Source organism: Paraburkholderia phenoliruptrix (assembly GCF_902859825.1).
GTDB lineage: Bacteria > Pseudomonadota > Gammaproteobacteria > Burkholderiales > Burkholderiaceae > Paraburkholderia > Paraburkholderia phenoliruptrix.
Map to the genome: position 1 here is coordinate 228211 of NZ_CADIKB010000001.1, position 113923 is coordinate 342133.

Below are 113923 nucleotides of genomic sequence, written 5' to 3' on the forward strand. Positions count from 1 at the left end.
GTTCCGGCTCAACGGCAACGAGCCGGTGCTCTCCGATGCGCACGCCACGGCGATGTTTCGCATCGTGCAGGCATCGCTCACCAATGTTGCACGTCACGCCCGCGCGACGCGCGCGGACGTCACGCTCACGAGCACGCCGACTGCCCTGGATCTGCATGTCAGCGACGACGGCTGCGGCTTCGACCAGGAGGCGGCGCGCAGAGACTATTCATACGGACTGCTCGGCATGAGCGAGCGGGCGCGTCTGATCGGCGGGTCCTTGCTGATCGACAGCGCGCCGGGCACCGGCACTTCGGTTTCGATTCATATACCGCTTCAGGATGGGCTTTAAACATGATCAACCTTTTGATTGCCGACGATCACCCGCTGGTGCGCGGAGGTCTCAAGCAGATAATCGAAACCACTCCGGATATCGTGGTGGCCGGCGAAGCAGCCCAAGGCTCCGAAGTCATCGAAAAGCTGCGTAGCTGCCAGGTCGATCTGCTGTTGCTCGACATGACGATGCCAGGCATCAGCGGTGTGGATCTGATCCGGCGCGTGCGGGCAGAGCGCCCATCGCTGCCGGTGCTCGTGCTCAGCATCCATAACGAGGCGCAGGTCGTCTCGCGCGCGCTGCGTGCGGGCGCCACCGGTTATGTCACGAAGGACAGCAACCCCGATGTGCTGCTTGCGGCGATTCGCAAGCTGGCGGAAGGCGGCCGCTTCATCGACCCGAAGCTCGTGGAAGGCATCGTGTTCGAAACCTATTCGGGTGATGCCCCGCCGCATGAAATCCTGTCTGACCGCGAGTTTCAGGTGCTGCAAATGCTCGCGCTCGGCAAGAGCCTGAATGAAATCGCCGACGCCTTCGCACTCAGCGCCAAAACGATCAGCACGCACAAAATGCGGCTCATGCAGAAGCTCGGACTCGCCAACAATGCGGACCTGATTCGCTATGCGATCAGGCACGGACTCGTCGCCGAATAGGTAATTTTGGCGCGTCAGGAAAATCTGAGTGGCAAAACAGACATTCCTGAACTGACATTCCGCCGCCGCCGATGGAGGCGCTGCCAACGCCATCCTACGATGCATTATGGGAACCGGCGGAGGACCTATGGCAGCGTCAGAGCGATCATTGCGCGAACTCATCGAGAAGTGGCTGGATGCGAGCGGCGCAGCCTCGGTCCGTATTCAGTTACAGCCGTCCCCGCGCCGAGGCATCAGGCGCTGTGTGTGTGTCGAGGCACAGCGCGAGACCGGCGTGCTCACACTGTTTTTCTTTCGACACGACGACGGCTTCTGGCACGTGTTTCCGCCTGTCGAGCGGCCGGCCATGAAGGTAACCATGATGGCCGCGTAAGCGGCGAGTTGCGTGACGGAGACAGAATCATGACCCACGAATGGGGTTTGGTGTCGCCGGAAGTCCTGGCACTGCGCATGTGGATGAGCGTGTGGTACGACCATGCGGTCGTGTCCGGTTTCATTCGCGCGCCGTTCGAACTGAAAGACGCCGACGCGGAGCGGCTCGAAGGTTACTTCAGCCTCGGCCTGACACCGCAGGAAGGCGCTGTGGTGTTTTTCTCCAAATCACACTGATTCGCCCCTCAAACATTTCTCTCGCACAGCAGTTTCGTTTAGCATCAGTGCCACATTCATATGAAGAACACGAGACATGGCACTTATCGCTCGCAACGTACTCGGCATTGCCGTACTGCTCCTGATCGCTTTTATCTTTTCGACCAATCGGCGCGCCATTCGCTTACGGACTGTAAGTAGCGCGCTGCTCGCGCAGATCTGTATCGGCGCATTCATTCTGTTCGTGCCGCTCGGCAAGACGATTCTCGCGGCCGCGGCGGCCGGCGTGAACAGCGTGCTCGGCTACGGCAATGCGGGCATCGAGTTCCTGTTCGGCGGCCTCGTGCAGGCGAAGATGTTCCAGGTATTCGGCAACGGCGGCTTCGTGTTTGCGGTGCGCGTGCTGCCGGCCATCATCTTCGTGACCGCGCTGATTTCAGTGCTGTACTACCTGGGCGTCATGCGCTGGATCGTGATCGTGCTCGGCACGGTGTTCCAGAAGCTGCTCGGCGTGTCGAAGCTCGAATCGTTTTCGGCCGTCACGACCATCTTTCTTGGTCAAAGCGAAATGCCCGCGGTCGTCAAACCCTTCACACGCGACATGACGGGCGCCGAACTCTTCGCCGTGATGTCGAGCGGCATGGCGGCCGTCGCCGGCTCCGTGCTCGCGGGTTATGCGGGACTCGGCGTGCGAATCGAATACCTGCTCGCGGCGTCGTTCATGGCCGTGCCCGGCGGCTTGCTGTTCGCCAAGATCATTCACCCGTCCACGGAAGCAAGCCGCGTCCATCTCGAGAACCTCAACTTCGACGAAAAGCGTCCCGCGAACGTAATCGAAGCCGCGAGCTCGGGCGCCACCGTCGGCCTGAAAATCGCGGTGATGGTGGGCGCCATGCTGATCGCATTCGTCGGCCTGATTGCGTTGCTCAACGGAGTCGTGAGCGGCATCGGCGGCTGGTTCGGGCGCCCGGATCTGTCCATGCAATCGATCCTCGGCATGGTGTTCGCACCGCTTGCGTGGCTGATCGGCGTGCCCTGGAGCGAGGCCGCGATTGCCGGTAATTTTCTCGGACAGAAAATCATCCTCAACGAATTCGTTGCGTACGCATCTTTGTCGCCGTATCTGAAGGACGCGGCGAGCGTGACTGCGGCCGGTCTGCAGACGCTTGATCCGCGCACGCTTGCTATCCTGTCGTTTGCGTTATGCGGCTTTGCGAACTTTGCGTCGATCGCGGTGCTGACTGGCGGCTTTAGCGCCGTCGCGCCGGAACGCCGCGCCGAAGTCGCGCGCTACGGCTTGCGTGTGGTGCTCGCGGCAACGCTCTCCAACCTGATGAGCGCGACCATCGCGGGCATGTTCATTACGCTCAATTGATTCGAGGATGTCCTTCATGAACATGGAACAACTGTTGGCGCGCGCGGGCGTGGCGCGAGAAAAGGCCTATGCGCCGTATTCGAAATTCAAGGTCGGCGCGGCCTTGCTGACTCATGACGGCCGCGTATTCGACGGCTGCAATGTGGAGAACGCGTCGTACGGTTTGTGCAATTGCGCTGAACGTACCGCGTTTTTCAGCGCGATCGCTGCGGGCTATCAGCGCGACCAGTTTGCCGCGCTCGCAGTGATCGGCGATACCGACGGTCCCATTGCGCCGTGCGGCGCGTGCCGTCAGGTGATGATCGAACTGGGCGGCCCGGACTTGCCGATTCGGCTCGGCAACCTGAAGGGCGCGACGCGCGACACGACCGCGCGCGAACAATTGCCGGACGCGTTCTATTTATGAGCAAACACAAGCTGATCTACGACACTGACCCCGGTGTCGACGACGCGATGGCTCTCGTGTTCCAGGCGCTGCATCCGGACATCGAATTGCTCGGGCTCACAAGCGTATTCGGCAACGCGACGATCGAAACGACCACGCATAACGCGCGCTTTCTCGCGGGCCGCTTCGCGCCCGGCGTACCGGTCGCGCGCGGGGCCGCCGCGCCGCTCAGGCGCGCCGCGCCTGCGCCGCTCGCGTGGATTCACGGCGACAACGGACTCGGCAACATCACGCTCGGCGACTCACCTGCCGCACCGCTGGATGCGCGGCCCGCGCACCGATTCATCATCGACACGGTGCGCGCGCATCCTGGCGAGGTCACATTGCTGGCCGTCGGCCCGCTGACGAATCTCGCGCTTGCGCTCGCCGACGATCCGCAGATCGCGCCGCTCGTGAAGCAGGTGGTGGTCATGGGCGGCGCGTTCGGCACCGACGGCGTGCTCGGCAACGTCACGCCCGCGGCCGAAGCCAACGTTCTCGGCGACCCCGACGCCGCGGACATCGTGTTCGGCGCGGCCTGGCCGGTCGCTATCGTCGGTCTGGACGTTACGCAGCGCACCATCATGAGCCGGGACTATCTGGCGTCGATTCGCGATCGCGGCGGCCGAGCCGGGCAGTTTGTCTGGGACGTGTCGCGCCATTACGAGGCGTTCCATCAGGAAAGCGCGCAGCTGAAGGGTATTTACGTGCACGACTCGTCGGCGGTGGCCTATGTGCTCGCGCCGCATCTGTACACCACACGCAGCGGCCCTGTGCGGGTGTTGACGGAGGGCATTGCCGTCGGTCAGACCCTACAGAAGCCTTCCACCATGCCGGTGCCCGCGCCCGCGTGGGACGGGCGCCCCGAGTGCAAGGTGTGTGTGGGCGTGGACGTGCCCGGCATGCTCGCGCTGTACGAGCAAACGCTCTGCGCGAAGCCGTGAGCGGCTGAGAGCGGGGCGGCGAGTCGCCGGCTACGTGCACGTCATGTCTGAGCCGCGCGGTGTCTGCGTGCTTGTCCGATGCATTGCGCCAATCTTTGCTACATTGCTTCGAGCGACGACATTCACTCGAGAGGCCAAAGATGCGAATTCTGGTTGTAGGGGCGGGCGCCGTGGGCGGCTACTTCGGCGGACGGCTCGCAGCGGCAGGACAGGACGTGACTTTTCTCGTGCGAGCCGGCCGGGCGGAAAGACTTCAGCGCGATGGCCTCGTGATAAGAAGTTCGCGCGGCGATCTCACGTTGCATGACGTGAAAACGATTCTGGCAGGCGTGAGCGCCGAACCCTTCGACGTCGTGCTGCTGAGCTGCAAGGCCTACAGTCTGGACGACGCCATCGATTCGTTCGCGCCGCTCGTGGGCGAATCGACACTGATCCTGCCGATGCTCAACGGCATGCGCCATATCGACGTGCTGACGCAGAAGTTCGGCGAAGCGCGCGTGCTCGGCGGGCAATGCGTCATTGCGGCCACGCTCAACGCCGATCAGCAGATCGTGCATCTGAACGACACGCACGCACTCACGCTAGGCGAACTGGCGGGCGGCGTGTCCGGGCGCGTGCAGTCTATTGCCGACGCCATGGCCGATGCGAATTTCGACGTGTTGGTCAGCGACAACATCTTGTTGCGCATGTGGGAAAAGTGGGTGTTTCTCGCCACGCTCGCGGCCAGCACCTGTTTGATGCGCGGCTCCATCGGCGATATTCTTTCCGCGCCGGACGGCAGGCACGTCATCGAAACCCTGCTCGGCGAGGCCCGCGCGGTGGCGCAGCATAACGGTTTCACCATGGCGCCGGACTTCGATGCGCGCGCCACGCAAATGCTGTTTACGCCCTCGCAGCTCACCGCTTCCATGTTGCGCGACGTGGAAAACCACTCGCATACCGAGGCGGATCACATTCTCGGCGATCTGATCGCGCGCGGCGGCGAGGCGCAGCAGACCGAGCAGGCTTTGTCGTTGCTGCGTATCGCGTATAGCCATCTGAAGACCTATGAAGCGAGGCAAACGCGTACGTCGTGAGTGGTAAGCCCTTGACCGGAGGTCAACATGCCGGCTCCAATCGGATCGGTCCCCGCGCTCAGTGCCGCGTCGGCCACCATCTTTTCGATCGGTATTGCGTTTCTCGGCTACTGGGGAATGTATGAGCCGACCGGCTGGCGCGCAGCGGATGTCGTGGTGTTCATCCTCGCGCTGATCGGCTTCGGCTGCCTCGGGCTCGTGCCGTGGATGGCCACGACGCCGGTCGAGCCCGAAACCAGCGACGCGAGGATACGCATTGCGCGGCATCTCTTTCTCGCGGGCGTATCGGCGATCTGGCTCGCCGTGGCGGTTTCGGTGATCTTTTGAGCCGCGCACAAATAAGCGAAAAAACGCGCGCCTTACTGCAACACGGTGCAACAGGGCGCGCGCTTCATCCAGCCCGACAGCCTGCGTTCAGCGCTCGATCTGACGATTCCAGCGCGTGTCCCACTGCGCGCGGTGTGCGTTGATCGTGTCCCAATCCACTACCGTGACCTTGTGCACGAGGTCTTCCACGTTACCGAGGCTTTGCTGCATGGCGGGCGTCATCTTCGCGAGACGGTTGGTCGGAATCTGCTTGCCGGCTTCGGCGGCTTTGGTTTGCGCGGGCGCCGACAGCAGGAATTGCGCGAGCTTTTGCGCAAGCTGCGGATCGGGGTTGTTGTTGACCACGCACAGGTCGACGAGCAGCAGCACCGGACCTTCCTTCGGATTCACATAGCCGACCGGAATGCCCTTGTCGGCCAGATCGCCCACGGCAGTGGGCGTCAACGGAAAGAGCCCTGCTTCGCCGGTCTGCACCATTTCAGAAATCTTCGCCGAATTGGGCACGTATTCGACGACGTTCGGGCCCACCGTGCTCGCCCACTTCGTGAAGCCGGGCTCCACGTTCTGCTCGCTGCCGCCCATCAAACGGTTGATGGCGAGAAAGCCGTGCAGGCCGAACGTGCTGCTCGATGCCGACTGGAACACCACCTTGCCCTTGTACTTGGGATCGGCGAAATCCATCCACGAAGTGGGGGGCGCCCAGCCTTCCTCGGCGAACAGCTTCTTGTTGTATGCAATGCCGGTCATGCCGAGCTGCACGCCCGCGCCCATGTCGTCCTTCATGCGTGCAAACGGGTAGAGCTCCTTGAGCACCGGCGAGTCGTCGAGCTTCTTGCACACGCCCATGCTGACCGCGCGCGCCATCACGCCGTCGTCGAGAAACACCACGTGAATCTGCGGGTTTGCCTTGTTCGCGAGCAGCTTCGCGAGAATATCCGACGACGTGCCCGGCACCACTACCACTTTCACGTTGTTCGCTTTCTCGAACTCGGGCAGCACCTGGCTCGTGTAGGCCTTCTCCATCGGGCCGCCGTTCATGCCGATGTAAATCGTCCTGGTCTGCGACCAGGCCGGCGCGGCGGCGCCGAAGGCACACATGGCGGCGAGTGCCGCGATCGTCTTGAACAGTTTCATCGATGATCTCCTGTCTTCGTGAGTGTGGGTTTTGAGGTGTGTTTTTAAGCGACGGATGACGCAGCGACCTGCGCAAAGCGGCCAATCGAAAAAGCGTCGAGAGGCGTGGCCGTGGCGCCGTCGATGACGAGATCGGCGAGCACTTCGCCGACACCGGGCGCAAGCAGAAAGCCCCCGCCCGAAAAACCGAATGCATGGAGAAGCCGCGGCACGGCGCGGCTCGGGCCGATGATCGGATTGCTGTCGGGCGTCTCGCCCTCGACGCCGCTCCACGTGCGGATCAGCAACGCCTCGCGCAGCGCGGGCAGCAGCGCGCACGCGTCGCGCATCACGGCACGCGTGGTTTCCGTCGACGGCCGCCCGTACTCGCCGTCGCCGCTTCCGCGTCCGCCGCCGATCACGCAATTGCCGCGCGCCACTTGCCGTGCATAGATGCCGCCGCCATACACGCCCAGGTTGTGCGTGATGAAAAACGGCAGCGGCTCGGTGACCCACATGTTCGGGTAGATCGGCTTCATCGGCGCGCGTTCGCCGAAGTAACCGGCCACCGTGTTCGCCCACGCGCCGGCGGAATTGATGAGCCAGTCCGCGCTGATTTGCGTGCCGCCGGCGCGCATCTGAAAGCGCTTGCCGTCGTGATGAATGTCGCTGAGTTCGGTTTGCTCGTGCACTTGAGTGCCCGCGGCACGCGCGGCGCGCGCAAACGCGGGCGAGACGAGCCGCGGATTCGCATGACCGTCGCTGGCACACAGCGAGCCGCCGATAGCGGCCGTGCCGAGCCACGGGTAGCGCCGGCGAAACGGCTCGCCATGAAGCAGTTGCGCGTGCAGGCCGTATTCGCGCGCCATGTCGGCCCATTGCTGAAGCGCGGCGAGGTCGCCGTCGCTGCGTGCAAGGCGCAAATGTCCGGACACGGTGAATTCGCCGTCGATGCCGATCAGCTCGGGTAAGCGGTCCCAGATGCGCCGCGCGCGTAGGGCAAGCGGCATCTGCTCGACCGGGCGGCCCTGACAGCGCACGCCGCCGTAGTTCACGCCGCTCGCCTGCGCGCCGCAAAAACGCCGCTCGAACAGCCCCACGCGCAAGCCGCGCTTGGCAAGCGCCAATGCCGCCGACGATCCGACGAGCCCGCCGCCCGCAATCGCCACGTCGTAGTGCACGGTGTTACTCATCGCGCGCCTCCTCGGGAATCTCGGCGACATCCTCTGCATACAGCGCGGGCGAGAGCGGAATCGGCTTGACCGGCGGCTGGCTGCGCAGGCGGCCCACGGCTTCGAGCGGACGCCCGGTTTCCTCGGCGAGCAGATGCAAGGCCGCTTCGCCGCACATGCGGCCCTGGCAGCGTCCCATGCCCACGCGAGTGAGCGCCTTCAGGCGATTGATCTCGTTCGCTTCGCCGGCGCGGATGCAGCGCCGCAGCTCGCCCGCGTCGATTTCTTCGCAGCGGCACACGGTCATGTCGTCGGGCCATTGCGCGGCGCAGTGGGCGGGCGGCGCGAACGCGGTTTCTATGCCGGTGCGAAACACGGCGATACGCTGCAGGTCGCGCTCGAGCGATGCCGCGTGGGGCATGCGGGGCCCGCGCGGATGTCGGAGGCCGAGGTCGTCGAGCAAGGCCAGCGCGGTGCGACGCCCGGCGAGCTCCGCGGCGTCTGCGCCTGCAATGCCGGCGCCGTCGCCGGCCAGGTAGATGCCGTGCACGGAGCTGCGCCCGCCGGCGTCCAGTTCGGGCAGCCAGCAACGGTTGAGCGCGTCGAAGCGGAAGCGGCAACCCGCAAGATCCGCGAGCTGCGTTTCCGGCTTCAGGCCGAAGCTGATTCCGACTGCGTCGCATGCGATTGCTTCGGATGCCGAATCAGTATCTGACGCACGCCACTCGATGGACTGGACGTTTTCCGCGCCGCGAATGGCCACGAGCTTCACACCGCGCTCGATGCGTATGCCATGCGCCTTCAGCCAGCCGAGGTAGTAGAGGCCTTTTGCAAACGTCGACGGAATGCGCGCGAGTTTCGGCGCGGCGGCGACCTGCTGCGAGAAAGGGCTCGTGTCCAGCACGGCGGCGACGTGTGCGCCGGCTTTCGCATATTGATAGGCGACGAGATACAGCAGCGGCCCAGTTCCCGCGAGCACCACGCGATTGCCGATTGCGCAGCCTTGCGCCTTTAACGCAACCTGCGCGGCGCCCAGTGTGTAGACACCGGGCAGAGTCCAGCCGGGCAGCGGCAAAACGCGGTCGGTCGCGCCGCTTGCAATGATCAGATGCGAAAACGGCACGCCGGCTTCACGCCCGGCGGCAAGGGTATCGAGGCGACCCGCTTCGCAGGCCCAGGCGAGCGTGTCCGGGCGATAGTCGACGTGCGGCAGCAGCGCTGCCATCGTCGTGTGCAACGCGTCGGCCTTGCGCGCCTCGAAGCCGTACAGCGCTTTTTTCGAGCGCTGAAAACCGCAGTTCTCGGGCGGCTGGCGGTAAATCTGGCCGCCCCAGCGCGCGTTTTCGTCGATCACGATGGGGCGCAGGCCCGCGGCGACGAGCGTTTCGGCGGCCCGCACGCCGGCCGGTCCCGCGCCGACAATGACGATGCGGCGAGCGTCGCTCATGGCGCGTCTCCCTGAGCGGCGAGGCCCGCCACGCCGGCAACAGTAGCGTCGGCACGCGCGGCGCGGCTCTGCGTGAGCACACGCATGCCTTCCGTGACGAGCGTCGAGCACGCACGGATGCGCTGGCCGTCTTCGGTGCGCATCCAGCAGTCCTGGCACGCGCCGATCAGACAGAAGCCGGCACGCGGCGCACCGCTGAATTCGCTGTTGCGCACGCGGCGCTGTTGCATCAGCACGGCAGTCAGCAAGGTATCGCCTTGCAGCGCGGACGCTTCATTGCCGTCGATATAAAAGCGCAGCGGCGCGCGTCCCGTTTCGGCGATGCGCACGAATTGCGGCTCGCACGCGGGCTTTGAAGCTGGAGATGACGGCAAGTTCGACGGCATGAGGGCGTGAGCAGAAGAAGACATCAGTGCTGGCCGATCAGGATGCGGTTGAGTCCGTACACGCGGTCGAGCAACAGCATCGCGCCTGCTGTAATGAAGATCACGAGCGCGGACACGGAGGCCATCATCGGGTCGATGGATTCGGTTGCGTACATGTACATGCGCACCGGCAGCGTGACCGTTTGCGGCGAGGTCACGAAAATCGACATCGTCAGTTCATCGAAGCTGTTGATGAACGCGAGCAGCCAGCCGCCTGTGATGCCGGGCAGGATCATCGGCAAGGTAATGCGGCGGAAGGTCGTCCACGCGTCCGCGCCGAGCGAGTGCGCCGCATGTTCGACGCTGCGGTCGAGGCCGCTGACCGAGGCCAGCACGAGCCGCATGACGAACGGCGTGATGATGATCATGTGCGCGACGATCAGCCAGGTGAACGAGCCGGTGGCGCCGATCAGCGCGAAAAAACGCAGCAGCGCGATGCCGAGCACGAGGCCGGGAATCACGAGCGGCGAGAGCAGCAGGCCGTTCAGGAAAGCGCGGCCCGGAAAGCGCGCGCGGCCGATGGCAAGTGCGGCGGGCAGCGCGACGATTAGCGAAAGCGTCGCGGATGCAAACGCAAGCTTGAGGCTGTTGAAGAATGCCGCGATGAAATCGGGGTAATTGAGGATCGCCCGGAACCAGCGCAGCGACACGCCGTGCGTCGGCAACGTGAGCGTTTCGTCGGGCGTGAATGCGACCAGCACGACGATCACGAGCGGCGCGAGCACGAACGCAATGACGAGCGCGTGGAAGATCAGCGCAATAGGACCGTTCTTTCTCATGATGTGTGTGCGCGAAGCCGTTGTATCAACCCAGACTTCTGGCGTACCTGCGCTCCAGAACCCGGTAGTAGGTGAGCATCACGATCAGATTCGCAAGCAGCAGCAAAAGCGCGATCGTCGCGCCGAGCGGCCAGTTCAGCGAGCCGAGGAATTCGTCGTAGACAGCGGTCGCGGCGACTTTCAGGCGCCGTCCGCCGAGCAGGCCGGGAATCGCAAATGCGCTTGCCGACAGGCCGAACACCATCAGGCTGCCCGACAGAATGCCCGGCGTGAGTTGCGGCAGCACGATGCGGCGCAGCATCGTCGCGGGCGAGGCCATTAACGAAAGGGCGGCGTTTTCCGTTTGCGGATCGAGCTTTTGCAACGCCGTCCAGACGGGAATCACCATGAAGGGCAGCATGACGTGCACGAGGGCGATCACAATCGCGAAGGTGGTGTACTCGAGCTTGTACGGGCCGAGGCCGACCAGTGCGAAGGCCTGATTCACGAGCCCATTGCTATTTAGCAGCATGCTCCAGCCGAACGCGCGGACCACGACGGACACGAGCAGCGGCGCGAGAATCACGAGCAGAAACATCGAGCGGTAAGGATCGCGCATGCGCGACAGTACGTAAGCCTCCGGCGTGCCGATGACGACGCACAGCAGCGTGACGACAAATGCAATGCCGAAGGTGCGCAAAAAGATGGTGTGGAAATACGAAGAGCCGAGCACTTCCACGTAATTGCCGAGCTGGAACGCGGCGAGCGGGCCGCTTGCCGGGTCGAAGCGATAGAAGCTCAGCACCAGAGTCATCAGAAGCGGCACCAGCACCAGCGCGACGAACAGCAGAAACGCGGGCAGGCACATCAGCCAGAGCGGTACGAATGCACGCCATGGCGCGCGCCGCGCGCTTGCCGAATCCGCGTTGCCGTTTTCCGTGGCGGGCAGCGTGCTATCCATGATGCGCGTCCCGTTGAATGAAGCGGATTGCCTCGCTGTTCCAGTCGACGCCCACGGCGGCACCTTCCGGCAACGGCTCGTTGCCTTCGTTCTGGCAACACACGAGCACTTCGCCGAGCCGGCTGTCGAGGCGATACAACCACTGGCTGCCGAGGAAGAAGCGGCTCGTCACGGTGGCGGGCACGCGTCCCGCGTCCGGCGCGCACAGGCGCAGTTTTTCGGGGCGGATACACAACGTGACGGCGTCCCCGACGCCGGGCACGCGCTCGCGCGTCGGCAGTTGCGCGGTGCGGCCGGTTTCGCACAGATCGTGTCCGAGGTCGACGCGGATCGCGTCGCCGTCGCGCGCGATCACTGTGCCGGGCAGCATGTTCGCCTTGCCGATGAACTGGGAGACGAAGCGGTTCTCGGGCCGCTCATAAGCTTGATACGGCGTGTCGATCTGCGTGATGCGGCCCGCTTCCATCACGACGACGCGGTCGCTGATCGACAGCGCTTCGGACTGGTCGTGCGTGACCATGATGGTCGTCGTGCCGATCTTGCGCTGAATGCCGCGCAGCTCGAACTGCATGTCCTCGCGCAGCTTCGCGTCGAGGTTCGACATGGGTTCGTCGAGCAGCAGCATCGGCGGCGCGATCACGATGGCGCGCGCAATCGCGACGCGCTGCCGCTGACCGCCCGACAGTTCGCGCGGAAATCGATGCGCGAGCTGATCGAGACGCACAAGCGACAGCGCTTCGCGCACGCGTTCCTTGCGCTCCGCCTTGTCGACGTTGCGCATTTCGAGCCCGAAACCGACGTTGTCGGCCACGCTCATATGCGGAAACAGCGCGTAGCTCTGAAACACCACGCCGAGGCCGCGCTTGTTCGGCTTCATGTGCGTGATGTCGCGGCCGTCGAGCGTGATGCGCCCGCGCGTCGTTTCGAGGAAGCCGGCGATCATCTGCAGCGTGGTCGTCTTGCCGCAACCGGACGGCCCGAGCAGCGAGACGAACTCGCCTTTTTCCACCGACAGGTTGACGTCCGCGACGGCCTGCAGCTCGCCGAACGATTTGGCGACGTCTGTGAGTGTGAGGAACGACATGGTGTGGCCTTTGTATGCCTCGATGGAGCCGACTCTAGCTAGCCAAATTAAGAGACGTCAATTGCAAGTTCCGATTGCCGGTAGAAGTTTTGAAAAAATTCCATTTAACGGAATGCCGTACGCCCGGCGATGCCGAATCGTTCCGCTCCGTGTCCTCCGGACAATCCCTATCCGCCGACGCAAACGTCGCACGCACGCTGAATCTCGTGCATGATTCACCAATCGGACAAAATTCCTTATAGTGTTCCGGTCAATGGAATAAATGCGACTCCGAACGATGAATGCTGCCGCCAAACGAGATACCGACAGCGACGCTGCCGAAGCCGGTTCCACGCCCGGCACCGGAATGCTGGAACGCGCCTTCGCCGTGATCCGCGCGTTAGCCGAAACGCAATCCGACGGCAGCCGCGTTACGCGTCTGGCGAAGGCAGTCGGCCTGACGCAGGGCACGGTGCATCGCATCCTGCATGCGCTGATTGCCGAGGGCATTGTTGAACAGGACGAGAATTCGAAGCTTTACCGGCTGAGCGTGAATTTCTTCGCGCTCGCGGCGCAGGCGGGCAATCCGAGCGGCATGCGCACGCTATGCCGTCCGGCGTTGCTGAGACTTTGCGCGAGCCTCGGCGATACGATTTTTCTGCTCGTCAAGAGCAGTTTCGACGCAGTGTGTCTCGACATCTGCGAAGGGCCGTTTCCGATTCGCTCGTTCACGGGCGATATTGGCGGACGCGTCGCACTCGGCGTGGGGCAGGGGAGTCTCGCGATTCTCGCGTTCCTGCCCGAGGCCGAGCGAGAAGAGATCATTCGCTTTAATGTGCCGCGTATTCGCGGCTATGGCGTGCTCGACGAAGTGTATTTGCGCACGGAGATAGAACGCGTGCGGCAGTTGGGTTACGCGGGCCGCAATAGCGGCGTGCTCGACGGCATGGCCGGTGTGGCCGTGCCGATTCTCGACCGCACCGGCGTGGCGGTGGCCGCATTGAGCGTCGGCACGCTGGCTGCGCGTTTGAGCGACGACCGCTTGCCGATGGTGGTGGAACTGCTGCGTCGTCAGGCCGAGGCGATCGGCCCGCAAACCAATCCGTTCGATGTCGCGTTGCGCCGGCCCATGCACGGCCTGTCGCGCGCAATGACGAGCGTGCGCATTCCCGGTTCCGAGCAGGAATAGAGCGCTGCACGCAGCACCGGCGAGGCCGGCGTCACGCGCGGATATGCGCGACGTAACGCCTTCCCGTCTTCTTGCGGCGCGCGCGGCGCTCAGAACACTTTCACCGGCACATTCACGACCAGACGGTATTCCATGTTGTTGCCGTCCGAGTAGTAAGCGCTGCCGTTGTGCCACATGGCGATGAACGTGACCTTCGTGTCCTTGAAGCGGCCGCTTTGCAGCGTGTAGCTCGGAATGAAGCCGAACTCGTGATGATGGCCGTGCACGGGCTGGCCGTTCTTCCAGTACAGATCGTGCAGCGCGGCGCTCGGCGACGCATTCTCCGCAGCGCCCGCCGATGCATCGGCGCCCCAGCCGTACGCGCCCCACAACATCGCCTTGAGTCCGGGCACGCCCGCGTATTTTCCGTCGAACGTATAGCGCAATTGCAGCGATTGCTCGTGCGGCGCGTTGTAGTCGACGTCCATCGAGTTGGTGAGATAGATGCCGTTGGTCTCGTTCACGTAGTCGAAGAACTGGTCGCCGAGCACCTGCTGATAGCCGAGCAGCAGCGCGTGCGGCCCGTGTTGCGCGGACACGGAGAGGCTATACGCATTGCTGTTGATGTGCCCTTGGCGCGACGCGCCGGTGTCGTGCGTCGAGTAGATGTTGGCGAGCCCGCTCCACTTGATCGTGGTCGGATCGCCGAACGACTGCGAGACCGAACCGTAGTATTGACGCCAGACATCGTCCGCCTGGTCGACGTAAAGCGACATCTCGCCGTTCTTCGCATAGTGCCAGGTGCCGCCCAGATACGTCAGCCGGTCGATGCGCGTGCCGCCGTACGAGGTGGTCAGATTGGTGAGGTTCGTGTGGCCGCGTGCGTCGACCTTGGTGAAGCTGCCGGCCTCGAGCGTGGTGTGAACCAGATCGTTGCTGACGACGGAGACGCCGAGGAAAGTGGGCGGCAACGCGCGGTTGTCGTGCGGCTCGAGAAACGGATTCGTCACGTCCTGCAGGCCGTATTTGACGACCGTTTCCGAAATGCGTCCCTTGATGTCGTACATGCCCGGGTACGCCCACGCGAGCTGCTGCGAGCCGCCGCCGCTTTTGCCGACGTGCACCATGTTGCCCGCGCCGTTGCCGCCGTCGAGCTTGAATGCGCCGAATAGCGACGCATCCACGCCGAAGCCGACGAGCCCTTGCGTGAAGCCCGATTCATAGTTGACCTGAGCACCTTGCACCCACGCATGGCGGTAGAGGTTGGGCGGCGCCTGGAAGTAATCCGCGTAATTGCGCAATTGCAGATTCAAATGGCTATCCGCGATAAAGCCCTTGCTCGCGGCCTGGCTCGAAGGCGGCTCGGGCGGCGTAACGGTTTGAGAAGCTTCCGCGTTGACGAGGGCGTTCGTCGTATCCGGCTGATCGTTGCGGATCTGCCCGCCCTGATCCGCGCGGCGCTTGTTCGCAGGTTGAGCCTGCGACACCTGCGCAGGCGACGACAACGCTTGTGCGGCGGGCGCGGCGTTGCTCGCTTCGGGCGCGGGCGGCGTCACGCTGTCGTCGGCGTAGGCGTTCGCGGCGATAGCCAGCGCGGGAACGGTGAAGGCACAGCAGATCGCGGCAGTGACTCCGGACTTTTTCGACCGGGTTCGTGGTGTGTTGTTTTTCATTAAAGGATGTCTCGGCAATGGTGATGAAACTTCGGCCGGCGGTTAGCCAGTCCACGCTAATCGCCCGTCTTGCGGATTGCAGGACGAGCGAATCCAACGGCGCGGCGAGACCGCCGCGCCGGAGAATCGGGTCGTTAGGGTTGTGCTTGTACTTCGGTTAAAGGCGGCTGGCGTTAGCCGTCGCCGACACGAATGCAGGCCACCCGCGTCGCGTTCGAGCCGTGCGTGACAGGCGGCGGAATCTGTGCCGCACAGGCGTCGAGCGCATCGGGGCAGCGCGTGCGAAATGCGCAGCCCGAAGGCGGATTCAGCGGCGATGCAATCTCGCCGCGCAACAGCAGATGGCGCCGCGCGCGCTCTATTGCCGGATCGGGCACCGGCACGGCGGAGAGCAACGCGCGCGTGTACGGATGACGCGGCGTGCCGTACACATCGCGCTTGTCGCCGAATTCCATGACGCGACCGAGATACATGACGAGCACGCGGTGACTGATGGCCTTGACGACCGCGAGGTCGTGCGCGACGAAAATGAGCGAAAGCGATAACTCGCGCTGCAGATCGCGCAGCAGGTTGACGATCTGCGCCTGGATCGACACATCCAGCGCGGATACCGGTTCGTCGCAAATCACGAGTTGCGGTTCGCCGATCAACGCGCGCGCAATGCCGACGCGCTGACATTGACCACCGGAAAACTCATGCGGATAGCGGCGCATATGCTGCGCGTTCAGACCGACGCGCTCCAGCATCGTCAGCACCCGGCGCTGCATGTCGGCACGCGCAAGCTGTCTGCCGTGCGCAACGAGCGGCTCAGCGACAATCTGTTCGATCGTCATGCGCGGATCGAGCGACGCTAGCGGGTCCTGGAAAATCATCTGCACGTCGCGGCGCAGGCGGCTCGTGTCGCGACGCCCCGCAGGCAACACCGTCTCGTTGCCGAGCCAGCGCACGCTGCCGCTGGCGACGGGCGCGAGTCCGATGATCGCGCGCGCGAGTGTCGACTTGCCGCAGCCCGATTCGCCGACAAGCCCCACTGTCTCGCCGCGCCGCACGCTGAACGAGACGCCGTCCACGGCGCGCAGTGTCGCCTTGCCCGACCACGGGTAGCCGCCGCGCGGCACGCCGAATTGCACCTTGAGCTGTTCGACCGAGAGCAGGGTGGTCGCTTCGTTGCTTGCAACGGATGTCGCGTTCATACGTGTTGTGCCTCCAGGATGTCGGCCGCCGGACGATGGCAGGCGCGCCGCGCCCGCGGGTCGTTCGCCGTTGCAACGAGCACGGGACGCGACTCGCGGCATGCGTCGCTGCAATACGTGCAGCGCGGCGCGAACGCGCAGCCCGCGCCCGCTTCGCCGGGCAGGGGCGGGTTGCCGGGAATGGTTTGCAGGGGGCGTTCGTCGTCGCTGTCGTCGGTGAGGCGCGGCAGCGCGTTGAGCAGCCCGCGCGTGTACGGATGCGTCGGCGCGGCAAAGAGCGTGGCGGCGCTCGCCTGCTCGACGGTCTGGCCGGCGTACATCACCATCACGTCGTCGCATAGACCGGCAACGACGCCCATGTCGTGCGTGATCAGAATGATCGCGGTGCCGCGCTCGCGATTCAGCTCGCGCAGCAACTCGATGATCTGCGCCTGCACGGTGACGTCGAGCGCGGTGGTGGGTTCGTCGGCGATCAGCATTTCGGGCTCCGACAGCAACGCCATGGCGATCATCACGCGTTGCCGCATGCCGCCGGAGAACTCGTGCGGATACATGCCGATGCGGCGCGCGGCATCGGGAATGCGCACCGACTCCAGCGCTTCGATCGCCCGGCGGCGCGCCTCGCGCCGCGACATCTTGCGATGCAGTTGCAGCGTTTCTGTCATTTGCCGCTCGATCGTCAGGAACGGATTGAGCGAGGTCATCGGGTCCTGAAAAATCATGCCGATGCGGTCGCCGCGAATCCTGTTGAGCGCGGCTTCATTCATGGCGAGCAGATTGTCGCCGCGATAGAGCGCTTCGCCCGATACCTGGCCGTTGCCCGCGAGCAGACCGAGGAGCGCCATCACCGTCTGGCTCTTTCCCGAACCCGATTCGCCGACAATGCCGAGGGTGCGGCCTGCTTCGAGCGAAAACGATACGCGTTGCACCGCGTCGACGGGCGCGCCTTCGCGGCGCGTAAAGCGCACGCTGAGATCTTTGACTTCGAGTAGCGGCATGTCAGCGGTCCTTGGGATCGAATGCGTCGCGCAGACCGTCGCCGACGAAATTCACGCAGTAGAGCGTGACGCACAACATCAGAGCCGGGCAGAGCAGCAGCCACGGCATGGACTCGAGCTTCTGCGCGCCGTCCTGAATCAGCACGCCCCAGCTGGTCATGGGTTCCTGCACGCCGAGGCCGAGGAACGACAGCACGGATTCAGTGAGCACGATGTTCGGCACGGTCACGCTCGCGTACACGACCACGACGCCGAACAGGTTCGGCACGATATGACGCGCGATGATCGAGCGCGAACTCACGCCGATGGCTTTGGCGGCGTCGATGAATTCGCGCGAACGCAGCGACAGCGTCTGGCCGCGCACCACCCGCGCCATGTCGAGCCACGAGAACGCGCTGATGGTGAGCACGACGAGATAGAACGCGCGGCCGAACAGCGTCATCATCAGAATGGCGATCAGCATGTAGGGAATCGCGTACATCATGTCGACGATGCGCATCATCACCGCATCGACGCGACCGCCGAGATAACCGGCGGTTGCGCCATACGCGACGCCGATCAGCCCGGACACGAGCGTGCCGAGCAGTCCGACTTCGAGCGACACGCGCCCGCCTTGCAGCGTGCGCGCGAGCAGGTCGCGGCCGAGTTCGTCGGTGCCGAACCAGTGCATGTTTTGCCATGTCGGCGGCAGGCTGATTGCGGACCAGTCGCTGTCGATCGGAGCATTGGGCAGAAGCCAGGGCCCGGCGACGCAGGCGAGCACGATCAGCAACAGCACGACGCTGCTGACGAACGCCGCGCGGTTGCGAACGAAGCGCGCGGCGGCGCGGGCAAGCGGGCCGCGCGAGCGCGCAGCGCCGGTCATGGCGGCGAGCGGGTCGCGCGCCGCGGCAGTCGATTGAAGAGAGCGGGCCATGATCAGTACCGGATGCGCGGGTCGAGCCACGCATAGGCGAGGTCGACCAGCAGGTTGAAGAGCACGGCGGCGGCGGTGGTCAGCACGACGAGGCCGAGCACGAGCGTGTAGTCGCGATTGATCGCGCCGTTCACCACCAGTTGCCCGAGGCCCGGCAGCGCAAAAACCGACTCGGTCACGACAGCCGCGGTGATCGACGAAATGCAAAGCGAGCCGAGCAGCGAGACGACGGGCATGAGCGCCGGCTTGAGGGCGTGACGCAAGACGATCGTGCGGCCCGGCAAGCCCTTGGCGCGCGCGGTGCGGATGAAGTTGCCGGACAGCACTTCGATCATGCTGCCGCGCATGACACGCGCAATCGCCGCGACGTTGATGAAGGTGATCAGCACGATCGGCAGCACGCGGTAGCGCCATTCGCCTTCGCCCCAGCCGCCGGCCGGCAGCCAGCCCTGGCCCTCGGAGGTTTTCAGCAGGATCGCGAAGATCCAGACGAGCACGGGCCCGAGCACGAAAGGCGGCACCACGTTGCCGATATTGCCGAGCACCATCACCGCGTGATCGACGAAACGGTCGCGGCGCACGGCGGCGAGCGTGCCGAGCGCGACGCCGATCACGACGGCGATCGGCACCGACCCGCCGCCGACTCCGAGGCTCACCGGCAACGCTTTCCAGACGAGGTCGTTGACCGACCAGTCGGCGTAGCGGAACGACGGCCCGAGATCGCCGCGCAGCAGCGAGCCGAGGTAGTGGAGATACTGCAGCCACAGCGGTTCGTCGAGGTGATACTTCGCGTTCAGGTTCGCGAGCACGGCCGCCGACAGTTGCCGCTCGGTGTCGAACGGGCCGCCCGGCGTGAGATGCAGCAGCAGATAGCACGCGGTGATCACGGCGAGAATCGTCGGGATCGCCCACAGCGTGCGGCGCAGCGTATAGGCCAGCATGTCGGTGCTCCGCGCTTAGTGCTTGATCAGGTACATGTCCTGCGTGGCACGCTGGTCGACGTAGTTGGTCGACGTGTAGCCGCCCACGTACGGTTTGACGAGCCGCACCGCCGAGTACTGGAAGAGCGGCACCATCGGGTAGTCGTTCATCGCCATGGTGTGTGCCTCGGTGAGGAGCGCGGTGCGTTTGGCGTCGTCGAGCTGCTGGTTGGCTTCGTCGACGATCTTGTCCACTTGAGGATTGCAGTAGCGCTGATCGTTCTGCACGCTGTTGCAGCGGATCAGGTCGAAATACGACATGGCGTCGTTATAGTCGACGAACCAGCCGTCGCGCGACGCCTGCACCTTGCCGTCGTGGCGCTGCTTGAGCAGCACCTTGTATTCGACGTTTTCGAGCTTCGCGTTGACGCCGAGTCTCGTGCGCCATTCGGATGTTGCAAAGAGCGCAACCTTCTTGTGCAGATCGTTCGTGTTGTAGGTGAGCGTGAACGTGAGCGGCTTTGCGTCGGAATAACCGGCGCTTTTCAGCAGATTGCGCGCGTACTCCACGCGCTTTTCCATCGGCCAGCTTGCCCAGTCGGGCTTGAATACGGCCGCGCCTTGTGTGCCCTTGGAGATGAGGCCGTACATGGGCAGCTCGCCGTCGGCGGTCAGGCGCTGCGTGAGCAGATCGCGGTCGAGCACCATGGAAAGCGCCTGACGCACGCGCTTGTCCTTGAACAGCGGATCTTCGTTGTTCAGGCTGTAGTAGTAAGTGGCGATCTGCAGGCCGGTTTTCAGCTCGGCGCCGAACTGCTTGCTCACCTGCGCGTAGATGCCGGACGGAATCGAATAGGTGTAGTCGAACTGGCCGGCCTGATACATGCGCATGGCCGTTTCGTCGTTTTCAATCGGCAGATAGGTCACTTTCGTAATCACGACCTTGCTCGCGTTCCAGTACGTCTTGCTCTTCGTGCCGACGAGCCGGTTGCCCGGCTGCCAGTCGGCGAGCGTATACGGGCCGTTGCCGACGAAGTTGCCCGGCCGCGTCCAGTCGCCGCCGAATTTCGTCACGACGTCGCGGTTGACCGGGGCCATAGTCGTCATGGCGACGAGTTGCGGGAAAAAGGCAGCGGGCACCTCCGTGGTGACTTCGAGCGTGTACGGGTCGGCGGCGCGCACGCCCAGGCTCGAGAGCGGCGCCTTGCCGGCGAGAATCGCCTTGGCGTTCTTCACGAATTCGACGAGCACGGTGTACTTGGAGCCGGTTTTCGGATCGAGCACGCGCTGCCATGCGTACACGAAATCGTTTGCGGTGACGGGCTGCCCATTGCTCCAGCGGGCATCATGGCGCAGCTTGAACACCCATGTGTCGGGGCCGGTGCGCGTCCACGATTGCGCGACGCCGGGCACGATCGCGCCGGCGGCGTCGATGCGCGTGAGGCCCTCGAAGAGGTCGAGCGCGATCGTATTGCCGGTCCAGGATTCGATGTGCGCCGGGTCGAGCGACTCGGTTTCCCCCGGCACCTGCCGGGTTATTTCCTGGCTGGCCGCGAGCGCGACGCCGGCCGGCACGGTGACGGCAAAAGCGGAAGGTGCAAAGGACGAGGTAAAGCTGAGGACGAGCGCACTCAGCGCCGTCGCGTAGGCAAACGGGGTTTTCATCGGTTCAGATCGCAGGAAAGGTCGAGAGAAGAAAGCGCCGGCGTCAATGCGCCTGGCTATCTGCTTTGTTCGGGCCGGGGCGGCCCTTGTTGTTTGTCCAACATGCAGGAATCCTTACATTTAGTAATGCAGGCTGTCCTGCCGGATGAACCGGGAAAGCAGCCTGCTTCTTTAAAACAGCCTCGGTGTGCCCACCCAGACCACCACCGATTCCACGCGCGCGGTGTTCATCCAGCTGTGCGGCACCGTCGATTCGTAATGCGCGCTGTCTCCTGCACGCAGAACAAACGTCTTGCCTTCCAGCGTCAACGACACTTCGCCGTCGATCACATACAAAAACTCTTCACCGGCGTGCGTCGTGACCTCCGAACGCTTTTGCCCCGGCGGCATCTTCACGAGGATCGCCTCGAGCTGCCGGCCACCGGTCACGTTGGTCAGACGCGCGAACAGATTGGCCGAGTCCGCGAAACCAAAGAACTTCAGCTGATCGCCGCGGCTCACCGAGCGCTCCTCGCTCGGTGTGTCGACGAAATACTGCACCGTGACCCCGAGCGCGTGAGCGATGCCGGCCAGCGACGTGATGGAAGGCGATGCGAGACCACGCTCCACCTGCGACAAAAACGGCTTGGAAATGCCCGCCGCGGTTGCCGTGTCGTCCAGCGTGCGCTTCAGCCGTTGCCGCAGCGCGCGGATCTTGCTGCCTACTTCGAGTGCCGCATTGCTCTTATGAATTGTCGTGACCATAGCAGGAGGAAATTAGCCCGTCAAAATTTGTTTGATATAAGCAAATATGGTTTGATCCGGCCTTGCCGGGACTGCGGGCCTGAGGCCCCGGCTTCAAACCCACCGCCATTTTCGAGACAACACGCTATGTTGCCAGAAGCTACAAGACGCTCAGCCGATGCGGCCGGCAATGCGGAAATGCCGCGGCTTTCTTCGGAAAGGGACGTGACACGATTCGGCGGTGTCTGTATCTATGCGCGGTGGATAGGCGGGCGGCCGTAGCAAGCAGAGTTGGCTTCAGCGATGCGCCGGTTCGCGCAGGCCGCACGCGATTGTCGGCACGCGCACGGTTTGCCGTGCGGCGCTGCGAATCGAGGACCATTGCGCGGGCGCACCGCCCACGTAGCGCCCGCGGCGGTGCGTCAAGCGGGCCGCTGCCATTGGCCACGCGGAAGTATCATGTCGCGGACATAACAGGTAGCCAGTCAGAATGGAAATCCACATTGCCGTTCAAGGGCATCACGACCTCTCCGGGCAGATCTATCGGCAGTTGCGCGCCGGTATCCTGGAGGGGCGCCTCGCCGGCGGCACGCGTTTGCCGTCCACGCGCGATCTCGCCGCGCAGCTCGGCGTCTCGCGCAAGACCACGCTCGATGTTTTCGAGCGGCTTCTTTCGGAGGGTTATCTCACCGCGCGGGCCGGTTCGGGCACCTTCGTGGCCGACGGTCTGGAGCGCCTGCCGGCCGAGCGCTCGCCTCATGCGCGCGCGGCCGCTTCGTCGCGCGAACCTGCGAAGACGAAGAGCGACGCCGCGCGCGCCCAACCGCTGTGGGAGCAGATGCCCGACAGCCTGCCGATGCCGCGGCCTTCCGTGGCATCGCCGCACGATTTCGTCGGCGGGGCCACTGACAAGACGTTGTTCCCGTTCGACGCCTGGCGCCGTTGTGTGAATCACGCGCTGCGTACGCAAGCGCGCGGTCCCGGCACTTATCGTGACGCGGCGGGCGAACAGGAATTGCGGCTCGCGATTTCGCGCTACCTCGCGTTCAATCGCGCGGTGTCCAGCAACTGGGAAGAAGTGATCGTGACGCAAGGCGCGCAGCACGCGCTCGACCTGCTCGCGCGCGTCACGCTCGGGCCCGGCGAAGTAGCCGCTATCGAAGATCCCGGTTATCCGCCCGCGCATGCGTGCTTCACGGCAACTGGCGCGCGCGTGGCGCACGTGCCGGTCGACCGCGAGGGTTTGATCGTCGGCAAATTGCCGGACAACGCGCGGCTCGTCTACGTGACGCCGTCCCATCAATTTCCGCTCGGCATGCCGATGAGTCTCGAGCGCCGCGTCGAACTGCTGGAATGGGCGCAAAAACGCGGTGCCGTGATTATCGAGGACGACTACGACTGCGAGTACCGTTTTGAAGGCCGGCCGATGGAGCCGCTGAAAAGTCTCGACCGTGCAGGACTCGTCGCCTATGTGGGCACGTTTTCCAAAACCATTTTTCCGGAACTGCGAGTCGGCTACGTGGTGCCGCCGACATCGCTGTTCAGGCCGCTTTTCAAGGCCCGCCAGATCGCGGACTGGCACGGCTGCACACTCACGCAAACCGCGCTTGCCTCGTTCATGCTGAACGGCGATTTCGCCAAGCACCTGCGGCGCATGCACAAGACCTATGCGGCGCGGCGTGCGACGCTGCTTTCGCATCTGCAAGGCCCGCTCGCGCCGTGGTTCGAGCCGATCGTGCCGACGGCCGGCATCCACCTCGCGGCGCGCTTGCGGGCGCCGCTCACGGAGCAGGCGGTGGTGACGGCCGCGCGCGACGCGTCGATCGGTCTGTATGGACTGTCGCCGTTCTATCAGCGCGCGAAACCGCAGGCGGGTCTGATCTTCGGCTACGGCAACATTGCTGGGCAACATATCGACGCTGCGTTGCAGAAGCTTGCGGGCATCCTGCCGCGACTCCCTTCATAGCCGCATGCAAGCGCGCCCGGCGCCGTGACGTTGCAACGGCACATGTGGTGCGGCCAATGCGGAGTTACCCGAAGGCTCTGTCCGAGGCTCGATTCGCGAGCGAGCGACATGGCGCGCAAAGGACTCGTGCGTAGCGCAAACGGCCTGTTCAAAGCGTTAAAAATGTTCTGGCGACGGCGCACACAGCCGTCGCCGCCGCGCAGAATGTCCCGCTATACAGGGGTTGAAACCGCTTGTAACGCACTTTACCAATCGGTGTTGCCCCGTGCGCAGAAGCAGTTTAGCCCCTGAAACAAGGCTCAAAATGAGTTCGGCAGTCTGCGCCGCGCAACAAACCTGTGCTCTGATACACAAAAGAGTCGCGCAAATCGCATGAGCGCTTGTAGAATCCGGCGTTGAAGCGTGCGCATACGGTGTGCGCTTCGTGCAATTCACTGACCACAACAGGTAGGAGAAACATGCCGACTTCCGCAAAAAAGGTGGCCAAGAAGGCTGCTGCCCCGGTACCGACCAAGAAGGTTGCTGCAAAGAAAGTCCCTGCGAAGAAAGCTCCCGCAGCTAAGAAGGTCGCCGTGAAGGCGTCCGGCGCACCGTCGCCGATCAAGGACACCTTCACGAAGGCCTCGCTGGCTGCACACGTTGCTGAACGCGCAGCGGTCGAACCGAAGGCTGCCAAGGCCGTTCTGGCCGCGCTCGAAGACACGATCCTCGGCGCAGTGCATAAGAAGGGCGCCGGCGAATTCACGCTGTCGGGTCTTCTGAAGATCGTCGTGCAAGCCGTGCCGGCCAAGAAAAAGCGCTTCGGCAAAGACCCGTTCACGGGCGAAGAGCGCTGGTTCCCGGCCAAGCCGGCTAGCGTGCGCATCAAGGCACGTGCGCTGAAGAAGCTGAAGGACGCTGCAGCAGGCTAAGCTCGCTTCACACCTTTGCTCAGGGCGGCTCAGGCCTCGGCATTGCAAGCAGTCAGAATCCCCGTGGATGCAACTCCACGGGGATTTTTTTGGCGCCTGCCTTCCGCGCTCTCTCGTGCGGTGCGCCCCAAAATACGACGCGCTGCATCGTCGGGGCCACTTATGCACTGTACTAGCGCATCGTGTGCGGCAGCAGTACGATGGCAGCGACGCGCGACGCTTTGCGATGCGCGCTTCATGTGCATGTCTGCCGGTTTGGCGCGCTAAAAGCTCAATGGCATAGCGCTTGCTTGAATGAAGTCGAACACCGAATGCGCAGCGCATTCGCCTTCTATCCGACAACAAGAGCGGGGCGTGACATGCGATGCTATGACGAGATGCGTCATCATGACGATGCCGTGCGGCCACATTACGCGCGCTTTGAGCGGTGGCTCTCGAAGCAGGGCAATGAAGCGATCGCACGCAAGCGTGCGGAAGCCGACCTGCTGTTTCGCCGGGTCGGCATTACGTTCGCCGTGAACGGCGACCTCTCCGGCACCGAGCGGCTGATTCCCTTCGATCTCATTCCACGCATCATTCCGCGCGGCGAATGGCAGACGCTGGAAGCCGGCCTGCGTCAGCGCGTCCAGGCGCTCAATCTGTTTATCCACGACGTGTATCACGATCGCAAGATCGTGCGCGCCGGCATCGTGCCCGCGGACCAGGTCTATACCAACGCGCAATACCGGCCGGAAATGCAGGGCGTCGACGTGCCGCTCGGTGTTTACGCGCATATTGCCGGCGTCGACGTGGTGCGCGCCGGCGACGACGGCGAGTTCTATGTGCTCGAAGACAACCTGCGGGTGCCGTCGGGCGTGTCCTATATGCTCGAAAACCGCAAGATGATGATGCGGCTTTTCCCCGAGCTGTTCGTGCAGAACCGCATTGCGCCCGTCGCACATTATCCCGATCTTCTGCTCGATACGCTGCGCTCGGTCGCGCCCGAAGGCGTCGACGATCCGGTCGTGGTCGTGCTGACGCCGGGCATGTACAACTCCGCGTATTTCGAGCACACGTTCCTTGCGCAACAGATGGGCGTCGAGCTGGTGGAAGGCAAGGACCTGTTCGTCGACGATAACTATGTGTTCATGCGCACGACGCAGGGGCCCAAGCGGGTGGATGTGATCTATCGCCGGGTCGACGACGATTTTCTGGACCCGCTCGCGTTCCGCAACGATTCGGCGCTCGGCGTACCCGGCCTGCTGACCGCGTATCGGGCGGGGCGCGTCGCGCTCGCCAATGCGATGGGCACGGGCATCGCCGACGACAAATCGATCTACCCGTACGTGCCGGACATGATCGAGTTCTACCTGGGTGAGAAGCCGATCCTGAACAACGTGCCCACGTTCCAGTGCCGCAAGGCCGACGATCTTGCCTACACGCTCGCGCATCTGCCGGAACTCGTCGTCAAGGAAGTGCACGGCGCGGGCGGCTACGGCATGCTCGTCGGGCCCGCCTCGACGAAGGCGGAGATCGAAGCGTTCCGCGAGCGTCTGATCGCGCGCCCGGCGGGCTATATCGCGCAACCCACCCTGGCGCTTTCCGCTTGCCCGACCTTCGTCGAATCCGGCATTGCGCCGCGCCATATCGACCTGCGTCCGTTCGTGCTGTCGGGCAAGACGGTCACGATGGTCGCGGGCGGACTGACCCGGGTCGCGTTGCAGGAGGGCTCGCTCGTCGTCAATTCGTCGCAGGGAGGCGGGACCAAAGACACGTGGATGGTCGACTGACGCGGTTGCCGCGCGGCTGGCCTGGCCGCGCCCGCAACCCAGCGCGCCGGGGCGCTCATCGAAAGCCGCCGGCGCATACGGATAACCAGCGCGAGCTTTACTTCAAGAGACCTCGCGTCATTAGATACGGAACGCCGTCATGCTAAGCCGCACCGCCGATCACCTCTTCTGGATGGCCCGCTACATGGAGCGCGCGGAGAACACCGCCCGCATGCTCGACATCAACCTGAAGGCGCTTTTGCTGCCGCAGACGCCCGACCAGGAGGCGCGCGCGCAACGTTCGGTGCTGCGCATCTCCGAACTGGAGTCCGCCTTCGCGCAGCGCTATGACGAGCCGACGCGCGAACACGTGCTCGATTTCATGGTGGCCGACGCGACGAACCCGTCGAGTATTCATTCGTGTTTGCACGCCGCGCGCGAAAATGCGCGTGCCGTTCGCGGCACCTTGACGACCGAATGGTGGGAGACGATCAACGATACCTGGCTCGAATTCAACGAGCGTATTTCGTCCGGTCAGGCCGCGGCGAATCCCGGCGCGTTGTTCGAATGGGTGAAGTTTCGCTCGCACCTGTCGCGCGGCGTGACGATCGGCACTGCGCTGCAGGACGACGCGTTCTTCTTCACGCAGCTCGGCACGTTTCTCGAGCGCGCCGACAACACGGCGCGTATTCTCGACGTGCGCTTTGCCGACGTGGAGCCGAATTCGCGCGACGCCGCGCGCCAGCTCGAAGACTTCTATTACTGGACGTCGATTCTGAGCTCGGTGTCGGCGCTGGAAATCTATCGCAAGGTGTATCGCGACGTTGTCACGCCGGCCCGGGTCGTCGAATTGATGATTCTCAACCAGCAGATGCCGCGCTCGCTGCTCGCCTCGCTCGAAGGCGTCTGCGCGAATCTGGCGATGCTGCGCACGTCGGGCTCGAACCAGTGCGAGCGGTTCGCCGGCAAGCTGCGCGCCGAACTGCTCTATGCGGATATCCGGCAGATTTTCGAAGCCGGCCTGCACGCGTACCTGACGCAATTCCTTGCTCGCGTGTTCGAGCTCGGCAATCTCGTCGCGCGTACCTATCTTATGCTGCCAGTCGCCTGACGGAGTTTCCATGTACCTGACGATCCGCCACGAGACGTCCTATCGTTACGAAGCGACTGTCCATTACTCGATCCAGCAATTGCGGCTTACGCCCGCAAGCGGCGCCTCGCAGGTTGTGCGGCGCTGGAGCATCGACGCGCCGGGCAAGCTCGACGCCACGTTCGACGCCTACGGCAACGCGCTGCATACGCTCGTCATCAACAAGCCGCACAGCGAGATTCGCCTGCACGTGGCCGGCGAAGTCGACACGATTGCGCTGCGGGACGGCCGTCTTCCCGACGATGCCGGTCCGATTCCGCTCGAGCATTTCACCTGCGCGACGCGCCTCACGGAGGCCGACGCGGCGATTCGCGAACTGGCCGGGTCGGTGCCGAGTCTCGGGAGCGCGTCGGGTCTTATCGCGCTGTCCGAGCGGATCGTCGAACAGGTCAGGTACAACCCGGGCGTGACCGAGGTGACCAGCACGGCGGCGCAGGCGCTCGCGCTCGGCAATGGCGTGTGTCAGGACCATGCGCATCTGATGCTCGCATGCTGCCGGACGCGCGGCGTCCCGGCGCGCTACGTGAGCGGCTATATCGAACCGGGCGACGTCGCACACGCGGCGAGCCACGCGTGGGTGGACGTGTGGCTCGACGGCACGGGGTGGGTGTCGATCGATGTCACACATGCCGCCTTCGCCAGCGAAATGTACTGCAGGCTGGCTGTGGCGCGCGATTACGAGGCGGCGGCGCCGGTGCGCGGCCGGCGCATCGGCGGCAGGGAGGAGCAGTTGAAGGTGTCTGTCAACGTCACTGCGCAGATGTCGCAGTAGGCGGCGCCGGGTCTCGCGTCGCGCGAGTCGCCACTGCTATCAAGTACAAACCCGCAACGGCCGTAATACGGTGAAGAGGCGCATTCGCGCCGCATTACAATAGCGCCGTTCAGTTGTTTTTTGCGGGTACTTTTCCCTATGACCTACTGCGTAGCGATGACCGTCGACGAAGGTCTCGTGTTTCTTTCCGACACGAGGACCAACGCGGGCGTCGATCACATCAGCACCGCGCGCAAGATGTCGGTGTTCGAGCAGCCCGGCGAGCGCGCCCTCGTGCTGCTGGGCGCGGGCAATTTGTCGCTCACGCAAGCCGTGCTGCACGAACTGTCGGAGCCGGCGGATGCCGCGAAGCCCACGCTGTGGACCGCGCCGACCATGGCGGACGCCGCGCGCGTGATCGGCGAGGCGGTGCGTTCGGTGCATCAGCGGGAGGCGGCGGCGCTGCAGGAATTCGGCGTCGACTTCAATTGCAGCTTCATTCTCGGCGGACAGATCGCCGGAAACCGGCCGCGTCTCTTCATGATTTATGCGGCGGGCAATTTCATCGAGGCGTCGGCGGTGAATCCGTACTTCCAGATCGGCGAGGCGAAATACGGCAAGCCGATCATCGACCGGGTGCTGACACCGTCGACGCCGCTTGACGAAGCCGCAAAATGCGCGCTCATCTCCATGGACTCGACGCTGCGCTCGAATCTCTCGGTGGGGTTGCCGCTCGACTTGCTGGTCTACGAGAAAGACTCGCTGCGCGTCACGCGCTTCGTCTCGATCGATCACGACAATGCTTACTTCGAGATGATTCATCGCACGTGGGGCGAGCGGCTGCGTCAGGTGTTCGGCGAAATTCCGGATCCCGACTGGCAGGCGTCGCCCGAAGTGCCGACGCTGCAGCGCGAGCGGGCGCTGGTACTGTACCGCGCGCCGGTGGGCGCGGACGGCGTCGAACATGAACTCGATATGAACCCGGCGCAGACGCTGGCCCAGGCGGAGAAGGGCAAAGCGCAGCGGCGGTAGGTGCGTGGGTGTCGGCTGTGCGTGGGGAGAGCCGCGTCGCCGGCGGGCCGAACACCCTGCATCAGGAAAATGAAGGTCGCCATGAACCCCGCGCGGGGTGAGTCGGCGGCCTTATTTTTTGGGCGCGATCTGACTGCTCGTCGCTGCGGACCCGAATGCTACGGACGAAAAAAAACCAGCCACCGGCTTCACGCCCGTGGCTGGTTTCGAACTGCGTACGCTTCAGCAGTCCGTCAAGTCCAATTAGAACTTGTGGCGGATACCCAGGCTGACCACTTCTTGCGAGCTGGAAGCCGAGTTGTAGCCGTACGAACCGACTGCTGCGCCTGCGCTGACCAGTGCACCGTTCGAAGCGCGCTGATCGCCGCTTGCGTGCTGGTATGCGCCGACCAGGTAGATGTCCGTGCGCTTCGACAGGTTGTAGTCGCCGCCCAGCGAAACCTGGTGGTACGTTGCGCTCGCGTCGCCGCTAGCCTTCGTGTAGATGTAGCCCACGCCAACCAGCAGTGCCGGCGTTGCCTGGTAGCCCAGGTACGCGCCTGCGACGTTGTACTTCTCGGTCGAACCGAAGCCCGACTGTGCGTCCGGCTTGTACTGCGCGTTGCTGTAACGCACGTTGGCCGTGAACGGGCCCGCGACGTATTGAACAGCAACCGAAGCGATGCCGATCGACTTGGCGGCGGCGTACGGGTTGATCTGGTTGTCGAACGTGCCGTCAGACGTGCTCGTCGCACCCCAGCCTGCACGGGTCGGCGCTGCGGTGTGCGGGTTTTCTGCGCGGAAGTAGCCGGCAGCAATGCTGAACGGACCCGTTGCATACGTTGCCGCGCCCGACCACGTTTGACCTGCGCCCGTGGAGCCAGCGATGCCGCCGAATGCGTACATGCCTTCGAACTGGAAGCCGCCCCACACCGGCGAGGTGTACTTGACAGCGTTGTTCGTGCGCGACGAGTTGTCGTTGTTGTCCACGTCGCCCGGCGTCGTGAACGTCGAACCGAAGTAGTTGTCTGCCGTCAGCGGTTGGACCAGGTCGACGACCGGGTCATACTGGCGACCCAACGTGACCGTACCCCACTGGTCGCCGGTCAAACCGACATATGCCTGACGACCGAACATACGACCGCCCTGGTTCAGACGGCCGGTATTCGGATCAAAGCCGTTTTCCAACTGGAACAGCGCCTTCAGACCGCCGCCCAGATCTTCCGTGCCCTTCAAGCCCCAACGGCTGCCTTGCAGGTTGCCGGCGACCAGGCCGACCTGGTTCTTGTTCGCGCCCGTCGCGTCGACGGTGTTGTGCGCAAACTGGATCGATTCATCGATCAAGCCGTACAGGGTCACGCTGCTTTGAGCGTGTGCGACGCCGGTAGCGCCGAGAAGCGCCAGCGAGAGGGTAGACAGTGCGATTCGTTTCATCCATTTCTCCACGCAGATGATTAGTTTACTTGTTGCGGAAAGGAGAATAGCTCACCGCGTCAATCGGTAAGAACTGGAAAAAAAAGAGTGTCGCCAAAAACTGACAATCGTCGCAAAGCCTTGTATTTAAAGCCTGTTGGCCATTGTTTCCGTTTTTGCAATATTGTTTCGTTGCATTCGCATTATTGTTGTTTTGTTGACGACGAACGTTTCCACTGATGTCCTTTTGGCATTAATTTGTAAGCTGGACGTAAAAAACTCGTCTAGCAGAGGGGGCGTCGCCCGGCACGTGTTCAGGCAGCACAGTGCAGGTTGGCCGAAAAGCGGACTAGACAGGTCCCAGCGATTGTGATCCACGCGCACCAATAAGGTGCGGCCCTTCGCCGCCTCGCTATCTGGCCGGCGTGTCCTCGTCGCGCGCGTGCCGCGCCATGCTCGCTGCCGCGAGGCCCGCGGCGGCGGCGAGGGCGACAGACTTCCACGGGTGCGCGCGCACGTAGCGATTCGCGGCGGCCGCTTTGCGGCTGGCGCCCAGCAGCGTCACCGCGGCGAGATGCGTCGCTTCGGCTTCAGCGGAAATCACCGAGCGTCCGACCTTGAGCGCGGTCGCCGCGACCGATGCTTTTTCGCCCGCTCGCGACCGCCGCCCGCCAGCAGCAGATAACCCGGCGCGCCGGTCCGCGGAGAACGCGGCGCCGATCCCGGCGCGTTGGGCGTGGTCTTCGGCACCGAACGCGTGCTCTTCCGCGTGCAACGCCGCACTCGCCGGAACGGTCGACGCCGCCAGCACCGACGCGAGCTTGGCGCGGCTCCCCGGCGGCGAATCGCTCTGGATGCCCCAGCCGCCGCGCGGATCGTTGAGCCGGCCGCGGGCCGCCGAAAATTCCGCGCCGAGCAGCAGCACCGCGGCCGAGAAATACAGCCACATGAGCAGCACTGCGAGCGATCCCGCCGCGCCGAACGAACTGGCCATGCCCGCGTGCGCGAGGTACAGCGCAAACAGCTTCTTGCCCGCCGAAAACAGCACGGCCGCCACCACGCCGCCGACGAGCGCATCGCGCCAGCGCACGCTCGCGTCGGGCAGGAACTTGAGCAGGCCGGCAAACGCAAACGCGAGCACCAGCAGGCCCACGCCGAGCTGCAGCAGATTGCCGATCACCACGTAAGGCGAGTCGCCCCACAGCCATTTGCCGATAAAGGTAATCACCGTGTCCAGCACGAGCGAAACGATCAGCAGAAACGCGACGCCGAGCACGAGTCCGAATGAAATCAGTCGCACGCGCACGAGCGCGATCACGCTGGAGGTGCGTGGCCCGCTGTACGGCCACACGACGTTGAGCGCGCTGTTCAGCGATGAAAACGTGGCCGACGCGCCGATCGCCAGCATCGTGAACGAGATGATGGCCGCAATGCCGCCCGCGCTGCCGCTGTGGTGCGCGTTCTCGACGATGGTCTGCACGCCCGCCGCCGCCTGGTCGCCAAGCAGTCCGTGGATATGGTCGAACAGTTCGCCGCGCGCGGCCTCGGCACCGAAGAACCAGCCGGCCACCGCAATCACCATGACGAGTGTCGGCGCAAGAGAAAACGCGGCGTAGAACGCGATGCTCGCCGCCATCGCGGAGCAGCGGTCGTCGGAAAACTTCCTGAGTGCTCCGATTGCCCAGTTCGCCTGCGCGCGCGCCACGTGCTGGAGGTTTTCGGCGGAAAGCGTGTCGATGTCCATGGTCGAAGTCTCAATGGGTACGGGCGCCGGTCGGCATGCGCGAGCCGCTCGGTCGGACGCAGCCTTCGTATCGCTGACTTTCGCAAACCTTGTGCCTGTGACTATAGCAAGCGTGCTCTGCGCGCGCCGCGCGCGTGCCGCTAGAATGCGAAGGCTCTTCTCATCGTTTCCACTATCAGCCATGCATTCGCACGAAGCCCTGAAGCAGTTGGACGTGATTCCCGCCGAAGAACTTGCCGCGTCGTTGCCGGCGCCTGTGCTCGCGCAACTTCCGCGGCAGGGCGTCACGGTTTTCTCCGTCACCGACGACGCTTCGGACACCGCCGCCTTCAGTGCGCGTTACGGCTTCGGTCTGGAAGACTGCGCGAATACGATCGTGGTGCGCTACAAGAAAGACGGCGGCGAGCACTACGCGGCGCTCGTTTCGCTCGGCTCGTTGCGGCTCGACATCAACGGCGCGGTCAAGGCGGTGCTCGGCGCGCAGCGGCTCTCGTTCGCGAAGCGCGAGGCCGCGGTCGAACTGAGCGGAATGGAGTTCGGCGGCATTACGGCTTTCGGCTTGCCGGATGGCTGGCGCATTCTCGTGGATGCGGCCGTGATGGAGCGCGCACAGATTGTGATGGGAGCCGGCGTCCGCGCAGCCAAGCTGCTGCTTGCACCGGACGTGCTGCGCCAGTGGCCGCGCTGCGAGATTGCAGCGATGACGCTCCCGGCCGAGTGACTGCGGCCGGGCGGAGAGGCGAGGCGCGGTTGCCACGCGGTCCGCGAGGCGGCCGCGCGGCTTCTTCGAGCAAGATCAGATGATCAACGCTCAGATGACGAGGCGCGACACCTTCGTGCCTTCCAGAGACACGCCGGCCATCAGCCCGCCGTTCGTCAACACGAACGCTTCGACGGGGCTCGTCGCCGTCGACGTATCGATCGCGCCATTCGCGCCGACCTTGAGCACCGCGACGGTTGCGTCGGCGCCTGCTGCCCAGCCCTGACTATTGAGGAATTTGTCGAGCGCTTCCTGCGTCATGAACAGGAAAATCAGCGCCTTCGACTGCGCGCCTATCTGCAAGCCGAACGATCCTGCCACGGTGCTGTAGTAGCCGGTCGTGCGACCGCCCACGCGCAGCGCGCCTTCGCCGTATTGGCCGCCGACCCAGAAGCCCGCCGAAATCACCGACGGGAACACCAGCACGCCGCGCGCTTTGGCCACGAGTTCGCGCGAGCCGCCGACATTCGCGTACAGACGCGAAAGCGTGGAGTCGACTCCGGCGTTAATCGTGTCGCGCTTGTTGGCGTTGGCGGACGCCGACGCGTTCGAAGACGAGGACGTGGTGGTGCAACCGGCGAGGCCGAGCCCCGCGGTTGCGAAAGCCGCGCCGGCCGTCGTGATGAATTGTCGTCTGCGCATGATAGTTGTCCTTTTACGTTTATCGAGGCGGTTTTTCTTTATCGATCAAAAGGGTAATGCCGTGACACCGGCCCATAAGGACCGGGGTCAATGATAAAGCAGCATGTGCCGTGCCTGATCCATGCTGCCCGCGCAGAGCGGCATGAATGCATGGGAGGCGAGGAATCCGCGCGGGCGAGCGGCGCGGCTTCCTCAATGATCGCCGTTACATGGCGGGACGAATGTTCTGGTTATGACGGAAGACGTTATGCGGATCGTAGCGGCTCTTCACGGCGACGAGCCGTTCGTAGTTCGGGCCATATGCATCGGCTACGCGGCTTCCTTCTTCCTGGGTCATGAAGTTCACGTAGACGCTGCCGAGCGAGAAGGGCGCCGCGGCGTCGAAAAATGCGCGAGCCCAGCCGATGCAACGATCGTCGTCGGCGGGATCGTCCCAGCGGCCATGCACGTTCATCGCGTAGTGCGTATCGCGGCTCGAATAAGCGGTCGCGTTCACGGGCACGCGCTGCGTTTGGCCGCCGATCTGGCCGAAGAAAATCTCGCACTGCGGCGAAGGCAGATTCCCGATCGACTGAAGCAGTGCGTCGATGAGGCCGTCGTCGATGCCGGCAAGATTGTGCGACTTCCAGTAGTTGCGCGATCCGGGCGTGAGCAGCGGGTCGAACGCCTGCTGCCACGCTACGAACGGCATTTCGCCGAGATGTTCGCCGACCGGCGTGCCGAACGTCTTCACTTGCGCAACCGCCGAAGGACCGTTGGCGGTCGGTCCCGTGTAGCAGTTCGCGAAGATGATGACCGGCTGACCGTGGACGTCGGCGGGCAGGAACGGCAGCGGCGGCGCGAGCCGCAGCACCGCCCACACGGAGAGATCGTCGGGCATTTGCGTGGATGCCGCGCGATATCTGACGAGCGCGTCCCTCGCCTGAGCGAGCGGAAAAACGACGAGGCCGCCGTACACCATCGGTCCGACCGGATGCAGCGCAAACTCGAACGAAGTGACGACGCCGAAGTTGCCGCCGCCGCCGCGAATCGCCCAGAACAGATCTTCGTTCGATTCGGCGCTGGCGCGAAGCAATTCGCCGTCGGCCGTGACGACGTCGGCGGAGATCAGATTGTCGACCGTCATGCCGTATTTGCGGCTTAGCCAGCCAAAGCCGCCGCCAAGCGTCAAGCCCGCCACGCCGGTGGTCGAATTGATGCCGAGCGGCGTCGCGAGCCCGAAGGCCTGCGCTTCATGATCGAAGTCCGCGAGCGTCGCGCCGGGTTCGACATACGCGCGTCTTGCCACGGGGTCGATCCGCACGGACTTCATCCGCGAAAAATCCATCACGAGGCCGTCTTCGCACAGCGCGCTGCCGGCAATGTTATGGCCGCCGCCGCGCACGGCGAGCGGCAGATTGTTCGCGCGCGCGAAGGCGATGCCGCGGCGCACGTCGGCGACTCCCGCGCAGCGCAGGATCATCGCCGGGCGGCGGTCGATCATCGCATTCCAGATGCCGCGCGCTTCGTTGAAGCCGGCGTCTTCGGGCAGCACCAGCTGCCCGCGTATAGCGGCTTTCAGTTCTTCGATGGCGCTGCTCGACACGTGTGCCATGGCTTGTCTCCAGGGTGTTGTGAGGGCGCTCTCCGAGCACCGTTGACTGACCGAAGCAGACCGAAAGTTTGTTGACAGACTGATTCAGCGTCCAGTAAACGGGGCGGCTCCGCGCAGTCAAACACACGTAAACCCGCGTGCGGCTCGCTGCGCGCTGCGAGGCCCGCGCAGCGGGCTTGCGCGGGCCTGGCCGTCAAATAGTGCGGCGCCGAGCGCGCGCAATGATGCATGCGCTTGCGGAAAAGATCGCGTGCGAATGTGTTGGCTGGCCGCGAATCCGCATGGTTTGGTGCGACTGGTATGAGGAAAACGCGCTGCCCTGCGCGGTACCACGGCCTAGCGCGGCACTTCAATGATCTTGTCTTGAGCCACGACGAAAACCCTTTCTCCCTTCGTGCGGGCGTCGTCGCGCGCGCCGCCGGTAAAGCTGCCGAATGCCGGCAGCACGCCGCATTGCGCGCCGAACCGAAAGCATGGCACGCGGACGGAGTCGTGACGCGTGGCGATCCGATAGACGGGATGCAGATGGCCGGCGAGTGCATACGCACCGTCCACGGTCTGCGGGTGATGACACAGCGCCCACGGTCCGATGCGCCACGGCTCCTGCACATAATCGACGCGAAGTGCATCGGGTAAGGCGCCCGCATGCAGGTCATGATTGCCTTCCACTAGCACGATCCGCAAACTCGCGTGCCGCGCGCGCCAGACGTGCAGCGCATCGAGCGTTTCTTCGGCGTGCGCCTCGCGCGCATGTAGCAGGTCACCGAGAAAGACCAGCATGGCCGGTTCGAATTCGGCGATGAGTATGTCGAGGCGCATCAGGTTGTCCGCCGTGGAGCCCACCGGCACCGGCACGCCGCGCGCACGGAATACCGCGTCCTTGCCGAAATGCGCATCGGCGACGAGCAGGCCGCGCAGCGCGGGATCGAAGGCGGCGCGCAAAGTCGACAGGACAAGCGGGTGGCCCGCAATATCGACCGGCAGCGCAGCGGGCTTCATACGCGGGCCGCCTTTTCCAGTTCCGCGAGCATCCGCTCCACGCGATCCGCGAGCTTTTCCGTGCTGACCTTCTCGCGCAGCCGTCCGACGATGAGCGGAAATGCAAACGGAGTCGGTTTTTCCGGCTGCGTGAGAACGAGGCGGCTCGCGTTCATCCGCTGCAGCGCGGTGCGAATGCGTTTGGCGTCGAGTTCCTGCAGCAATACTTCCGCGTCCGCCTGGTCGAGTAACAGATTGCCGCTGTCGTGATTGCGGAATATCTCGTAGAAAAGGCCGCTCGACGCCTGCAATTGCCGCGCGCTCTTCTGCTGTCCGGGATGCCCCTGAAACACGAGTCCGGACACGCGCGCAATTTCGCGGAAGCGGCGCCTCGATAATTCCGAAGAATTCAGGCTGGCGAGAATGTCGCGATCCAGTTCTTCCGCCGAGAGCAACCCGCGCTGCAATTCCGCGGCCCAGTCGAATGGTTGCGCAGACAACAACTCGAAACCATAGTCGTTCATGGAAATGGAAAAAGTACCGGGCTTCTCCCGCGCGACTCTCCATGCAAGCAATGCGCCCAGACCGATATGTGCGGTTCGCCCTGCAAATGGATAACAGAAGAAGTGATGCCCTTCGCGCGTTTTGAGTACTTCGGCGACAAGCACGCCGGGCTCCGGCAACGCCGACCATTTCTTCTGCAATTCGAGCAGTGGCCGGACCGCGCGCATTTCCGGTTCGTCATAGATGCCGCCGGCGGCGCGCGCCAGCATCGTCAAGGTCGCTTCCGCGAGTTCGGAGGAGAGCGGCATGCGGCTGCCGGCCCATTGCGGCATCGCGCCGCGCGCGGACGTCGCGCGTTTCACCCACGCGGTCATGTCCTGCACGCGAATCAATTCGAGCGCGCGTCCGCCGAAGGTGAAAATATCGCCCGGTTTCAGGCGTGAAATGAACGACTCCTCGATTGCGCCGATGCGCCCGCCCGCCAGATAGGCGACATTGAGCGTGCCGTTCGCGACGATGGTGCCGACGTTGTTGCGATGCCGGCGCACCAGGTCTTCGCGGGGCACGCGGTACATGCCGTCGTTTTCGCGCACCACGCGGTGGTAGTCCGGATACGCGCGCAGCGCGGTGCCGCCGCCTTCCACGAAGCCCAACGCCCAGCCGAATTCCTGCTGGGTGAGATTGCGGTACGCGTAGGCGCTGCGAACTTCGTCATAGAGCGCGCGCGCGTCGAAGCCTCCGCCGATGGCGACCGTCACCAGATGCTGGACCAGAACGTCGAACGGTTTCTCAGGCGTGTCTCGGCCCTCTATTTGCCGCTTGTCGACCGCTTCGCGCGCGGCCGCCGCTTCGACGAGTTCGAGCGCGTGCGTGGGCACAATCGTCACGCGCGACGGCCGGCCGGGCGCATGGCCTGAGCGGCCCGCACGCTGCATCAAACGCGCGACGCCTTTCGGCGAGCCGATCTGGAAGACGCGTTCAACCGGCAAAAAGTCGACGCCGAGATCCAGACTCGATGTGCACACAACCACTTTCAGGAGGCCGCTCTTCAGGCCGCGCTCGACCCACTCGCGCACTTCCTGATCGAGCGAGCCGTGATGCAAAGCGATTGCGCCGGCCCAGTCGGGCCGCGCTTCGAGCAGCGCCTGATACCAGACTTCGCATTGCGAGCGGGTGTTGGTGAATACGAGCGAGGTGCGCGCCTCGCCGATTGCAGCGGCCACGGCCGCGACCTGGCGCATGCCCATATGACCGCCCCATGGAAACCGCTCGATGGTCTCTGGAATGACCGTATCGACGATCAACGCCTTCGGCAACTTGCCGTGCACGCTCACGCGCGGGGTCCTGACTGGCGCGAGCAGCACCTCGGCTGCGAAGGCGAGATTGCCGAGCGTCGCCGACAAACCCCACACCTGCAAGCCGGGCTGCCAGTGCGCGAGCCGCGCGAGTGCCAGTTGGGTCTGCGTGCCGCGCTTGTTGCCGAGCAACTCGTGCCATTCGTCGACAATCACAAGTCTCACATGGGAGAGCACTTCGCGCGCGTCGGGCCTTGTGAGGATGAGCGTCAGGCTCTCGGGCGTCGTAATCAGCGCAGACGGCATGCGCCGGTTCTGGCGCGCGCGTTCGGCCGGGGACGTGTCGCCGGTTCGCAAGCCGACTGTCCACGGCACGGCCAGTTCGATGGCCGAGCTTTGCAAGGCGCGGGCCGTGTCGGCCGCGAGGGCGCGCATCGGCGTGATCCACAGAATCGTGAGCGGCTCGGGCTGCGTGGGAGCCGCGCGCTTACGCGCGGAGCTCGAACTCGCACGAGACGAGCCCTTGCCGCCAAAGGCGGCGAGCGCGCCGAACCACACGGCCCACGTCTTGCCCGCGCCCGTGGTCGCATGCAGCAAGCCGCTCGCGCCTCTTTCCATGTCGCGCCAGACGTCCCGCTGGAAATCGAACGGCTGCCAGCGGCGCTGCTCGAACCACTCATGGAGCTTGGCGGCAAAAGGGCGGCGCGCCGCTTCTTCGTCGATCACGAACGCCTGCGGCTCGAAGGCCGGCTCGCGAGCGTCGAGGCGCGCCTGCTGCTCGCGACTGAGCGGAATGCGTCGCGGCCGGGGCGCGCGGCGCCGCTCGGGCGCGGCCGCAGGCGGTGCAACGTCCTGTTTGTCGGGGTCGACGGGTTCTTTCATTGACAAGCGCTGGTTAGCATCGGATCAGGCGGCCGGCGATTTCTGGCTGTGCATTTCCTAATGGACTCTGCGCGCAAGGCGCTGGTTCACCAAATCTCGCTGATACGCGGGAGCGGTCCGTGTTTAAATGCCGGGGCTTCAACGGCACCTGGCCCAGCAGTCACCGACGGCGGTCCACACAGGCGGTCGGCAACCGCGCTCAGCAACCGCGTGACGCTCAACCCGCAGTTCCATTCATAACGGAGTTTACGTGGATAACAAGCTCGCAGCGTTGCCTCGCGTGACCCTGCCAATCGCGGCCGCTCAGGCGCAGCCGGTTTGCGGCGATGTAACAGCGAACCTCGCGAAGACGGTCGAATTGACCGGTGTTGCCGCCGACCGCGGCGCCAGACTGGTGGTTTTTCCCGAGAAGTTCCTGAGCGGCTACGAGCCCGGGCTGATTGCCGGCGACCCCGCAAGGTATGCATTCGAGGCGTCCGATGCACGCCTCGATCCGATCCGCGAGGTGTGTCGCCGCCGCGGCATTTCCGTCGTCGTGGGCGCGGCCACGCGCGCAGCGCACGGGCTGCATATTTCCTCGCTCGTATTCGATTGCTGCGGCGAGGACGCCGAGCCCTATCACAAGCAGTATCTATATAGATGCGAAGCGGAAATCTACCGGCCGGGCACGCGAGGCAGCATCCTCGAACTGGACGGATGGCGGCTCGCGCTCGGCGTATGTTACGACTCGGGCTTTCCCGAGCACGCGCGCAACGTGGCTATCGACGGTGCGCACGCTTATCTCGTGAGCGGGCTCTTCAGCGTCAAGTCCGGCTATCACCAGTCGCGTATCTGGTTCCCGGCGCGGGCGTTCGACAACACGCTATACGTATTGCTCTCAAATCACGTCGGCACGACGGGCGGCTGGGACACCTGTGGGGCGAGCGCGATCTGGAGTCCCTATGGCGATGTGATCGCGCAGGCCAGCCGCGAGCGCGAAGAAGTGATCACCGCGCTGCTCGACCCCGTGGCGCTGGCCGAGGTCCGCGAACGCGAAACGGCACTCGCCGATTTCGTCGCGCGCGGCGATACCGGCGCGGGCGGCGTTTCCGTACGGCGGCTCGATTGACGGCGCGCGACTAGCGTTGCGCTAGAATGAGCTGTACTACCCATCTGGAGGCCCGTTTTGAAATCTATCGCCGCTTTGCTCGCTGCTACTGTTCTTTCCTCGACGGCAATGGCTGCCGCTTCCACGGAGAAGCTGCCTTCGGGCGTCGTTGTCGAGCATCTGGTGCAGGGCACCGGCGCGCAGCCGGCCGCTACCGATGTCGTCAAGGTCAATTATCGCGGCACGCTTGCAAACGGCACTGAATTCGACGCGTCCGCGAAGCACGGCGGTCCGGCAACATTTCCGTTGAACCGTGTGATTCCGTGCTGGACTCAAGGGGTCCAGACCATGAAGGTGGGCGGCAAGGCCAAACTGACGTGCCCGGCTGCCACCGCTTACGGCAGCCGTGCCGTGGGCACCATTCCGCCGAACAGCGACTTGACGTTCGAAGTCGAGCTGATCGACATCGTCAAATAAGGCGGCGCAACGTGCGCTGAAACGCAACCCCGCTCCGGCTAACGCAGCGGGGTTTTTTTATGGCATTGCACCGGCAGTCAGCCGGATCGGGGAAGGAATAAAACGGAAGGGCATTGCGTTCGTCTTCAATAACGAGATCTTTTTAATTCGCCGCCCGCCCGCTCGTTGACCAATGATGTTGTTGTCATTCATCGTGCATGAGGAGCGTCTGCCATGAATATCGACTTTCATTACGGCGTGGTTTATATCGTCGCGCGAGTGGGTGGAATGACGCCTGCTCAGGCGCTGACCGTCGCCCATGCCTGCCAGTATGTCGATGACGCAACCACGCCGGGCATCCTGCGCTTCGAGGGTGGCGAAACGTTCGAGCGCTTCGCTACCGCACACAAGACGTTCGACTACGCCAACACCGAAAACGACCAGAACCGGCTCGTGTGGGCGCCGTTTCATTTTCTGCCTGCCGGCGAGGGCGCGACACTCGACGAAAAGGCCGTGTGCCGGGCGGACAGCGCCGTGGCGCGTGAGGTGGTGCGGCGCGCCATCCGGCAGCGGGGCACGGACACGGGCTTGCATCGTCTTGGCGTGACGCTGCATACGTATGTGGATACGTGGGCGCATCAGGGCTTCGCCGGCATTGAAAGTCCGGGCAATCGGGTTCATTCTCTCGAAGCGCAAGATTGCACCCGCACCGGCTGGCTCGAGAACCTCACGCTCGCGATGCAGCACCTGATCCAGCACGTGGAGGAAGACGTGCTGACCCTCGCACTTCCTGTTGGCCACGGCGCCGCGTTGCACTATCCGGATCAGCCGTGGGCGAAATGGCATTACATCGACGGCAGGAATATGTTCATACAGAGGCATAACTTGCCCGAGTTCGTCGAGGCCGCTGATATGGCGTGCCGCGCGGTGCGAGGCTACGTGGCCGGGCGCGAAGATTTCGAAAACGAAGAAGGGTTGCCGGCCCATGTGAAAACGGTGCTGACCGACTTGCTCGATAACAACCGGATCATGGACGACAACCAGCGCTTGCGCGCGATCTGCGAATTCGTCAAAGAGGGCGGTATTCCTGGCCTGAAAGAGCCGATTCCGGACTATGTGCCGAAAGGAGTCGGGTCATGGAAGTACAAGGCCACCGGTCTTCGCGCGGAAGACGATTCCGGCGACAGGCCGGTATGGACTGAGGCATTCGAGAAGAGCGACTACCGGCTCTTTCACGACGCGGTAAAACAGCACCGTTTCGTGACGACTCAAGAAGTTCTGCCGGCATACGGTCTGCGAATTGCGTGACACGTTGGACGCGGCACATTCGCGTGAAGGTGGAAACCGCACGATTGCCGGCCAACGCCGCATTAAAAAAAGAACTGGAAAGCTTTGAATCTCCCAATGCTTGCCTATAGTAGAAGCGGCTATTGCCGCAGCGCGGGGTAGCTCACTTCTCTCCATACCGGCGACGGGGAACGGACATGACGCCATCGAATGCTGCGATCTATCAGGCTCAGAGTTGCACGCCCGAGTCGTTGCGAACGCTGGCGGCCTACCTGGAACGGGCGCTCGACGAGGGCGAGAGCGTCGTTCTGATGAGAATAGGGGCGCACGTGCGCAGCGTTTATGTCGGCGATCCGTCCGGCTCGCTGGAAGATCTGCGCGACGAGGGCGTGGTACAGGCGCAGTTAGCCGACGAGATTCTTGCGCTGACCCGAATAGGGCTCAACCGTATTACCGCCGACGACCAGCAATACCGCTTTTTGCGCAGCGTCAGATACATTGCCGATCGTCAGGTTGTCGTTTTTACGCCGACCTGAGCTAGGGCGAAACAATCGGAAAGATGCGGGGGAAGCGAATAAGTCAGAAAGAAGTACAAAGAAGCAGCGCGATAGCGAGAGCAAAAAAGAAGGCGAGAAAGGGCGCAAAAAAAGGCGAAAAAGGATAAGGCTAGACAGGGAACAAAGGTGCGCAAAAGGCGTCTTTCAACTGCATCAAAGAAAAGTTTCGTACTCCAGCACGCATAGAACAAACAGATTGGGGTTTTTACGGCCAGCCGGGTATGCCCTTCTCGCGCTATTCATGGCATAGTTTGATCGATTACCACATAAGGAGCAATTCAATGCCCACGTTAGAGCAGATCCAGGCAAAGCTTAAGAAGCTCCAGGCACAAGCTGACGCCCTTATTGCAAGGAAAGCGCAAATCGCAATCGACCAGATTCGCGAGTTGATGCTCAAGCACGGCCTGACCACCGCGGACATCGAAGCACAAGCCAAAGCGCGCCGCGCAGCCAAAGGCCTGAATGGCCATGCCGCGAGCGGCAAATTGAAGCCCACTGCGGCCGGGCAGAAGATACCGAAGTACCGCGATCATAAAACGGGCGCGACGTGGACTGGACATGGCCGTGCGCCCGGCTGGATTGCCGGTGCAAAAGACCGCAGCGTGTTTCTCATTGACGGCGCGAGCGAATCCAGGCCGTCTGCAAGCGGTGTCGCGACTCGCGCGAAACGCAAAGGTCAGCCGAAAGGCGCGCAGCCGCCCAAGTATCGCGACCCCGCCACCGGCGCAACATGGAGCGGACGCGGTCCGGCGCCTCGCTGGCTTGCAGCGGTGAAAGACCGCACCAGGTTCCTGATCGACGGCAAAGCGACGTCGGCGGCCGCGAGCGGCGTGGTCAGCAAGAAAGCTGCCGCAAAAAAAGTGATGGCGAAAAAGACCACGGCACGCAGCCAGTCGGCGGCGACTAAAAAGGCTGTCGTCAAGCCTGCTGCAAAGAAAGCTGCGGCGCGAAAAGTCACCGCGAAGAAAGCCGCAGCAAAAGCGCCCGGCCGCAAGAAAGCCGCAGCTTCTGAATTGACAACGAGCGCGGCGGCACCGCTGGCGTCGACGGCAGCGAGCGCATAAGCGTACGGGAATAGCGAAGTACATGACGAGCGCGCTCGAATCGTCACAGCAGGAGGATCAGGTTCTCCTGCTGGACTCAATTCCTCATCCGGCAGCCGACGCTGCCGAACCATTTATTGTCGCCAGCGACCGTCGCGTGATTCTCGCCTATCCGATCGCCGAGTCCGACTTCGAGCGATACGGTCCGTTCGATCCCGACGACGATCCCTTCTGCGCAGTGCTATTTCCCGACACGGTGTTTCATCGGCTAGGGCCGCCGGGGGAGCGTGATCTGGAGATTCATCCGATCGCGTCGCAAGGTCTCACCGCGTATTCGGCCCATGAGGTGACGCATTCTTCTCTGGTGGATGAGCTTTCCGCGGTGTCATCAACGGAATCTGCAAGACGCCATTTCGTCATTACGTTCCTGGAATCCACCTTCGAGTGCATTGCGTCGGATTACACGGTGGTGGGCATCTATGGCGCAGCGGACATAGCAAGCCGCGAGGCGTTTGCCCTCGTACGGTAGCCCCGTTCGATACGGGGCACGACGCTTGCCGTGAGCTAGTTGCCCGGATCGACTACTGGGCGGTCCGGGTCCGCCAGCGTTTTATAGGGGAGTTGGGCGGCACGCGGGTTGGTTGTGGTGTCATCGATCACGCGTTCGACGTCCGCGGTCTTCGCGAGTTCTTTGAGGAACGACTGCTTGTCGAAACCCGGCGCTACACAGCCTTGCACATAAATGAACCGGCGTTGCAGCGTGAGCCAGAGCGTCGACTGTTCCCGCCAGTGCATGGCGGCATTAATATTGGCGAGACGCCGCTGCACGGCCTCGGCAATTTCCGTATCGTACAGGTAAGCGTTGGACAAACGGCAACGGCCTTCTATCCAGCAGCTGTTGCCGCGTTCAATGCGGTAATGACTGTCGGCGAGCCATTCCGTTTCGGTTTCGAGTGGGCCGAGCGGCACGGGGCACGCGTCAATCGCTTTCGAGATCTGGAAGAAAGGATCGTGCCCACGATTCATTCGCTGTTCGTCGCCGTGAGCCGGAAAAACAGCTGAAAGCAGCGACACACATAGACATAAAGCGGCACCTTTAAAGGCACTTGCTGGTCCGCACATCGATCGTCTCATTCTTATTGTCTCCACTTGTTGCCCAGCGGGACACTCGCGGCATTAACGGCTCGTGCGCCGGTTTTCCACCGCGAACTTGATCAGTTCCGCCTGGCCTTCAATGTCCAGCTTGCGCTTTAAATTCAGACGATGTGTCTCGACGGTGCGCACCGAAAGATCATTGCGTTGCGCAATCTGCTTGCTCGACAGGCCCTCGGCGAGTGCATCGAGAATATCCCGCTCGCGCGGCGTGAGCCGTTCAACCGGCGATTGCATCGCCGAGGCCTGAATCAATCGCGCGCCGAGTCCGGCGCTGAAATACGTTTTGCCGTCGAGCACCGCGCTAATGGCCTGAATGATTTCGGTCGCCGGCGAGTCCTTCAATACATAGCCACTGGCGCCCGCCCGTACGGCCTGCGTGACGTATTCGAGGTTGTCGTGCATCGACAGCATCAGCACCCGAATGCCCGGAAAACGCTCGTGAAACATGCCGGCAAGCGCTATACCGTTCATTCCGTTCATGCCGACGTCCATCAGCACGAGGTGAGGTTCGTGACTCGCAGCGAGCGCGAGTGCTTCTTGCGCATTACCTGCTTCGCCCACCACCTCGAGATTACGCACCGCTTCGAGTCGCGCACGCAAACCGTCGCGGACGAGCGGGTGGTCGTCGACCAGAATCAACCGGGCAGTGACGTGTGATGTGTCGTTCATGAAGAGGTCCCCTGCAAGCTCGGCTTGATCAGATTCGTTGAGCCGAGGCCAAGCGGCACGCGCGCGGTGACGAGCGTGTGGCCAGGCTGTGAACTGAGTTCGAGCGTGCCGCCGAGCGCTTCCACGCGTTCACGCATGTTGCGCAGTCCCACGCCCGAGCGGCGGCCCATAAACGCGTGCGCGACGTCGAACCCGCAGCCATTGTCGGCGATGCTGAGCGTGACCGCATCGTTCGAGACTTCGAGCGCCAGCGCTGCGCTCGACGCGTGTGCATGCCGCACGATGTTCGTCAAAGCTTCCTGGGCGATGCGGAACAGCACGGTGTTGACCGCATCGGCGAGCACGGCGGCATGCGTGTGGGTGATCTGGGTAAAGCTGATTTCAATGCCCGACTGTTCGCTGAGTTCGCGCGTGAGTTGCTCGATTGCCGCTGCGACGCCCAGGTCGTCGAGCATTGACGGACGCAGTGCATGAGAAATGCGCCGCACTTCACGCAGCGTGTCGCCGAGCCGCGTAAGACTGGTGGAGAGGGCGGCTTCGGCAGCGGGCACGCGCGTCTCGCTGCGCTCGAAACGGGCGAGCGCCGATTCCAGCAGCAGTTTCACCGACACCATCATCTGACTGATGCCGTCATGCAGTTCGCGCGAGAGCCGCGCACGTTCGTTCTCCTGCGATTCGACGACCTGCTGCGCGAGCCGCTTCAGTTTTGCGTCCGCGCTGCGATACTCGGTGACGTTCAGCACGAGCGCGCACAGCGCAATGGCGGCGAGCCCCGCCAGTGCAATGGCGTCGATCCACATCATGGTGCGATCGATATTGCTCGCCGCCCGTTCGTCGATATGCGCGAGCGTCGTATCGACGTCGTCGAGATAGATGCCGGTGCCGATCATCCAGCCCCAGCGTTCGAGCGGCACGACATACCCGAGCTTGGAAGCAACCTTGCCCGTCGACGGACGATGCCACAGATAACGCACATAGCCGCCGCCCTGCGCAGCCGCTGCGAGCAGCTTCTGGATGGTCGGCACACCCTGCGGATCGCGCAGCTCCGACAAATCGCGCCCCACGAGGTCGGGCTCCCGCGGATGCATCAGCGAGCGGCCGTGCATGTCGTAGACGAAGAAGTAGCCGTCTTTGCCGAAGTCCATCTTCTCGAGAACGCCAAGCGCGCGCGTGCGGCGCAGCGCGTCGTCGCGCGCGTTGTCCTCGCCGGCTTCGTAAAGCGGTGCGATCGCCGAGGTGGCCAACTCCACGTAATGCTTGAGTTCGATCTCCTTGCTGGCCATGTAGGCCGCCTGGGTGGTCGCGTGCTGCGTTTGCGCAAGCGCGGTCGCTTCCCGGCGCACACCGATTTCGATGCTGGCGATAGCCGCAAGGAAGGGCACGATAGCCAGCAGGACAATCTTGGCTTTGAGTTTCATCGTTGAAAAGACCGCCAGTCGGCTACGTAGTAATACGTAGTCCGCTTACGTAGTTGCGCGCTTGTGAGGACGCTTACGAAGGCGAATACTACATCCCCGCGGCGTACTGCGTCTCGCGGGACGCTTTCGCCGTCATGCCGGCGCCGTTCGGTGCTTATTTCGGCGCATATTCCGGTGCGCGATTCGTATGAACCTTGCGGCGGGCCTGCTTCATGCTCGCCTCGTCATGCGTCGGCGTTGCGCACAGGCAGATTCCGGTTTCTGCAGGGTTATCGCGTGGGTATTCCATGCACATGCCCATGACCGGGTTTCCGCGCGGCGGACCACGAGTCCGGATGCGCGGTGTCAATAATAGACCTAGGAGAAGTATATGGAGACCTCCCCATCCGCCGGCCGGTCATGGCTCTGGCTCATTCTTTTGCTCCCGTATATCGCGCTGTTGTGGTTGCCGTTCTATAACGACACGCGTCCGTCGTTTGCCGGGTTTCCGTTCTTCTACTGGTATCAGTTCCTGTGGGTGCCGTTGACCTCGCTACTGATTTACATCGTGTATCGAGGTGTCAAATGAGCGATCTGAATCCCGTCAATCCGGTGGCGATGACCGTCTTCATCGCATTCTTTGCTCTTGTCACAGTGATCGGCTTCTTTGCCGCTCGCTGGAAACGCGGCGATCTCACGCAGTTGCACGAATGGGGTCTCGGCGGCCGTCAGTTCGGAACGATCATTTCCTGGTTCCTCGTAGGCGGCGACTTTTACACCGCGTACACGGTGATCGCAGTGCCGGCGCTCGTCTATTCCGTCGGCGCGTATGGTTTCTTCGCGCTGCCGTACACGATCATCGTCTATCCCTTTGTGTTTGCCGTCATGCCGAAGCTGTGGAAGGTCGCGCATGCGAAGAATCACATTACGGCAGCGGACTACGTGCACGGCGAATACGGCGGCAAGTGGTTTCCGGCCGCGGTCGCGCTGACCGGTATCGTGGCGACGATGCCGTATATCGCCCTGCAACTGGTCGGCATGCAAGTGGTGATCAAAGGGCTCGGCGTGAGCGGCGAATTGCCGTTGATTGTCGCTTTCGTGATTCTGGCGCTCTATACGTACGCGAGCGGCCTGCGTGCACCGGCGATGATCGCGTTCGTGAAGGACATCATGATCTACATCGTCGTGATCGCGGCGGTGTGGCTGATTCCTGCAAAACTCGGCGGCTATGCGCATGTCTTCGACGCAGCGGATACGTACTTCAAGGCGAAGGGCGGCGCGACCGGCATCATTCTCAAACCGACGCAATTCACCGCGTATGCATCGCTCGCGTTGGGCTCCGCGCTTGCTGCCTTCATGTATCCGCACACGATGACGGCAGTGTTATCGTCTTCGTCGGCGAAGACGGTCCGCAAGAACGCGATCTTCCTGCCGGCTTACACGCTGCTGCTCGGCCTGATCGCGTTGCTCGGCTATATGGCCATTGCGGCGGGCGTGCATGTGAAGTCTGCCTCGGACATGGTGCCTGCACTCTTTAACACGCTGTTCCCGTCGTGGTTCGTCGGTTTCTCGGCGGCCGCTATCGCCATCAGCGCACTGGTTCCGGCGGCAATCATGTCGATCGGCGCGGCAAATCTGTTCACGCGCAACTTGTGGCGTCCGCTGGTTTCGCCGAACATCACGCCCCAAGCGGAGGCGGCGAATGCGAAGATCGTCTCGCTCGTCGTCAAGTTCGGCGCGCTGCTGTTCATCGTGTTCCTGCCGACCCAATATGCAATCGACCTGCAATTGCTTGGCGGCGTGTGGATCCTGCAGATTTTCCCGGCTATCGTCTTTTCGCTGTACACGCGGCGCCTGAATACGCCCGGCCTGTTCAGCGGTTGGCTGGTCGGCATCGTGCTCGGCACCTCGCTCGCCATTTCGCAAGGGCTCAAGCCGGTGTTCGCACTGCATCTCGGCGATGCGGTCTACCCGGTTTATATTGGCCTGATCGCGCTCGTGGTGAACATCGTGGTCGCGTTTGTGGTATCCGCGGTGTCGCCGCGGCGGGTGGCGGTGACCGCCTGAGCGCTCCTGCAGGAGCGAGTGTTATGACGCCGCGAGCCGTTGCGCTCGCGGCGTTTTTTATTTGAGCCTCACGCCAGACGAGGCGCTTGCAACGAGCGCATTACACCAGCACTTCCACCGATTGCATGGCCCGGCGAATATCCGTTGTTCGGCCCCAGGATTCGTCGCGGATCGTTTCGATCAGGCAGTCGATGAAACATCGTGACGCGGCGTCGGCAGGCTCACCGGTGCGCATGATGATGCCAACCGTCGAGTCTTCGAGTTCCTCCCGCAGCGGGATCGCGCACAAACCGTCGCGCGCGGCGCACAGTTCGACGAGCGGCCACGGAAAAATGCTGAGCATGTCCGTGCGTTTGAGCAGCGCAACCGCGACGGTAAGCGAATGCAGAAAGTGAATACTGCGCGGCACCGGCAGCCCGTGGCGGGCGAACATCTGATAGGACGCCTGACCTTCGGTCTGCGGATCCAGTGCGACAAGCCAGTCGTTCTCGAGCAAGTCCGCGAGCGAACGCGAGTCCGCAAGGGGATGACCTTGCCGCGCGACCACCGCACGGCTCGTGGCGAACAGCGGCTGATAGTTGAAGTCGCAAGTCGTTACACCTGGCGCTTGCCGTCCGACATAAATGTCCAGGCTGCCGTCACGTAGACGCGGTGTGGCGATGGCCAACAAGCCTTCGAACAGTTCCAGTTGAATTGCCGGCATTCGGGTGCGAAATCGCGCCACGGTTTCGGGCAGAAACGTCAGCGCGACCCACGCCGTCACCGCAATGGAAAGACGTCCGCTCGGTTCGCCGCGCATGGCATCGATGGCCTGGTGCGCCCGCGTCATTTGTGCCGCGACGAGCCGCGCATGCGCAAGCAGGGTTTGCCCGCATGCCGTAAGCGTTACGCCCGACGATGTACGCACGACGAGCTGCATGCGCACGGTTTCTTCCAGTTGCTGGATATTTTGCGTAACGGCGGCCGGCGACGAATCGAGCATGCGCGCGGCGCCTCTGACACAGCCTGCATCGGCAATGGCGATCAGGACGCGCAGTTGGTGGATTTTCATTGTGTGGTTCAGCGGTTTGTGCGGCATGCGGTGAAGCGTTTGACGTTGCTTTACGCGTTCACCAACGTGACCCGTTCTCAAGAGGCCTATGCCGGCATATCGTGGAGGCACGGCTATGGCGTCGCGGTGCCTGTTCTTCCCTCGTGTGATAAAGGCGCTTACCTCCGTAGTCCTGAAGGTTATTAAAAGTTGGCTGAGTGCATAAAGCGAACTGTCATACGGTTCGTGTGTAATGCTTAGCATAGGAGCGTAACGATGACTGAGCAAGTTTCCGTGCTGCCGCCAACTCAATCGGATGTGCGATTCCATCCCCCGTGCGGCGATGCGTCATTGCAGGCAGTCGCCATGCAAACGCGTGTGCAGGGCCACTGCGCATATGGTTCGTTTATCGACTCGCTCACCGGCGTCTATAACCGTGCCTACGCGACAGGGCGCGCCCAGCAGTGGCTGAGATCCGCACAGGCCGCATGCGTGGCGATGCTGGTTGTCAACCTGGACGGCTTCAGCAGGATCAACGACATTGCCGACTACGATCTCGGCGACCGCCTGTTGCGCAGCGTCGCACAGCGGCTCGCGGGCACCGTGGCCGCGAACGATCTGCTTGCCCGCATCGGCGGCGACGAGTTCGTGATTGTTACAGACGGTCACCGCGACGCGCCGGCGCTGCCCGCGTTCGCGCAACAGCTTCTGGCTTTATTCGTCGAGCCGTTTGTGATTGCGGGCCGTGAGTACCGCGTGAGCGCATCGGTGGGCGTTGCGCTTTCCAACGGCGATGTCCGCGACGCGGCGCTCCTCATGCGCGATGCCGGCGCCGCGATGCGCCGTGCGAAAACATACGGCCCCGGCAGTTTGCGTTTTTTTACGCGTGACATGAAGGAGGCGGCGCAACGCCGCTTTGCGATTGAAGACCTGCTGCGCGATGCGCTCGATGCGGGCGAATTCAGAGTCGCGTACCAGGCTGTCGTTGACGCTGCATCACGCGAAATACTGGGCGTCGAGGCGCTCTTGCGCTGGACGAGCAGCGAACTCGGCGACGTCGCGCCTGCCGAATTCATCCCGATCGCCGAACAGGCCGGGCTGATGGAAGCAATCGGCGATTGGGTGCTGGAGCAGGCTTGCGCACAGGTCGCGGACTGGCGCTGGAGCATTGCGCCGGGCGTGACTGTCTCCGTGAACATTTCGCCGGTGCAGTTCAACGAGCGGCTCGTGCAGCATGTCGCTGCATGTCTTGCCAACACCGGCCTGCAACCTTCTGCCCTGCAACTGGAAATCACAGAAGGCATGCTGATGCCCGACGATCCGGCTGTATGCGCGACGATGTCCGAGCTGGTGAAACTGGGTGTGAAGCTGACCATCGACGACTTCGGTACGGGCTATGCCTCCATGTCATACCTGAAGCGCTTTGCGCTGCATGGCCTGAAGATCGACCGCTCGTTTGTCGCGGGCTTGCCCGGCGACAAGGATTGCGCGGCTATTGCCCATGCGGTCGTGAAGATGGCGCACGCGTGCGGAATGTCCGTCACCGCGGAGGGCGTCGAGACCGAAGAACAGGCGAGCGCGCTGCACGCAATGGGCTGCGACACGCTGCAAGGCTACCTGTTCGGCCGGCCGGGCAGTGCTGCAGACTATGCCGTCAAGTTGACGGGAGCCGGCTGTTTCACTCGCGCGCGTCCGTTGAGATAAGGAAGCGATCGTAAAACTGGGAGTTAGCGTTTTCGCGCGCGACTTCTAGAATGATTTTATAAAAACACGAACTCGAGCACCGCCGGGCCGGGCGGTGTTGTATTAATCAGGAGAGAGAGACCATGTGTGATGCAGAAGTCGCCGCTGTGCTGCTGAACCGCTGCACGGCTCAGCCAATGGACAACGAGGAACCGGCTTACCTCGGCATATTGCGTGAAGGCAATCTGTCGTTCAAACACGAAATCGGCTTTGTCGCTTTGCGCGATCTTCCGGACCCCGAAGCATGCCGTACCGAGTCGATTATTTTTCCCGATGGCTCACGCGCGTTGCGCATGAGCGCGATGAAGGGTGAGAGCGGCTGGACGCGATGGACCGCCATGCAACCGCTGCACTGAAGCAAGCACGGCGTATGCCGCTGCCGTATGCCGCTAGAACCTCTCCACGCTGAAAGGCCGCGTGTCCACCAGCGTTTGCTCGCCCGTCATCATTTCGGCGATGAGGCGGCCCGTCACCGGCCCGAGCGTGAGTCCGTGATGCGCGTGGCCGAATGCAAACCACAAGCCGTGATGTTTTTCAGCGCGCCCGATCACGGGCATCATGTCCGGCGTGCAGGGCCGCGCGCCCATCCACGGTTGATCGTCGAGGCGTTTGTCGAGTGGAAAAAGCGTGCGCGCAATCGGTTCGACGGCGGCGAGTTGCGTCGGCGTTTTCGGCGCATCGAGCAACGCAATCTCGGCACCGGTCGTGAGGCGGATGCCGCGCGCCATCGGCGCGAGCAGATAGCCCTTTTCTGCGTCGAGCACCGGATGATTGAGGCGCGCACCCGCGCGCGGCGCGTAATGCATGTGATAGCCGCGCTTGACGCCGAGCGGCAGGTGATAACCCAGCCGCGAACTGAGCACGCCCGACCACGGCCCCAATGCAACGACTACCGATGAAGCGTTGATCGTCCCCGCGTCCGTTGCCACTTCCCAGCCGTTGCGCAGCGTGTTGGCGTCGCCGGTAAAAAACCGGCCGCCGAGGCTCTCGAAGTATTTTGCGTACGCCGTGACGAGCGCGTTCGGGTCGCTCACCGAATCCGCCTGCGTATAGCGCAAGCCGCCTCGCAGGGCCTTGTCGAGATCGGGCTCGGCCTGCTGCAGGCGTGCGGCGTCGAGCGCTTCGAACTCAACGCCGTATTCGCGGTGCCATTGATCTGCGAGCCGTAGTTCCGCATCCTGCGCGGCATTGCTGCGAAACACCTTGATCCATCCGGTCGGGCGCAGCAGCGCGCTTGCGCCTGCTGCCGCGGCGAGCGCGCGATGTTCGCTCACACAGTGTTCGATCAGCGTCGAATACGACCTGGCAATCCGGGCGTGTTTCGCGGGGTCGGAATTGCGCCAGTACCTCCACAGGAACGGCGCTGCATGGAAGAGCGCATCGGCGTGATAGCGAACGTCGAGCGACTGGTTGCGTGCATAGCGAAGCAATGCACCGAGTCCGCGCGGAAAGGCGTAGGGATAAACGCCTTCGCGCTGGATCAACCCCGCATTGCCGAACGACGTCTCGTTGCCGGGCGGCTTGCGGTCCACTAGTGCAACCTGCCGGCCGCGCTGCTGCAAATGCACGGCCACGCACACACCGACAATGCCGGCGCCAAGCACCACGGTATCGAATTTGATAGCTGTCATCGCTTAAACCGCCGAGACGCCGGAGCCGCTCGTGCCCGCGTCGTTAAAGAGGGGAGGCGAGGTCACGCTCGATTTGAGCGACGCGTCCGCTTTTGTGAGCTTCGACAGATCCGGTCGCGGCCGGCGCAATACCGGCGATTGCGCGAACACCTGCTCCATGGCATGCGCGATGCCGAGCGTCTTGCGGTCGCCATGAAACGGCCCGACGATCTGCAAGCCGAACGGCATGCCGGCGTGATCGAGTCCGCATGGCAGCGAGACGGCGGGGTGCGTCGTGAGCGTGACGACGTAGGTAAGCGCGAGCCAGCGGTAATAGTTGTCCTGCTCGCGCCCATCGATTTGCGCGGCGTAAAGCTGCTGCCAGGGAAACGGCGACACCGGCGTGGTCGGCGAGATAATCACGTCGTACTGCCGGAACGCGGCCTGGAATCGTTTGAAAATGCGCGTCTGCTCGGCCTGCGCCCACGCGCTGTCCGCAAGGCTCATGCGCGCGCCGAGCTCGTAGTTGGCGCGCGTATTCGGGCCCAGCTGATTCGGGTCGCGTGTATAGGCGTCATGCAGACCGGCGACGAAACTCTCCGCGCGAATCACGTCGAAGCAGCGGTGCACGTCGCCGAGATCGAAGCGGACTTCTTCGCACGAACGGAAAGACGGCGCAATCAGCGCCATGCGCTCGCGAAACAGCTGGCGGATCGATGCATCCACATCGCAACTGCCGAAGTCTTCAGTCCAACCCACGCGCAGTGTGCTGAGGTCGATGTCGGCCGGCGCGGCAAAACCGAGTGGATCGACGGGAAAGCTGAGCGGATCGCCCGCGGAAATGCCGGCTGTCGCCGCCAGTTGCAAGCATGCCTCGGCGACGGTGCGGCCCATCGGCCCGACCACCGAGATCGGCGACCAGCCCACCAGCTTGCGCGAGTTGGGTACGAGTCCCGGCGTCGGACGAAAACCGACAACGCCGCATTTGGAAGCGGGAATGCGCAGCGAGCCGCCGGTGTCCGAGCCGGTGCACACGGGCAGCATGTCGCACGCGAGCGCAGCGGCGGAGCCGCCCGACGAGCCTCCGGCATTCAGCGCGGTATTGAACGGATTGCCGGTTGCGCCCCACACCGGATTGCGCGTGTTCGCGCCCGCGCCGAGTTCGGGCACGTTGGTCTTCGCGGTGACGATTGCGCCGGTGGCGCGCAGGCGCTCGACGAGCACCACATCTTGCGTGGGGACGTTGCCGCGCGACATCGGCGAACCATACGTCGTCAGGAGTCCGGCGGTATTTTCCAGATCCTTTACGCCGAGCGGCAAGCCATGCAGCAGACCCAGCGGTTCGCCGTCGAGCACCTGTTGTTCGGCGCGCTTCGCGGCGGCTCGCGCGGCGGGGAAGTCGGTGGCCGTAATGGCGTTGACGGCGGGATTCACGGCCTCGATTCGCTCGATGCATGCATCGAGCAGTTCGACAGGCGAGATCTCTTTCGCGCCGATCATCCGGCGCAGCTCGACCGCGCTGCGGCCGACCAGTTCGTTGTGCTCACTTACATTGTCACGACTCATTGCGTCCTCTTCGTCAGGCGAGTGCTTCGCCGGTGCGGTCCTTCAGCCAGATTACCGGCACCAGTGAAATCGCGCACGCCGCGGCGACATACCAGGCGGGCGCAAGCGGATTGCCGGTACGCGCGACCAGCCAGCTCGCGATAAACGGCGAGAAGCCGCCGAAAAACGATGCGCTGACCACGTACGTCAAGGCAATGCCCGTTGCGCGCACATGCTTCGGGAACAGTTCCGGGATCATCACCAGCACCGGCACGATCTGCCCGGATACGAACACGGCGAGCAGCGCCGAGACGATGCAAAGCGCGGTCATTGACGGATGCGCGCTCAGAAATGCAAACGCCGGATAGACGACGAGCAGCATCACGACGCGCGAAATGACCAGCACGCGCTTGCGGGTATAGCGATCCGCGAGCATGCCGGCGAGCGGTGCCGCGACGAAAAGCGCGAGCGAACTGACGATACCCGAAATGACCGCCGACGTCGACGACAGATGCAGCGCGCGCACCGCATGGCTCGGCAAGAAAAACGCGGTGATATAGACGGACACGGAACCGCCCAACTCGCCGAAGGTGCCGAGAATCGTCAGCTTGAGATGTGTGGTTAGCGCGGCCTTCAGCGCGCCGCGCGGCGGCGCTTCGCCGGGCTTGCGCTCCGTCAGCGTTTCTGCGAGGCGCCGGCGGATCAGCATGCCCGCCGGCGCGGCGACGATGCCGAGCACGAACGGAATGCGCCAGCCCCACTCGAGCACCGCCTGCTTCGGCAGCAGTACGTTGACAAGCGTCGCCACGAGCGCGCCGAGCACGAGACCCGCTGCAGTCGCCGCGAAATTCCAGCTCGCGAAAAAGGCGCGCGTGTTGTCGGTCGCATATTCGACGAGCAGCGTCGTGCCCGGTCCGAACTCGCCGCCGGCCGCGAAGCCTTGTATCAGGCGCGCGACGAGCACGATAAGCGGCGCGGCGAGTCCGGCTACCGCGTAAGTCGGCGCGCACGCGATCATCGCGCAGCTGAGCGCCATCAGCATGATGGTGAGGACCATCGCGTTCTTGCGTCCCGCGCGGTCCGCATAAGCGCCGATCACCACGCCGCCGAGCGGCCGCACCACGAAGCCCACGCCGAACACGCCGATCGAAAGCAGGAACTGATTGACGGGCGACGCGCCCGGAAAGAACAACTGCCCGATCTGGATCGCGAAGAAGCTGTAGATCGTGAAGTCGTAGAATTCGAGCGCCGTGCCGATGGTCGTGGCAGTGATGACGCGGGTCTTCGTCAAGCCGGATTGACTGAGCGCAAAGGTAGACACGATACGGGCCCCACAGGAAGGTGGAATCGACGTGAGTTATCATATACGAGAAAAAATAAATTTCTCGGATACGAGAAATTTTTCTGGCAAGCGGAATCAGGTGAGATGGTCAAAGCCGTAGTGGAACAACTCAGGGCGAGCGCGGACGAAGCGCCGCCCGCGCTCGATCACAAGCTGGTGGGCGGGCATTTGCGGCAGGCGCGCAAGGCGCGCGGGCTCACGCTGGCGGAGCTGTCGGAGCGCTCGGGCATTGCGGTTTCGACGATCTCGAAGGCCGAGCGGGGCGACATCGCGCTGACTTACGACAAGTTCGCGGCGCTCGCGCATTCGCTGGAACTGGAGTTCGACGCGATCTTCGACCGGCGCCGCAAGCCGGCTGCCGGCGCGATGAAGCCGTCGTTCACCGCCGCCGGCAAACAACCTGTGTACGACACGCCGAACTATGAGTACGGCATGCTCGCGAACAACCTGACGGGCAAACGCATGATGCCGATGCGCGCGCACATCCACGCGCGCGCCGTGTCCGACTTTCCCGAGTACATCCGGCATGCGGGCGAGGAGTTCGTCTTTCTGCTCGCCGGCAAGCTCGAACTGCGCTTCGAGAACGGCAAGTCGTTCAGGCTGACGCCGGGCGACAGTCTCTATTTCGACAGTTCCATTGGGCATATCTATCTGAGCGTGGGGGATGAAGACGCCGATGCGCTCGTGTGCTGCGTCGATGCCGAGCAGCCCCGGCCGCGTGGAGCGATCTGAAGCGGAAGCCCTGAGCGGCCGAAACGGGGCGGCGGGCGCGGCGGCGCGGCGCAAAGCCCACGCGGCCGTCGCATGCGCGGCAGCCCGGAACGTCCATTCGCGGGCGCCACGATGTCTGCGCGACGGGACGTTCTTATGGGGACTGAAGCCGCTGCGTGCGTCAGCGTGTAAACTGCTGACTTTTTTGCATCCGGTGGTATGTTGCAAGCCCCTCAGCGCACAGCTCTCAGCGGCCCCGCGCTCGTTCGCCTGCTGGCGCGTTTCGCCGATGTCGACGTTTCCGAACCCCGGCAGTCGCTGTCCGACCGGCTGAGCCAATGGCTCGGCTGGACGGACGCGATCGCGCTCTCGTCGGCGCTCACAGGCGCGCCGCCTGCCGTGCCCGCGGGCGCGCGGAGCTTCGGCAGCGCGGAAGAAGCCGAATGCGCGCGCGTGCGGGCATCGCTCGTCAATACGATTACCGGCGACAGCGCGTTCGCGACATCAAAGCGCCGCGGTCCCGCGTATAGAGAGCCGCCCGCTGCGCCGGTGGACTACGTGGTGTTTCGCCAGCGCTATCAGGCCATGCAGCAATCGATGGAAACGGCTGTCGGCAGTCTGCGCGGCCGGCTGCGCGCGCTGCTCGCTGCAAAGAGGCCGGCGATGGGCCGTCTCGCGGTGCTGGACGCCGTCATGGAACGCGCGCTCGCCGAACGCGAACGGAGCCTCTTCGCGAGCCTGCCGGCGCTGCTGGCCGGCCACTTCGAGCGGCTGCGCGACGCGGCGCAGCAGGCGGAAGCCGCGGCGCCCGCAGCGGACGAGGGCGCTTCCGCCGCTGCTGCCGTCCCTGCTGCGTCCGGTCACTGGCTCGATGCATTCCGCCAGGACATGCTGAGCGTGCTGCTGGCCGAGCTGGATGTTCGTTTACAACCGGTCGAAGGGCTGCTCGCCGCCCTTCGTACTCGCTAACTGGGACACTATGTCCAGATATCGTATTGATCTCGTTGTGTTCGCGGCAGGTCTTGCCGCGGTGTGCGGCATTGCCATCGGCTATGTCGGTTCGAACTGGCTCGCGCTGGCGGTCACGCTGCTGATCGGCGCCTTCTATCTGGCCGGCGCACTCGAATTGCGCCGCTATAGCGCGGCGACCGGCACGCTCACGCGCGCGGTCGCGGGACTGTCCGAACCGCCGCCGCGGCTCGGCGCGTGGCTGGAGCAATTGCATCCGGGCTTGCGCAACGCGGCGCGCCTTCGTATCGAAGGCGAACGCGTCGCGTTGCCGGGGCCCGCGCTCACGCCTTACCTCGTGGGCTTGCTGGTGCTGCTCGGCATGCTCGGCACGCTGCTCGGCATGGTCGTCACGCTGCGCGGCACCGGCCTCGCGCTCGAAAGCGCGACGGACCTCGTTGCGATCCGCGCCTCGCTGGCCGCGCCGGTCAAGGGTTTGGGCTTTGCGTTCGGCACTTCGATTGCGGGCGTGGCGAGTTCCGCCATGCTCGGCCTGCTGTCGGCGTTGTGCCGCCGCGAGCGGCTCGAAGCCGCGCAGCAGCTCGACGTGAAGGTCGCGACCACGCTGCGCATCTATTCGCAGGCGCATCAGCGCGACGAAAGCTTCCGCCTGCTGCAAAGGCAGGCGGAGCTGATGCCAACGCTCGTCGACCGTCTGCAAACGATGATGAGCGCGATGGAGCAGCACAGTCTCGCTTTCAACGAGCGTCAACTGGCAAGCCAGGAAGCGTTTCACAGCAAGGCTCAGCTCGCGTATGCGCGCCTCGCGGCCTCGGTGGAGCAGTCGTTGAAGCAGAGCGTCGCGGACAGCACGCGAGCCGCCGGCGAGGCGCTCGAGCCCGTCATGCAGGCGACCATGGCCGGCCTCGCGCGCGAGAGCGCGGCCTTGCACGAGAGCGTCTCGCAGGCGGTGCAGCGTCAACTGGACGGCTTGTCGAACGGTTTCGAGTCGGCCACGGCGAAGGTGGCCGGCATCTGGAACGAGGCGCTCGCCGGCCAGCAACGGTCGAACGAGGCATTGAGCCGGCAATTGCAGGCGTCGCTGGAGCGCTTCACCGAGACTTTCGACGAGCGCTCGAGCGGACTCGTCGACGGCGTGTCCGCGCGTCTCGAAGCCGCGGCAGGCCACGTCTCCGAGACATGGAAGGAGGCGCTGTCGCGCCAGGAGCAGAGCGGCGAGACGCTGGCGGCACGGCACGAAAAGACCCTGGCGGGGGCAGCCGCGGCGTTCGAGGCGCACTCGGCGTCGTTGCTGCGGACCGTCGGCCAGTCGCATGGGGACTTGCAGAACGCCATGGCGTCGCGAGACGAAGCGCGGTTGGCGGCGTGGACGGCGAAGCTTGAGTCGATGGCGGCCGCGCTCGGCAAGGAATGGCAGCAGGCCGGCGAGCACAACGAAGCGCGACTCGCGGCTTGGACCGCCAAGCTGGATGCGCTGGCCAGTTCGCTCGGCGAGACATGGCAGAAGGCAGGCGAAAACAACGAGCAGCAGCTGGCGGCGTGGACGGCGAAGCTGGATACGATGGCGACCACGCTTGGCAAAGAATGGCAGCAAGCCGGCGAGCGCACGGCGAACCGTCAGCAGCAGATTTGCGACACGCTGGAGCAGACCGCGCGCAATATCTCCGCTCAGACCCAGACGCACGCGAGCGAAACCATCGCTGAAATTTCGCGGCTCGTGCAGGCGGCGTCCGAGGCGCCGAAGGCCGCGGCCGAGGTGGTCGCCGAATTGCGTCAGAAGCTCTCGGACAGCATGGCGCGCGACACCGCAATGCTCGAGGAGCGCAGCCGCCTGCTCGAAACGCTGGAAACGCTGCTCGACGCGGTCAACCATGCATCGACGGAACAGCGCACGGCCGTGGACGCGCTCGTCGCGACGTCGGCGGATCTGCTCGACCGTGTCGGCACTCGCTTCACCGAGAAGGTCGAGGCCGAGGCGGAGAAGATCGGCACGATTGCCGCGCAGATCACGGGCGGCGCCGTCGAAGTGGCGAGCCTCAGCGAGGCCTTCGGCGCGGCCGTGCAGATGTTCGGCGAATCGAACGACAAGCTCGTCGCGCATCTGGAGCGAATCGAAGCGGCGCTCGACAAGTCGCTCGCGCGCAGCGACGAGCAGCTCGCCTACTACGTCGCGCAGGCGCGCGAGGTGGTCGACCTGAGCGTGATGTCGCAGAAGCAGATCGTCGAAGATCTGCAGCGGCTCGCGGCCGAGCGCACCGCTGACGGAGTCGAGGCGGCATGAGCGGGATGAGCGAGGACATCGACGGCGGCGTGGAACCCGGCACGCCGATCTGGGCGGCGTTCGGCGACCTGATGTCCGTGCTGCTCGGCGCGTTCATGCTGATTCTGGTCGCCGTGATCGGCGTGCAGCTCGAACTGTCGAACAAGCTGGAGCAGGAGGTCAAACAGCGCCAGCTCGAAACGCAGCGCCGCAAGACGCTCGAAGAGGCGCTCGCCGGCCCGCTCGCGGCCGGCCGCGTGACGCTCGTCAACGGACGCATCGGCATCAGCGGCAATGTGCTGTTCGCGCTGAACTCCGACCAATTGCAGCCGCAAGGGCGGGACCTGCTGAAGAGTCTCGCGGGTCCGCTGTCCGCCTATCTGCGCGCGAACGATCAGTTGCTGATGGTGAGCGGCTTCACCGACGACCAGCGGCTGCGCGAAGGCAACCGCCGTTTCGCGGACAACTGGGAACTGTCGGCGCAGCGCGCGCTGACCGTGACGCGCGCGCTGATCGACGCGGGCGTGCCGGCGTCGTCGGTGTTCGCGGCGGCCTTCGGCTCCGCTCAGCCGGTCAGTTCGAATGCCGACGAACAAGGGCGCGCGCGCAACCGCCGCGTGGAGATCGCGCCGGTTCCGCGGCTCGCGGCGGCGGGAAAGTCTCGTGAGTAATCGCGCGAGCCATCAGGCGACGGAACCGGCGGCCACGCCGCAGACGCCGCGCGCGATGCTCGACGGCTGGCGGGCGCGCGGCGCCGACCTGGTGGACCCGCTGCGGTTTCGTTTCATCGACGCGCTGGAGCGGCGCGCCGCCGGTCACAGCGGCGAGGCGCGCCGTGTGCTCGACGAGAAGCTTGCCGCGCTGCTCGAAGCGTATGCGCGTGAAGTAGAACGCGGCGAATGCGAGGACCACCAGCACCACAGCCCGCTGCGCGCAGGCGCCGCGGCCGCAACCACTCCCGCCTTCTGCGAGCGCGAGCCGTCCCAGAGCGCGCTCGCCCAACTTGTCGGCGAGTTGCAATGCGCAGCGCGGCGCCCGCCACGCGGCCAGCCCGCCTATCCCGAACTCCCCGAGCTCGATTATTTCCGCGAGACGTGGGCGCGCGTGCGCACCGACCAGCAGGTGCGTCAGTCGCTGCAACCGGCGCCCGGCAACGCCGGTCCGCTCAATTCGAGCAGTCTCGTGCACCGCTCGCTTTCGCTGATGCGCGAGCTGTCGCCGGGCTATCTGAAACAGTTTCTGTCGTATGTCGACGCGCTGTCGTGGCTCGAGCAAGTGGGCGGCGGCGCGCCGGCCAGCAAGGGCGCGCGCGGCAAGGCGCGCTGATGCCTCGCGGCGCTTGACGTGGCATATTGGCGGGCGTAGCCATCGAAAGGAGCCCACCATGCGTATCCAGACCTCATTTCTGTTCGATCTCGACGGCACGCTCGTCGACAGCGTCTATCAACACGTGCTGGCCTGGAAAGAAGCGCTCGACAGCGAAGGTATTTCGCTATCGGTGTGGCGGATCCATCGAAAAATCGGCATGAGCGGCGGCCTCTTCACCAACCAGCTTTTGCGTGAGACCCACGGCGACATCAGCGCCGAGCGCGGCGAGCGTCTTCGTCACGCGCATGCGGCGGCGTATAAAAGGTTGCGCGCGCAAGTATGTCCGCTGCCGGGCGCGCGCGAGTTGCTCGACGCGCTCACGCAAGCCGGCACGCCGTGGGCTGTCGCCACCAGCGGCCGCATGGAAACCGCGGCCGTGAATCTTGAGGCGCTCGGCGTCGATCCGTCGAAAGCCGTCGTCGTCACGCGCGACGACGTCAAATACGCAAAGCCCGACCCCGATCTCTTCATTGCGGCAGCCGAACGCCTCGGCGTCGAGATCGAGCATTCGGTCGTGGTCGGCGACAGCATCTGGGACATGCTCGCGGCGCGGCGCTGCCGCGCGCTGGGCGTGGGCTTGCTGTCGGGCGGCTACGGCACGGAAGAGCTGGAGCGCGCCGGCGCGCTCCGGGTCTACGACGACCCGGCGGCGCTGCTCGATCATCTGGACGAAGTGGCCGCGCGGCCGTAACCGGCGCCGTCGCGGCATCGCGCGGCTGCCCAACGGGCGGGCGGCCGCCGCGTCGCCTATCCGTGCTTCTATCCCCGTTTCTATCCGCGTTTTTATCCGTATCGCTTATTCGCTTTATTCAGGCCGCATACGCTGCCTTAAACACGCGTAACTTTGTACTGTTGAAGCCAAGAGCCCTGTACTATACGGATCAACGGGAACCGGCCCGGCAATAGCGATAGAAAGACCGGCGTGTACGCAGGTGGCGGCGCGCCGGCATGTTCCACGTGAGCGAGTGCGGCGACCGGCGAGCCTGTCACGGTGATCCGCTGCGGCGGCACGACGAACCACGTGAAAATATGAACAAGTTTATTCGACCACCCGTCTCCTATCCGACCACGGTTGTTTTCGTCGACGATAACGACAACTATCTCGACGCGCTACGCCGGTTCTTTCCGGACGTTTCCACCAATCTGTTTTTTTCGCGGCCGCAAACGGCGCTCGCCTTCATCCGCCAGCACGCGCGCGAGAATTCGCTGGAGTTCGCCCCGGCTGCGGCATGCCTGAGCGAGACGGGATTCGAGCGCTTCGTGGAAACATCGCCGCAGCGAGACGTGCTGGCGCGCGATGCGCGTTTCGCCGAAGTGGCCGCTGTCGTGGTCGATTACGACATGCCGGGCGTGAGCGGCGTCGAGTTTCTGTCGTCCATCTCCAACTTGCATTGCGCGAAAATTCTGCTCACGGGCGTCGCCGACGAAACCGTCGCGGTCAAGGCATTCAACGCGGGCATTGTCGATCTGTATCTGCGCAAGACCGACGCCGATTCGGCGAACCGGCTCGTTCACTTCCTGAAGGACGCCAAGAGCCGCCACTGTTCCGAGGCGGGCTGGCTCGCACTGGGCGAGAACGGCATCACCTATTGCGATCCGCGCACGCGCAAAGTAATCGACGACGTGGTGAAAGAGAAGGGCATTCTCGAGTACTACTGGCGGCCCGAGCAGAATGCGATTCTCATGTTCGACCGTGAGGGCCGGGCGAGCGTTTTCGTCGCGTGGGCCGAGCACGACTGGATCGCGCAAGGCGAAATCGTCGCGGACGAAAGCGGCCCCGCCGAGTTGCTGAAGCAGATGGCGGTGCGCGAAGTCATGCCGCTCTTCTGGCCGCATCTCGCGTATCGATCCAATCTCGAGTTCAGAATGCTCAAGCCGCAGCCCATTCCCGGCTGGGGCGACGCGTTCTACTGCTGGAGTCCGATCGAGTCGCCGGAAGTGGCCGAAGCCGGCATCAAGCCGCTGACCTACGCGCATTGGCGGAGCAACCGGGCGCGCTAACGCCTGCCGGCACGTCGAGCTACATGTACGCCATTCCTACCGCCTTCGTGTCGGCCATGTTCGTCGTGTTCGGCCTCTATGTCGTCATCACGCAGGGGCTGACGCGGCTCTCGGCGCCATTCCTTCTGATGTGCTCGGCCACCTTCGCATGGCAGGGCACATGGACCCTGCTGTTCCAGACCAAAGATCCGCAGATCGCGGCCTTGCTGGTTCGCGTCGGTTATCTGTTCATTCTGTTTCTTCCCACTACCTTTTATCATTTCGTCACCGAGGTGGCGGCGCGGCGGCGCGAGCGGCCGGTGTTGCTGGCCTCGTATGGATTATGCGTCGTGCTGGCGGTCCTGCTGCCCGGCAATGAAGTGGTGTCGGGCTATCAGCGTTTTTTCTTCGGCTACTATCCGGTCGCCGGTCCGCTGCATCCGTTGCATGTCCTGCAGACGGTGTTGCTCGCGGCGCGCAGCGCGCAGCTTCTGCTCGGCGCGCGCAAGCAGGCGGGCAGCGAGGCGCGGCGGCGTCTCGATCTGTGTCTCGCGGCGCTGGGCCTGTATTCTTTCGCCGCTGTCGACTACGCGGTCAACTACGGCTATCCGTTTTATCCGCCCGGCGTGCTGTTCATCGCGTTGAGCCTGGGGCTGCTCGCCATCACGATTGTGCGCTATCACCTGATTCATCCCTATGCGCTCGCGGCCACCATTGCACACGAAATCGCGACGCCGCTCGCCACCATCGGCATGCACGCAGACGAGATTGCCAGCGTCTGGAGCCACGTGTCCAAAGGCTACCGGCTTGCCGTCGCGCACGGCCTGTACGACGACCACGAACATTCGGATCAAACCGAGCGCATTAGCCAGCTTGCCACGGCAATCCGGCGCGAAGTATGCGGCACGAGCGCGATGGTCGAAATGGCGCTGGCTTCCTTCACCCTCGACCGGCTGGATCGCAGCCGTTTCAGCGCGCATGCCGTGCAGCAGTGCGTGAACTCCGCGCTGGAGCGTTATCCGTTTCGCGCAGGCGAACGAGAGCGCATCACCGTCTCGCCGATCGACTCGACACTGCGTTTTTCCGGCTCCGACACGGTAGTGGTGTTCGTGCTCTTCAATCTGCTGAAAAACGCGTTGCATGCGATTCACGTGAGCGGCGAAGGGCAGATCGCGATCAGCGCGCGGGAGGACCAGGGCTTCTGCGTGCTGCAATTTCGCGACACCGGACCCGGCATCGCGCCGGACGTTCTACCGCATATTTTTGACGCCTTCTTTTCGACCAAGCGCCACGGCAGCGGCGCCGGCATGGGCCTCGCCTTTTGCCGCCGCGCGACGGAGCTGCTCGGCGGCAGTATCGAATGCACGTCGGTGCGGGGCACGCACACTACGTTCACCGTGTGCCTGCCCGTACCGGGCTCGGCAGCGGACAGGGCTTTGCCCGGCTTGCCGGCGCGCGAGGCGCGCCGGCGTTAAGGCTTTCGCGGTGCGCCGCGGCCTACTCCGTCAGCTCGGACAACGGCAACTCATACTCCTTCACACGGTCGACGATTCCATCCGGAAAGCGCCGGATCTTGCGGTCGCGGCCCGCGTAGAGGATCTGCTGATAGCCCTGCGACACCTTGCGTCCGTCGACGCAAAAGCGAAACAGCAGGTACGCGGAGCATTGCCTGACTTGCACGGTGTTCAGATAGCAATCCACGCGCTGGAACGGAAACGTCTCATGCACATATTCCTGATGCGCGCGTTTGGTCACGAACATGCCGTCCGAGCCGAGCAGATCGTCGTGAATGCATTCATGGAACCACCGTTCGCGGCACACGCCTTGCCACTCGAAGTAGCGCGCGAAATAAGTATTCATGAAGGCATTGGAGTCTTTTAGATAGATGTCGAAGGAATGAACAAAGGTTTTCGGCGACTCGGCGGTGAGCGGGTTCTCCGAAAGCTGAGCGTTACCGCGATTCAGAGCCTGGGGGATAGCTTCTCGCATCAACATACGATTTTCCTTTTGCAGGATGGCTGCTGGTGGCAGCCACACATGCCCGCCGGCACGGCGGGCATGTCCCATTCTGTTGGGGAAATGGACGATGTGGCTATTCATCCACGATAAGAGCCGTGCAATTCATTGGCGGCTCGCGCCATGGCGTCCCGATGACGGAATAACTGGCCGACGACAGTGTTGACGCAGCGATTCTTTTATTCAGTGGGTCAGCGAACAGAACGGGGGACGCGTCTGGCCGGATGCGGAAATGGTGATAAGCGGACAGGCAAGCCGCGATGCGCGAGTTCTGGCTTGATTCGCGATTGGGGAGCGGTTTTATTTATCGCGCATAACCCGCGTGGATAAGCGCCGCTCAGGCGGCACCGGCATTGGCGCCGGCATTGGCGCGCAGAAAGCCGCACACCGCCTTGTGCATGGCTTGCACGCCGGGGCTCGAATCGATTGCGCGCCAGCAGCCGTGCACGAGTCCCGCGCCGATCCACAATTGCGCGCGTCCGCCGGCCGCCTCAATCCGTTCGACGAAAACCCGGGCGTCGTCGCGAAGCGGGTCATGCTCGGCGCCGACGGCGAGCGTGGGCGGAAGCGCGTCGTAACGCGCGGCGTCGAGCGGCACGGTCCAGCCCGGACGCGGCGCCGCTTCGCCCCAGTACAGGTCGCGAAATGCGTGGACGTCGGTGAGCGTCAGCATTGGCGCGTGCGCTTCGGTGTCGCGGGCGGGCGGCTGCGGGTCGGTGCCGAGCATCGGATAGATCAGCGCCATGCCGCTGATGCCGGCCATTCCCTCGTCGCGCAAACGCAATGCGACGCTGGCCGCGAGCGTGGCGCCGGCGCTGTCGCCCGCGAGCTGCAGCGTGGCGCTGGCGGGAAGATCGAACGGCAGCCGGCCTTGCAAGGCGGCGCGCGTGAGCTCGAGACAGTCGTCGTGCGCGGCCGGCGCGCGGTGTTCGGGCGCGAGCCGGTAGTCGACGGCGATCACATCGAGGCCGGTGTCCGCGGCGAGGCGCGCCGTGATCAGTTGATGACTGTCGAGCGATCCGAGCACGAAGCCGCCGCCATGAAAATACAGCACGACGCCGCGCCCCATGCCGTCCGCCGGGGCGCGGTTGCAATAACGGCGCAATGGAATCGAATGGCCGGCGGCGGCCTGAAACGGCGCGTCTTCGGTCACGATGTGCGGCGGCAGTGGCGGCGTGAGCGCGGCGGCGTAGCGGTCATAAATCTCGCGCTGCTCGCGCGGTGTCAGCGAGGTGCTGTGTCCTGGGTAGATCGCGGCGGCTCGCGCGATGAACGCCGCCATTTGCGGCTCAAGCATGCTGGCTCCGCTTTTCTTGCGCGGCCGCGGGCAGCCCGATCATGCGGCCCGCGTACGCGGCGGCGGGTAAAGCCGCCTGCGCGTCGGCCAGTTCCTTGATGCGCGCGGCGACGTCGGCGTCGAACGCGACCGAGCGCGGCCCGCTCGTGTCGACGTGCAGCAGCATCTGCTCGCCGGCCGCAACCGGCGTGTTGCCGTCGTCGGCGAACATTTCGAGGTACAGGTGCAAGCGCTTCGTGTCATGCGCGAGCACGCGCATGTCGACGCGCACGCGCGCGCCCTGCTTGATTTCGTGCAGATAGTTGATGTGCGCTTCGAGCGTGTAGATGGAGCGGCCGCGTTGCTTGCGCACGGCGTCGGGCAAACCGATCAGGTCGATCAGTTCGTCGGTCGCGTAGCTGAAGATCAGCATATAGAACGCGTCGCGCAGATGACCGTTGTAGTCGACCCATTCCGCGCGCACCGTGTCGCGGTAGCAGGGCAGGGAAGCGGTGGGCGGCATGGTGCGGGGTCTCCTTGGGTTCGTGTGCGACGCATGATGCGATGGTGCGCCGCGCCGGGCAGCGGGCGCGGCAGTATTCCGGTCGATTCGCCGATCACAGCCGGCAGGCGTCAATCCGCCGGCGCGAGGCCATGACGCGCCTTGGCCTCGCCGATTGCCGCCAGCACGCTCGTAATGCAGTCGTCGCGGTAGCGCTCCAGTTCCTTGATCGAGCGCGGGCCGACCTGTTCGGCGGTGCCGTCCACCACGCGGTCGATCAGTTCGTCCGTCAGCTTCGGCGCTACCAGTTTAGTCCACGGCAGCTCCAGCGCGGGGCCGAATTGCTGCATGAAATGGCGCATGCCGGCGTCGCCGCCCGCGAGCGTGTAGGTGAGGAAGGTGCCCATGAACGACCAGCGGATGCCCGCGCCGAAGCGGATCGCGTCGTCGATCTCGCCGGTGGTCGCCACGCCTTCGTTGACGAGATGCAGCGCCTCGCGCCACAGCGCTTCGAGCAGCCGGTCGGCGACGAAGCCCGGCACTTCCTTGCGCACCCGCAGCGGACGCATCGAGAGCGAATGGTAAATGCGCAGCGCGGCGTCGATGGTGGCGGGCGCCGTCCTTTCTCCGCCGAGCACTTCGACGAGCGGCAGCAGATACACGGGATTGAACGGATGCCCGACGATACACCGCTCGGGATGCACGGCCCGCGCGTAGAAGTCGCTCGGCAGAAGCCCCGAGGTCGATGAAGCGATGATCGCCTCGGGCTTGGCGGCGCGGCTGATCTGCTCGTGCAACGCGAGCTTTAGCTCCTCGCGCTCGGGCGCGCTTTCCTGAATGAAGTCGGCGTCGCCCACACACGCTTCGATCGTATCGACAAAGCGCAGTCGCGCCTGCGACGCCCCTTGCGCGAGGCCGACGCGTTCGAGCGCGGGCCACGCGTTCGCCACGTTCTCGCGCAACTGCTTTTCCGCGCCGGGCGCGGGGTCCCACGCGATCACATCGAGGCCGTGTGCGAGCGCGCGCGCCACCCAGCCGCTGCCGATCACGCCGGCGCCGATTGCGGCAAATGTTTTGATATCGACGATCACTGCCATTGCTGACGTTTCCTTGTTTGAAGAGTTCTGCTATGCCCGATTCACGCGTATGCGCCGGCCGCGCGCCGTTCGAGTTGCCGTTCGCCGCGCCCGGGCAGGCCGAGCTTGCGTCGTCCTTCGGCGGGCGTGAGCGCCCGTCCGCCGAGGCGCTCGATGATTTCCACCGCGCGCTGCACCAGCGTGCCGTTGGTTGCGGGCACACCTTTATCGAGCCAGATGTTGTCTTCCAGACCGACGCGCACATGGCCGCCGAGCAGCATGGCCTGCGCGACCATCGGCATCTGCATGCGGCCGATGCCGAAGCCGGCCCATTGCGCGCCGGGCGGCAGGTTGTCCGCCATCGCTTTCATCGTCGTGGTGTCGGCGGGCGCGCCCCAGGGAATGCCGAGGCACAGCTGGAAGAGCGGCGGCGCATCCAGCAGCCCTTCCTTCAGCAACTGCTTCGCGAACCACAGGTGGCCCGTATCGAAGATCTCGAGTTCGGGCTTCACGCCCAACGCCTGAATGCGCGCGGCGCCAGCGCGCAGTTGCGCCGGCGTCGACACGTAGATGTAGTCGCCGTCGCCGAAATTGAGCGTGCCGCAATCGAGGGTGCAGATTTCCGGCAGCAACTCCTCGACGTGCGCGAGGCGCGTGAGGCCGCCGACCAGATCCGTGTTCGCGCCAAAGCGCATCGGATCTTCGCCGGGGCCGATTTCCAGATCGCCGCCCATGCCCGCGGTCAGATTGATGATGACGTCCGTGCCCGACGAGCGGATCCGGTCGACCACCTCGCGATAGAGCGCCGGATCGCGGCTGCCGCGTCCGGTTTTCGGATCGCGCACGTGGCAATGCGCGACGGTCGCGCCTGCTTTCGCGGCTTCGATGGCCGCCTCGGCGATCTGCTTCGGCGTGACGGGAATGGCCGGGTGCTTGCCGACGGTGTCGCCTGCGCCGGTGACCGCGCAGGTCACGATGACTTCATGATTCATGCGTGCAAAATTCCTGTGGTTGTTCAGTGCGCGACTTGTGCGGAGGAAGTCAGCGACTCGGATTCAGCGGATCAAAGCCCGAGATAGGCCTTGACCGCGGGCAAACCGTCCTTGCCGTCATACGTCTTCACGCCGGCAAGCCATGCGTCGAGTACCTGCGGGTTTTTCTTCAGATAAGCCTTGGCGGCATCGGCGGGCTTCTCCTTGTTCATCACCGATTGCATCACCACGTTTTCGAGCTGCGTGGAAAAGCGCAGGTTGCTCACGAGCTTGCCCGCGTTCGGGCAACGGGACAGATAGTCGGGCGACGTGAGCGTGTACACGCGCGCCTCGCCGTCGTTCGGACCGAAGACGCCTTCGCTGCCCGTCAGATATTTCATGTCGATCTGAATGTTCATCGGATGCGGTTCCCAGCCGAGAAACACCACCCATTTCTTGTCGCGAATCGCGCGTTCCACTGAGACAAGCATGCCCGCTTCGCTCGATTCGATCAGCTTGACGCCGCCGAGGCCGAACTTGTTGGTGGCGATCATCTTCTGGATGGCCGCGTTCGCGCTGCTGCCGGGCTCGATGCCGTAGATCTTGCCGTCGAGCTGATCGCGATGTTTGGCGATGTCGGCGAAGGTTTTGAGACCCGCGTCGTACGCATAGGTCGGCACGGCGAAGGTCGCCTTCGCGCCCGTCAGATTGGGCGGTTGCAGCACCTCGATCGACTTCGACTCGACGAACGGCGCAATCGCCTTCTCCTGCACGGGCCACCAGTAGCCGAGCGAGACGTCGAGCTGTTTGCTCTTCAGCCCGGCAAACGAAATCGGCACCGAAGCGACGGTCGTCACCGGCTGATAGCCGAGCCCTTCAAATACAGTGGAGGCGAGCGCCGTGGTCGACGTGATGTCCGTCCAGCCGATGTCGGCGAAATGCACGGCGCGGCACGCAGGCGGATCCTGGGCAAACGCGGGCAGCGCGGTGACGGCGGCGCCGCACGCGGCCGCGAGGCAGGCAAGGCGGGCAAGTTGGGCCAGCAGCGTTTTGATGCGTAACTTCATGACCTTCCCCTATTGACGCTCGTGTGCGTCTGATAGCGTGTTTTCGAAAGAGGCCGCTTCGCTGCGCGAAGGCACCGCGCGGCCCACCGGCAAGTGATGCGTGAGGTACTACCTGAACCTGTCGACCCTGCGTGAGATCCTGCGTGTGGAATGGCACTAAAGTTAATGCCCCATATTGCTGCCAAAGCGACCATCAGCGACCCGTTCTTGCTTCCACGCGACAACGAGGGAAAACCAGCACGCGCAAGCCGCAGGCGGCCTCCGCGCGACGTTGCGGCGCAGCATGCGCTGCCGCGAATTTTGGCGCGCCTTGTCCGCTCGCGATCTGCTTGCTACGCTCGCCCGGAACCGCGCGTTCGCCCGTGGCTCACGCCGCTTTTCACCGGATTTTCGCCTCATGCCTGAAGAAATTTCGTTCCTGCTGCTGCCGGGCTTTTCGGCGATCGGCTTCATGTCGGCCGTGGAGCCGCTGCGCGTGGCGAACCGCTTTCGCGGCGAGTTGTACCAATGGCGCATTCTGAGTCTGGACGGCGCGCCCGTCGCGGCCAGCAACGGCATTTCGATCAACGCCGACGCAGCGATCGGCGACCTCGAAGAAGCGGGTGAAGCGGCGACGCTCTTCGTCGTGGCGGGCTTCGAGCCGCTCGCCTGCTACACGCGCGAACTCGGCGAGCGGCTCAAGCGCCTCGCGCGGGCGCGCGCGACGCTCGGCGGCATCGACACGGGCAGCTTCGTGCTCGCGGAAGCCGGGCTCTTCGGCGGCGCGGACAACGTGACGGTGCATTGGGAGGCGCTGTCGGCATTTCGCGAGCGTTATCCGTCGCTGGATGCGAGCCAGGAATTGTTCGAGATCGGCACGCGGCGCATCACGTGTGCGGGCGGCACGGCGTCGATCGACATGATGCTCGACCTGATCGGCCGCGAGCACGGCGCCGCGCTCGCATCGGCGGTTTCCGAGCAGTTCGTGGTGAGCCGCATCCGCCAGCGTTCCGACCATCAGCGGATGGAAATCGCCGCACGCTACGGCGTGCACAATCGCAAGCTGATTCAGGTGATCGGCGTGATGGAGCAGCACATGGAGGAGCCGCTTGCGCCCGACCGGCTCGCGCAGGAAATCGGCGTGACGCGGCGGCAGCTGGAACGGCTCTTCTGCGCGTCGCTGAAAGACACACCCACGCATTTCTACCTGCAATTGCGGCTCACCCGCGCGCGCGAGCTGCTGCAACAGACCGATATGTCGATCACGTCGATCTGCGTGGCGTGCGGATTCGAGTCGCCGTCGCATTTTTCGCGGACATATCGCGCGCGCTTTGGCGCGAGCCCGAGAAGCGACCGGCGGGTGAGCGGCGGTTTGGTGCCGCCCAAAGCGGTAATCAAGGCGGGTGCTGGCGAATTATCGCAGGCGCAGCAACAGTGAATTCATTGGTTTGGGGGTTTACCCTAGGTTCCCGGCCTCCTAGACTGTGTCCATCTGCTGAAGACACACCGCCTTCAGCGCCTGACAAAACAATCTCTGGAGGTCGTTAGCATGAAATCGCTGATCGAAGCCGCTGTTATCGCCGCGCTCATTTCCGCACCGCTCGCCGCTTTCGCGCAGTCGAACCAGCCGGTCACGCGCGCTCAGGTTCGCGCGGAGCTGATTCAGCTGGAAAAGGCCGGCTACAACCCGGGCACGTCGAACGACTACGATTACCCGGCCAACATTCAGGCCGCCGAAGCCCGCGTCGCCGCGCAGAACGGCACGGCTCAAACGAGCGGCTATGGCCCGGCCACCAGCGGTTCGTCGCAAGCCGGCAGCCGCGCTCAGGTGACCGCGAGTTCGTATTCGGCTCCCGTGTATGTCGGCCATTAATTGAGCTGATCGCCGCGCGGGCAGGATTGCCGCGCGAGACGAAAAAAAACGGCACGCCAAGGCGTGCCGTTTGTGCATTCAGAGGCCGCCCATGCACATGTACTTGATGACGACGTAGTCGTCGATGCCGTAGTGCGAGCCTTCGCGCCCAAGGCCCGACTGCTTGACGCCGCCGAACGGCGCGACTTCGTTGGAGATCAGGCCGGTGTTGATGCCCACCATGCCGTATTCCAGCGCTTCCGCGACGCGCCACACGCGCGCGATGTCGCGGCTATAGAAGTACGACGCCAGACCGAACTCCGTATCGTTCGCGAGCCGGATCACTTCCTCGTCCGACGAGAAACGGAACAGCGGCGCGAGCGGGCCGAAGGTTTCGTCGCGCGCCACCTTCATGTCGGGCGTGACGTCGGCGAGCACGGTCGGCTCGAAAAAGCCGTGACCGAGCGCGTGACGCTTGCCGCCCGTGACGACGCGCGCGCCTTTCGCGAGCGCGTCTGCGATATGCGATTCGACCTTGAGCACGGCGGCTTCGTTGATGAGCGGACCTTGCGTCACGCCGGCCTCGGTGCCGCGGCCCACCTTCAATTGTTCGACGGCGGCGCGCAGCTTGTCGGCAAACGCGTCGTAGACCTTGTCGTGCACGTAGAAGCGGTTGGTGCACACGCAGGTCTGGCCGCTGTTGCGATACTTCGACGCAATTGCGCCGGCCACGGCAGCGTCGAGATCGGCGTCGTCGAACACGATGAAGGGCGCGTTGCCGCCCAGTTCCAGCGACACTTTCTTGACGGTCGGCGCGCACTGCGCCATCAGCAGACGGCCAACCGGCGTCGAGCCCGTGAATGACAGCTTGCGCACGATCGGATTGCCGGTCATTTCCGCGCCGATCGCCTTCGGCTCGCCCGTCACCACGTTGAAAACACCGCGCGGCACGCCGGCGCGTTCGGCCAGCACGGCGAGCGCGAGCGCCGAGAGCGGCGTGGCTTCAGCCGGCTTGACGATGATCGGACAGCCGGCCGCGAGCGCCGGGCCGACTTTGCGGGTGATCATCGCGGCGGGGAAATTCCACGGTGTGATGGCCGCGCACACGCCGACCGGCTCCTTCGTCACGACAATGCGCTTGTCGGCGGCGGGCGTCGGAATCGTGTCGCCGCTCACGCGCTTGCCTTCTTCGGCGAACCATTCGAGGAAGGACGCGGCGTACTGGATCTCGCCCTTGGCCTCGGCAAGCGGCTTGCCTTGTTCGGTGGTGAGAATGAGCGCGAGGTCGTCGGCGTGCTCGAGCATCAGGTCGTGCCACTTGCGCAGAATCACCGCACGTTGCTTTGCCGTGATGGCGCGCCATGCCGGCCAGGCGGCGTTCGCCGCGGCGATGGCGCGGCGCGTTTCCGCCGTGCCCATGCGCGGCACCGTGGCGATGACTTCGCCGGTCGCGGGATTCACGACTTCGAAGGTCGCGGCGTCGTCGGCACCTTGCCATTCGCCTGCGATGTAGGCGGCGGTCTTCAATAGAGCCGGGTCTTTTAGAGTCAGCGTGGTCATGAATCGTTTCCTCAGGCTGCGACAGCGACGCTGTCCTTGATCACGTCTTCGAGAATGGCGAGCGCCTCGTCGAAAACGGTGTCCTGAATCGTCAATGGGAACAGGAAGCGGACCACGTTCGAATACACGCCGCACACGAGCAGCAGCAGCCCGCGTTCGAGCGCGCGCGCCTGCACGCGCTTCGTGAAGTCCGCGTCCGGTTCCGTGCTGCCCGGCTTGCAGAACTCGACCGCCATCATGGCGCCGGGGCCGCGCACGTCGGCGATCTGCGGCGCGTCTTTTTGCAGCGCGATCAGTTTGGTCTTCACGCGCTCGCCGAGCACGACGGCGCGCTCGCAAAGCTTCTCTTCGTCGATGATGTCGAGCACCGCATGCGCCGCGGCGAGCGCGAGCGGATTGCCGGCGTACGTGCCGCCGAGTCCGCCGGGCGCCGCCGCATCCATCACCTCAGCGCGGCCGATCACGCCCGACAGCGGCATGCCGCCCGCGAGGCTCTTCGCGACCGTCATCAGGTCGGGCACCACGTCGTGGTGATGCATGGCGAACAGCTTGCCGGTGCGCGCGAAGCCGGTTTGCACTTCGTCCGCGATCAGCAGAATGCCGTGCTCGTTGCACAGCTTGCGCAGCGCGCGCACGAACTCGACCGGCGCCGGATAGAAACCGCCTTCGCCCTGAACCGGCTCGAAAATGATGGCGGCCACACGCTTCGGATCGATGTCGGCCTTGAACAGGAATTCAATTGCCTTGAGCGAATCTGCCGTACTGACGCCATGCAGCGGATTCGGGAACGGCGCATGGAACACGTCCGACGGGAACGGCCCAAAGCCCAGCTTGTACGGCGCGACCTTGCCGGTCAGCGCCATGCCCATCAGCGTGCGGCCGTGAAAGCCGCCCGTGAAGGCGATTACGCCGGGACGGCCGGTCGCGGCGCGCGCGATCTTGATTGCGTTTTCCACGGCCTCGGCGCCAGTGGTGAAGAAAGCCGTTTTCTTCGGATGATCGCCTGGCGCGCGCTGATTGAGCTTTTCCGCCAGTTCCACATAGGACGCGTACGGCACGATCTGATATGCAGTGTGCGTGAAATGATCGAGCTGGTCGCGCAGCGCCGCCACGATCTTCGGATGACGATGCCCCGTGTTGCACACCGCAATGCCCGCCGCGAAGTCGATGAAGCGGCGGCCCTCCACATCCCAGAGCTCGGCGTTTTCGGCGCGCTCGGCGTAAAAATCGCACATGACGCCGACGCCGCGCGGCGTGGCTGCGTCTTTGCGGCTCTTCAGGTCTGCGTTCTTCAGGTTCATTGCGTGGCTCCTCGCTGTCGGCGGACGCCGCGCCCAAGGCGCGGCACATGCAGCGACTATAGTGAGATTTGGCTCTGAGCTTCAGAGCCATTTCTATAAAAATATAGGAGCCATTTAGGCGGGCGATGGCGCCGGCAAAGCGCCGGGTGCCTGCCTCAGAGGCGGATCAACACCGCGCCCAGCGTGACAAGCGCGCATGCCACGACACGCCGCACGGTCAATTTCTCGTGCATGAACAGCCAGCCGATCAGCACCGCGAAGATCGAGCTCAATTCGCGCAGCGCGGAGACCATCGCGATAGGCAGATAACGGTAGGCTTCGATGATCAGACAATAGGCGAAGAGCGCGAGCGCGCCGGACGCAATCCCCTTCGTCACCACTGCGCGCCCGATGAAAAGCCCCTTCGCGCCCCCGCGCCAATGCCACGCGAGCAGAAACTGCGGCACGTTCCAGATCAGATAGACCCACATGATGTAGCTGAGGCCGTTGCCCGCGGCGCGCGCGCCGATTCCGTCGACCACCGAATACGTCGCGATGAAAAAACCCGTCAGCAGCGCGAACGGGACGCTCTCGCCCGAGAAGCGCATGCCGCGCCGGAACGCCAGCGAGACGATGCCCGTCGACACCAGCGCGACGCCGAGCGCCGCGAGCGGCTTTAGCGATTCGTGAGCGAACACCAACGCGCCGACGAACACCAGCATGGGCGAGAGACCGCGCGCAATCGGATAGATCTGCCCGAAGTCGCCGCTCCGGTACGCCCGGATCAGCGCGAGCAGATAGCCGAACTCCAGCACCACCGAGGCGAAGATGTAGGGCCACGCGGCGGGCGCGGGCATCGGCAGCACGAGCACAGCGACGCTGCTCACGGCGATGTAGGGAATCGCCATCATGCCGAGCAGCCAGACACGGTCTTCTGACAGATGCAACGACGCGTTCCAGGTGGCATGCAGCAGCGCCGACAGCAGGACCAGCAAGACGACAAGGGTTTCCATGAAGGCGGGCAGCAGGCGAAGGTTGGCTGGCCGGACAGCCGGCCGCAAGCCCGTGATTATTCCAGCAGAACGCGCGAATCGAGGAGTGGGCGATCAAAGCAAAGGGGCTTTGTGAGGCGAAAAGCGGAAATTTGTGGCGCGCACGATGACGCCCGAATGACGCCGGTATGACCCGCGCATGATGTCCGTATGACAACGTTTTGCCTGCGTGCAGCCGTCATGCCGGGTGACTTGCAGCCAGGCTATATTGCGTCATTCGCCGTGCCGTCCCCGACATCCCGCACTATTCGCGATGCCCTCATGCAGCCTTTGAGCTTCCTTCCCGACAGCTTTGCGGAGTACGAAGATCTTAAGGCGATCCTCGATCACGGCAGCGCGAGCTTTGCGATCCGCACCGTTTGCGAGACGACGGTGCGCGGCCGGCGCTTCGGCGTGCATACCGCGAGCATCGGCTCGACGGATCCGCAGGCGCCCGCCATCGGTTTTTTCGGCGGCATTCATGGGCTCGAGCGAATCGGCTCGCAACTCGTGCTCGATTACATGCGCGCGCTGCTCGCGCGGCTCGAATGGGACGAACTGCTCGTCCGTCAGTTGCAGTCGATTCGCCTCGTCTTCATGCCGATCGTCAATCCGGGCGGAATGTGGGCGGCCACGCGCGCCAATCCGAACGGCGTCGACCTGATGCGCAATGCGCCGCAAAACGCCGACGAGCGCGTGCCGCTGCTCGCCGGCGGCCAGCGCGTCGGCGCGTGGTTGCCGTGGTATCGCGGGCGCCGCGGCTCGCCGATGGAAGCCGAGGCCGCCGCGCTGCTGCAGGTGGTCGAAACGGAACTGGCTGCGCGGCCGTTGAGCATTGCGCTCGATTGCCATTCGGGCTACGGCTGGAGCGACAGCATCTGGTTTCCGTATGCACGCACGCGCAAGCTGATGCCGCATCTGCCGGAAATGTATGTGCTCAAAACGATGTTCGAGCACTCGCATCCGCATCATGGGTATACGTTCGAGCCGCAAAGTCATCAATACCTGCTGCACGGCGATCTGTGGGACTTCGCCTATGACCGCGCGCCCGCCGCCCACGTTTTTTTACCGATGACGCTCGAACTCGGCTCGTGGCTGTGGATCAAGAAAAACCCGCGCCAGCTTTTCTCGCGCCAGGGTTTCTTCAATCCGGTGAAGGCGCACCGCACGGCGCGCGTGTTGCGGCGTCACGCGAATCTGCTCGATTTCCTCGCGCGGGCGGCGTTTTCGTCGCAGCGCTGGCTGCCGCAAGGCAATCGCCGCGAGCAAGTGCTGCAAAGCGCGATCGATCACTGGTACAGGCCGAAGATTTCATGAGCACATGGATTCTGCTGCGCGGGCTGACACGCGAGACGCGTCATTGGTCCGCGTTGCCCGACGCATTGCGCGAAGCCACGGGCGCCTCCCGTCTCATGTTGCTCGATCTGCCGGGAAACGGCGCGTTCGCGCATTTGCGCGCGCCCGCGCGCGTCGCCGCGATGGTCGAGTTCGTGCGCCTGGCTGCTGCGCGGGGCGGTGCGGCCGGCGTAGGTGCGACCGGCGTAGGTGCGGGCGGCGCAAGTGCAACCGGCGCAGGCACGGCCGGCCCCATCAACCTACTCGCGATGTCGCTCGGTGCCATGGTCGCGACCGCGTGGGCGCAACAACATCCCGGCGAAGTCGCGCGGCTCGTCCTCATTAACACCAGCATGCGTCCGTTCAGCCGCGCGCACGAGCGGCTGCGGCCGGCGGCATGGCCGAGTCTTTTGGCGGTCGCCCGGCATTGGAACGACCCGCTGTGCGCGGAGCGCGACATTCATCGGTTGACGTGCAATGAGACCGGCACGCTCGCAGCGGATCTCGAATCGTGGAGCATGATTCGCCGTAGCGCGCCAGTGAGCCGCGGCAATGCGCTGCGGCAACTGTTGGCGGCGGCGCGCTTTCGCGCGGGCGCGGCCAAACCGGCTTGTCCGCTGCTGCTGCTTTCGTCGCGCGGCGACCGGCTCGTCAATCCGGTGTGCACCTCGAAACTGGCCGCGGCGTGGGGCGCGCCGCATCGCGAGCACCCATGGGCCGGGCACGACCTGCCGCACGACGATCCAGCGTGGGTGGCCGAGCAGGTGCGCGCATGGCTCGCGCAGCAAACGGCCGAGGCCTGGGCCATGCGTTAGGCGCAACGGCGTGATTGCGCGGTTACGTGATTACATGGTTACGTGGTTACGTGGTTACGGCGGGGCCTGATTGCGCACTTGCAGCAAGCGCGCGGGCAGCGGGTATAACCTAACTCGCGGCGTCCGTCGCATGGCGCCATGCAGGTGCATAATCCTTCTTCAGACGATGCATCCGATCCGGGCGATACTCGCCATTGCCGCCAGCCGGGGGAGTTCATCATGCAAGCCAAGAACGAAGAAGCCGTCACGCACTTGCTGAACGATGTCGTCGAGCTTGCACGAGCGCGCTTGCCCGAGCCGGCGTTTCACGTCGTCGAGCCTTTTTTGCGGCACTACTACGATTTCGTCGACGCCGACGACCTGCAAAGCCGCTCCATCCCCGATCTCTACGGCGCCGCGCTGGCGCACTGGCAAACCGCGCAGCGCTTCGTGCCGGGCAAGGAAAGGCTGCGCGTCTATAACCCGATTCTCGAACAGCACGGCTGGCATTCGGACCACACGGTCATCGAAATCGTCAACGACGACATGCCGTTTCTGGTCGATTCCGTCTCGATGGCGGTGAACCGCCAGGGGCTCGCGCTGCATTCGGTCGTGCATCCGGTGTTTCGCATCTGGCGCGGTCCCGACGGCGACATCGTGCGCGTGACGCAGGGCGCCGAAGAAGCCGCCGACACGCGTTCCCAACTGGCCTCGTTCATCCACTTCGAAGTGGACCGTTGCGGCGACGCGGCAAAGCTCGACGCGCTGCGCGACGACATTGCGCGAGTGCTGCACGACGTGCGCGCCGCGGTGGAAGATTGGCCGAAGCTCGTGGAACTCGCGCGCGTCACGATCAAAGGCATGAAAGCGGGCGAGAGCGGGCCGGATGCCATGGAAGCGCGTGCGTTCCTCGAATGGATGGTGGCCGATCACTTCACCTTTCTCGGCCAGCGCGACTATGAACTGGTGCAGCAGGGCACGGGCTACGGCTTGCGCGCGGTGCCGGGCTCGGGGCTCGGCATCATGCGCGACGAGCTGCGCCCGCTGACGGCCGGCGCGGCGACTGCCGAGGTGACGATGTTGCCGCCCGCAGCGGCCGAAATCATCTCCAGCGCGTCGCCGATCTTCCTGACCAAGGCCAACTCGCGCGCGACCGTGCACCGGCCGGGCTATCTGGATTACGTCGGCATCAAGCTGACGGGCGCCGACGGCAAGGTGATCGGCGAGCGGCGCTTCATCGGGCTCTACACGTCCACCGCGTATTTCGTGTCCGCTGCCGAGATCCCTATCGTTCGGCGCAAATGCGCCAATATCGTGAGAAGAGCGGGATTCTTGCCGAAAGGTCATCTTGCGAAATCGCTCGTCACGGTGCTCGAAACCTATCCGCGCGACGAGCTTTTCCAGGCCGACGAAAACCAGCTCTACGATATCGCGCTCGGCGTGCTGCGTTTGCAGGAACATCAGCGCACGCGGCTCTTCGTGCGGCGTGACCGGTTTGACCGCTTCGTGTCGTGCCTTGTGTTCGTGCCGCGCGACAAGTACAACACCGATCTGCGCCAGCGTATTGCGAACCTGCTCGCCGATGCGTTCAACGGGGAAAGCGTCGAATTCACGCCGCTGCTGTCCGAGTCGACGCTCGCGCGCATTCATTTCGTTGTCCATGCGAAGCCGGGCGGCATGCCCCACGTCGACACGCGCGAACTGGAAGCGCGCCTCGTGCAGGTGGCGCGCCGCTGGCAGGACGATCTCGCCGATGCGCTGCTCGACGCGTTCGGCGAGGAGCAGGGCAACCGCCTGCTGCAACACTATGCGGATTCGTTTCCGGCCGGCTATCGCGACGACTATGCCGCACGCACGGCGGTGCGCGACATCGAACTGATCGAGCGCGTGCAGGGCAGCGAGCGGCTCGCGATGAACCTGTACCGTCCCATCGAAGCCGGGCCGCGCGCATTCCGCTTCAAGGTGTATCGCGCGGGTATGCCGATTGCGCTCTCGCGCAGTTTGCCGATGCTCGAACACCTCGGCGTGCGGGTGGATGAAGAGCGGCCCTATCTGATCGAGGCAGTGGGCGCGACGCCCGCATGGATTCACGACTTCGGCCTTGAACTGGCCGACGACGCCGAGTTCGACATCGAGCGCGTGAAGGATCTTTTCGAAGACGCGTTCGCCCAGGTGTGGACCGGCGCGATAGAAAGCGACGACTTCAACCGCCTCGTGCTGCGCGCGCAACTCAGTGCGCGCGAGGTGACGATATTGCGCGCGTATGCGAAGTATCTGCGGCAGGTGGGCTCGACTTTCAGCGACGCGTACATCGAGCGCGCGGTGACCGGCAATCCGGCGATTGCGCGCATGCTGGTGCAGCTGTTTATCGCGCGTTTCGATCCGACGCTTGCCGGCACGCGCGAAACGCGCGTCGACAGCTTGCAGAAGACCATAGACAGCGCGCTCGATCAGGTGCCGAATCTCGACGAGGACCGCATACTGCGGCAGTTTCTCGGCGTCATCAAGGCGACGCAGCGCACCAACTACTATCTGTTCGACGCCCAAGGCAAGCCCAAACCGTACCTGTCGTTCAAGTTCAATCCCGCGCAGGTGCCCGGATTGCCCGAGCCCAAGCCGATGTTCGAGATATGGGTCTATTCGCCGCGCGTGGAAGGCGTGCATTTGCGCGGCGGACGCGTGGCGCGCGGCGGTTTGCGCTGGTCGGACCGTCGCGAGGATTTCCGCACCGAAGTGCTCGGCCTCATGAAGGCGCAAATGGTGAAGAACGTCGTGATCGTGCCGGTCGGCTCGAAGGGCGGCTTCGTCGTGAAGAACCCACCGCCGCCAAGCGAACGCGATGCGTGGATGCGCGAAGGCATTGCGTGCTATCAGACCTTCCTGCGCGGCCTGCTCGATCTGACCGACAACCTGGCGGGCACGACCGTCGTGCCGCCGCGCGACGTGGTGCGCCACGATCCCGACGACCCGTATCTGGTCGTCGCCGCCGACAAGGGCACGGCCACCTTCTCCGACTACGCGAATGCGATCTCGCAGGAATACGGTTTCTGGCTCGATGACGCCTTCGCGTCCGGCGGCTCGGTCGGTTACGACCACAAGAAAATGGCGATCACCGCGCGCGGGGCGTGGGAGTCGGTGAAGCGGCACTTCCGCGAAATGGGCGTCGATACGCAGACCATGGACTTCACCGTGGTCGGCATCGGCGACATGTCCGGCGACGTGTTCGGCAACGGCATGCTGCTCTCGCCGCATATCCGCCTCGTGGCCGCGTTCGATCATCGGCATATCTTTCTCGACCCGAATCCCGACCCGGCAACCAGTCTTGCCGAGCGCGGACGGCTCTTTCTCCTCGACCGCTCGAGCTGGGCCGACTATGATCCTTCGCTGATTTCAGCCGGCGGCGGGGTGTTTCCGCGCACGGCGAAAACCATACCGCTGTCGCCTTCGGTGCAGTCGGTGCTCGGCATCAGCGCGGCGACGCTCTCGCCCGCCGAACTGATGCGCGCAATTCTGCAGGCGCCCGTCGATCTGCTCTACAACGGCGGCATCGGCACCTATGTGAAGGCGACGCGCGAAACGCATCTGCAAGTGGGCGACCGCGCGAACGACGCGATCCGCGTGAACGGTGCGGACCTGCGCTGCAAGGTCGTCGCTGAAGGCGGCAATCTCGGGCTCACGCAACTGGGCCGCATCGAGTTCGCGCAGCGCGGCGGCCGCATCAATACCGATGCAATCGACAACTCGGCGGGTGTGGACTGCTCGGATCATGAGGTCAACATCAAGATTCTGCTCGGCCTCGTCGTGGCCGACGGCGAGATGACCGACAAGCAGCGCAATGCGCTTCTCGCCGAAATGACCGATGAAGTCGGCCTGCTCGTGCTGCAGGACAACTATTACCAGACGCAGGCGCTCTCCATTGCGGGCCGTTATGGCGTCGACTTGCTCGACGCCGAAGCGCGCCTCATGCGCTATCTGGAACGTGCTGGGCGCCTGAATCGCACGATCGAATTCTTGCCGACCGACGACGAAGTGGCCGAGCGCCAGGCCGCGAAACAGGGGCTCACCACGCCGGAGCGCGCGGTGCTGCTCGCGTACAGCAAGATGTGGCTGTACGACGCGCTGCTCGATTCGTCGGTGCCCGAAGATCCGCTCGTCAGCGAGATGCTGATCGACTATTTTCCGAAGCCGTTGCGCCAGCGCTTCAGCGAGCCGATGCAGCGCCATCCGCTGCGCCGCGAAATCCTCGCCACGCATCTGACCAATGCACTGGTGAACCGCGTCGGCTGCGAGTTCGTGCATCGGCTGATGGAGGAAACCGACGCGCGGCCCGGCGACATCGTGCGCGCGTGCATCATGGCACGCGACGTGTTCGATCTGGACGACGTGTGGCGCAGCATCGACGCGCTCGACAACCGCGTCGCCGACGATGTGCAGGCGCGCATGTTCGTCGAAGTCGCGCGGCTCGTCGAACGTTCGGCGCTGTGGTTCCTGCGGCATCTCTCTTCACCGGCGGTGAAGAGCGACGACGTGACGGGTCTGCTCGCGCGTTGCCGCGACGCCGCGGTGCGGCTCGCGCCGCAATGGCCGGCGCTATTGCCGGCCGCGGATCTGGAAGCGCTCTCCGAGCGCCAGCGCGTGCTGGTGGACGCGGGCGTCGACAGCGACCTGGCGGTGCGCATAGCGAGCGGCGAGATTTCGGCAGCGCTCCTCGACATTGCTGAAGTCGCGTCGACCTGCGAGCGCAAGCTCGAACTGGTGGCGGGCGTCTATTTCGCGCTCGGCACGCTGCTCAATTACCACTGGATCAGCGAACGCGCGGCCGCGCTGCCGGCGCCGTCGCACTGGGACATGCTGGCGCGGGCGTCCGCGCTGGCCGAACTCGCGCGCCTCAAACGCGCGCTGACAATGAGCGCGCTTGCCGGCGCCGACGACGCGGCCACGCCGGATGCGCTGGTGCAGGCATGGCGCGACAAGCGGGCCGCACAAATCGAGCGCTATGCGCGGCTCCTCGCAGACCTGCGTGCCACCGGCGGCGCGAGTCTGTCGATGCTGTTGGTGATCGTGCGCGAGATGGCCGCGCTGGAGAGGGCATGAGCGTTGCGTGGGGCAGAGCGTAAGAGAAATACACGCAGTCCGGGCGCGCGGCGCATGCTCGCCGCGCGCCGCTGTTGAACCGTGCTGCGAAGCATGGCCATAATGCGGATTCCCGGCCGTTGAAAGCCTTTTGCAAATCGACTCACGCCCTCCACGACGATGAAAGAAGAATCGCCGAAAGCCATTATTTATGCGCTCGCCGCCAACCTCGGCATTGCCGTCTGCAAGTTTGCCGCCGCTTCGTTCACCGGCTCCGGCTCGATGTTTGCCGAAGCCATCCACTCCACCGCCGACTGCGGCAATCAATTGCTGCTGCTATTCGGTCTGCGTCAGGCGCGCCGGCCGGCAAGCCCGTTGCATCCGATGGGCGGCGGCCGCGAGATCAACTTCTATTCGCTGCTGGTGGCGTTGCTGCTGTTTTTCGTGGGCGGCGCGTTTTCTGTCTACGAAGGCGTGCATCGGTTGATCGCGCGCGAGCCGTTGCAATATGCATATGTCGCGCTTGTCGTGCTCGGCGTTTCGGTGGTGCTCGAATCGCTTTCGCTGTGGGGGGCGGTGAAGGAAATCCGCCGCGTGCATCCGGACAAAAGCATGTGGCGCTGGTTCAGGGAAACGCGCGAGTCCGAACTGCTGGTGGTGGCCGGCGAAGACATTGCGGCCCTGATGGGGCTCGCCATGGCCTTCACAGCCGTGCTGCTGACGCTCGTGACCGGCAATCCTGTCTATGACGCGTTGGGCTCGATCGCGGTCGGGTTGCTGCTCATGGTGATTGCGTGGCTGGTGGCGCGCGAGGTGAAGTCGATGATCGTCGGCGAATCGGCCAGCCCCGAGGTGCGCCGCGCCATTGAAGCGCATTTGCGCGCCCGCAGCGAAATTCGCAGCGTCATCAATATGATTACGCTGCAATGGGGACGTCATGTGGTGGTGGCGGTGCAGGCCGAAATGATCGACTACGCAAGCGGCCGCGCGATGGTCGCCGCGATCAATATCATCGAGGCGGATTTGCAGGCCGCGTTTCCGCAGGTGCGCTGGGTGTTTTTCGAACCGGACGTGCCGCGCGTCTGACGGTCTTTTTCCGGTGGATGCCGCTCGCGCGGCGCTTCGCGCGCGTGGCGGCGTTCACGCGTCGTCTGGTGGACAATAATTTCGTCGCATCTATACTTCTTCCGGCTTGAAGCGGCTCTCTCCCCAACTGCATGACAAGCAAAAGGAAGATTACGATGCTGACTCGCACATTCGGCGCGCTTTCCGTTATTGCACTCGCGGCATGCGCAGCCTTTACTTCCGGACCTGCCAGCGCGGACGACAGCGACGGGTTCTCGCACGACGACGGTGCTTCCCGCGGGCGGCCCGTCAAGGTCATGATCATCTCGATGTTCGGTCCCGAGGGCCAGGTCTGGCTCGATAAGCTCGGGCCGTGGCGCGATATTCCAGTGGACGGCCTGTCGCCCGATTACCCCGCGGTGCATTGCAACCGCCAGGACGTGTGCGTGATGACGACCGGCATGGGGCACAGCAATGCCGCGGCGTCCATCATGGCCTTGACGTTCTCGCCGCGTTTCGATTTGCGGCATACCTACTTCATGGTGGCGGGCATTGCCGGCATCGACCCGCAGCAGGGCACGGTCGGTTCGGCGGCGTGGGCGAAGTATCTCGTCGATTTCGGCATTCAATGGGAGATCGACGGGCGCGAAATTCCGGCCGGCTGGAACACCGGCTACCTCGGGATCAACACGAAAAGCCCCACGGAAAAGCCGCCGCTCGATTACCGGACTGAAGTATTCCAGCTGAATACGCAGCTTGCCGATACCGCATTCGCGTTATCGCGCAACGTGGTGCTGTCCGACAATGCGCAGGCGCAGGCCGCGCGCGCCAAATATTCGTACGCGCCGGCCAACCGGCCGCCCACTGTCATTCAATGCGATACGCTCGCCGGCGACACGTGGTGGTCGGGCACGCTGCTCGGGCAACGCGCGCGCGACTGGACAAAGATCCTGACCGACGGCAAGGGCGTTTATTGCACGACGCAGCAGGAAGACAACGCCACCTATGAAGCACTCAAGCGCGCGGCTTCCGTTCACAAGGTGGATCTGAACCGCGTGGCCGTCTTGCGCGCGGGCTCGGATTTCGACCGCCCTTATGACGGTCAGACGAGCGCCGACAATCTGTTGAATTACGCCGCGCAAGGCGGCTTTACGATTGCGCTGGAGAACCTGTATCGCTCGGGCAATCCGCTCGTGCAGGACATTGTCACGCATTGGAGCGACTGGCGCGAAGGCGTTCCCAAACGCTAAAAAACGCATTGCAAAGGGCCGCTACACGCGGCCCTTGTTGCAAGTGCACCGCGCATTAGCGTTGCGGTGCGCGATACGGTGTCCAGACGGCGGCGTCTGTATCCCAGTGGTCGAGTTCCGATGGTGTCATGATGTACTCCTTTTCCGATGGGTCTGTTATGTCCGCCGCGCGCAAGGTTCCGCTTGTAATTTGCTACGGAACCCTAACCGAAGCGGCGCGTTTATCGCGAACGCAAGGTTATTGCCCGTTGGCGACGCGCGTCACTTCGCCGTTCGCACCCTCTTGCAGCGCGATGCGTGCAGCCTGCGTCTGTCCGATGAGGCCTTTGTTCGGGTACGTCGTGCGATTAAGAGAGGGCAGCGAACCGTCACGATAGGCGGCGACCAGTTCGGCCTGCACTTCCGCGCGCGTTTTTCCACTCGCCGTCGCGGCAGGTTGGGTCTGATAACTGCCGGCGTGGCCGATGCCATTGCTTTGTGCGAATACCGGTGCGCTCGCGAGCAGCGAGAGAGCGAGACCTGCGAGAAGATTGCGTTTCATGATTCACTCCTGTCGATTCGTTTGCAGCACGAGCGGTGCTGCGACAGGGTGAAATGTAGACTTCGAGGGCGCGCCGATAAATTGCGGTTTCGCGAAATGAATTGTCGCAATTCCAGAACAATCGCCCGGAGAGCCTGATAAACACAGGCACAAAGAACAACCGCGGCATTGGCGCCGCGGTTGGAATTCACTGTTTCACTATTTGCACTTCAACTGGGTTAACTCACGGGTCCCATCACGCGACCCACTCCGACACGACGGGTGTGTCGAGTGCGGGAGCGGATTCGAGTTCTTCGAATGTGCGCTTCGAGCAAGCAGTGTCGAGCGTGCTGCGGCCGCTCAGCAATGGGCAGCGGTCGAATACTTCGGCAATCCAGTCTACGAAAACACGGACTTTAGGCGACAGATGCCGACTGTGCGGATAGACTGCCGAAATAGGCATTGGCAAGGGCTTTAACTCGGGCAGTACTTCAACGAGCTGGCCGGAACGCAAATGCGGCAGCACCATGAACAGCGCCGGCTGAATCAGGCCAAAACCTTCCAGCCCGCAGGTCACGTAGGCATCGGCGTCGTTCACCGACACGATGCTCTTCATTTTTACTTCAACCTCTTTACCATCAACCAGGAATGCCCAATCGATCGTGCGTCCCGTGCGACTCGAGAAGTAATTGACTGCTTTGTGATTGTCCAGGTCCTCGAGCGAAGTCGGCATGCCGGCCCGCTGAATGTATTCGGGAGCCGCGCACGTCACGCCTTCAAAAAGGCCAATGCGTCGCGCTACCAATGAGGAATCCTGCAGCGCGCCGACGCGCACCACGCAATCCACGCCTTCCTGCAGCAGGTCGACCGGCCGGTCGGACAAGCCGAGCTGCAGATCGATGTCCGGATAGCGCTTATGGAATTCACATAGCTGCGGAATCACCAGCAAGCGGCCAATCGAGCCGGGCATGTCGATGCGCAGCTTGCCGTGCGGTTTTTTGTTGCCGCTCTGAAAACTGGCCTCGGTCTCTTCCACGTCCGCGAGGATGCGCACGCAGCGTTCGTAGTACGCCGCGCCGTCCGGCGTGAGCGACAGGCGCCGCGTGGTGCGGTGCATGAGCCGCGTACCGAGGAACGCTTCGAGGTTCTGAATGATGGTGGTAACCGAGGCACGCGGCAGATCGAGCGTTTCAGCCGCGCGGGTAAAGCTGTTGGTGTCGACGACACGCGTGAACACTTGCATGGCCTGAAGCCGGTCCATTGCAAACCTCCAGAAGGGGCAGGCGTACTGAGCAGGATTCGAATCCACCGGGCAATCGGAGTGATTGTTCAGAGGCGCCGAATTGTGTTGCCGGATTATAGGCATTTATTTACGAGTCTGCCGAACCCACAATTCGCACCATTGAAGTTCTTTGCGCATTGCGCGGCTCGACATGGATGCATTCAAACCGCCGTACTCTTTTGTGCCTGCCGGCGTTGCGCCGGCCGAGGCCGACAGCACGGCGCTGGAAGTCACGGACGTACAGATAGAAGGACACGCACAGGACATCACATTGCGTTTGTACCGTCAGCCGAAGAAAACCGCACTGCCGGTATTGATTTACTTTCACGGCGGCGGCTTTACGAAGGGGTCGATCGAGCAGGCCGATTTTGCGTCGCGCTATTTCGCGGAGCATTTACCTGCATTGGTGGTGTCGGTGGGTTACTCGCTCGCGCCGGCGTTTCCATTTCCCGCTGCGCCGGAAGACGCGCACCGCGCGGCGCTGTGGGTGCAGACGCGGGCGCGTGCATTTGGCGGCAATAGCAGGAAAGTTGGCGTGGCCGGCCACGATGCGGGCGGCCAGTTGGCCAATTGCCTTGCCTTTATCGCGCGCGATCGCGGCGACGTGCAGATCGCCGCCCAGGCGTTGTTCGGGCCGATGCTGGACCCGAGTCTCACGCGCCTTGGCGATGAAAAGCGCCTCGGCTCGGACATCACGGCAAGAGAATGCGCGGCCTGTTATCGCGCGTATCTGCCGCAGGCGTCGCAGCGCATGCACCCGTATGCGGCGCCGCTCGAGTCGTCGCGGCTCGCGGGCCTGCCGGCCACGCTGATCGCGACGGCGCAAAACGACGTGCTGCACGTCGAGGCGGAGAAGTACGCGAGCAGCCTCATCGACGCGGGTGTGCTGACCCAGGTGGTCCGCTATCCGGCGGTCTCGCATGCGGCGCTCGCCGATCATCCGCCCGCCTTGCAGGAGGCAGTGCGATTTTTTCAGTGGCGCTTCGATGCGCGCGCCCATCGGTAAATGCGGCGCTGAACCAGAAACGAGCAGAACTTTAATTAACAATACCGGGAGCTACACATGACTATCCTTCCTCTTTCCCGTCGCCGCGTGGCGGTTGCCGCGCTCGCCGTGATCGTCCTTGCCGGCCTCGGCACCTTCGGCGCCATTCGCGTGGACGCAAGCTCGCCTGCCGCGCCGACCATCGTGCCTGAAGTGGATGTCGCCACGGTGGTGCAAAAGACGATTACCGACTGGCAAAGCTATTCCGGCCGTCTCGAAGCGGTGGAAAAAGTGGACGTCCGTCCGCAGGTGTCCGGCACCATTGTGTCCGTTAACTTCAAGGACGGCGCGCTCGTGAAGAAGGGCGACACGCTGTTCGTGATCGACCCGCGTCCGTACGCGGCTGAAGTGGACCGTGCCGAAGCGCAGCTCGCGGCCGCGCAGGCGCGTACCGGCTACACGCAAAGCGACTGGGAGCGCGCGCAACGCCTGATCGCCGACAACGCCATCGCCAAGCGCGACTACGACGAGAAGCAGAACGCCGCGCGCGAAGCGAGCGCGAACCTGAAGGCCGCGCAAGCCGCGCTCGAAACCGCGCGCATCAATCTCGGCTACACGAAGATCGTGGCGCCGGTGTCGGGCCGCGTGTCGCGCGCCGAGATCACGGTGGGCAACGTGGTGTCGGCGGGTGCAGGTTCGGCGCCGCTCACCACGCTCGTGTCGGTTTCGCCGATCTACGCATCGTTCGACGCCGACGAACAAACGTATCTGCAGTATCTGCGTCGCGCGAAAGACGGCAGCAAGGTGCCGGTCGAACTCGGCCTCGCCGATGAAGCCGGCTACTCGCGCAGCGGCACCATTGAGTCGGTGGACAACCGTCTGGATACGTCCTCGGGCACCATCCGGGTGCGCGCGCGTTTCGACAACCAGGACGGCACGCTCATTCCTGGCCTCTACGCCCGCGTGAAAGTGGGCGGCAGCGAACCGCATCCCGCGCTCCTGATCGACGACGCCGCCGTGGGCACCGACCAGGACAAGAAGTTCGTACTGGTGGTCGACCAGAACAATCATGTCGCCTACCGCGAGATCTCGGTGGGCGACATGCAGGGCAATCTGCGCGTCGTGAAGAGCGGCCTGAAAGCGGGCGACCGCATCGTCGTCAACGGCGTTCAGCGCGTGCGGCCGGGCGACGCGGTGCGCGCGCACATGGTGCCCATGACGACCGATCAGGACCCGAACAGCGCGCCGCTCGCGCAGGCGCGCGCCAAAGCGGACAAGAACTCGTGAGCGTCGCCACCGCGCCATTGAGTGCGCGGCGCATGCTCCAACCGCTTGCTCCAAACATCAAGAGCTTCCAATGAACATATCCAAATTCTTCATCGACAGGCCGATCTTCGCGGGCGTGCTATCGGTATTGGTGCTGCTGGCGGGCGTGATCTCGCTCTTCAAGCTGCCGATCTCCGAGTACCCCGAAGTGGTGCCGCCGTCGGTCGTGGTGCACGCGCAATATCCGGGCGCCAATCCGAAGGTGATCGCGGAAGCGGTCGCTTCGCCGCTCGAAGAGCAGATCAACGGCGTCGAGAACATGCTGTACATGCAGTCGCAGGCCAATAGCGACGGCAATCTCACGCTGACGGTGACCTTCAAGCTCGGCACCAACCCGGACCTCGCCACGCAGCTCGTGCAGAACCGCGTGAATCAGGCGCTGCCGCGTCTGCCGGAAGACGTGCAACGGCTCGGTGTGACGACCATCAAGAGCTCGCCTACGCTCACCATGGTGGTCCACCTGATCTCGCCGAACGATCGATACGACATGACGTATCTGCGCAACTACGCGCTGCTGAACGTGAAGGATCGTCTCGCGCGTATTCAGGGCGTGGGCCAGGTGCAGTTGTGGGGTTCGGGCGACTACGCGATGCGTGTGTGGCTCGATCCGCAGAAGGTCGCGCAACGCGGTCTGACGGCGACCGAAGTGGTTAATGCCATTCGCGAGCAGAACATTCAGGTGGCAGCCGGTGTGATCGGCGCATCGCCTTCGGTGCCGGGCACGCAGTTGCAGTTGTCGGTGAATGCACGTGGCCGTTTGAGGACGGAAGGCGAATTCGGCAACATCATCGTGAAGACTGCGCCCGACGGCGGCGTGACGTATCTGCGCGACATCGCGCGCATTGAACTCGCGGCGTCGGAATACGGCCTGCGTTCGCTGCTCGACAACAAGCCGGCGGTTGCGCTCGCCATCAACCAGGCGCCGGGCGCCAACTCGCTCGCAATTTCCGACGAAGTCCGCTCGGCGATGAAGGAGCTCGCGCAGGACATGCCTGCGGGCGTCGAATACCGCATCGTCTATGACCCGACGCAGTTCGTGCGTTCGAGCATCGAGGCGGTCGTGCATACGCTGCTCGAAGCCATCGCGCTGGTGGTGATCGTCGTGATCGTGTTCCTGCAGACGTGGCGCGCGTCGATCATTCCGTTGATCGCGGTGCCTGTGTCGATTGTGGGGACGTTCTCGCTGCTGCTCGCGTTCGGTTTCTCGATCAATGCGCTCTCGCTGTTCGGCATGGTGCTTGCCATCGGGATCGTGGTGGACGATGCGATCGTCGTGGTGGAGAACGTCGAGCGGAACATCGAAAACGGGTTGAGTGCGCGCGATGCAACGTATAAGGCGATGCAGGAAGTGAGCGGGCCGATTATCGCCATTGCGCTCACGCTCGTCGCCGTGTTCGTGCCGCTCGCGTTCATGACGGGTCTCACCGGCCAGTTCTACAAGCAGTTCGCGATGACCATCGCGATCTCCACGGTGATCTCGGCATTCAATTCGCTGACGCTGTCGCCGGCATTGTCCGCCATGCTGCTGCGCAGCCACGGCGCGAAGGAAGACTTCTTGACGCGTGTGATGAACCGCGTGCTGGGCCGCTTTTTCAAGGGCTTCAACAAGGTGTTCCATCGCGGCTCGCAGGGCTATGGTCGCGGCGTGACGGGCGTGCTGCGCCGCAAGGGCGCGATGCTCGCGGTGTACGCCATTCTCGTCGGCGCAACCGTGTTGCTGGCGCGCATCGTGCCGGGCGGCTTCGTGCCCGCGCAGGACAAGGAGTATCTGATTGCGTTCGCGCAACTGCCGAACGGCGCGTCGCTCGATCGCACGGAAAAGGTCATTCGCGACATGAGCGCGATTGCGCTGAAGCAGAAGGGCGTGGAAAGCGCGGTGGCGTTCCCGGGTTTGTCGGTGAACGGCTTCACCAATAGCTCGAGCGCGGGCATCGTGTTCGTCACGCTCAAGCCGTTCAAGGAGCGCGGCGACCGCAAGCTCTCGGCAGGGGCAATTGCGGGCGCATTGAATCAGCAGTATGGCGCGATCAAGGACTCGTTCGTCGCGGTGTTCCCGCCGCCGCCGGTGCTCGGTCTCGGTACGCTCGGCGGCTTCAAGATGCAATTGGAGGATCACGGCGCGCTCGGTTACGCGGAATTGAACAAGGCTGCCGAAGCATTCGTGAAGAAGGCGGCGCAAACGCCTGAACTCGGCCCGACCTTCTCGAGCTACCAGATCAACGTGCCGCAGCTGAACGTGGATCTCGACCGCGTGAAGGCGAAGCAGCTCGGCGTGCCGGTCACGGACGTCTTCAATACGATGCAGATCTATCTCGGCTCGCTGTATGTGAACGACTTCAACCGCTTTGGCCGTGTGTATCAGGTGCGGGTGCAGGCGGATGCGCCGTTCCGTCAACGCGCCGACGACATCCTGCAACTGAAGACGCGCAATTCCGCGGGCGACATGGTGCCGTTGTCGTCGCTCGTCACGGTCACGCCGACGTATGGTCCCGAGATGGTGGTGCGTTACAACGGCTATACAGCGGCCGACATTAACGGTGGACCGGCGCCGGGCTACTCGTCGGGCCAGGCGCAGGCTGCGGCCGAGCGCGTGGCGGCGCAGGTGCTGCCGCGCGGCGTGAAGCTCGAATGGACCGACCTCACGTATCAGCAGATTCTCGCCGGCAATGCGGGCCTGTGGGTATTCCCGATCAGCGTGCTGCTCGTGTTCCTCGTGCTGGCCGCGCTGTATGAAAGCCTGACGTTGCCGCTCGCCGTGATCCTGATCGTGCCGATGAGCGTGCTGTCCGCGCTGGCGGGCGTGTGGCTCACCGGCGGCGACAACAACATCTTCACGCAAATCGGCTTGATGGTGCTGGTGGGGCTGTCCGCGAAGAACGCGATTCTGATCGTCGAGTTCGCTCGCGAGCTGGAGCACGACGGGCACACGCCGCTCTCGGCAGCGATTGAAGCAAGCCGCTTGCGTCTGCGGCCGATTCTGATGACGTCGATCGCATTCATCATGGGTGTCGTGCCGCTCGTACTGTCGACCGGCGCCGGTTCGGAAATGCGTCACGCAATGGGTGTCGCGGTGTTCTTCGGCATGCTGGGCGTGACCCTGTTCGGGCTCATGTTGACGCCGGTGTTCTATGTGGTACTGCGTACGTTGGCAGGCGGGACGATTCACGTCGCGCAAAAGGACGCGCCGCGTATTGGCGCGCCGGTCACAGACGCCTGAGGAGAGAACAACAATGAAACGCGTTGAGATTTTGAGTGGATGGGGCCGTGCGGCAGCCAGCGGTTTGCTGCTTGCGCTCGTCGCCGGGTGCTCGGTGGAGCCCACCTACAAGCGTCCTGAAGTGGATACGCCGGCCGCGTTCAAGGAAGCGCCGGCAGCGGCTTCGGGTGCGTCGGCTGGCGCGGCGGGGGCGGCTCCTTCGGCTCAGGACACCGGCACGTGGAAGACCGCGCAACCCGCCGACGACGCGCATCGCGGGCAATGGTGGAAGATTTTCGGCGACCCGCAACTCGACGCGCTGGAAGAGCAGGCGGCCGCTGCGAATCAGGACCTGAAGGCGGCAGCCGCGCGTGTGCAGCAGGCGCGTGCGGTGACGCGGGCAGCCAGGTCGGACTGGTTCCCCAAGTTCGACGCGGGCTTCGGCCCGACCCGCGAACGCGCGTCGGCGGCCTCGCAATTGCAGCCGGACAGCGTGGGCGGCACGACCGGCACCATCTGGCGCGCACAGGTGGGCGCGTCGTATGAAGCGGATCTGTTCGGACGAGTCGGTTCGAACGTGAACGCGTCGCGCGCTGACGAGCAGCAAAGCGAAGCGCTGTTCCGCTCGGTGCAGTTGTCGTTGCAGGCCGACGTTGCGCAAAACTATTTTCAGTTGCGCGAGCTCGACGCCGACCAGGACCTGTATCGCCGCACGGTGGCGCTGCGTGAGGATACGCTGAAGCTCATCGAGCGTCGTTTCAAGGAAGGCGATATCAGCGAACTCGATGTGTCGCGTGCCCGCAATGAACTCGCGAGCGCGCGCGCCGATGCCGTCGGCGTCGCACGTCAGCGCGCGGCGTCGGAACACAGTCTCGCGATTCTGCTCGGCAAGCCTCCCGCGGAGTTCTCGTTCGCCGAAGCGCCGCTCACGCCGGTCACGGTGCGGGTGCCGCCCGGTTTGCCTTCGGCGTTGCTCGAACGCAGGCCTGACGTATCGGCAGCCGAGCGCGCAATGGCGGCGGCGAACGCGCGCGTGGGTCTCGCGAAATCCGCGTTCTTCCCGAAGCTCGACATTACCGGCGCATTCGGTTATGAATCGGCGACCCTGGGCGATCTCTTCATGTGGTCGAGCCGCGCGTTTATTCTCGGACCGTTGGCCGGAACCGCGTTGACCGTGCCGATCTTCGACGGCGGCCGGCGCAAGGCGAATCTCGCGCAGGCTCGCGCGCGCTACGACGAAGACGTCGCGCAATATCGTCAGCAGGTCCTCGTGGCGTTCCGCGAAGTCGAGGACAACCTGGCCGATCTGCGTTTGCTCGACGACCAGATGCGCGAGCAGAACAATGCGGTGCAGGCGTCGCAGCGCGCCGCGCGGCTGTCGCGCACGCAGTACACGGAGGGCGCGGTGAGCTACCTGGACGTGATCGACGGCGAGCGGCAGGTTTTGAGCACGCAGTTGCAGGCGAGCCACTTGCAGGGCACGCAGGCAGTCGCCACCGTCAACCTGATTCGTGCGCTCGGCGGCGGCTGGGGCGATATGCCGGCGTCGGATACGGCGGTGGGTTCGGCGGCTCCCGGTTCCCCGGCGGCAGCGCCTGCTTCTGCGGCGGCGTCTGCCGAACAGGTGGCAAAGCGCTAAACGCTGCTATCGCCGCATAGAGTGTGGAAGCACAACCAGATCGCGCCGCAAGCGCGGTCCGGTTTTTTTATGCGGCAAATCTTTTTTCACGCTTTCCTTTGAACAATCGCTTCGTAGACCCGCCGGCACCGTGGCCTCTATGATGATTCGCACTTTGGCACAGGCCGTCGACCAGGCCCGCCGCGAACCTCATCACATTTCCATAAGAGTCCACCATGCGCATTGTTCTTTCTCACGCGCGGCGCTTTTTCCGTGCGCCGGCGTTCGCGCTTTTCAGCGCCTTCGCTCTAGCACTCGCCTTGCCCGCCGTGCCCGCATTGGCAGCGGATGCGCCCACGCTGAAGATCGGCACAGCCACGAGCCCGCAAATCGAAGCACTCAAGATCGCGGTGCGCGAGGCGAAAGAGCAGGGACTGGATGTGAAGGTGATCGAATTCACCGACTGGAATACGCCGAACGCCGCGCTCGCGAACAAGGACATCGACGTCAATTACTTCCAGCACATTCCGTTTCTCGAGAACGCGAAGAAGCAGGGCAGCTATAACTTTGTCGCCATCGCGCCGGGCACGATCATGAAGATCGGTCTGTACTCGAAGAAGATCAAACGCTTTGACGAGCTGAAAGACGGCGCGACCGTGGCGATCGCAAACGATCCCGTGAATGGCGGGCGCGGTTTGTTGCTGTTGCAACGAGCAGGTTTGATCAAGCTGACGCCGGGCATCGACTATCGCGCGACCACGCTCGACATTACCGATAACCCGAAGCATCTGAAGATCATTCAGCTGGAAGCCTCGCAGCTTGCACGTTCGCTTGACGACGTCGACCTTGCGCAAGGCTACCCGAGCTTCATCAAACTCGCCGGCACGACGGACCCAAATAGCGCACTGCTGTTCGACGGCCTGGAGAACAAAAACTATGCGATCCAATGGGTGGTGCGCCCCGAAAGCGTGAACGATCCGCGTATCCGCAAGTTCATCTCGATCTACCAGCATTCGCCGGCCGTGCGCGCGGCGCTCGACAAGGCATTCGGCAATCTCTACGCAGTCGCGTGGTAAGCGGCGGCTTTCGTGCTGAAGGAACGACAGGAGCCAGCTTATGCCGAAGAAAAAGATCCTGCTGAACGCGTTCAACATGAACGCGGTGGGACACATCAATCACGGTTTGTGGACGCATCCGCGAGACCGCTCGGCACATTACACGGACCTCGATTACTGGACGAGTCTTGCGCAAACGCTGGAACGCGGTAAGTTCGACGGCATTTTTCTCGCGGATATAGTCGGCGTATACGACGTGTACGAGGGCGGCCCCGATACGCCCTTGCGCGAAGCCGTGCAGATTCCGATCAACGATCCGGCGCTCATCGTGCCGGCCATGGCGCACGTGACGCGGCATATCGGCTTCGGCGTCACGTCGAATCTGACCTACGAGCCGCCGTATCTGTTCGCGCGCCGCATGTCCACACTCGATCACCTCACAAAGGGCCGCGTCGGTTGGAACATCGTGACGGGTTATCTCGACAGCGCCGCGCGCGGCATGGGTCTCGCGCAGCAGATCAGTCATGACGACCGCTATGATCGCGCCGACGACTACATGGACGTGGTCTACAAGCTGTGGGAGCGGAGCTGGGAAGACGATGCCGTGGTGCGCGACCGCGCGGCGCGTATTTTTACTCAGCCAGGCAAGGTGCATCGCGTGAAGCACGACGGCCCCTATTATTCGCTCGACGCAATTCACCTGAGCGAGCCTTCCCCGCAACGCACGCCCGTTTTGTACCAGGCGGGTTCTTCCAGCCGCGGCGTGGATTTTGCAGCACGTCACGCGGAATGTGTCTTTGTCGGCGGCCAGAACAAGCCGTTGACGCGCTCCATTGTCGAGGACATTCGCGCCCGTGCGGTGAGCTTTGGGCGTGCGCCCGACGACATCAGGATTTTCGCGGGCATCACTGTCGTGGTCGGCGAGACGGAGCGTGCGGCGCAGGAGAAATTCGAAGAATACCGGCGCTATGCGAGTGCCGAAGGCGGCATCGCGCATTTTTCGAGTTCGACCGGTATCGACTTTTCGCAGTACGAACTGGACGAGCCCATCTCGTATGTGAAGACGGAGTCGATGCAATCCGCAGTCGAGGCCATTTCCAAAAAGAGCGTGAGCGGCGTGTGGACCAAGCGCAAGGTGCTGGAGCAGATGACGCTCGGCGGCCGCGCGAAACCGGTGGTCGGCTCGCCGCAGCAAATTGCGGATGAACTCGTGTCGTGGATCGAAGAGACCGGCGTGGACGGTTTCAATCTGACGCGCACGGTCATGCCGGAGTCGTTCGAGGACTTTGTGGATCTGGTTGTGCCCGAGCTGCAAAACCGCGGCGTCTACAAGGAAGATTACGACCCAGCGCCGACGCTGCGCGAGAAGCTGTTCGGCGCCGGCCGCGCGCGTTTGCCGGATGCGCATGCCGGCGCGCGGCATCGTCGTCCGCTGGAAAACGGCGTCAAGCAAATCGTGGAAGCCTGACAGGAGTAAAGCCATGGCCACTCTTTTCGACGTGCCGCAGTTTATTGAGGACGCGCCGTCGCTGACAGTCGATGAGCGTTCGAATGCAGCGCCGACCCAGGCGGCTGTCGTCTTCGATAATGTGGGTAAAGTATTTGCCGGCGCACGCGGCGCTTCGACCGCGGCGCTCGCGGACGTGACGTTGAACGTCGCGCGCGGCGAGGTGTTCGGCATCATCGGCCGCAGCGGCGCGGGCAAGTCGACGCTGCTGCGCCTTGTCAATGGACTCGAAAAACCGAGCTCAGGTGCGGTGACCGTGAACGGCGTGAATGTCGGCGAACTGGACGAACGCGGGCTGGTCGCGCTGCGCCGGCGCATCGGCATGGTATTTCAGCACTTCAACCTGCTGTCGGCGAAGACGGTGCGAGAGAACATTGCATTGCCCCTCAGAATTGCCGGCGTGCCGAAAGCCGCCATCGACAAAAAAGTCGATGCGCTGCTCGAACTCGTCGGGCTGGCGGCGAAGCGCGATGCTTATCCCGCGAGCCTGTCGGGCGGGCAGAAACAGCGTGTGGGCATTGCGCGCGCGCTCGTTACGGACCCAGACATCGTGCTTTGCGACGAGGCCACGTCCGCACTCGATCCCGAAACGACGCAAGCGATTCTCGCTCTGTTGCGCGACATCAACCGGCGCTTGAATCTGACCGTCGTGCTGATTACGCATGAAATGCAGGTGATTCGTGAGGTGTGCGATACGGTCGCCGTGATCGAGCGCGGGCGCGTGGTGGAAACGGGTCCTGTGTGGCGCGTATTCGGCGACCCGCAACACGATGCGACGCGAGCGTTGTTGCGCACCCTGGTGCACGACTTGCCTGCGGATCTTGCCGAGCGCGTGAAGCCGCTCGCCGGGATCGACCAGACCGACGTCCGCGTGCTGCTCGACGTACGCTTCACCGGCGACGCCGAACGCGACCCCGACCTCGCCGCCCTCGCGCGTGCGCTGAGTACCGGGGACAGCAGCGTGAACTTCGTGCATGGCGGCATCGACCGGATTCAGGGACACGCACAAGGGCGCGTCATTGTGTCCGCCGAGGTGCGTGCAAGCGGGCATGCCGCCGTAGCGGCGCAGGTTGCGGCGTTGCTCGACCGCGCGCGCGGCCACGCGAATCAGGTGGAGGTACTGGGCTATGTCTGATCTTTGGCTGTCCGAACTTGTCGGTGCGATACGCGATACGGTGGTGATGGTCGGCGTATCCGCGCTGATCGCGGCGCTCGTCGGCGTTCCGTTGGCGCTCGTGCTGGTCACCACCACGCGCGGCGGCATCTTCGAAAAGCGCGCGGTGAACAGCACGCTCGGCGCGCTCGTCAATGCATTCCGCTCGACGCCGTTCATCATTCTGCTCGTCGCGCTGCTGCCGCTCACGCGTTTGCTGATCGGCACGACCATCGGCGTATGGGCGGCCGTGGTGCCGCTCAGCATTGCCGCGATTCCGTTTCTCGCGCGCGTGGCCGAAGTGAATCTGCGCGAAGTGGACCGAGGCTTGATCGAAGCAGCGCAGGCAATGGGTGCGCTGCGCCGGCACATTATCTGGCATGTGCTGTTGCCCGAGGCGCTGCCCGGCATTGTCGGCGGCTTCACGATTACGGTGGTCGCAATGATCGGCTCTTCCGCGATGGCGGGCGCCGTCGGCGCGGGCGGCCTGGGCGATCTGGCGATCCGCTACGGCTATCAGCGTTTCGACACGACGGTGATGGTTACCGTGATCGTGCTGCTCATTGCCATCGTGACGACGGTGCAGCAGGTGGGCGACCGCTTCGTGCGGCGGCTCGCGCAGCGGGCTTGATGTCGCGCGCTGCGCGCATGATCTGAAATCTCGCGCCGGCCGCCCCGCAGCGTTTTTGCATGACGAATGCCGCGGCTCCTATCGGTCGAGCGCATCACCGCCTATCATGAAACCTGCTGGACGGCGCGAGGTCGCTTCGCATCAGTCGCATCATTCGCGTCAGTCGCATCTGCACCGCTTGTTCGCCCTCAACACCTCACACGTGGATACAGCATGAACGATCCTGGCCACCCCGCGACGCTGCAAAAGCGCGAGGCGCCCGCCGCGCCGGCAGTGCGCGATCTCGCCGCCCTGCTCGAGGCATTGCATGCGAGCGCTGCACAACGCGATCTTGCGGGCGGTCACGCCGCGCAGGAAAAGCAGTGGATCGCCGACGCCGGCTTGCTCACGCTCGCCGTGCCGCGCGAGTTCGGCGGCGAAGGCGCGTCGTGGCCGGACATCTACGAGATCATTCGCAAGATCGCGCAGGTCGACAGCGCGCTTGCGCATCTGCTCGGCTTCACGTTCCTGCAGGAAGTGAGCATCCATGTCTGGGGCAACGCGGAGCAGCGCGAGCGCTACCTGCGCGGCACAGTGAAGGAACGCTGGTGGTGGGGCAATGCGGTGAATCCGCTCGACACGCGTCTCGTTGCAACGGCAACCGGCGACGGCGGCTATCTTCTGAATGGTCAGAAGGGCTTTTGCTCCGGCACGCGCGGCTCGCAGATGATGACGGTTTCCGCGCAAGACCCGCTCTCGGGCAACGCCGTGTTTGCAGCGGTGCCGACCACGCGCGAGGGCATCACCGTCAATGAAGACTGGAATCCGATCGGCCAGCGGCAGACCGACAGCGGCAGCGTGTCTTTCACGCAAGTCCGGGTCGAGCCCGATGAAGTGCTGCAACGCGCCGATACACCGTACGCGAGTTTGCGCACGCTCGTCTCCCAGCAGGTCATGACGAACCTGTTCGTGGGTATCGCGCAAGGCGCACTCGACGAAGCGCGCGCCTACGTCACGCAATACGGCAAACCGTGGCTGAACTCGGGCGTGGCGAAAGCAACCGACGATCCCTATCTGATCCAGCGTTTCGGCGAAATGCGCATTCAGGCGGTGAGTGCGGAGGCGTTGGCGGTGCGCGCCGCGCAGGCGCTCGACGCCGCATGGCGCGAAGGCCCGGCGCTTTCCGCGCAAGCGCGTGCGCATGTGGCGCTCGCCACGTCCGAAGCGAAAATTGTCGCGCACCGTGCGGCGCTCGACGTCAGCGAAAAACTGTTCGACGCCTGCGGCGCGCGCGCCACGCACGGACCGCTGGCGCTCGACCGCTTCTGGCGCAACGCGCGCGTGCACACGCTGCACGATCCACTCGACTATCGCGTGCGCGACGTCGGCCGTTATGCACTGAGCGGGACATTGCCGGAAGTTTCTTTGTACACTTGAGGCGGTCCGCGGCGCAGCCCTCTGCACCGCGCTTTTATTCCCCTCGAGAGACTCCGGATTGCAGTTCAAACTACCGACCACGGCAACGGCGCCCTTTTGCCCATCCGAGGTGCAAGGCACGGTCGCCGTCTCGCAAGGCGCGCCATTCTGGAAGAAGATCCTGCAGTTTGCAGGCCCCGGCCTACTGGTTTCGATCGGCTATATGGACCCGGGCAACTGGGCGACCGACATCGAAGCCGGCTCGCGTTACGGCTACAGCCTGCTGTTCGTCGTCATGCTCGCGAGTCTCGCGGCCATGGCGCTGCAATGTCTGAGTATGCGTCTTGGCACCGTCACCGGGCGCGACCTCGCTGAGTTATCGCGCGCGCGTTATTCGCCGGCCGTCGCGCGATTTCAATGGCTGCTCGCCGAGCTGTCCATCATTGCGTGCGACCTCGCGGAAGTGCTCGGCGGCGCGCTCGCTTTTCATCTGCTCTTCAAATGCTCGCTGACGACAGGCGTGCTGCTCACCGCATTCGATACACTGATCGTGCTCGGCCTGAAGGGAAAAAACTTCCGCGATCTCGAAGCGATCATGCTCGGTCTGATTGCGACCATCGGCGTAGGTTATGTGATCGAGCTGGCCCTGGTGAAGCCGCATTGGCCGGCGGTCGCACAAGGGCTGATGCCGTCGTGGCAGGCGCTCAATTCGCGCGAGCCGTTGTATCTCGCCATCGGCATTCTCGGGGCGACCGTGATGCCGCACAACCTGTATCTGCATTCGTCGATCGTGCAGACGCGCGCGGTCAAGCGCGATGCCGCGAGCATCGGCTCCGCCATCGGCATGTCGCGCCTCGACACGATCGTCTCGCTGCTGCTCGCGCTGATGATCAACATGGCGATCCTGATTCTCGCGGCGGCCGCGTTTCATGCGACCGGCCATACTCAGGTCACCGAAATCGAGGACGCCTACAAACTGCTCGCGCCGATTGTCGGCACCGGTTTCGCAGCGGTGCTGTTCGCCATCACGCTGCTGGCATCGGGGCAAAGCTCGACCTTCACCGGCACGGTGGCGGGCCAGGTGATCATGGAAGGCTTCCTGAAGCTGAAGATTCCGTGCTGGCAGCGGCGCTTCATCACGCGCGCGCTCGCGCTGATTCCCGCGCTGATCGGCGTGCAGATGATGGGCAACGGCGCGGTTGGCAAGCTGCTCGTGGCGAGCCAGGTGGTGTTGAGCCTGCAATTGCCGTTCGCACTGTATCCGCTCATTCGCATGACAGGCGACCGTGCGCTGATGGGCGAGTTCGCGAATACGCTGCTGACCAAGGTAGTCGCGTGGACGCTCTTTGCGGTGATTACCGCGGCGAACCTCTGGCTCGTCGTGCAGACGGTGGGGCTGGTGAGCTAGCGCGCTGACGCTCACGCGCGCACGTCCGGTAGCTGTCGCGCCGTGCAAACAAAAAGTCCGCGCAGACAATGCTCTGCGCGGACTGGGTAATTAAGGCTTCGGTACGACTCGGGCGGACCAGCCCTTATCGTGAATGAGGCGGTCGTCTCTCAGGCGGCTTCGGCGACCTGGGTCGCTTCGATGGCTTCCTGACGAGCCGCTGCGGCCTTCTTTGTCTTGCCGGCGCGCGACGGCGGCTGGCATGCGCCGCACACCACGTTATGCTGCAAATCGTGCTTATGCGCGACGAACTTGCCGGTGCAACGGCAGCACTTCGTCAACTGCAGAATGTCTGCGTCGAAGAAACGCACCAGCGTCCAGGCGCGCGTCAAGTCCAGCACCGGTTCGGTTTCGCTGTGCTTGCAGTGCTCCAGATACAGCCGGTATCCCTTCGTCAGCGCGTCCAGATGCGAGCAGCGCGCTTCGTTCTTGAGGAACAGGTACGTGTTGTAGAACAGCGAAGCGTGAATGTTCGCGAGCCACGTCATGTACCAGTCCGCCGAAAACGGCAGCATGCCCTTGGGCGGCGATACGCCCTTCACCTCGCGATACAGGCGGATCATGCGATCGCGCGAGAGCGTCAGTTCGCTCTCCAGCACCTGCATGCGCGCGCCGAGTTCGATCAGCGCGATGGCGCGAAACACTTCTTGTGCGTCTTCCGTCAGGCTACGCTTTTGCATCGCAGTCACCTCGATCAGGCAAATTGCTCGGCGGGCTGGCCTGCAAGCAGGATGGCCGCGTGAGTCGGTGCAACTGCGGTGTGCTTCGTCGTTTGCGTCAACGCCGACAACATCGAGTGGTCGTTGAAGCGGAAGAAGCACAAAAGCTGGTCGGAAGAGGCCAGCTTGACGATCTGCGCGAGCGACAGCCCGGCAAGCAGATCCGCCAGTTCCGACGACAGGCCCAGCCGGAACATGCCGACCGGTTTGTCCTCACGCAACATGCGTTGCGCGAGCATGATGTACGACAGGTTAATCTCGCGGATTGAGTCCAGCGTCTCGCTGCTACGGTCCATTTTCTCTGTTTCCGAAGCCCCGAATTACTAAGTCGGCTTTTCGCCGTTATGTCTCTTGTGCCTCGCCGAAAACGTTGTCCTTCGGCTACGAGTCGCCCCCTTGATACAGATGGCGACCTTTTGATACATCGCGTTACATTTCGTAACAGCTTGGGACGAATTGTATGAAGGGCAAAACAAGAAATCAATCCCTTCTCAAAAAAATATCTCGAAAAAATGCATCAAATTTCGGTAAGAATTTCACGCGCCTGTAATAGGCCATACGGGACGGGTTTCCGAGCCTCGTTAGGAATTGTCTGACCCGTGAAAACCCTTGTCTGGCGGGGCGCTCGGCGTATCGTCCGCGCAACAGCAGATGGTTGTGCGCACAACCGGTAAATAAGACTGAAGCGAGCAAAGAGGAAAAGCCAACGCGGACTATGTAATAAATGCCGCATTCTTTTTGCGCTTTGGGGACAGATTAAAGTTGTAACGGATCGGTGCCGCCCCAGTTACAAACCGCGGCGACTTTGTAACTTCTTGGGTAAGGATCAGCAACCGGTGCGGCGCACGCGCTCGACTTCGAGTCCGAAGGCCGGGCGCAGGCGTGTGCCGAGCACGTTGCCGGCAAAGGCAGCGGCGAGCCACAGCCAGCCGTGCAGGCTGCCCGAGACGATGCCGCTGAAGTACGCGCCGATGTTACAGCCGTAGGCGAGCCGCGCGCCGTAGCCGAGCAGCAGGCCGCCCACCACCGCGGCGATCAGCGAGCGCGCCGGCACTTTCCAGACGGGTGCGTAACGCCCGGCCAGCGCGGCGGCGGCCATGGCGCCGAGAATGATGCCGACGTCCATGACCGTGGTGACGTCATGTGTAACAGGCGCGGCGAGCGCACCCGCATTCGCGCCGGCCGCCCAGTACGGCCAACTGGCGACATCCACGCCCAGCGCCGCAAAAAGCTTCGCGCCCCACAGCGCGAACGCCGAAGTCACGCCCCATGGGCGGCCCGACAGCGCGAGCGTCGCGAAATTGAGCAGCACGAGAGCGATCGCGCCGGCAAAGAGCGGCCACGGCCCTTGCAGCCACGGCGAGGCGCGCGGCGGGCGCACCGGCTCATTGACGAGGCGTCCGTGCCGGCGCCGCTCGATGAATACGGTCAGCGCCGCGATCGCTGCGAAAATCGCCAGATTCAGCGCAATGGCGGGGCCCGCGCCGAGCGTCTTGACCATCGAAAGCGGCTTGAGCGACGGCAGCGCGGTCCAGAACGGCATATGCGCCGTGGCCACGACCGAGCCGGTTACAAATGCCGCGAGGGTGACGATCATCCGCGTGCTGCCGCCGCCGACCGTGTACAGCGTGCCCGACGCACACCCGCCGCCGAGCTGCATGCCGACGCCGAACATGAAAGCGCCGACCAGCACCGAGGTGCCCGCGGGCGCTACCAGCCCGACGACGGGGTGCCCGAACAGGCTGCCGGACGCCAGCGCCGGAAAAAACAGAGTCACGCCGACGGCGAGCATCAGCATTTGCGCGCGCAGCCCGGCGCCGCGGCCATCGGCGATAAATACGCGCCAGGCCGACGTGAAGCCGAACGCCGCGTGATAAAGCGACAGGCCGAGCAGCGCGCCGACTATATAGAGTGCGGCCTGGCGGCCGCTGACCGTCTGCGCCAGATAGACGGCGCCTAGCGCGATCAGCAGAAGCGCCGCGGCAAGCGGTTTCGGATTGAGGTCGAAGCGGCGGGGCGCGCGGGAAAGCGAAGTGGAAAGTTCGGACATGATGAGTACGCAGGCGACTCACGCGCGCCTGCGGCTCGCGGGCGTCGTCCTGTGGCAGGGGAAAGGTGCAATGGGAATCGAAAAAGATAGCATGTCGGGCTGATTCGCGCAGACGGGCGGCGGGGCGGCAGACGGTGGCCGCTTGCGACGAAATGGGGCGGGTGCGGCGCTGAGAGGCGTCAACTGTTCAAGCGCCGACGGTTGATGGGCGGCAGCGCGCTCGGTGTTGAGGCGCCGGCTGTACTCAGGCCCAGACGCAGACGGCGGCATCGGCCGCCCGTCCGAGCGCCGGACCCGTCCGCGCCGCAGTCCCCGAGCGCGCGCTCAAGCCCCCGCTGTTCTCTGCTCGCCAGCGCCGCCCACGGGCTGGCTCTGCGCCGCTTCGCGCAATGCCGCCGCGGTTTGCGGATCGGCGGGGAAGAACGCTTCAATGGCGAGTTCCGAGAGTGTCACGTCGACGGGCGTACCGAATACCGTCGTCGTGCTGAAAAACGACAGCTCGCCGAGCGGCGTGCGCAGCCGCAGCGGCACGGCGATCTGGTTGAGCGGACTGTCGCCGGCGTCGGGCGCTTCGGCGCCGGGCGGGGGCGGGTAGGCGGCCAGCTCGTCGCGCAAGGCGCGAAGCGTGTCGTCGGCGCTCACGTCGATTTGCCGTTGCAGCCGGGCGAGCACATGTTCGCGCCATGCGTGCCAGTTGACGATCGACGTGGCAATGCCGTCCGGGTGCAGGCTGAGCCGCAACGCGTTGACGGGCGGCTTCAGCAGGTCCGGACTCGCGCCCGCGACGAGCGGCGCGAGCGCATTGTTGGTCGCGACGATGGTCCAGTGACGGTCGATGGCCAGTGCCGGATACGGCTCGTGGCCCTTCAACACGAGCTCGACGGCCTCGCGCGCGGCGCTCAGCTGCGGATCCGCCAGCGGGCGTTCGCGAAAGAGCGGCGCGTAACCCGCCGCGATCAGCAGCGCGTTGCGCGCGCGTAGCGGCACGTCGAGCCGCTCGGCGAGATGCATCACCATTTCGCGGCTCGGCATCGCGCGGCCGGACTCGACGAAGCTCAGATGCCGCGTCGAAATGTCGGCTTCGGCGGCGAGCAGCAATTGGCTCATTCGGCGCCGCTGGCGCCATTCGCGCAGCAGATCGCCGACGCTGCGGCTAGCCGTGGGCGGCGCGGACGGGGCGCCTTGAGCTAGAGAAAGTGTGTTCATGCCGCCGATGATAGCCAAAGCGCCGCGCGGCAATCCATTACCTGCGAGGTAAAGCGGGCCGCGCGCCGGGGCACCACGCTGCACGTCACCGCGCTCCGCCGCGCATGACTGCGTAACCCAGCCTCGTGGCCGGTCATGGCATCTCGGCGCATTGCGCACCCCGCCACCCGCGCTGCGCAACCATTACCTCTCACGTAATCGACCGGCGCCGTGCAAACCGCGAATCTTCACTCCGAGCCCGCCGCATCCGGCCCGGATGCCGAGCGTAGCGCTCAATCCAGTCACAGGAGCAGGAAATGAACGCGCATACCGATCTGATCGACCGCTATTTCGACGCATGGAACGAGACCGATGGCGCGCGCCGCCGCGAGCTGATCGCCGCGACCTGGGCGAGCGATGCCGACTACCGCGACCCGCTGATGGCCGGCTCGGGCCACGACGGCATCGACGCGATGATTCGTGCCGTGCAGGAGCGCTTTGCCGGCCACACGTTTCGCCGCTCGACGGACGTCGACGGGTTCGGCAACCGCCTGCGCTTTTCGTGGGAACTGCTGACGCCCGCCGGCGACGCGCTCGTCAAGGGTTCCGACTTCGGCACCGTCGACGCGCACGGGCGTCTGCAGACGGTAACCGGCTTCCTCGATCAGGTGCCGGCGGGCGCCTGACCAACCGCCGCTCACCGACGTCGCAGCCATCACCGCCGCCACCGCTCATCGTTCAGGGAGATCATCATGCACGAGCCCGCCAGCATCACGGCTCACTCGCCCGCCACACGGTTCGCGCGCTTCGCGGGCGCCATCGACGCGCTCTTGGGCGCGATCGCCGGCTTCGCGCTTCTCGCCGGCACGCGCGCGTTCATGTTCACCGCGTTGCTCGGCTGGCGCGAACCGGTGCTGAGCGGCGCGGGGTTCGTGCTGCTCGCGGCGATCGGATGGCTGCGGTGGCGTTGCCGCGGCAAGGCGCGTGCCCGGCGCGTCGTGCGCGGCGCACTGAATCTCCGAAGTGCGCGGCGTTGCTTGCTACAATCGTTTGCCGCATGGCATCAAGGCAATCCATTCGAATAACCGCAAGCAATCTGCACGGAGACACAGTGCTAAAAAATCTCGATCCCCTGCTCAACGCCGACATCCTGCATGCACTCCGCTCAATGGGCCACGGCGACGAAGTCGTGATTTGCGACGCCAACTTTCCCGGCGATTCCGTGGCGCATTCCACGGTGCTCGGCAAGCTGCTGCGTCTTGACGGCGTCAGCTCGCCGCGCGCGGTCCGCGCCGTGCTGTCGGTGCTGCCGCTCGACACCTTCATCGAACAACCGGCGTCGCGCATGGAAGTCGTCGGCGAGCCGCATACCCTTCCCGCAGTGCAGCGCGAAGCGCAGATCGAGGTCAATGCCGCCGAAGGCCGCGAGGTGCCGTTTGCACCCATCGAACGCTTCGCATTTTATGAGCGCGCGCGCAAAGCCTATTGCGTGATTGCGACGGGCGAAGAGCGCGGCTACGGCTGCTTCGTCTTCACGAAAGGCGTGTTGCTCGCGCCGGATGCGCCGCGCTCGTAGCCTTTGCCGCCGGGTTTCGTCGGCGGAGGCGTTCAGGTCGTTCGTGGCCGGGCAAGCGACTGCCCGCCTTGGAAAGCGCGGGCAATGAACCTATGCTCGGAGGCAAGCAGGGAACTGCTGCCTTTCAGCCGGGTCTGCTGCTTATTCATCTACAGGAGCACCTCATGACGCGTCCCGTCGATTCCGGCGTTATTCTCATCGCGCGTATCGCGCTCGCCGTTCTATTCCTGTGGGGCGGCGTGATGAAACTGCTGGGTTATGCGGGTTTTGTCGGCTACCTGCATTCGAAGGGCGTGCCGTTCGTGCAGATTGCCGCGCCGATCGCCACCGCCGTCGAGGCATTGGGCGGGCTCTTGCTGATCGTCGGCTTCAAGGTGCGTCCGCTCGCGCTCATCATGGCGGTTTATACCGTGGCCACGGCGGTGCTCGGCCACGATTTCTGGAATGTGACCGACGCCGCCCTGCAGCGCGACATGGTGATCCATTTCTGGAAAAACATCGGTATTGCCGGCGGTTTTCTGCTGCTGTTCGTGACCGGCGCGGGGCGTATCAGCATCGACGGTGCGCGCGCGCCGCGCGGCGGGCTCGGGCTCTGAGCAAGGGCGCGTTCGCCGGTCCGCTGGTTTTGCCTTGCTGTATTCGGCTGCAATCAAGGGAGCACATATGATTCAAAGTTTCGAGCAATCCATTGGCGGCAAGGTGCTGCAGTTGTGCGCGAGTCTGGGCGAAGGGCCCACGCCGCATCGCGTGATCATCAGCCTCGCCGATTCCGCGAAAACGCTGGTCATTCTGGATGCCTCCGGATTCCTCGGCACGATCAAGGCTGAGATCGAAGAGCCGGAAAAACTGATCGCCGATGCAATCAGCAAGGCGCAAAGCGAAGGGTTGATCGAAGCCGCGATCACGACCGGCACGATTCAGGAAGCGCGGCTGTAGCGCGTGCCCGTCGCTGTGTGCCGTGGTGCAAGGCACGCTTGCGGCGCGCTGGCGCCTGGTTGACGTACCGCTGACGACCCCGCGGCCGCAAGCCGCCGGGGTCGTTTTTTCGTGAGCCGGGAGCAAAGACGCGGCGAAATGATATGCCGCGCGTCGTCGAGACGACGACATGATCGGCAAATGCAAGCAGACCACGCGACGGTCAAAGCCAGGCGCCGGAGCCGGGCGCCAAATCCCGGCGCGCCTCACCGCGAATTGCCGACCCGCACTGAATCCGCTCGGCGCTGCTCTGGCGCCGACGAATGCGGCCGCGGATGCACGAGGCAGCTCATCACGCCGCCCAACACCAGCAGTCCGACCGAAATGGCGGTCGCCGCCTGCATGCCCGCCACAATCTGCGTCGCCGCCGAGCCGCCGGCCAGCGCGCCGAATGCCGCCACACCCACCGCGCCGCCCGCCTGACGCGCCGTATTCAATACCGCCGATGCCGTGCCCGCGCGCCGTGCCTCCGCCGATGCCAGCACGGCGGTGGTCATCGCCGGCACCGCGAGCCCCATTCCCGACGGAATCATCAGGAACGGCACCAGCAAGCCGACGAGCGGCGTGCCGGCATCGACGAAATGCAGCAGCCCGTAGCCGAGCCCGGCCGTGATCGCACCGGCGATCATCGGCACACGCACGCCGAAGCGGCCGACCACCCAGCCGCTCGCGACGTTCGATACCAGGAAGCCGCCCGTCAGCGGCAAAAACGCGAGGCCGGCCTGCAACGGCGTGTAGCCGCGCGCCCGCTGCAGGTACAGGCTGAGCACGAACACCATCCCGTAATAGGTCATGTTCACGCAGATGCCGAACACCACGGCTGCGCTGAAGCTGCGCTTGCCGAAGAGCGAGAGCGGCAGCATCGGCGCGCGCGCCCGCGCCTCGACCGCGACGAACGCCGCGCCTGCGAGCGCCGCCAGCACGAAGCCGCCTGCGACAAGCGGATGGCTCAATCCGAGCGGCCGCCATTCGATCACTGCGGCGACGAAGGCGGTCAGCGCGACGATCGCGAGCGACTGACCGCCGAGATCGATGCCGCGCAGACTTGCATCGGCTTTCGCGGCGTCGTGCGGGGCCGAGCGGGCCGCTTGCGGGCGCGGGATCCACAGCAGCGTCGCCAGAAAGCCCGCCGCGCAAATCGGCAGATTGACGAGAAAAATGCTGCGCCAGCCGAAAGCCGCGATCAGAAGGCCGCCCGCCACCGGCCCCGCGGCGATGGAGATCGCGCCCGAGGCTGTCCACAGGCCGACCGCGCGGGCACGCAGTTTGGGATCGTGTCCATACGCCTGGTTCAGCAGCGCGAGCGAATTCGGCAACATGGCGGCGGCGCCGACCCCTTGCAGCGCGCGCGCCGCGACGAGCATCGGCGCATCGAGCGCGACGCCGCACGCGAGCGAGGCCAGCGCGAACAGCACCATGCCCGCTGCATACAGGCGGCGCGCGCCGAAGCGGTCGCCGAGCGCGCCGGCCGACAGCATCAGCACGGCGAAGGCGAGCGTGTAGGCGTCCACGACCCATTGCAGGCCCGCGACGTTCGCGCGCAGATTCCCGCCGATTTCCGGCAACGCGATATTGACGATAGTCACGTCGAGCTGCGTGACGACGAAGCCGACGCTGACGGTCGCGAGCACGCGGCCGAGGGCGGGCGAAGCGGATGTTTTTAAGGAGTTCATGCGACACATCGTAGGCCGATCCGGCGTTCAATGTTTCGGGGCGGCGTGAAGTGTCGATGTCGGAACAAAGGGCGCGGTGCGGCGCCGGGAGCAACGAAAACGGCGCGTCCGAAGGCGCGCCGTTTCTGTCATGAGCGTAACAGCCGGATCAGCGCTTCTTCGGCGCGTCCTTGATGAGGAAGGTGGTCAGCGCGCCGAGCACGCAGATCGCGCCGACATAGAGCGGCGGCGCCATCGGATTGGACTTCATCATCAGCGAAACGGCGATCGGCGTGAGTCCGCCGAACACCGCATACGCGACGTTGTACGAAAACGAAATGCCGGAAAAGCGCACCACCGGCGGGAAGGCTTTCACCATCACGAACGGAATCGCGCCGATCACACCGACCAGAAAGCCGGTCACGCCGTACAGCGGCACGAGCGTGGAGGTGTCGACGGCGAGCTGCTGGAACATCGCGTAGTAGGTCACGGCGAGCGCGAGGCCGCCGATGAAGATCGTGCGCCCCGCGCCGACGCGCCCCGCGATCGAGCCCGCCATCACGCAGCCGACGGTCAGGCACAGCGTCGCGACGCAGTTCGCGAGCAGCGCGGTGGCCGGCGCAATGTGGAACTGCTTTTGCAGCAGCGTCGGCGTCATCAGAATCACGACGACGATCGCGGCGGACAGCATCCACGTGAGCAGCATCGACACGATGACCGCACGGCCGTGATCGCGCAGCACGGCCTTGAGCGGCACTTCGGCGGCAATCGCCTTACGCTGCTTGAGTTCGGCGAACACCGGCGTTTCGTGCAGCCAGCGGCGCAGGTAGACCGAGAACATGCCGAACACGCCGCCGATCAGAAACGGAATGCGCCAGGCGTAATCCGCGATCTCGGCGGGCGCGAACTGGCGATTGACCGCCGACGCGATCAGCGAGCCGAGCAGAATGCCTGCCGTGAGGCCGGCCGTCAGCGTGCCGCACGCGTAGCCGATGTGCCGCTCGGGCACGTGCTCGGAGACGAACACCCAGGCGCCCGGCACTTCGCCGCCCACAGCTGCGCCTTGCATCACGCGAAACAGCAGCAACAGGACCGGCGCCATCACGCCGATGCTCGCGTAGGTGGGCAACAGGCCCATCATCAGCGTCGGCACGGACATGAGCAGCACGGAAAGCGTGAACATGCGCTTGCGGCCGAATAGGTCGCCGAAATGCGCCATGATGATGCCGCCGAGCGGCCGTGCCAGATACCCCGCGGCGAAGATGCCGAAGGTCTGTACCTGGCGCAGCCAGTCGGGCATCGTCGCCGGGAAAAACAGCTGGCCGATGGCCGGCGCGAAAAACACGAAGATGATGAAGTCGTAGAACTCGAGCGCGCCGCCCAAGGCCGCGAGGCCGAGCGTTTTATAGTCGCTGCGCCCGAGCGGGCGTGGGGTGACAGCCTGCGCTCCACCCAGATTTGTCGCTTGCATTGCTATGTCGTTGTCTTGAATGGAAAACCACGTGTGGCGTGGAAAAACGGCACTCGTCGGCGAGAAGTGTGGCAACGGCTGGGTAGAGCGCGGGACACCGGCGCGCCGGACCGGGTAGGGCGGCGCGATGACGAAAGAAGCCAGCCCGCGATTTTACAGGATCAATGCGAATTGCTTCGGGAAGTGCTTAATTCGATTGGGAAAGTTCCGCATGCGCCGCGGATTGGGCGGCTTTGACGAAAACCGCGGCGAGGCTTGCGCAGACGCTTGTAGTCCGTTGGCCATTCGGCGATCGGATCGGTCAGAGCCGCGCCTAAATTCGGATTGATCCTATGGGATAGGGCGGGTGGGCCTTCGAGAATCGCGTCCACGCCATCTGTTAAGAGTCATCCCATGCGCATTGCCATTCTCCAACGCGATCCCGTCGTGCGTCAGTCGATTGAGAAAATCCTGACGGCTGCAGGCCATACCTGCGCAGGCTATGACGACGGCTTGACCATGTCGAAAACGCTGGCTCGTTCCACCGTGGATCTGCTGGTGCTGGACTGGCACGGCACGCGTCTGTCGGGCACGGAGGTGCTGAGAACGGCGCGCGCGGTCGGCGGTGACCGCTTACCGGTGATCTTCGTGTCGCGGGAAGCGTCGGAGGAGAGCATGGTGCGCGCGTTCGTCAACGGCGCGGACGACTACGTCGCGCTGCCGCTGCGTCCGGCGGAGTTCCGCGAGCGCGTCACGGCGCTCTTGCGGCGCGCCTATCCGGACCGCTTCGGCACCGCGAGCTTCGACGTGGGGCCGTACCGCTTCGACACGCATCGCCAGATCGTGATGCTGCGCGGCCAGCCGGTCGCCTTGTCGGGCACGCAATACCGGCTGGCCTCGTTGTTTTTCTCGAACATCGGCCGCGTGATGTCGCGCGATCACATTTTCGCGATGGTGTGGGGCCGCGAATTCCGCGAGTTCACCCGCACCATCGACAGCCACGTGTCGCGGCTGCGTCTGTTGCTCGAAATCGAGCCGCAAAACGAGTTTCGGCTGCAGCCGGTTTATAAGAGCGGCTACAGGCTGCTGCATCTGCGTCACGACGATGCCGCGCACGCGCAGCAGCAGGCCGCCTGAAGCCCTCTCGCTCGCTCAAAGGCTCGGCAGTGCCGGCCGCGTTTCAAGCGACTTGCGGATCAGCGCTTCAACGGCGGCGCGCTCGTCACCCGCCAGCGGCAGGCGCGGCGGACGCACCGGCTCCGTGCCGAGTCCCACCATCGCCTCGGCGAGCTTGATGTTCTGAACGAGCTTCGGCGAGACGTCGAGCGCGAGCAGCGGCGCGAACCAGCGGTAGATGGCTCGGGCTTCTTCCAGCCGTCCCGCTTTCAGCAGTTTGTAGATCGCCACCGTCTCATGCGGAAACGCGCACACGAGACCGGCCACCCAGCCATGCGCGCCCATCAGGATCGCTTCCATCGCGAGGTTGTCGACCCCGCACAGAATCGCGAAGCGGTCGCCGACTGCGTTGATCAGATCGGTCACGCGCCGCACGTCCCCGCACGATTCCTTGATCGCGACGATTTTCTTTTCGTCGGCGATTTCCGCAAACATGTCGGGCGTCATGTCCACGCCGTAAGCAAGCGGATTGTTGTAGATCATGAGCGGCAGCGCGCTTGCGTCGGCGACGCTGCGAAAATGATGCAGCGTCTCGCGACGATCCGACAGATAGCGCAGGCCCGGCAGCACCATGAAACCGGCGGCGCCGCGACGGCTGCCGGCTTCGGCCTGGCGGCACGCGTCGAGCGTGCTGTTTTCCGCGATGGTCAGCAGCACCGGCACGCGGCCGCGCGAAGCTTCCACGGCGATGTCGAGGACCTGCAGCTTTTCGTCGAGCGAGAGCGTCGACGCCTCGCCGAGCGATCCGCAGACGATGATGCCGTCCACGCCCGCGTCGATCTGCGCTTCAATATTCTTGCCGGTCCACGCCCGGTCTATGCTGAAATCCGCGTTGAACTTGGTGGTGACCGCCGGCAATACGCCTTCCCAGATATGCGCCACGACTGCTCTCCTGAATGTGATGAGTCAAGCGCAGTGTAAGCAGCGAAAACGCCGCCGTCTTGCGCGAATCGCGCGTGGCGGATGACGATTTCGGCACAGTGCGGCCGGTGATGGAGCGCGGGCGTTCGGCTGCGCCGCGGGCAGGCCGCGCGTGATGCTCAACCTTAGATCCGTCGCGGCGCCATCCTGGATGAGCGAGCGGGCCTTGTTGCTGCGGCGTGCCGCAGGCGTGTTCAAGGCGGGTGAGAACAGTCCGGCGTCCTCGACCGATGACCTGATCCGTGCTGCGAACTATGCCGAAATCGTCACAATCCACGCGCACGCGCACCAAGACTCGCGCGTGCGCCGTTCCTACCATGTGCGTCATGAAAACGCTCAATATCATCGACTCCCACACCGGCGGTGAACCGACCCGCCTTGTCGTGTCGGGCGGCCCGGACCTCGGCGGCGGAACGCTCGCGCAGCGGCTCGACGTATTTCGCACCCGCTTCGACGA

104 protein-coding genes (2 of these 104 running past the window's edge) are annotated in these 113923 nt (G+C 64.1%); 59 read left to right on the plus strand and 45 right to left on the minus strand.

Annotated features, from left to right (window positions below):
- The 9 genes from HV711_RS01075 to HV711_RS01115 form a co-directional block, all read left to right on the plus strand.
- Positions 1-331, plus strand: the end of a protein-coding gene (locus tag HV711_RS01075; protein ID WP_013590730.1) for a hybrid sensor histidine kinase/response regulator. It extends 1295 nt beyond the left edge of the window; 331 of the gene's 1626 nt are visible here — the last part of the coding sequence; the start codon falls outside the window, past its left edge; the stop codon is at positions 329-331.
- A gap of 2 nt (positions 332-333) precedes the next feature.
- The gene (locus HV711_RS01080) at positions 334-966 is read left to right on the plus strand and encodes a response regulator (RefSeq protein WP_013590729.1); all 633 of its coding nucleotides are present in this window, start codon (positions 334-336) and stop codon (positions 964-966) included.
- A 127-nt stretch (positions 967-1093) separates the two neighbouring features.
- A complete protein-coding gene (locus HV711_RS01085) occupies positions 1094-1339 on the plus strand; it encodes a hypothetical protein (protein WP_013590728.1) in 246 nt (81 codons plus the stop codon).
- A 29-nt stretch (positions 1340-1368) separates the two neighbouring features.
- Positions 1369-1575: a hypothetical protein gene (locus HV711_RS01090; RefSeq protein ID WP_013590727.1), complete on the plus strand. Its 207-nt coding sequence runs from the start codon at positions 1369-1371 to the stop codon at positions 1573-1575.
- Between the two features lie 76 nt (positions 1576-1651).
- Positions 1652-2929, plus strand: coding sequence for a NupC/NupG family nucleoside CNT transporter (locus HV711_RS01095; RefSeq protein ID WP_013590726.1), 1278 nt, complete (start codon positions 1652-1654; stop codon positions 2927-2929).
- A gap of 16 nt (positions 2930-2945) precedes the next feature.
- A complete protein-coding gene (locus tag HV711_RS01100; protein WP_013590725.1) occupies positions 2946-3335 on the plus strand; it encodes a cytidine deaminase in 390 nt (129 codons plus the stop codon).
- Positions 3332-4297: a nucleoside hydrolase gene (locus HV711_RS01105; RefSeq protein WP_035476414.1), complete on the plus strand. Its 966-nt coding sequence runs from the start codon at positions 3332-3334 to the stop codon at positions 4295-4297. The genes HV711_RS01100 and HV711_RS01105 overlap by 4 nt, the downstream gene beginning before the upstream one ends.
- A 140-nt stretch (positions 4298-4437) precedes the next feature.
- Positions 4438-5373 carry a 2-dehydropantoate 2-reductase gene (gene panE, locus HV711_RS01110; protein ID WP_035476412.1) on the plus strand — a complete coding sequence of 312 codons (936 nt, stop codon included), beginning with the start codon at positions 4438-4440 and terminating at the stop codon, positions 5371-5373.
- Positions 5374-5400: 27 nt separating this feature from the next.
- Positions 5401-5700: a hypothetical protein gene (locus HV711_RS01115; RefSeq protein ID WP_013590722.1), complete on the plus strand. Its 300-nt coding sequence runs from the start codon at positions 5401-5403 to the stop codon at positions 5698-5700.
- A gap of 87 nt (positions 5701-5787) precedes the next feature.
- Here HV711_RS01115 and HV711_RS01120 read toward each other — a convergent pair whose 3' ends face one another.
- The 7 genes from HV711_RS01120 to HV711_RS01150 are packed head-to-tail and all read right to left on the minus strand — an operon-like array spanning position 5788 to position 12660.
- Positions 5788-6834, minus strand: a complete 1047-nt coding sequence (locus HV711_RS01120) for an ABC transporter substrate-binding protein (RefSeq protein WP_035476410.1) — start codon at positions 6832-6834, stop codon at positions 5788-5790.
- Positions 6835-6878: 44 nt separating this feature from the next.
- Positions 6879-8006 carry an NAD(P)/FAD-dependent oxidoreductase gene (locus HV711_RS01125; RefSeq protein ID WP_035476408.1) on the minus strand — a complete coding sequence of 376 codons (1128 nt, stop codon included), beginning with the start codon at positions 8004-8006 and terminating at the stop codon, positions 6879-6881.
- On the minus strand, positions 7999-9432 hold the full coding sequence (locus tag HV711_RS01130; protein WP_035476406.1) for an FAD/NAD(P)-dependent oxidoreductase: 1434 nt from the start codon (positions 9430-9432) through the stop codon (positions 7999-8001). Before HV711_RS01130 ends, HV711_RS01125 begins: the two co-directional genes overlap by 8 nt.
- Positions 9429-9818: a (2Fe-2S)-binding protein gene (locus tag HV711_RS01135; RefSeq protein ID WP_035476404.1), complete on the minus strand. Its 390-nt coding sequence runs from the start codon at positions 9816-9818 to the stop codon at positions 9429-9431. The genes HV711_RS01130 and HV711_RS01135 overlap by 4 nt, the downstream gene beginning before the upstream one ends.
- Before the next feature lie 23 nt (positions 9819-9841).
- Positions 9842-10636: an ABC transporter permease gene (locus HV711_RS01140; RefSeq protein WP_035476403.1), complete on the minus strand. Its 795-nt coding sequence runs from the start codon at positions 10634-10636 to the stop codon at positions 9842-9844.
- Between the two features lie 25 nt (positions 10637-10661).
- Positions 10662-11576 carry an ABC transporter permease gene (locus tag HV711_RS01145; RefSeq protein WP_028360682.1) on the minus strand — a complete coding sequence of 305 codons (915 nt, stop codon included), beginning with the start codon at positions 11574-11576 and terminating at the stop codon, positions 10662-10664.
- Positions 11569-12660 (minus strand): ABC transporter ATP-binding protein, encoded by a 1092-nt coding sequence (locus tag HV711_RS01150; RefSeq protein ID WP_035476400.1) that lies wholly within the window; start codon positions 12658-12660, stop codon positions 11569-11571. The genes HV711_RS01145 and HV711_RS01150 overlap by 8 nt, the downstream gene beginning before the upstream one ends.
- A gap of 277 nt (positions 12661-12937) precedes the next feature.
- Here HV711_RS01150 and HV711_RS01155 point away from each other — a divergent pair, with 277 nt between their 5' ends.
- Positions 12938-13828 (plus strand): IclR family transcriptional regulator, encoded by an 891-nt coding sequence (locus tag HV711_RS01155; protein ID WP_013590714.1) that lies wholly within the window; start codon positions 12938-12940, stop codon positions 13826-13828.
- 89 nt (positions 13829-13917) lie between these two features.
- On the opposite strand, the gene HV711_RS01160 is transcribed toward HV711_RS01155, so the two are convergent.
- The 7 genes from HV711_RS01160 to HV711_RS01190 form a co-directional block, all read right to left on the minus strand.
- Entirely contained in the window at positions 13918-15480 is a 1563-nt protein-coding gene (locus HV711_RS01160; protein WP_013590713.1) for an OprD family outer membrane porin, read from the minus strand.
- A gap of 173 nt (positions 15481-15653) precedes the next feature.
- Complete coding sequence (locus HV711_RS01165; protein ID WP_013590712.1) at positions 15654-16673, minus strand: ABC transporter ATP-binding protein; 1020 nt, start codon at positions 16671-16673, stop codon at positions 15654-15656.
- Positions 16670-17671, minus strand: coding sequence for an ABC transporter ATP-binding protein (locus tag HV711_RS01170; protein WP_035476398.1), 1002 nt, complete (start codon positions 17669-17671; stop codon positions 16670-16672). The genes HV711_RS01165 and HV711_RS01170 overlap by 4 nt, the downstream gene beginning before the upstream one ends.
- 1 nt (position 17672) lies before the next feature.
- A complete protein-coding gene (locus HV711_RS01175; RefSeq protein WP_013590710.1) occupies positions 17673-18536 on the minus strand; it encodes an ABC transporter permease in 864 nt (287 codons plus the stop codon).
- 53 nt (positions 18537-18589) lie between these two features.
- The gene (locus HV711_RS01180) at positions 18590-19528 is read right to left on the minus strand and encodes an ABC transporter permease subunit (protein ID WP_035476395.1); all 939 of its coding nucleotides are present in this window, start codon (positions 19526-19528) and stop codon (positions 18590-18592) included.
- Between the two features lie 15 nt (positions 19529-19543).
- Positions 19544-21172: a peptide ABC transporter substrate-binding protein gene (locus HV711_RS01185; RefSeq protein WP_035476392.1), complete on the minus strand. Its 1629-nt coding sequence runs from the start codon at positions 21170-21172 to the stop codon at positions 19544-19546.
- Between the two features lie 171 nt (positions 21173-21343).
- The gene (locus HV711_RS01190; protein ID WP_013590707.1) at positions 21344-21916 is read right to left on the minus strand and encodes a cupin domain-containing protein; all 573 of its coding nucleotides are present in this window, start codon (positions 21914-21916) and stop codon (positions 21344-21346) included.
- Between the two features lie 469 nt (positions 21917-22385).
- On the opposite strand from HV711_RS01190, the gene pdxR reads away from it, so the two are divergent.
- The 6 genes from pdxR to HV711_RS01220 all read left to right on the plus strand — a co-directional run bounded on the left by pdxR (position 22386) and on the right by HV711_RS01220 (position 29453).
- Complete coding sequence (gene pdxR, locus HV711_RS01195; RefSeq protein WP_035476389.1) at positions 22386-23861, plus strand: MocR-like pyridoxine biosynthesis transcription factor PdxR; 1476 nt, start codon at positions 22386-22388, stop codon at positions 23859-23861.
- 458 nt (positions 23862-24319) lie between these two features.
- Positions 24320-24772 (plus strand): HU family DNA-binding protein, encoded by a 453-nt coding sequence (locus tag HV711_RS01200; RefSeq protein WP_013590705.1) that lies wholly within the window; start codon positions 24320-24322, stop codon positions 24770-24772.
- A 359-nt stretch (positions 24773-25131) separates the two neighbouring features.
- Positions 25132-26541, plus strand: a complete 1410-nt coding sequence (locus HV711_RS01205; protein WP_035476617.1) for a circularly permuted type 2 ATP-grasp protein — start codon at positions 25132-25134, stop codon at positions 26539-26541.
- Positions 26542-26680: 139 nt separating this feature from the next.
- Positions 26681-27631, plus strand: coding sequence for an alpha-E domain-containing protein (locus HV711_RS01210; RefSeq protein ID WP_013590703.1), 951 nt, complete (start codon positions 26681-26683; stop codon positions 27629-27631).
- A gap of 10 nt (positions 27632-27641) precedes the next feature.
- Positions 27642-28442: a transglutaminase family protein gene (locus HV711_RS01215; RefSeq protein WP_013590702.1), complete on the plus strand. Its 801-nt coding sequence runs from the start codon at positions 27642-27644 to the stop codon at positions 28440-28442.
- A 138-nt stretch (positions 28443-28580) separates the two neighbouring features.
- Positions 28581-29453, plus strand: coding sequence for a proteasome-type protease (locus HV711_RS01220; RefSeq protein ID WP_028360693.1), 873 nt, complete (start codon positions 28581-28583; stop codon positions 29451-29453).
- Positions 29454-29696: 243 nt separating this feature from the next.
- Here HV711_RS01220 and HV711_RS01225 read toward each other — a convergent pair whose 3' ends face one another.
- Positions 29697-30866, minus strand: a complete 1170-nt coding sequence (locus HV711_RS01225; RefSeq protein WP_013590700.1) for a porin — start codon at positions 30864-30866, stop codon at positions 29697-29699.
- Between the two features lie 391 nt (positions 30867-31257).
- Positions 31258-32589: a YihY/virulence factor BrkB family protein gene (locus HV711_RS01230; RefSeq protein WP_035476386.1), complete on the minus strand. Its 1332-nt coding sequence runs from the start codon at positions 32587-32589 to the stop codon at positions 31258-31260.
- 181 nt (positions 32590-32770) lie between these two features.
- Between HV711_RS01230 and HV711_RS01235 the strand changes: the two genes are divergently transcribed.
- Positions 32771-33310 carry a YbaK/EbsC family protein gene (locus HV711_RS01235; protein ID WP_028360695.1) on the plus strand — a complete coding sequence of 180 codons (540 nt, stop codon included), beginning with the start codon at positions 32771-32773 and terminating at the stop codon, positions 33308-33310.
- 90 nt (positions 33311-33400) lie between these two features.
- Here HV711_RS01235 and HV711_RS01240 read toward each other — a convergent pair whose 3' ends face one another.
- The 4 genes from HV711_RS01240 to HV711_RS01255 form a co-directional block, all read right to left on the minus strand.
- Positions 33401-33991, minus strand: a complete 591-nt coding sequence (locus tag HV711_RS01240) for a BPSL1445 family SYLF domain-containing lipoprotein (protein ID WP_013590697.1) — start codon at positions 33989-33991, stop codon at positions 33401-33403.
- 205 nt (positions 33992-34196) lie between these two features.
- Positions 34197-35585 (minus strand): FAD-binding oxidoreductase, encoded by a 1389-nt coding sequence (locus tag HV711_RS01245; RefSeq protein ID WP_014972208.1) that lies wholly within the window; start codon positions 35583-35585, stop codon positions 34197-34199.
- A 336-nt stretch (positions 35586-35921) separates the two neighbouring features.
- Positions 35922-36584: a ligase-associated DNA damage response endonuclease PdeM gene (gene pdeM, locus HV711_RS01250; RefSeq protein WP_028360696.1), complete on the minus strand. Its 663-nt coding sequence runs from the start codon at positions 36582-36584 to the stop codon at positions 35922-35924.
- Positions 36581-39244 (minus strand): ligase-associated DNA damage response DEXH box helicase, encoded by a 2664-nt coding sequence (locus HV711_RS01255; protein ID WP_035476382.1) that lies wholly within the window; start codon positions 39242-39244, stop codon positions 36581-36583. The genes pdeM and HV711_RS01255 overlap by 4 nt, the downstream gene beginning before the upstream one ends.
- Before the next feature lie 250 nt (positions 39245-39494).
- On the opposite strand from HV711_RS01255, the gene HV711_RS01260 reads away from it, so the two are divergent.
- The 6 genes from HV711_RS01260 to HV711_RS01285 all read left to right on the plus strand — a co-directional run bounded on the left by HV711_RS01260 (position 39495) and on the right by HV711_RS01285 (position 44203).
- On the plus strand, positions 39495-40352 hold the full coding sequence (locus HV711_RS01260; RefSeq protein ID WP_035476379.1) for a carbon-nitrogen hydrolase family protein: 858 nt from the start codon (positions 39495-39497) through the stop codon (positions 40350-40352).
- A 108-nt stretch (positions 40353-40460) separates the two neighbouring features.
- Positions 40461-40808 (plus strand): FKBP-type peptidyl-prolyl cis-trans isomerase, encoded by a 348-nt coding sequence (locus tag HV711_RS01265; protein ID WP_014972205.1) that lies wholly within the window; start codon positions 40461-40463, stop codon positions 40806-40808.
- Between the two features lie 213 nt (positions 40809-41021).
- A complete protein-coding gene (locus HV711_RS01270) occupies positions 41022-42095 on the plus strand; it encodes a DUF6765 family protein (protein WP_035476373.1) in 1074 nt (357 codons plus the stop codon).
- Between the two features lie 176 nt (positions 42096-42271).
- Positions 42272-42610 (plus strand): hypothetical protein, encoded by a 339-nt coding sequence (locus tag HV711_RS01275; protein ID WP_013590690.1) that lies wholly within the window; start codon positions 42272-42274, stop codon positions 42608-42610.
- A gap of 302 nt (positions 42611-42912) precedes the next feature.
- Positions 42913-43695 carry an H-NS family nucleoid-associated regulatory protein gene (locus tag HV711_RS01280; protein ID WP_035476370.1) on the plus strand — a complete coding sequence of 261 codons (783 nt, stop codon included), beginning with the start codon at positions 42913-42915 and terminating at the stop codon, positions 43693-43695.
- A gap of 22 nt (positions 43696-43717) precedes the next feature.
- The gene (locus HV711_RS01285) at positions 43718-44203 is read left to right on the plus strand and encodes a hypothetical protein (protein ID WP_035476367.1); all 486 of its coding nucleotides are present in this window, start codon (positions 43718-43720) and stop codon (positions 44201-44203) included.
- Between the two features lie 35 nt (positions 44204-44238).
- On the opposite strand, the gene HV711_RS01290 is transcribed toward HV711_RS01285, so the two are convergent.
- Genes HV711_RS01290 through HV711_RS01300 form a run of 3 tightly spaced genes read right to left on the minus strand, consistent with a single transcriptional unit; the run spans position 44239 to position 46916 of the window.
- Complete coding sequence (locus HV711_RS01290; protein ID WP_035476364.1) at positions 44239-44796, minus strand: hypothetical protein; 558 nt, start codon at positions 44794-44796, stop codon at positions 44239-44241.
- Positions 44797-44850: 54 nt separating this feature from the next.
- The gene (locus HV711_RS01295; RefSeq protein ID WP_013590686.1) at positions 44851-45498 is read right to left on the minus strand and encodes a response regulator; all 648 of its coding nucleotides are present in this window, start codon (positions 45496-45498) and stop codon (positions 44851-44853) included.
- Positions 45495-46916, minus strand: a complete 1422-nt coding sequence (locus HV711_RS01300) for a cache domain-containing protein (protein WP_035476362.1) — start codon at positions 46914-46916, stop codon at positions 45495-45497. Before HV711_RS01300 ends, HV711_RS01295 begins: the two co-directional genes overlap by 4 nt.
- Positions 46917-47286: 370 nt before the next feature.
- Here HV711_RS01300 and HV711_RS01305 point away from each other — a divergent pair, with 370 nt between their 5' ends.
- Together HV711_RS01305 and mctP are read left to right on the plus strand one after the other, a co-directional pair.
- Positions 47287-47484 (plus strand): DUF3311 domain-containing protein, encoded by a 198-nt coding sequence (locus HV711_RS01305; protein WP_013590684.1) that lies wholly within the window; start codon positions 47287-47289, stop codon positions 47482-47484.
- Positions 47481-48962, plus strand: coding sequence for a monocarboxylate uptake permease MctP (mctP, locus tag HV711_RS01310; RefSeq protein ID WP_013590683.1), 1482 nt, complete (start codon positions 47481-47483; stop codon positions 48960-48962). The genes HV711_RS01305 and mctP overlap by 4 nt, the downstream gene beginning before the upstream one ends.
- Positions 48963-49062: 100 nt before the next feature.
- On the opposite strand, the gene HV711_RS01315 is transcribed toward mctP, so the two are convergent.
- Positions 49063-50013 carry a LysR substrate-binding domain-containing protein gene (locus HV711_RS01315; protein ID WP_035482917.1) on the minus strand — a complete coding sequence of 317 codons (951 nt, stop codon included), beginning with the start codon at positions 50011-50013 and terminating at the stop codon, positions 49063-49065.
- Between the two features lie 255 nt (positions 50014-50268).
- Here HV711_RS01315 and HV711_RS01320 point away from each other — a divergent pair, with 255 nt between their 5' ends.
- The gene (locus tag HV711_RS01320) at positions 50269-51696 is read left to right on the plus strand and encodes a putative bifunctional diguanylate cyclase/phosphodiesterase (protein WP_035482898.1); all 1428 of its coding nucleotides are present in this window, start codon (positions 50269-50271) and stop codon (positions 51694-51696) included.
- 122 nt (positions 51697-51818) lie between these two features.
- Complete coding sequence (locus tag HV711_RS01325) at positions 51819-52091, plus strand: hypothetical protein (RefSeq protein WP_013590680.1); 273 nt, start codon at positions 51819-51821, stop codon at positions 52089-52091.
- Between the two features lie 33 nt (positions 52092-52124).
- Here HV711_RS01325 and HV711_RS01330 read toward each other — a convergent pair whose 3' ends face one another.
- Genes HV711_RS01330 through HV711_RS01340 form a run of 3 tightly spaced genes read right to left on the minus strand, consistent with a single transcriptional unit; the run spans position 52125 to position 56211 of the window.
- On the minus strand, positions 52125-53357 hold the full coding sequence (locus tag HV711_RS01330; RefSeq protein WP_028360706.1) for an NAD(P)/FAD-dependent oxidoreductase: 1233 nt from the start codon (positions 53355-53357) through the stop codon (positions 52125-52127).
- Positions 53358-53369: 12 nt separating this feature from the next.
- Positions 53370-54911 (minus strand): amidase, encoded by a 1542-nt coding sequence (locus tag HV711_RS01335; RefSeq protein ID WP_035482899.1) that lies wholly within the window; start codon positions 54909-54911, stop codon positions 53370-53372.
- A 13-nt stretch (positions 54912-54924) separates the two neighbouring features.
- A complete protein-coding gene (locus tag HV711_RS01340; protein ID WP_035482901.1) occupies positions 54925-56211 on the minus strand; it encodes an MFS transporter in 1287 nt (428 codons plus the stop codon).
- A gap of 105 nt (positions 56212-56316) precedes the next feature.
- Between HV711_RS01340 and HV711_RS01345 the strand changes: the two genes are divergently transcribed.
- The 8 genes from HV711_RS01345 to HV711_RS01380 all read left to right on the plus strand — a co-directional run bounded on the left by HV711_RS01345 (position 56317) and on the right by HV711_RS01380 (position 64995).
- A complete protein-coding gene (locus HV711_RS01345; RefSeq protein ID WP_035482902.1) occupies positions 56317-56964 on the plus strand; it encodes a helix-turn-helix domain-containing protein in 648 nt (215 codons plus the stop codon).
- 198 nt (positions 56965-57162) lie between these two features.
- Positions 57163-57912: a DUF3348 domain-containing protein gene (locus HV711_RS01350; RefSeq protein ID WP_035482903.1), complete on the plus strand. Its 750-nt coding sequence runs from the start codon at positions 57163-57165 to the stop codon at positions 57910-57912.
- A 10-nt stretch (positions 57913-57922) separates the two neighbouring features.
- Positions 57923-60193 (plus strand): DUF802 domain-containing protein, encoded by a 2271-nt coding sequence (locus HV711_RS01355; protein WP_035482904.1) that lies wholly within the window; start codon positions 57923-57925, stop codon positions 60191-60193.
- 5 nt (positions 60194-60198) lie between these two features.
- Positions 60199-60843: an OmpA family protein gene (locus HV711_RS01360; RefSeq protein ID WP_014972190.1), complete on the plus strand. Its 645-nt coding sequence runs from the start codon at positions 60199-60201 to the stop codon at positions 60841-60843.
- Positions 60836-61498: a DUF2894 domain-containing protein gene (locus HV711_RS01365; protein ID WP_035482905.1), complete on the plus strand. Its 663-nt coding sequence runs from the start codon at positions 60836-60838 to the stop codon at positions 61496-61498. Before HV711_RS01360 ends, HV711_RS01365 begins: the two co-directional genes overlap by 8 nt.
- A 58-nt stretch (positions 61499-61556) precedes the next feature.
- Positions 61557-62231: an HAD family hydrolase gene (locus tag HV711_RS01370; RefSeq protein WP_013590671.1), complete on the plus strand. Its 675-nt coding sequence runs from the start codon at positions 61557-61559 to the stop codon at positions 62229-62231.
- A gap of 338 nt (positions 62232-62569) precedes the next feature.
- On the plus strand, positions 62570-63541 hold the full coding sequence (locus HV711_RS01375) for a response regulator (protein WP_013590670.1): 972 nt from the start codon (positions 62570-62572) through the stop codon (positions 63539-63541).
- Between the two features lie 23 nt (positions 63542-63564).
- Positions 63565-64995: a sensor histidine kinase gene (locus HV711_RS01380; protein ID WP_035482919.1), complete on the plus strand. Its 1431-nt coding sequence runs from the start codon at positions 63565-63567 to the stop codon at positions 64993-64995.
- A 22-nt stretch (positions 64996-65017) separates the two neighbouring features.
- Here HV711_RS01380 and HV711_RS01385 read toward each other — a convergent pair whose 3' ends face one another.
- The 6 genes from HV711_RS01385 to HV711_RS01410 form a co-directional block, all read right to left on the minus strand.
- Complete coding sequence (locus HV711_RS01385; RefSeq protein ID WP_035482906.1) at positions 65018-65515, minus strand: acyl-CoA thioesterase; 498 nt, start codon at positions 65513-65515, stop codon at positions 65018-65020.
- A gap of 358 nt (positions 65516-65873) precedes the next feature.
- Positions 65874-66833 (minus strand): alpha/beta hydrolase, encoded by a 960-nt coding sequence (locus HV711_RS01390; protein WP_035482907.1) that lies wholly within the window; start codon positions 66831-66833, stop codon positions 65874-65876.
- Entirely contained in the window at positions 66826-67335 is a 510-nt protein-coding gene (locus tag HV711_RS01395; RefSeq protein ID WP_035482909.1) for a thioesterase family protein, read from the minus strand. The genes HV711_RS01390 and HV711_RS01395 overlap by 8 nt, the downstream gene beginning before the upstream one ends.
- A 110-nt stretch (positions 67336-67445) precedes the next feature.
- Entirely contained in the window at positions 67446-68411 is a 966-nt protein-coding gene (locus HV711_RS01400; protein ID WP_035482910.1) for an L-carnitine dehydrogenase, read from the minus strand.
- A gap of 41 nt (positions 68412-68452) precedes the next feature.
- Positions 68453-69382 carry a 3-dehydrocarnitine:acetyl-CoA trimethylamine transferase CdhC gene (cdhC, locus tag HV711_RS01405; RefSeq protein ID WP_035482912.1) on the minus strand — a complete coding sequence of 310 codons (930 nt, stop codon included), beginning with the start codon at positions 69380-69382 and terminating at the stop codon, positions 68453-68455.
- A 71-nt stretch (positions 69383-69453) separates the two neighbouring features.
- Entirely contained in the window at positions 69454-70428 is a 975-nt protein-coding gene (locus HV711_RS01410; RefSeq protein WP_035482914.1) for a choline ABC transporter substrate-binding protein, read from the minus strand.
- A 397-nt stretch (positions 70429-70825) separates the two neighbouring features.
- On the opposite strand from HV711_RS01410, the gene HV711_RS01415 reads away from it, so the two are divergent.
- Together HV711_RS01415 and HV711_RS01420 are read left to right on the plus strand one after the other, a co-directional pair.
- Positions 70826-71845 carry a GlxA family transcriptional regulator gene (locus HV711_RS01415; RefSeq protein WP_175144961.1) on the plus strand — a complete coding sequence of 340 codons (1020 nt, stop codon included), beginning with the start codon at positions 70826-70828 and terminating at the stop codon, positions 71843-71845.
- 111 nt (positions 71846-71956) lie between these two features.
- The gene (locus HV711_RS01420; RefSeq protein ID WP_013590661.1) at positions 71957-72280 is read left to right on the plus strand and encodes a DUF4148 domain-containing protein; all 324 of its coding nucleotides are present in this window, start codon (positions 71957-71959) and stop codon (positions 72278-72280) included.
- A gap of 78 nt (positions 72281-72358) precedes the next feature.
- Here HV711_RS01420 and gabD read toward each other — a convergent pair whose 3' ends face one another.
- From gabD to HV711_RS01435, 3 genes are all read right to left on the minus strand, one after another.
- Entirely contained in the window at positions 72359-73819 is a 1461-nt protein-coding gene (gene gabD / locus HV711_RS01425; RefSeq protein ID WP_013590660.1) for an NADP-dependent succinate-semialdehyde dehydrogenase, read from the minus strand.
- Between the two features lie 11 nt (positions 73820-73830).
- Positions 73831-75120 carry a 4-aminobutyrate--2-oxoglutarate transaminase gene (locus HV711_RS01430; RefSeq protein WP_035480227.1) on the minus strand — a complete coding sequence of 430 codons (1290 nt, stop codon included), beginning with the start codon at positions 75118-75120 and terminating at the stop codon, positions 73831-73833.
- A gap of 155 nt (positions 75121-75275) precedes the next feature.
- Positions 75276-76112, minus strand: coding sequence for an EamA family transporter (locus tag HV711_RS01435; protein ID WP_028360721.1), 837 nt, complete (start codon positions 76110-76112; stop codon positions 75276-75278).
- Positions 76113-76412: 300 nt separating this feature from the next.
- Here HV711_RS01435 and HV711_RS01440 point away from each other — a divergent pair, with 300 nt between their 5' ends.
- From HV711_RS01440 to HV711_RS01460, 5 genes are all read left to right on the plus strand, one after another.
- Complete coding sequence (locus HV711_RS01440) at positions 76413-77447, plus strand: M14 family zinc carboxypeptidase (protein ID WP_013590657.1); 1035 nt, start codon at positions 76413-76415, stop codon at positions 77445-77447.
- The gene (locus HV711_RS01445; RefSeq protein WP_035480228.1) at positions 77444-78280 is read left to right on the plus strand and encodes an alpha/beta fold hydrolase; all 837 of its coding nucleotides are present in this window, start codon (positions 77444-77446) and stop codon (positions 78278-78280) included. Before HV711_RS01440 ends, HV711_RS01445 begins: the two co-directional genes overlap by 4 nt.
- A gap of 219 nt (positions 78281-78499) precedes the next feature.
- Positions 78500-83353: an NAD-glutamate dehydrogenase gene (locus HV711_RS01450; RefSeq protein WP_035480340.1), complete on the plus strand. Its 4854-nt coding sequence runs from the start codon at positions 78500-78502 to the stop codon at positions 83351-83353.
- A 159-nt stretch (positions 83354-83512) separates the two neighbouring features.
- A complete protein-coding gene (locus tag HV711_RS01455) occupies positions 83513-84418 on the plus strand; it encodes a cation diffusion facilitator family transporter (protein ID WP_035480229.1) in 906 nt (301 codons plus the stop codon).
- A gap of 155 nt (positions 84419-84573) precedes the next feature.
- Positions 84574-85647: a purine-nucleoside phosphorylase gene (locus tag HV711_RS01460; protein ID WP_028360724.1), complete on the plus strand. Its 1074-nt coding sequence runs from the start codon at positions 84574-84576 to the stop codon at positions 85645-85647.
- A gap of 238 nt (positions 85648-85885) precedes the next feature.
- Here HV711_RS01460 and HV711_RS01465 read toward each other — a convergent pair whose 3' ends face one another.
- Together HV711_RS01465 and HV711_RS01470 are read right to left on the minus strand one after the other, a co-directional pair.
- Entirely contained in the window at positions 85886-86188 is a 303-nt protein-coding gene (locus tag HV711_RS01465) for a DUF4148 domain-containing protein (protein ID WP_028360725.1), read from the minus strand.
- Positions 86189-86423: 235 nt separating this feature from the next.
- Positions 86424-87428 (minus strand): LysR family transcriptional regulator, encoded by a 1005-nt coding sequence (locus tag HV711_RS01470; protein WP_035480232.1) that lies wholly within the window; start codon positions 87426-87428, stop codon positions 86424-86426.
- Between the two features lie 172 nt (positions 87429-87600).
- Here HV711_RS01470 and HV711_RS01475 point away from each other — a divergent pair, with 172 nt between their 5' ends.
- From HV711_RS01475 to HV711_RS01520, 10 genes are all read left to right on the plus strand, one after another.
- Positions 87601-88455 carry an alpha/beta hydrolase gene (locus HV711_RS01475; RefSeq protein WP_035480341.1) on the plus strand — a complete coding sequence of 285 codons (855 nt, stop codon included), beginning with the start codon at positions 87601-87603 and terminating at the stop codon, positions 88453-88455.
- Positions 88456-88512: 57 nt separating this feature from the next.
- Complete coding sequence (locus tag HV711_RS01480) at positions 88513-89721, plus strand: efflux RND transporter periplasmic adaptor subunit (RefSeq protein WP_035480234.1); 1209 nt, start codon at positions 88513-88515, stop codon at positions 89719-89721.
- Positions 89722-89791: 70 nt separating this feature from the next.
- Positions 89792-92977, plus strand: a complete 3186-nt coding sequence (locus tag HV711_RS01485) for an efflux RND transporter permease subunit (protein ID WP_035480237.1) — start codon at positions 89792-89794, stop codon at positions 92975-92977.
- Between the two features lie 13 nt (positions 92978-92990).
- Positions 92991-94595: an efflux transporter outer membrane subunit gene (locus HV711_RS01490; protein ID WP_035480240.1), complete on the plus strand. Its 1605-nt coding sequence runs from the start codon at positions 92991-92993 to the stop codon at positions 94593-94595.
- A 215-nt stretch (positions 94596-94810) separates the two neighbouring features.
- Positions 94811-95650, plus strand: coding sequence for a MetQ/NlpA family ABC transporter substrate-binding protein (locus HV711_RS01495; protein WP_035480242.1), 840 nt, complete (start codon positions 94811-94813; stop codon positions 95648-95650).
- A gap of 40 nt (positions 95651-95690) precedes the next feature.
- A complete protein-coding gene (locus tag HV711_RS01500; protein WP_035480245.1) occupies positions 95691-97097 on the plus strand; it encodes an LLM class flavin-dependent oxidoreductase in 1407 nt (468 codons plus the stop codon).
- Between the two features lie 13 nt (positions 97098-97110).
- Positions 97111-98271, plus strand: a complete 1161-nt coding sequence (locus HV711_RS01505) for a methionine ABC transporter ATP-binding protein (protein WP_035480248.1) — start codon at positions 97111-97113, stop codon at positions 98269-98271.
- A complete protein-coding gene (locus HV711_RS01510; RefSeq protein ID WP_035480251.1) occupies positions 98264-98920 on the plus strand; it encodes a methionine ABC transporter permease in 657 nt (218 codons plus the stop codon). The genes HV711_RS01505 and HV711_RS01510 overlap by 8 nt, the downstream gene beginning before the upstream one ends.
- A gap of 213 nt (positions 98921-99133) precedes the next feature.
- A complete protein-coding gene (locus HV711_RS01515) occupies positions 99134-100336 on the plus strand; it encodes an acyl-CoA dehydrogenase family protein (RefSeq protein ID WP_013590642.1) in 1203 nt (400 codons plus the stop codon).
- A 58-nt stretch (positions 100337-100394) separates the two neighbouring features.
- Positions 100395-101723: an Nramp family divalent metal transporter gene (locus HV711_RS01520; protein WP_035480253.1), complete on the plus strand. Its 1329-nt coding sequence runs from the start codon at positions 100395-100397 to the stop codon at positions 101721-101723.
- 149 nt (positions 101724-101872) lie between these two features.
- On the opposite strand, the gene flhC is transcribed toward HV711_RS01520, so the two are convergent.
- From flhC to HV711_RS01540, 4 genes are all read right to left on the minus strand, one after another.
- On the minus strand, positions 101873-102442 hold the full coding sequence (gene flhC, locus HV711_RS01525) for a flagellar transcriptional regulator FlhC (RefSeq protein WP_013342731.1): 570 nt from the start codon (positions 102440-102442) through the stop codon (positions 101873-101875).
- 14 nt (positions 102443-102456) lie between these two features.
- Positions 102457-102777: a flagellar transcriptional regulator FlhD gene (flhD, locus tag HV711_RS01530; RefSeq protein WP_006052742.1), complete on the minus strand. Its 321-nt coding sequence runs from the start codon at positions 102775-102777 to the stop codon at positions 102457-102459.
- A gap of 530 nt (positions 102778-103307) precedes the next feature.
- On the minus strand, positions 103308-104531 hold the full coding sequence (locus tag HV711_RS01535) for a YeeE/YedE family protein (protein ID WP_035480256.1): 1224 nt from the start codon (positions 104529-104531) through the stop codon (positions 103308-103310).
- Between the two features lie 324 nt (positions 104532-104855).
- A complete protein-coding gene (locus HV711_RS01540; RefSeq protein WP_051224101.1) occupies positions 104856-105737 on the minus strand; it encodes a helix-turn-helix domain-containing protein in 882 nt (293 codons plus the stop codon).
- 296 nt (positions 105738-106033) lie between these two features.
- Here HV711_RS01540 and HV711_RS01545 point away from each other — a divergent pair, with 296 nt between their 5' ends.
- The 5 genes from HV711_RS01545 (at position 106034) to HV711_RS01565 (ending at position 108228) form a co-directional block, all read left to right on the plus strand.
- Positions 106034-106402 (plus strand): nuclear transport factor 2 family protein, encoded by a 369-nt coding sequence (locus HV711_RS01545; RefSeq protein WP_013590638.1) that lies wholly within the window; start codon positions 106034-106036, stop codon positions 106400-106402.
- Between the two features lie 66 nt (positions 106403-106468).
- Positions 106469-106801, plus strand: coding sequence for a hypothetical protein (locus HV711_RS01550; RefSeq protein ID WP_244142616.1), 333 nt, complete (start codon positions 106469-106471; stop codon positions 106799-106801).
- 26 nt (positions 106802-106827) lie between these two features.
- Positions 106828-107292, plus strand: coding sequence for an RbsD/FucU family protein (locus tag HV711_RS01555; RefSeq protein ID WP_013590636.1), 465 nt, complete (start codon positions 106828-106830; stop codon positions 107290-107292).
- Between the two features lie 164 nt (positions 107293-107456).
- Positions 107457-107888 (plus strand): DoxX family protein, encoded by a 432-nt coding sequence (locus tag HV711_RS01560; RefSeq protein WP_013590635.1) that lies wholly within the window; start codon positions 107457-107459, stop codon positions 107886-107888.
- Between the two features lie 67 nt (positions 107889-107955).
- Positions 107956-108228, plus strand: a complete 273-nt coding sequence (locus HV711_RS01565) for a hypothetical protein (protein WP_014972163.1) — start codon at positions 107956-107958, stop codon at positions 108226-108228.
- A 245-nt stretch (positions 108229-108473) separates the two neighbouring features.
- On the opposite strand, the gene HV711_RS01570 is transcribed toward HV711_RS01565, so the two are convergent.
- Both HV711_RS01570 and HV711_RS01575 read right to left on the minus strand, forming a co-directional pair.
- A complete protein-coding gene (locus tag HV711_RS01570; protein ID WP_082201445.1) occupies positions 108474-109949 on the minus strand; it encodes an MFS transporter in 1476 nt (491 codons plus the stop codon).
- A 139-nt stretch (positions 109950-110088) separates the two neighbouring features.
- Positions 110089-111390 (minus strand): MFS transporter, encoded by a 1302-nt coding sequence (locus HV711_RS01575; RefSeq protein ID WP_035480264.1) that lies wholly within the window; start codon positions 111388-111390, stop codon positions 110089-110091.
- A 393-nt stretch (positions 111391-111783) separates the two neighbouring features.
- On the opposite strand from HV711_RS01575, the gene HV711_RS01580 reads away from it, so the two are divergent.
- Positions 111784-112506: a response regulator transcription factor gene (locus HV711_RS01580; RefSeq protein ID WP_013590631.1), complete on the plus strand. Its 723-nt coding sequence runs from the start codon at positions 111784-111786 to the stop codon at positions 112504-112506.
- Positions 112507-112521: 15 nt separating this feature from the next.
- Here the strand turns inward: HV711_RS01580 and HV711_RS01585 are convergent, their stop codons facing one another.
- Positions 112522-113427: a dihydrodipicolinate synthase family protein gene (locus HV711_RS01585; protein ID WP_013590630.1), complete on the minus strand. Its 906-nt coding sequence runs from the start codon at positions 113425-113427 to the stop codon at positions 112522-112524.
- Between the two features lie 356 nt (positions 113428-113783).
- Here HV711_RS01585 and HV711_RS01590 point away from each other — a divergent pair, with 356 nt between their 5' ends.
- Positions 113784-113923, plus strand: partial view of a 4-hydroxyproline epimerase gene (locus HV711_RS01590; RefSeq protein WP_035480266.1) — the 5' end (the start) only. The gene runs 841 nt beyond the window's last position; 140 of the gene's 981 nt are visible here — the first part of the coding sequence; its start codon is at positions 113784-113786; its stop codon lies off the right edge, out of view.

Bases quoted from the DNA above. Each gene is read 5' to 3' on its own strand.
- HV711_RS01080 (WP_013590729.1), top strand. From the start codon at position 334: ATGATCAACCTTTTGATTGCCGACGATCACCCGCTGGTGCGCGGAGGT.
- HV711_RS01085 (WP_013590728.1), top strand. From the start codon at position 1,094: ATGGCAGCGTCAGAGCGATCATTGCGCGAACTCATCGAGAAGTGGCTG.
- HV711_RS01090 (WP_013590727.1), top strand. From the start codon at position 1,369: ATGACCCACGAATGGGGTTTGGTGTCGCCGGAAGTCCTGGCACTGCGC.
- HV711_RS01095 (WP_013590726.1), top strand. From the start codon at position 1,652: ATGGCACTTATCGCTCGCAACGTACTCGGCATTGCCGTACTGCTCCTG.
- HV711_RS01100 (WP_013590725.1), top strand. From the start codon at position 2,946: ATGAACATGGAACAACTGTTGGCGCGCGCGGGCGTGGCGCGAGAAAAG.
- HV711_RS01105 (WP_035476414.1), top strand. From the start codon at position 3,332: ATGAGCAAACACAAGCTGATCTACGACACTGACCCCGGTGTCGACGAC.
- panE (WP_035476412.1), top strand. From the start codon at position 4,438: ATGCGAATTCTGGTTGTAGGGGCGGGCGCCGTGGGCGGCTACTTCGGC.
- HV711_RS01115 (WP_013590722.1), top strand. From the start codon at position 5,401: ATGCCGGCTCCAATCGGATCGGTCCCCGCGCTCAGTGCCGCGTCGGCC.
- HV711_RS01120 (WP_035476410.1), bottom strand. From the start codon at position 6,834: ATGAAACTGTTCAAGACGATCGCGGCACTCGCCGCCATGTGTGCCTTC.
- HV711_RS01125 (WP_035476408.1), bottom strand. From the start codon at position 8,006: ATGAGTAACACCGTGCACTACGACGTGGCGATTGCGGGCGGCGGGCTC.
- HV711_RS01130 (WP_035476406.1), bottom strand. From the start codon at position 9,432: ATGAGCGACGCTCGCCGCATCGTCATTGTCGGCGCGGGACCGGCCGGC.
- HV711_RS01135 (WP_035476404.1), bottom strand. From the start codon at position 9,818: ATGCCGTCGAACTTGCCGTCATCTCCAGCTTCAAAGCCCGCGTGCGAG.
- HV711_RS01140 (WP_035476403.1), bottom strand. From the start codon at position 10,636: ATGAGAAAGAACGGTCCTATTGCGCTGATCTTCCACGCGCTCGTCATT.
- HV711_RS01145 (WP_028360682.1), bottom strand. From the start codon at position 11,576: ATGGATAGCACGCTGCCCGCCACGGAAAACGGCAACGCGGATTCGGCA.
- HV711_RS01150 (WP_035476400.1), bottom strand. From the start codon at position 12,660: ATGTCGTTCCTCACACTCACAGACGTCGCCAAATCGTTCGGCGAGCTG.
- HV711_RS01155 (WP_013590714.1), top strand. From the start codon at position 12,938: ATGAATGCTGCCGCCAAACGAGATACCGACAGCGACGCTGCCGAAGCC.
- HV711_RS01160 (WP_013590713.1), bottom strand. From the start codon at position 15,480: ATGAAAAACAACACACCACGAACCCGGTCGAAAAAGTCCGGAGTCACT.
- HV711_RS01165 (WP_013590712.1), bottom strand. From the start codon at position 16,673: ATGAACGCGACATCCGTTGCAAGCAACGAAGCGACCACCCTGCTCTCG.
- HV711_RS01170 (WP_035476398.1), bottom strand. From the start codon at position 17,671: ATGCCGCTACTCGAAGTCAAAGATCTCAGCGTGCGCTTTACGCGCCGC.
- HV711_RS01175 (WP_013590710.1), bottom strand. From the start codon at position 18,536: ATGACCGGCGCTGCGCGCTCGCGCGGCCCGCTTGCCCGCGCCGCCGCG.
- HV711_RS01180 (WP_035476395.1), bottom strand. From the start codon at position 19,528: ATGCTGGCCTATACGCTGCGCCGCACGCTGTGGGCGATCCCGACGATT.
- HV711_RS01185 (WP_035476392.1), bottom strand. From the start codon at position 21,172: ATGAAAACCCCGTTTGCCTACGCGACGGCGCTGAGTGCGCTCGTCCTC.
- HV711_RS01190 (WP_013590707.1), bottom strand. From the start codon at position 21,916: ATGGTCACGACAATTCATAAGAGCAATGCGGCACTCGAAGTAGGCAGC.
- pdxR (WP_035476389.1), top strand. From the start codon at position 22,386: ATGGAAATCCACATTGCCGTTCAAGGGCATCACGACCTCTCCGGGCAG.
- HV711_RS01200 (WP_013590705.1), top strand. From the start codon at position 24,320: ATGCCGACTTCCGCAAAAAAGGTGGCCAAGAAGGCTGCTGCCCCGGTA.
- HV711_RS01205 (WP_035476617.1), top strand. From the start codon at position 25,132: ATGCGATGCTATGACGAGATGCGTCATCATGACGATGCCGTGCGGCCA.
- HV711_RS01210 (WP_013590703.1), top strand. From the start codon at position 26,681: ATGCTAAGCCGCACCGCCGATCACCTCTTCTGGATGGCCCGCTACATG.
- HV711_RS01215 (WP_013590702.1), top strand. From the start codon at position 27,642: ATGTACCTGACGATCCGCCACGAGACGTCCTATCGTTACGAAGCGACT.
- HV711_RS01220 (WP_028360693.1), top strand. From the start codon at position 28,581: ATGACCTACTGCGTAGCGATGACCGTCGACGAAGGTCTCGTGTTTCTT.
- HV711_RS01225 (WP_013590700.1), bottom strand. From the start codon at position 30,866: ATGAAACGAATCGCACTGTCTACCCTCTCGCTGGCGCTTCTCGGCGCT.
- HV711_RS01230 (WP_035476386.1), bottom strand. From the start codon at position 32,589: ATGGACATCGACACGCTTTCCGCCGAAAACCTCCAGCACGTGGCGCGC.
- HV711_RS01235 (WP_028360695.1), top strand. From the start codon at position 32,771: ATGCATTCGCACGAAGCCCTGAAGCAGTTGGACGTGATTCCCGCCGAA.
- HV711_RS01240 (WP_013590697.1), bottom strand. From the start codon at position 33,991: ATGCGCAGACGACAATTCATCACGACGGCCGGCGCGGCTTTCGCAACC.
- HV711_RS01245 (WP_014972208.1), bottom strand. From the start codon at position 35,585: ATGGCACACGTGTCGAGCAGCGCCATCGAAGAACTGAAAGCCGCTATA.
- pdeM (WP_028360696.1), bottom strand. From the start codon at position 36,584: ATGAAGCCCGCTGCGCTGCCGGTCGATATTGCGGGCCACCCGCTTGTC.
- HV711_RS01255 (WP_035476382.1), bottom strand. From the start codon at position 39,244: ATGAAAGAACCCGTCGACCCCGACAAACAGGACGTTGCACCGCCTGCG.
- HV711_RS01265 (WP_014972205.1), top strand. From the start codon at position 40,461: ATGGCTGCCGCTTCCACGGAGAAGCTGCCTTCGGGCGTCGTTGTCGAG.
- HV711_RS01270 (WP_035476373.1), top strand. From the start codon at position 41,022: ATGAATATCGACTTTCATTACGGCGTGGTTTATATCGTCGCGCGAGTG.
- HV711_RS01275 (WP_013590690.1), top strand. From the start codon at position 42,272: ATGACGCCATCGAATGCTGCGATCTATCAGGCTCAGAGTTGCACGCCC.
- HV711_RS01280 (WP_035476370.1), top strand. From the start codon at position 42,913: ATGCCCACGTTAGAGCAGATCCAGGCAAAGCTTAAGAAGCTCCAGGCA.
- HV711_RS01285 (WP_035476367.1), top strand. From the start codon at position 43,718: ATGACGAGCGCGCTCGAATCGTCACAGCAGGAGGATCAGGTTCTCCTG.
- HV711_RS01290 (WP_035476364.1), bottom strand. From the start codon at position 44,796: ATGTGCGGACCAGCAAGTGCCTTTAAAGGTGCCGCTTTATGTCTATGT.
- HV711_RS01295 (WP_013590686.1), bottom strand. From the start codon at position 45,498: ATGAACGACACATCACACGTCACTGCCCGGTTGATTCTGGTCGACGAC.
- HV711_RS01300 (WP_035476362.1), bottom strand. From the start codon at position 46,916: ATGAAACTCAAAGCCAAGATTGTCCTGCTGGCTATCGTGCCCTTCCTT.
- HV711_RS01305 (WP_013590684.1), top strand. From the start codon at position 47,287: ATGGAGACCTCCCCATCCGCCGGCCGGTCATGGCTCTGGCTCATTCTT.
- mctP (WP_013590683.1), top strand. From the start codon at position 47,481: ATGAGCGATCTGAATCCCGTCAATCCGGTGGCGATGACCGTCTTCATC.
- HV711_RS01315 (WP_035482917.1), bottom strand. From the start codon at position 50,013: ATGAAAATCCACCAACTGCGCGTCCTGATCGCCATTGCCGATGCAGGC.
- HV711_RS01320 (WP_035482898.1), top strand. From the start codon at position 50,269: ATGACTGAGCAAGTTTCCGTGCTGCCGCCAACTCAATCGGATGTGCGA.
- HV711_RS01325 (WP_013590680.1), top strand. From the start codon at position 51,819: ATGTGTGATGCAGAAGTCGCCGCTGTGCTGCTGAACCGCTGCACGGCT.
- HV711_RS01335 (WP_035482899.1), bottom strand. From the start codon at position 54,911: ATGAGTCGTGACAATGTAAGTGAGCACAACGAACTGGTCGGCCGCAGC.
- HV711_RS01345 (WP_035482902.1), top strand. From the start codon at position 56,317: ATGGTCAAAGCCGTAGTGGAACAACTCAGGGCGAGCGCGGACGAAGCG.
- HV711_RS01350 (WP_035482903.1), top strand. From the start codon at position 57,163: ATGTTGCAAGCCCCTCAGCGCACAGCTCTCAGCGGCCCCGCGCTCGTT.
- HV711_RS01355 (WP_035482904.1), top strand. From the start codon at position 57,923: ATGTCCAGATATCGTATTGATCTCGTTGTGTTCGCGGCAGGTCTTGCC.
- HV711_RS01360 (WP_014972190.1), top strand. From the start codon at position 60,199: ATGAGCGAGGACATCGACGGCGGCGTGGAACCCGGCACGCCGATCTGG.
- HV711_RS01370 (WP_013590671.1), top strand. From the start codon at position 61,557: ATGCGTATCCAGACCTCATTTCTGTTCGATCTCGACGGCACGCTCGTC.
- HV711_RS01375 (WP_013590670.1), top strand. From the start codon at position 62,570: ATGAACAAGTTTATTCGACCACCCGTCTCCTATCCGACCACGGTTGTT.
- HV711_RS01380 (WP_035482919.1), top strand. From the start codon at position 63,565: ATGTACGCCATTCCTACCGCCTTCGTGTCGGCCATGTTCGTCGTGTTC.
- HV711_RS01385 (WP_035482906.1), bottom strand. From the start codon at position 65,515: ATGTTGATGCGAGAAGCTATCCCCCAGGCTCTGAATCGCGGTAACGCT.
- HV711_RS01390 (WP_035482907.1), bottom strand. From the start codon at position 66,833: ATGCTTGAGCCGCAAATGGCGGCGTTCATCGCGCGAGCCGCCGCGATC.
- HV711_RS01395 (WP_035482909.1), bottom strand. From the start codon at position 67,335: ATGCCGCCCACCGCTTCCCTGCCCTGCTACCGCGACACGGTGCGCGCG.
- HV711_RS01400 (WP_035482910.1), bottom strand. From the start codon at position 68,411: ATGGCAGTGATCGTCGATATCAAAACATTTGCCGCAATCGGCGCCGGC.
- cdhC (WP_035482912.1), bottom strand. From the start codon at position 69,382: ATGAATCATGAAGTCATCGTGACCTGCGCGGTCACCGGCGCAGGCGAC.
- HV711_RS01410 (WP_035482914.1), bottom strand. From the start codon at position 70,428: ATGAAGTTACGCATCAAAACGCTGCTGGCCCAACTTGCCCGCCTTGCC.
- HV711_RS01415 (WP_175144961.1), top strand. From the start codon at position 70,826: ATGCCTGAAGAAATTTCGTTCCTGCTGCTGCCGGGCTTTTCGGCGATC.
- HV711_RS01420 (WP_013590661.1), top strand. From the start codon at position 71,957: ATGAAATCGCTGATCGAAGCCGCTGTTATCGCCGCGCTCATTTCCGCA.
- gabD (WP_013590660.1), bottom strand. From the start codon at position 73,819: ATGACCACGCTGACTCTAAAAGACCCGGCTCTATTGAAGACCGCCGCC.
- HV711_RS01430 (WP_035480227.1), bottom strand. From the start codon at position 75,120: ATGAACCTGAAGAACGCAGACCTGAAGAGCCGCAAAGACGCAGCCACG.
- HV711_RS01435 (WP_028360721.1), bottom strand. From the start codon at position 76,112: ATGGAAACCCTTGTCGTCTTGCTGGTCCTGCTGTCGGCGCTGCTGCAT.
- HV711_RS01440 (WP_013590657.1), top strand. From the start codon at position 76,413: ATGCAGCCTTTGAGCTTCCTTCCCGACAGCTTTGCGGAGTACGAAGAT.
- HV711_RS01445 (WP_035480228.1), top strand. From the start codon at position 77,444: ATGAGCACATGGATTCTGCTGCGCGGGCTGACACGCGAGACGCGTCAT.
- HV711_RS01450 (WP_035480340.1), top strand. From the start codon at position 78,500: ATGCAAGCCAAGAACGAAGAAGCCGTCACGCACTTGCTGAACGATGTC.
- HV711_RS01455 (WP_035480229.1), top strand. From the start codon at position 83,513: ATGAAAGAAGAATCGCCGAAAGCCATTATTTATGCGCTCGCCGCCAAC.
- HV711_RS01460 (WP_028360724.1), top strand. From the start codon at position 84,574: ATGCTGACTCGCACATTCGGCGCGCTTTCCGTTATTGCACTCGCGGCA.
- HV711_RS01465 (WP_028360725.1), bottom strand. From the start codon at position 86,188: ATGAAACGCAATCTTCTCGCAGGTCTCGCTCTCTCGCTGCTCGCGAGC.
- HV711_RS01470 (WP_035480232.1), bottom strand. From the start codon at position 87,428: ATGGACCGGCTTCAGGCCATGCAAGTGTTCACGCGTGTCGTCGACACC.
- HV711_RS01475 (WP_035480341.1), top strand. From the start codon at position 87,601: ATGGATGCATTCAAACCGCCGTACTCTTTTGTGCCTGCCGGCGTTGCG.
- HV711_RS01480 (WP_035480234.1), top strand. From the start codon at position 88,513: ATGACTATCCTTCCTCTTTCCCGTCGCCGCGTGGCGGTTGCCGCGCTC.
- HV711_RS01485 (WP_035480237.1), top strand. From the start codon at position 89,792: ATGAACATATCCAAATTCTTCATCGACAGGCCGATCTTCGCGGGCGTG.
- HV711_RS01490 (WP_035480240.1), top strand. From the start codon at position 92,991: ATGAAACGCGTTGAGATTTTGAGTGGATGGGGCCGTGCGGCAGCCAGC.
- HV711_RS01495 (WP_035480242.1), top strand. From the start codon at position 94,811: ATGCGCATTGTTCTTTCTCACGCGCGGCGCTTTTTCCGTGCGCCGGCG.
- HV711_RS01500 (WP_035480245.1), top strand. From the start codon at position 95,691: ATGCCGAAGAAAAAGATCCTGCTGAACGCGTTCAACATGAACGCGGTG.
- HV711_RS01505 (WP_035480248.1), top strand. From the start codon at position 97,111: ATGGCCACTCTTTTCGACGTGCCGCAGTTTATTGAGGACGCGCCGTCG.
- HV711_RS01510 (WP_035480251.1), top strand. From the start codon at position 98,264: ATGTCTGATCTTTGGCTGTCCGAACTTGTCGGTGCGATACGCGATACG.
- HV711_RS01515 (WP_013590642.1), top strand. From the start codon at position 99,134: ATGAACGATCCTGGCCACCCCGCGACGCTGCAAAAGCGCGAGGCGCCC.
- flhC (WP_013342731.1), bottom strand. From the start codon at position 102,442: ATGCAAAAGCGTAGCCTGACGGAAGACGCACAAGAAGTGTTTCGCGCC.
- flhD (WP_006052742.1), bottom strand. From the start codon at position 102,777: ATGGACCGTAGCAGCGAGACGCTGGACTCAATCCGCGAGATTAACCTG.
- HV711_RS01535 (WP_035480256.1), bottom strand. From the start codon at position 104,531: ATGTCCGAACTTTCCACTTCGCTTTCCCGCGCGCCCCGCCGCTTCGAC.
- HV711_RS01540 (WP_051224101.1), bottom strand. From the start codon at position 105,737: ATGAACACACTTTCTCTAGCTCAAGGCGCCCCGTCCGCGCCGCCCACG.
- HV711_RS01545 (WP_013590638.1), top strand. From the start codon at position 106,034: ATGAACGCGCATACCGATCTGATCGACCGCTATTTCGACGCATGGAAC.
- HV711_RS01550 (WP_244142616.1), top strand. From the start codon at position 106,469: ATGCACGAGCCCGCCAGCATCACGGCTCACTCGCCCGCCACACGGTTC.
- HV711_RS01560 (WP_013590635.1), top strand. From the start codon at position 107,457: ATGACGCGTCCCGTCGATTCCGGCGTTATTCTCATCGCGCGTATCGCG.
- HV711_RS01565 (WP_014972163.1), top strand. From the start codon at position 107,956: ATGATTCAAAGTTTCGAGCAATCCATTGGCGGCAAGGTGCTGCAGTTG.
- HV711_RS01570 (WP_082201445.1), bottom strand. From the start codon at position 109,949: ATGTGTCGCATGAACTCCTTAAAAACATCCGCTTCGCCCGCCCTCGGC.
- HV711_RS01575 (WP_035480264.1), bottom strand. From the start codon at position 111,390: ATGCAAGCGACAAATCTGGGTGGAGCGCAGGCTGTCACCCCACGCCCG.
- HV711_RS01580 (WP_013590631.1), top strand. From the start codon at position 111,784: ATGCGCATTGCCATTCTCCAACGCGATCCCGTCGTGCGTCAGTCGATT.